Genomic DNA, 113,361 nt, shown 5'->3' on the forward strand with positions numbered 1-113,361 from the left:
CGCGGGCGCCGGTTGGATCGGCCTCGAAGTGGCGGCGGCGGCACGGACGCTGGGCGTTCCCGTGGTGGTGGTCGAGCCGGAGCCGACGCCGCTGCACCGGGTGCTGGGGCCCGAACTGGGCGAGGTGCTGGCCGGGGTGCACGCCGAGCGCGGCGTCACGTTCCTCTTCGTTGACCGGCTCGCGGCGATCGAGGGCCGCGACGGCATCGTCTCCGGCGTGCGCACCGAGGGCGGCGCGCGGCTGCCGGCGCGCGCCGTGCTGGCGGCGATCGGCGCCGCGCCGCGCACCGCGCTGGCGGCCTCGGCCGGCCTCGAACTGGCGGACGAGGGTGTCGGCGGCATCGCCGTCGACGCGGCGCTGCGCACCAGCGACCCGCGGATCTTCGCGGCCGGCGACGTCGCCGCGCAGGAGCTGGGCAGCGGCAGCGACCGGCGCCGCGTCGAGCACTGGGCCAACGCGCTGCACGCGGGCCCCGCGGCGGCCCGCGCGATGCTCGGCCGTGACGTGGTCTTCGACCGGGTGCCGTACTTCTTCTCCGACCAGTACGACCTGGGCATCGAGTACTCCGGCTGGGCGCCGGCCGGCGACTACGACCGGGTGGTGTGGCGCGGCGACCCCGAACGGCGGGAGGCGGTCGCGTTCTGGCTGCGCGGCGGCCGGGTGCTGGCCGGGCTCTCGATGAACGTGTGGGACGTCACCGAGGCGGTGCAACGGCTGGTGCGCTCCGGCCGCGAGGTCGACCCGGCGGCGCTGGCCGACCCGGACGTGCCGCTGGCCGCACTGGCCGACGGCGAGCCGGTCGGGGAGGCGAGATCGGGGCAGGGGGGTTAGAAAGGGGGCAGGGCGCCCCCCTCGGGCCCCGACGTCCGAAGCGCCCGGCCGGGAGGTGCGGTGCCCACCGAGAACCCCTCGCGGGGTACCGTCACCCGGCTGGTGGAGGCCGCGACGGCGGCGCCCTCCCTGCACAACGCGCAGCCGTGGCGCTTCCGCTACGCCGCCGACGGCGGGGTGTTGGAGCTGCGCGCCGCCATGGACCGTTGCCTGCCGCACTCCGACCCGCACGGGCGCGCGCTGCACATGGGCTGCGGCGCCGCGCTGCTCAACCTGCGGGCCGCGGCGGCCGAAGCCGGCTGGCGCACCGCGTTCCGCGTGCTGCCCGACCACTACGACCCGCGGCTGCTGGCCGCGGTGCGGCTGCGCCGCGTCCCCGAGGACGCGCCGCCGGGCGACCCCGACGGCGCGGCCGAGGCGGCGGCCCTCGCCGAACTGGCCGCACAGATCCCCCGCCGCCACACCAACCGCCGCCCCTACACGGCCGAACGGGTGCCCGACCCGGTGCGGGCGCTGCTGCGCGCGGCGGCCGAACGGGAGGGCGGACAGCTGCTGTTCGCCTCGCCCTGGCACGCCACGGCGGTGCTGCGGCTGGCCGTGGACGCGGAGGGGCGCGACTTCCACGACCCGGGGCGGCTGACGGAGCTGGCCCAGTGGACCGACGTCGACGAACGGCCCACCGCCGCGACCGGCGACCCCGGCCACCGCCCGGCCCCCGTCCACGACTTCGCCGGCCGGCTGGCCCCCACGGAACGGATGCCGGGCGCGGGGGACGGCCCCCCGCCGCAGCTGGCGCTGCTCTCCACGGTGGAGGACCGGCCGGCCGACTGGGTGCGCGCCGGGCAGGCGCTGGAACGGGCGCTGCTGGTCGCCACGGCGCACGGGCTCTCGGCCGCGGTCAGCTCCGGGTCGCTGGCCTGGACGGAGCTGGGCTGGACGGTCAACGACCCCCTCCTCCCCGCCGGCCAGGTCCACGCCGTCCTCCGTCTCGGCTACGCCACGGAGACCCCCGCCTCCCCGCCCCGCCTCCCCCTCCACCAGCTCCTCGACCTCCGCTGACGCGCTGCCGCTGGGCTTTCGGGGTTCTTTGCGCCCTCACCCCGGTGGCTGGTTGCTCGCGCCGTTCCCCGCGCCCCTTCACCCCCGGTGGGCGGCTTGCGCGCATGCTGGGTGGCGGGGGTTGGTCGACTACTCACGTGCGTGGCTTGGATGGGTGGTCGTCCTCGGCCCGGTGGGTGGTTGCTCGCGCAGTTCCCCGCGCCCCTGGGTTGGGGCTGGCGTGGTGGGTTGGGTGCGGGTTCACGCTCGGCAGGTGACGGCCTGTTTGGGGGCGCGGGGAACTGCGCGGTGCATGTGTGGCGGGGGTTGGTCGACTACGGAGCTTGCTGGTCCGGGTGGGTTGTCGTCCGCGCCCCGGTGGCTGGTTGCTCGCGCCGTTCCCCGCGCCGCCGGCCGTCAGGGACGGGGAACGTTGCGCAGGTTGGAGCGGGCCAGTTGGGCCATGCGGCCCACGCCGCCGTCGAGGACCATCTTGCCGGCGGAGAGCGCGAAGCCCGTCACCATCTCGGCCTTGATCTTCGGCGGGATGGACAGCGCGTTCGGGTCGGTCACGATGTCGACCAGCGCCGGCCCCTTGTGGCGCAGCGCGCCACGCAGCGCCTTGCGCAGTTCCTTGGGCTTCTCCACGCGCGTCGCGTGCACCCCGACCGCCTCCGCCAGCGCCGCGAAGTCCGGGTTGCGGTAGCCGGTGCCGAACGCCGGCAGGCCGCCGACCATCATCTCCAGTTCGACCATCCCCAGCGAGGAGTTGTTGAAGAGGATCACCTTCACCGGCAGGTCGTACTGGACGAGCGTCAGGAAGTCGCCCATCAGCATCGTGAACCCGCCGTCGCCCGACATCGAGACGACCTGTCGCCCCCGGTCCAGAAACTGTGCCCCGATGGCCTGCGGCAGCGCGTTGGCCATCGATCCGTGCCGGAAGGAGCCGATGACCCGGCGCTTGCCGTTGGGCGTGAGATAGCGCGCCGCCCACACGTTGCACATCCCGGTGTCCACCGTGAAGACCGCGTCGTCGGCCGCCTCCTCGTCCAGCACGTAGGCCGCGTACTCGGGGTGGATCGGCGTGTGCCGTTCGACCTTGCGGGTGTAGGCGTGGACCTTGCCCTCCAGCGCCTCCACGTGCTTCTTCAACATCCGGTCCAGGAAGCGGCGGTTGTTCTTCTCCTTGACCCTGGGTGTCAGACAGCGCAGCGTCTCGCCGACGTCGCCCCAGACGCCGAGGTCCAGCTTGGAGCGGCGCCCGAGGTGTTCGGCGCGCACGTCGACCTGGACGATCCGCACGTCGTCGGGGAGGAAGGCGTTGTAGGGGAAGTCGGTGCCCAGCAGCATCAGCAGGTCGCACTCGTGGGTCGCCTCGTACGCCGCGCCGTAGCCCAGCAGCCCGCTCATCCCCACGTCGAACGGGTTGTCGTACTGGATGAACTCCTTACCGCGCAGCGCGTGCCCCACCGGTGCCTTGACCCGTTGGGCGAACTCCATCACCTCGTCGTGCGAGCCGGCGACCCCGCCGCCGCAGAAGAGGGTGATCCGCCGCGCCTGGTCGACCATCTCCGCGAGCTGGGCGATCTGCGACTCCGAGGGCCGGACCGTGGGCCGCGCGGTGACCAGCGCGTGCTCCTCGGCCTGCTCCGGCACCTGCTGGGCCGCGATGTCGCCCGGAAGCGCCACGACGCTGACGCCGCCCCTGCCGATCGCGTGCTGGATCGCGGTCTGGAGCACGCGGGGCATCTGCTGGCGGTTGGAGATCAGCTCGCAGTAGTGGCTGCACTCCACGAAGAGCCGCTCGGGATGGGTCTCCTGGAAGTAGCTGGTGCCGATCTCGGCGCTCGGGATGTGCGAGGCCAGCGCGAGGACCGGGGCCATCGAACGGTGCGCGTCGTAGAGGCCGTTGATCAGGTGCAGGTTGCCGGGGCCGCAGGAGCCGGCGCAGGCCGCGAGCACGCCGGTGAGCTGCGCCTCGGCGCCGGCCGCGAACGCGGCGGTCTCCTCGTGGCGCACCTGGACCCAGTCGATGTTCTTGGTCCTGCGCACCGCGTCGACCACGGGGTTGAGGCTGTCGCCCACCACCCCGTACAGCCGTCTCACGCCGGACCGCACCAGCGTCTCCACCAGCTGCTCCGCCACCGTCTGCTTGGCCATGGCCACCGACCACCTCTCGGACGTTCCTGCCGACCCCCGGGTAACTTATCCCGTAATGCCCGTAACACCCGTCTCATCCCTGTCCCGTCCGGTCGCCCCGGGATCATCCGGGTGAAGGAGGAGGAGGTGAGGGAGGAGGGAGGGGCCGCCGGGTCCCGGCCCCGGGGCCGGCTGTCGGTGGGCGGCCGTAGACTGCGAGCGTGGCGGGCAGGATCAACGACGACGACGTGAAGGCGGTCAGGGACGCGGTCCCGATCGACGCCGTGGTCGCGGAGTACCTTCAGCTGCGCCCCGGCGGCGGGGGGAACCTCAAGGGCCTGTGCCCGTTCCACGACGAGAAGTCCCCCTCGTTCCACGTCAGTCCGAGCAAGGGCCTCTTCCACTGCTTCGGCTGCCAGGAGGGCGGGGACACCCTCGCCTTCGTGATGAAGATGGAGCATCTCTCCTTCTCCGAGGCCGTCGAGCGGCTCGCCGCCCAGGCCGGCATCACCCTCCGCTACGAGCAGGGCGGTTACACCCCGGGCCGGCAGGCGGGGGAGCGGACCAGGTTGCTGGAGGCGCACCGCGCCGCCGCCCGGTTCTACGCGGAGAAGCTCGCCTCGCCCGAGGCCGAGATCGGCCGGACCTTCCTCCACGAGCGCGGCTTCGACCAGGCCGCCGCCGAGCACTTCGGCGTCGGGTACGCGCCGGCCGGCTGGGACCATCTGACGCGCTATCTGCGCGGCGCCGGCTTCAGCGACAAGGAGCTGCTGCTCGCCGGCCTCGCCCAGGACGGCAGGCGCGGCCCGATCGACCGTTTCCGCGGCCGGCTGATGTGGCCGATCAGGGACATCACGGGCGAGGTCGTCGGCTTCGGCGCCCGCCGCCTGCGCGAGGACGACAACGGCCCCAAGTACCTGAACACGCCGGAGACCCCGATCTACCGCAAGTCCCAGGTGCTCTACGGCATCGACCTGGCCAAGCGGGACATCGCCAACAACAACACGGCGGTCGTCGTCGAGGGGTACACGGACGTGATGGCGTGCCACCTCGCGGGGGTCACCACCGCCATCGCCACCTGCGGTACCGCGTTCGGCGGCGAGCACGTCAAGATCCTGCGCCGGCTGCTGATGGACAGCTCCGCCTCGCACCGCGCCGGCGAGGTCGTCTTCACCTTCGACGGGGACGCGGCGGGCCAGAAGGCCGCGCTGCGCGCGTTCGAGGACGACCAGAAGTTCGCCGCCTACACGTTCATCGCCGTCTCGCCCGGCGGGATGGACCCGTGCGACCTGCGGGTGGCCCAGGGCGACGAGGCGGTCAGGGAGCTGGTCGAGGCGCGCGCCCCGCTCTACGAGTTCGCGGTCCGTTCCCTGGTCAACCGGCACAACCTGGAGACGGCGGAGGGCCGTTCCGCCGCCCTGGAGCACGCGGCGCCGCTGGTCGCGCAGATCAAGGACGCGGCCATCAGACACGAGTACGCGGTCCGTCTCGCCGGCCTGGTCGGCATCCCCGACGAGCGTTTCGTGCTGCGCCGGGTCGCGCAGCTGGCGCCGTGGAGCCGGCAGCGCGGCGAGCGGAACGGCGCCGCTCGGCAGGGCGGCCCGCAGCAGGGCGGTGCGCGGCACGGGGGCGCGTGGGACCCGCAGCACGCCGCCCAGCCGGCCGCCGCGCCCTCGTTCGGGCAGCCCCCCGGGGGCCCCGCGCTCAACCTGCGCAACCCGGCGCATCTCGGCGAGCGCGAGCTGCTGAAGCTGGCGCTCCAGTTCCCCGAGCTGGTCTCCCCGGCGTTCGACGCCTACGGCGAGGACGAGTTCACCGCCCCGCCCTACGCCATGGTCCGCCGCCTCATCATGGACGCCGGCGGCGTCGCCTCCGCCGACCCGTCCTATCTGGGGCGGGTCAGCGAGGCCGCCCCCGACGACGCGGTGCGGGTCCTGGTCAACGAGCTGGCGGTGGAGCCGCTCCAGGTCGGCCGCAAGCGGCAGCGCGAGATGGACTCCTACGCCGGCTCCCGGCTGGTCCAGGTGCGGCTGGCGGCGGTCAACCGCCGCGTCCAGCAGCTGGAGTCCGACGCCCGCCGCGCCGAGGCCCAGTCGGGGAACACGACGGCGGCCGACGTCCGCCAGGAGCTGTGGACGCTCAACCAGTACGCCAGGGCGCTGCGCGAACGCGGGGTCGCGGCGCTCTACGCGGTCTGAGCCGCGCCGGGCGACCGCTCGGGGCGGCCCGGGGAGGGTGCGGCGGCGGTCCTGGGCCGGGTCGCGGGCGGTCAACTTCCGGGTAGCCGTCGAAAATTGTGGCCGCACGCATCTCGTGGCCGGAGTCAGGTGTACCTCACACTGGGGAACGGTGCCGCTCCGCTCCCGCCGCGACCCTCCTGGAGGTCGTCCACGTGCAGACCCCGACACTCAAGCGCGCGGCTCCCGCCGCCCCCACCCGGTCCGCGACCGAGGAGCTGGAGGAGCTGGAGGAACGGCCACTCGCCGTCACCACCAGGGCGGAGCCGGGCGGTGGCACGGCCAACGACCTCTTCCGCCAGTACCTGCGGGAGATCGGCCGGATCCCGCTGCTCACGGCGGCCGACGAGGTGGAGCTGGCCAAGCGGGTCGAGGCCGGCCTCTTCGCCGAGGAACGACTCAGCGGCACCGCCCAACTGGACGATCGCCTGGCCCTCGACCTGGACCGGCTGGTGGTCAGGGGCCGGATGGCCAAGCGCCGGCTGATCGAGGCCAACCTCCGGCTGGTGGTCTCCGTCGCCAAACGCTACGTCGGCCGCGGCCTGACCATGCTCGACCTGGTCCAGGAGGGGAACCTCGGGCTGATCAGGGCGGTCGAGAAGTTCGACTACACCCGCGGCTTCAAGTTCTCGACGTACGCGACCTGGTGGATCCGCCAGGCGATGTCCCGCGCCATCGCGGACCAGGCGCGCACCATTCGCGTTCCGGTCCACGTGGTCGAGCAGATCAACCGCGTCATCCGCGTCCAGCGCCGGGTGCTCCAGGAACGCGGCTACGAGCCGCCGCCCGAGGAGGTCGCGGCGCTGCTGGGCCTCACGGCCGCGCGGGTCGGCGAGATCCTGCGGCTGGCGCAGGACCCCGTCTCGCTCCAGACGCCGATCGGCGACGAGGACGACGTGGCGCTCGGCGACCTGATCGAGGACGTCGACATCCCCTCGCCGGCCGAGTCCGCAGCTTTCCTGCTGCTGCGCGAGCAGTTGGAGGCGGTGCTCTCCACGCTGGGCGACCGCGAACGCCGGGTGGTCGAGCTGCGCTACGGCCTGCTCGACGGGCGCCCGCGCACCCTGGAGGAGATCGGCGGCCTCTTCGGCGTCACGAGGGAACGGATCCGCCAGATCGAACACAAGACGCTCGGCAAGCTTCGCGACCACACCTACGCGGAACAGCTCCGCGGCTACCTCGACTAGCGGCTGGCCGCCGGCCCCCGGGACCGCCCCGTCGGGGGCGCGGGCAGCTGTGTGCCGTGGTGCGGTCGACGGCTTGCCTTGGCCGGCGAGGGCCGGTTGTCGTGCGCGGCTTCGCGCTTTCTGGCGCCGTTTCGGGGTGGCTTGGGTGGTGGGGGACGGTCCCCGTGGTGCGGGTTCGCCCCCGTCGGGGGCGCGGGGAACGGCGCGAGTAACCGTCCACCGGGGTGCGGTCGACGGCTCACCCGGCCGGCAAGGCCGGTTGTCTTCCGGGGGCCGCCGGTCAGGCGATCGCCCCCGGGTGGATCTCGTCGCGGACGGCCGCGTACTGGAGGCGGACGGAGGAGCCGACGGCCGGCTCGTCCTCGTCCGGCTCGAACCGTTCCCCCCGCGCCGGCGCCCACGCTGGCGGCGCCTCGGCCGTCAGCCGGCCCTCGTCGACGCCCAGCGCCCACGCCGCCTGGCGGGCGGCGCCAATGGCGGTGTAGTCCGCCGGTTCGGGGACGACGACCGTGGCGTTCAACACCGCGGGCGCCAGCTTCCGCACCGCCGGCAGCGTCGCCACCTGGCCCAGCAGGAAGACCCGGTTGATCGCCACGCCCCGCCGGCGCAGCATGTCGGCGGCGTCGGCCAGCCCGCAGAGCATTCCCTCGAACGCGGCCCTGGCCAGGTGTTCCGGTTTCATCGACTCGCGGCGCAGCCCCGCCAGGGTGCCGGCGGCGTGCGGAAGGTCGGGGGCGCGTTCGCCGGCCAGATACGGCAGCAGGACCAGGCCGTGCGCGCCTGGCGTGGAGGAGAGGGCCAGTTCGGACAGCTCGGGCAGGTCGCGGCCGAGGAGTTCGGCCGTGCCGCGCAGCACCCGGCTGGCGTTGAGGGTGCGCACCATGGGCAGATGGTGGCCGGTCGCGTCCGCGAAGCCGGTGATCGTGCCGGTCGGGTCGGTCAACGCCTCGTGGTGCACCGCGCAGACCGAGCCGGAGGCGCCGAGCGCGATGACGGCGTCGCCCTTGCCCACGCCCAGCCCGAGGGCGGCGGCCATGGTCTCCCCGGTGCCGGCCGAGATCAGCAGCCCCTCGGGTGTGCGCCCCGCGGCATCGGCCGGGCCCAGCAGCTCGGGCAGGCTCACCGGGTGGCCGATGGCCAACTCGGCCAGCTCGTGGCGCCAGTTGCCGGAGACAGCCGACCAGTAGCCGGTGCCTGAGGCGCCGCCGCGGTCCGTGGACCAGCGGTTCGGGCGGCCGAGCAGCTGCCACACCAGCCAGTCCTGCGGCTGGAGCACGGTCGTGGTGCGCCGCGCCGCCTCCGGCTCCTGACCGGCGAGCCAACGCAACTGCGCGACCGGGTGCGTCGGTTGGGGCACCGAGCCGACGGCCTCGGCCCAGGCGGCCCGCCCGCCCAACGCGTCCACCAGCGCGAACGACGCCGCGCGCGCCCGGTCGTCCGCCCCCGCCAACGCGGGGCGCACCGGCTTGCCGTCCGCGTCTATCGGGACCACGCTGTGCGGCTGGGCGGCGACCCCGATCGCGGCAACCTCGTCCAGCATCCCGCCGTCGGCGGCCTCGCCGAGGGACAGCAGCCAGGACTCCGGCGCCGCCTCGCCGGACGGGTGCTCGGCGTGTCCCTGACGCAGCACCTCACCGGTCTCGGCGTCGCAGACGACGATGCGGGTGTAGGCGGACGAGCTGTCGAGACCTGCGACGATTCCCATGGGTCCGAATAATGCCTCATCCGTTGGCCATGGGCGGACGGGCCCCGGAAACGGTGACCAAACCCGGAACAGCTCTGCTATGGGGCGGGAAGCGGACCCCGTCCGCAGGCGGGACGCGACTCCGTCCGCAGGCGGGACTCGGGTTCCGTTCCGTGGGCGGGACTCGGGCCCGCGCGCTCCCCGTTGCGCGGGCCCGAGTGCCGCCTACGAGCCGGCCTCGGTCGCCGGCCGCACGTCGGTCAGCACCGTGGAACCCGCCTGCTTGGCGGCGCGGCGTTCCATCAGGTTGCGGGCGACCGGTTCCGTCCAACGGGCGGCCAGCGGGCCCACGATGACCATGATCAACACATACGCCGTCGCCACCGGCGCGATCCGTGGTTCGGTCGCCGAGGCGAGTCCGGCGATCACGATGGAGAACTCGCCGCGCGCCACCAGGGCGCCGCCGGCCCGCAGCCTGCCGCGCGGCCCGATGCCCGCACGACCGGCCGCGTACCAGCCCGTGGCGATCTTGGTGAGAACGGTCACCACGGCGAGCAGCAGCGCCGGAACGAGCACCGGCGGTATGTCGCTCGGCGTGGTGGAGAGACCGAAGAACACGAAGAACACCGCCGCGAAGAGGTCACGCAGCGGCATGAAGAGCCGGCGGGTGGTGTGCGCCACCTCGCCGGAGAGGGCGATGCCGACCAGGAACGCGCCGACGGCCGCCGACACCTGGAGCTTCTGCGCGATCCCGGCGACCAGCAGGGTCAGGCCGAGGACCACCAGCAGCAGCATCTCCGGGTTGTCCGAGGAGACCGTCTTGCTGATCCACCGGCCGTGGCGCAGCGCGACGAACAGCGCGATGCTGGCGGTGCCCAGCGCGATAGCCAGCGTGACGCTGCCGCTGACCAGCCCGACGCCGGCCAACACGGTGGAGAGAACCGGCAGATAGACCGCCATCGTCAGGTCCTCGATGACCAGGATGCCCAGGATGACGGGGGTCTCCCGGTTGCCGAGGCGGTTGAGGTCGGTGAGCACCTTGGCGATCACGCCGGAGGAGGAGATGTAGGTGACGCCGGCCAGCGCCAGCGCGCCCACGGGGCCCCAGCCCAACAGGAATCCGGCGAGCGCGCCCGGCGTCGCGTTCAGCAGCAGGTCGACCGCGCCGGACGGGTACTGGGTCTTGAGGCTGTCCACCAGTTCGGGCGCGGTGTACTCCAGGCCCAGCATCAGCAGCAGCAGGATGACGCCGATCTCGGCGCCCACCTCGATGAAGCCTTCCGTGGTGTTCAGGGGGAGCAGTCCGCCCTGCCCGAAGGCGAGTCCGGCCAGCAGATAGAGGGGGATGGGGGAGAGACCGAGCCTGCCGGCCAGCCGTCCGACCAGGCCGAGGCCCAGGACGACCGCCCCCAGTTCGATCAGCATGATGGTGGTGTCGTGCAAGAGTCACCGCACCTTTCAGTTCGCCCTGCCGCGCCCGGGCGCCGCATGTGTCGTCGGTGTTCGAACCCGGCGTGCGGCAACCCGCGCGGGGGCGTGCGTGACGCCGGGTCCCAGCGCTGTGGGCGGTCCCGGACGTACGGACCGCGCTGATCAGCCGCCGGCGATGATGTCGGAGAGGTCGTCGACGCCCTCGCGGGTGCCGACCACCACCAACGTGTCTCCCGCCTCAAGGCGGTAGTCGGGACTGGGGGAGGGATGCGTGCTGGTCCTGCGCAGCACGGCGACGATGGAGGCGCCGGTGCGGGTACGGGCCCGCGTGTCGCCCAACGGCCGCCCACGGTAGGGGGAGTCGGGGCCGATGGGGATGCGCTCGGTCACCAGGTCGAAGCCGAGTTCGCCGCCGGGGAGCGCGTGGTCCGCGAGGTCCGGCGCGATGATCGAGGCCAGCCGGGCCGCCTCCTGGGCGTCCAGCGGCACGGTGCCCTGGCAGGCGTCGGGGTCGTCAGGCGAGTAGAAGGCGATGAACCGCCGACCGTCGTCGTGCGCGACCACCGAGATGTGTCGACCGTCCCGAGTGGCGAGGTCGTACTGGGTGCCGACGCCCGGTAGTGGCGTGCGCCGCGTCACCATGAAAACGCCCTCCTCAGGCGGGGGTTCGTGCTGAGCATAACGTCAAGAGGAAACCAGCCTGTTTCCGCAGTCAAGAAAAACCCTGGCAAAGCGAGGCATGGGAACAGTAAAGAGGGCATGTCAGGGGAGTGCCAACGACTCTTTGCAAAGAAGTGTTTGCGGTTTATCGTGGCCGGATGACCGACACTCCACGCGCGGCCGGCGCTTCGGCCGAACGCCCCGCTCAGCCGCTTCCCCACCTGACGGAGCCGCCCGTCTCGCACATCGAGCTGGACGCGCGCGGGCTGCGTGCGCTGGCCCATCCCGTGCGGGTCAGGCTGCTCGGACTGCTTCGTGTCCACGGGCCGTCCACCGCCACTCTTCTGGCCCAGCGCATGGAGCTGACCAGCGGCGCGACCAGCTACCACCTGCGCCAGCTGGCCGCGGCCGGCTTTGTCGCCGAGGACACCGGACGCGGCAACGGGCGCGAACGCTGGTGGCGTTCGGTGCACCAGTCGACCGCTTTCCGTGACATGGACCTGGCGCGGCGGGAGATGGACGCGACTCTCGGCTATCTGCGGTCGATTCTGGCCTCGCACACGCTGATGGGGCAGCGGGCGCTGAACGAGCTGGAGACCATGCCGCGCGAGTGGGGCGAGGTCGTGGAGTTCAGCGACGCGCTGCTGCGGCTCACCCCCGAGGAGGCCAAGGAGCTGCGACGGGACATCTCCGGCGTGCTCAACCGCTACCGCCGCTACGATCCCGACCAGCCGGCGGCCCCCGAGGGCGCCGAACGCGTCTCGCTCGTCCTGCACCTGCTGCCAGACCTCGACGGCGGTGGCGATGGCGACGGCGACGGCCACGGTGAGGCAGGTGGCGCAGAGAGTACGGGGCGCACGGGGGGTGCGTCATGAGGAGGGCCGCGGACGCGGGGAGACAGCGACTCCGGCCGCTGATAGGCGTGTTGACGGCGATGGGCATCGCCTACACGGGGAGCCGTGTCGCCGCGATCGCGCTGCCGTGGTTCGTGCTGACCTCCACGGGCAGCGCCGCCCAGACCGGACTGGTGGCGTTCTGCGAGATGACGCCGTATGTGCTGGTCAAGGCGCTCAGCGGGCCTGTGATCGACCGGATCGGGCCGCGCGTCGTCTCCTGGACGACCGACCTGTTCAGCGCGGTGGCGATCTGCCTCGTCCCGGTCCTGCACGCCGCCGACGCGCTTCCGCTGTGGGCACTGCTGGTGCTGGTCGCGTGCGTCGGGGCGACCCGGGGGCCCGGAGACCTGGCCAAGGAGGTCATGATCCCGGAGGCGGCCGAACGCGGCGCGCTCCCGCTGGAAAGGGCCACCGGCTCCGCCGGGGTGATCGAACGGCTGGCCACCACGGTCGGGCCGCTCGCCGGCGGCGGACTGATCGCGCTGGTCGGGCCGTTGGCGGGGCTCTATGTCAACGCGGCCTGTTTCGTGGCCGGTTCCCTGGTGATCGCGCTGACCCTGCCGAGGGGGATGGGGCGCCCGGTGCCGTCGGAGCCGGCGGAGGACGGAGCGGACGCGCCGGCTGCCGGCTACTGGCGACAACTCGCGGAGGGCTTCCGCTTTCTGCGCGGAGCGCCGCTGCTGCTGGCGTTGATGATCACCGTCGCGATCACCAACCTGCTGGACGCGGCGTTCAGCTCCGTGCTGCTTCCGGTCTGGGCGGAACGCAGCGGCGCGGGGCCCTCGGCCATCGGCGTGCTGGTGGCGACCTTCAGCGTCGGCGCGGTCGCCGGGAGCCTGATCGCGACGGCGCTGGCGCACCGGCTGCCCCGCAGGCCGGTGGTGCTGATCGGATACACGGCGTGCGGCCTGCCGCGCTACCTGGTCATGGCGCTGGCGCTGAACGGGCACGCGCCCCTGCCGGTGGTGGCCGTGGTCTTCGTGCTGGCGGGCCTGGGGGCGGGCTTCCTCAACCCGATCATCGGGGCGGTGATGTTCGAGCTGATACCCCGTCGGCTCCTGGGCCGCACCAAGGCGCTGTCCACCTCGCTCGCCTGGTCGGGCATCCCGCTGGGCGGACTGCTCGGCGGTCTGGCGGTCACCGCTGCCGGGCTCGGCCCGACGCTGCTGGTCGTCGGTTGCCTCTACCTGCTCACCACCACCGTCGCCGGACTCCGCCCGGAGTGGCGGCAGATGGACACCTCCCGCCGGAAACGGCGAACGCCGGGGAACGACGATCCCGACACCACCGGTCCCAGCCAACCGGACTCCGCAGCCGCCGGCCCCGACGCCGCCCCCGCGACCGCCGGTACCGGAACCACCGACTCCGGGACGACCGACTACGGCACCACCGCCTCCGACGCCACGGCCTCCGGAACCACCGTTACCGGCGCTCCCCACTCCGGAACCGCCGCCCCCGACACCGCCGTTGCCGGGAACGCCGGCTCTCCGGGGGGCGACTCCGGAACGGCCATGGCCGAGCGGCCCCTCTCCGGGAGAGTCGTGCCGGAGGCGGCCATGCCCGTGAGAGCCGCGTCCGACGAGGCCGTTCCGGGAGACGCCATCTCCGGTGTGGCCGTCTCCGGTGAGGCTGTGTCGGGGAAGGCTGCCCCGCCGGTCGACAACGGACGGTGGCCGCAGGCCACCTGAGGCGGAACGACCTCCGGGAGGAGGCCCGGCTCCTTCCCGGGGACGACCCGCCGGCTCCGTGCCCCGGCTAACGTCGACATCGTGCGGATGAGCTGGCTCACCGATGCGGTGAGCGACCGGAGGGGGCCGGTGCGGCTGGTGCCCGCGCTGCTCGCCCCCGGCTGCCTGCTGCTGGTCGGCAGCGGCGAACCGACCGCGGCCGACTGGGCGTTCGCCCTGGTCGCCGCCCTCGTTCTCCTTCCCGGCGGCTGGTTTCCGCTGTCGGTGGTCCTTGTCGAGGCCGCGCTGGTCGTCGCTGTCGGCGCCGTGGCGGAGGTCCCGCCCGCCGTCGTGAAGGTGGCGGCCTGCCTCGCCCTGGTCGAGCTCGCCGCCCGCCGCCCGCCCAGGGCCGCGCTGCTCGGCGGTGCGGCCCTGTCGCTGGCCTACCTGGTGGTGTACCTGGAGTGCGAGAAGTACGCGGACGCCGTGGGGATCGGCTACCTGCTGGTGGTCCTGGTCGCCGCGCCGCTGCTGCTGGGGTGGTGGCTCTCCGCCCTCAGTCAGAACCTGGCCCAGGCGCAGGCCAGGGCGCGCGACGCCGAGGAGCGCAGGGAACTGGCCGCCCTCGGCGCGCGGTTGGCCGAACGCGCCGAGCTGGCACGGGAGGTGCACGACCTGGTCGCCCACCACGTCGCCTCGATGGCGTTGCGCGCCGGGGTGGCCAGGGAGGTGTTGCCCGATCTCGACCCGCGGGTGCGCACCGTGCTGGACGACGTGCACGGCTCGGCCACCACCGCGCTCGTCGACCTGCGTCGCCTGGTCGCCGTGCTCCGCGACCCTGCCTCGGTCACCGACCCGACCCGCTCGCTGCTGGTCGAGCCGGCCGAACTCCCCGCCGCCCTCGCCTCGGTGGTGGAACGCTCCGGCCGCAACGGCCTGGTGCTGGAGAGCCGGATCGATCCCGAGGTGGCCGGGCTGGACGCGCTGCGCGGGCTCGCGGTGCTGCGGATCGTGCAGGAGGGGCTGACCAACGTCGCCAAGCACGCGGGGGTCGGTGCCCGTGCACGGGTCTCGGTGGCGCTCGCCGACGGCGTTGTCCGCGTCGAGATCAGCGACGGAGGGGACGGCGCTCCGGCGCCCGAACGGCTGCTGGTCGACTCCGGCTACGGCATCGAGGGGCTGCGTGAACGCGTCACGCTGCTCGGCGGTACCGTCACCGCCGGACCCGAGGGCCGGGGCTGGCGGCTGAGCGCGACGGTGCCGACCGACGCCGCCCGGGCGACGAGGAGGTGAACCGTGCCGACCCGCGTGCTGCTGGTCGACGACCAGCAACTGGTCCGCGCCGGACTGCGGATGCTCTGCGACTCCACCGAGGACATCCGGGTGGTCGGCGAGGCGGCTGACGGCGAGGAGGCCGTGCGGCTGGTCGCCGCGACGGTCCCCGACGTGGTGTTGATGGACCTGCGGATGCCGGGGGTGGACGGCACCACCGCCACGGCCCGGATGCTCGCCGACCGGCCGGAGACCAGGGTCGTCGTGCTGACCACCTTCGACGACGACGACCATCTCTACCCGGCGCTCGCCGCCGGGGCCTGCGGCTTTCTGGCGAAGGACGCGACGCCTGCCGAACTGCTGGACGCGGTCCGCCAGGCGGCGGCCGGCGGCAGCCCGTTCAGCGGGCCGGTGCTGGCGCGGCTGGTGAGCCAGGCGACGAGCGCGTGGTCCGCGGAGCGCTCGCCGGAGCCACCCCCGCTGACGGCCCGCGAGCGCGAGGTGCTGGCCTTCGTCGGCGCGGGGCTGAGCAACGCGGAGATCGCCGACCGGATGCGGGTCGGCATGACCACGGTGAAGACCCATGTCGGCAGCCTGATGCGGAAGACGGCCAGCCCCAGCCGGGTCCGGTTGGCGATCTTCGCCATCCACCACGGTCTGGCGGGCTGAGCCCGGGGCACCGCGGGCGTGCCTCGGCGGTGCGGCGCGGCTCAGTGGCCGAGGCCGAGGCCCAGCCGGACCGCCGCCTCCACCGGGGAGTAGCAGCCGTCCGCCCGCGCCAACTGGAGCGGCGCCACCGGCTCCAACGGCGGCTGGGCGATGATCCTCGGTCGGCTGCCACGGTGCGGCTGGGCCGCGTGCACCAGGAAGGGGTGGCAGAGATACACGTCGCCCGCCCGCCCCGTCGCCAGGACCTCCGGGCGGTCCTCCGCGTTCAGCCGGCCGGCCTCGTCCATCGCCCGGCACAGCTCGAAGAGCTCCCGCCCCTTCTCCCCGGCATCCGACAGGAACGTCGGCACGTCGCGGTGCGAGCCGACCTTGATCCGGGTTGGCGCGTCCTCCTCGTCGACGTCGGTGAAGAGGAAGAGCAGCAGCAGGGCCCGGCCGCGCGAACGCAGATTGACCCGGTACTCGGCGCCTTCGGCCCCGCCGGCGAAGCTGGCGTCGAGATGCCAACCCGCGTCGCTCGGCTCGTCCCGATGGGGAAAGCGGATCGGGAAGCTCCCCAGGCCCAGCCGGGGCAACCATCTGCCCGCACCCACCAGTTGGTCGAACGCCCCCCGCAGCCGCTCCGTGTTGGCCGCCTGCCGGAACGGCTCCGCCCCCGATCCCTCGATCCGGATCAGTGGTCCCGGCCAACTGGACGGATCGTTCGGGTCGACCCCCGCCATCCGCCACAGCTCCGCTTGCCCCGCCTCCGCCACGGACCGGGGGAACGCCTCCGGCACCCGTACGAAGCCGTCGCGCACGAAGCCCTCGACCTGGTCCTGGGTCAGTGTGTCGTGTGGGTTGGCCATGGGCGTCGATGCTGAGGCACGAGCGCTCGGCGGGGCAATACCTTTTGGTCCCGCGCTCCGGTGTGGGCAACCCCAGGGCACGGCGCACGCTCGGGAGAACGCGCCGCACCCACCGCACGAGCCTGCGCGTCCTCCGGCGTCCCGTCTCCCGACACCCAGGAAACTCATTAATTAGTAAGAATTGTTGACAGGGGGCAGGAGACGAAGCAGGCTGGTGCGCGGACGGGGGACGACGATCGGGGGGAGGCGGGCCATGGAGCCCTACGCCTCCCGAGGTGTCCACGGCCAGACCGTCGAGGTGCTGGCCCACCGGCTGCTGGGCGGGGAGTGGCCGGAGGGCGGCACGCTCGACCTGGTCGCCCTCCAGACCGAGTTGGACGTCAGCCTCACCGCGCTGCGGGAATCGCTCAAGGTCCTCGCGGCCAAGGGGCTGGTCGACGCCCGGCAACGTCGGGGGACCTTCGTCCGGCCGCGGTCCCAGTGGAATCTGCTCGACCCGGACGTGATCCGCTGGCGGCTCGCCGCCGCGCCGGCCGACGGGGGAGCCGGCGCGGCCCTCCACCGGGACCTCGGTGAGGTCCGCGCCATCGTGGAACCCGCCGCCGCCCGGCTGGCCGCCGAGCGCCGCGACCCCGACGACCTCGCCGCGCTGGACGACTCCCTCGCCGCGATGGGACGCGCCACCTCGCCCGCCGAGGCCGCAGCGGCCGATGTGGCCTTCCACCGGGCGCTGTTGGCGGCCACCCACAACGAACTGCTGGTCCGCATGGAGCTCGTCATCGAGTCGGGACTCGAACGCCGCGACCTGCTCGTGCACAGCTCCGCCTCCGCCGGCGACCCGGTACCCCACCACGAGGCCGTCCTCTCGGCGGTGCGGGCGGGCGACCCCGCCGGCGCCGAGGCGCTGATGCGCGCGCTGCTCGACCAGGCGGCCCGCGACCTCGACCTCGCCAGCCGACCGGAACAGGACCGGCCCTAGCCTCCCTCGCGTCCCGCACCGTCCGACGCGGGCCGCACACCACGCACCCACCGCACGGAAAGCACGCACGAGGCACCGCACATGAAGATCACCCGCATCGAGACGTTCCTCCTCCCGCCGCGCTGGCTCTTCTGCCGTGTCGAGACCGACGAGGGCATCGTCGGATGGGGCGAACCCGTCGTGGAGGGCCGCGCCGAAGTGGTCCGCGCCGCCGTCGACGTGCTCGCCGAGTACCTCGTCGGGCGCGACCCGCTGCGCGTCGAGGACCACTGGCAGGTGCTCACCAAGGGCGGCTTCTACCGGGGTGGGCCGGTGCTCTCCAGCGCCGTCGCCGGGCTCGACCAAGCGCTGTGGGACATCGCGGGCAAGCACTACGGGGCGCCCGTGCACGCCCTGCTCGGCGGCCCGGTGCGGGACCGCGCCCGGGTCTACGCCTGGGTTGGCGGGGACGACCCCGGCGAACTCGCCGAGCAGATCGCCGCCCAGGTGGACGCGGGCTTCACGGCGGTGAAGATGAACGCCGCCGGCGTCACCCGCCCTCACGCCAGCGTCGCCGAGATCGAGGGCGCGGTGGCGCGGGTCGCCACGGCCAGGGAAGTCCTCGGCCCCGAGCGGGACATCGCGATCGACTGCCACGGGCGCTTCAGCGCCGCCAGCTCCCGGCGGCTGCTGCACGAGATAGCCCCGCTGCACCCGCTCTTCGTGGAGGAGCCACTGCCGCCCGAGCAGAACCACGTGCTGTCCGGGCTCGTCGAGGCGGGACCGGTGCCGATCGCCACCGGCGAGCGGATCTACGACCGCTCGGGCTTCCTTGCCGTGCTCCGGTCCGGGGTGGCCGTCGTCCAACCCGACCTCTCCCACGCCGGCGGGATCTCCGAGGTGCGCCGCATCGCCTCCCTCGCCGAGACCTTCGGCGCCCACCTGGCGCCGCACTGCCCGCTCGGCCCCATCTCCCTGGCGGCCAGCCTCCAGGTGGTCTTCGCCACACCGAACTTCCTGATCCAGGAGCAGAGTCTGGGCATCCACTACAACCGCGAGGCCGACCTGCTCTCGTACGTCCTCGACACCGAGCCCTTCCGTTTCGTCGACGGCCACGCCACCCGCACCGAGCTGCCCGGGCTCGGTGTCACGGTCGACGAGGCGGCCGTTCGGGAGGCCGACCGCGCGGGGCACAGCTGGCGCAACCCGGTCTGGCGCCACCCCGACGGCGGCTTCGCAGAGTGGTGAGACGAGGAGCCCCCGGATCGCGGCCCACGGCGATCTGCGAGGCTTGTGCCCAGGACACCGGCCCGTGACCTCCGAAGAAGGCTGAACGATGAACCTGCTGGAATCGCTGCGCGCCAGGCGACTGCTGGCGATCGTGCGCGGCTCCGACCCGGACGCCTCACTGCGCGCGGTGCGCACCCTGGTCAGCCAGGGCGTGAGTCTGGTCGAGATCTCCCTGAGTGGCCGCGACGCCCTGGAGGTCATCGCCGCCGCCCGCGCCGAGCTGGGCCCGGACGCCCCGCTGGGCGCCGGCACCGTGCTCACGGCGGAGGACGCCACGGCCGCCCACGCGGCGGGTGCCGACTTCCTCGTGACCCCGGGGCTCGGCGCCGGACTCGACGAGGCCCGCCGCCTCGGCCTGCCCACCCTGGCCGGGGCGTTGACGCCCAGCGAGATCATCGCCGCCCGCAGCGCGGGCGCCACGGCGATCAAGATCTTCCCCGCGGACGCGATGGGCGGCCCGCGCTATCTGCGTGCGCTGCGGGGACCGTTCCCCGATCTGCCCCTGGTCCCGGTCGGCGGGGTGGACGCCGAGGCGGCCAGGGCCTATCTGGAGGCGGGAGCGGTCGCGGTCGGCGTCGGCTCACCGCTGCTGGGGGACGCGGCCGACGGGGGAGCGCTCGACTCCCTGGCCGAGCGGGCCGGGGCCTATCTGCGGCTGACCGAGGAGGCGTCGTCATGAGCGAGACTCCCGAGGTCGTGGTCTGCGGCGAGGCGATGAGCCTGCTACTGGCCGAGCCAGGCGTGCCGCTGGAGCACGCCACCGTCTTCCGGCGCTCCATCGCGGGCGCCGAGAGCAATGTCGCGGCGGGGCTCGCCAGGCTGGGCCACCGCAGTCGCTGGCTGGGCCGGGTCGGCGACGACCCGGCCGGGCGGGCCGTGTTGGCGAAGCTGCGTTCCGACGGCATCGACACCTCCTACGCGGTCGTGGACTCCTCGGCGCACACCGGGATGCTGGTCAGGGACAGCCATCCGGCGCGCGCCATCGACGTGCAGTACTACCGGGCCGACTCCGCGGCCTCCCGTATGACGCCGGACGAGGTGGGCCCGGAGGCGCTCGCCGGGGCCCGGCTGCTGCACGTCACGGGGATCACCCCGATGCTCTCCGAGTCCACCCGCGCCGCGACGGAGCGACTCTTCGACCTGGCGGCCGAGGCGGGGGCGTTGGTCTCCTTCGACCCCAACATCCGGCTCAAGGTGGGCCCCGCCGAGCGGTGGCGCGAGGTCGTCGGCCCGCTGATGGCCCGCGCCGACCTCGTACTGACCGGCGAGGACGAGCTGGAGCTGCTGTGCGCCGACGAGACGCCGGAGGCCGCCGTGGAGCGGCTGCTGGCGACGGGGGCTCGGGCCGTGGTGATCAAGCACCGCGACAAGTCGGCCAGCTGCCGCACGGCCGAAGGCGCGTGGCGCCAGTCGGCGTTCACCGTGCCGGTGGTCGATCCGGTAGGAGCGGGTGACGCCTTCGCCACGGGCTTTCTCGCCGGTTGGCTGGCCGAGCTGCCCCCGCGCCGCGCGCTCGAACAGGGCGCCGCGACCGCCGCGTTGGTGGTGCAGTGCGCCAACGACACGGACGGGCTGCCGGATCGGCCGGGACTGGAGAGGGCACTGCTGTCCTTCACCCAGGACACCGAGGCCGTCAACCGCTGACCGTCGGCCGCGCCTGGCCGCCGCTGCTCGCTCATCCCCCGGCTCCCCCCTGGGCTTCGACGTCCGCGCGCCCCTCCGCCGCCCCCTCGGGGGTGTCGGGGGCGCGCAGACCGTCGAGGGCGGTGCGCACCACGACATCGACGTACTCCCCGGTCAGCGGGCCGTCCCGGTGGAGCCAGCGGTTGCGCACGGGACCCCAGATCATCTCCACCGCGACATCGAGGTCCAGCTCGGGGGAGAGTTGGCCCGCCTCCTGGGCGCTCCGCAGCCGCCGGCGCTTGACCTCGCGGATCGGCTCATCGAGCCGCTGCTGGTAGTCGGCGGCCAGCTCCGGATTGACCAGGACCTCGACCGTGAGCGCCCGCATCGGCTCGCTGTACCGGGGGTCGTTCAACTCGTCGGCCGTGGCGCGGAGCACGGCCCTGAGGTCGGACTCCAGGTCCCCCGTGTCGGGCAGCTCGCCGGGGCCGCCCTCGGGGCCCTCGGAGAGTGAGAGCAGGGCGTCGAAGAGCACCGCGCCCTTCGAGGGCCACCAGCGGTAGATCGTCTGCTTGCCCGCGCCGGCTCGGGACGCTATCCCCTCGACGCTCAGCTTCGCGTAGCCGACCTCGCCGACCAGCTCCAGCGCGGCGTTGAGGATCGCCTTGCGCGTGGCCTCGTTGCGGCGGGCGTTGTCCGGTGCTCTGCGTGGCGGAGTCATGCGGGCAGCATACCCCATGGCGAGACGAGACGCACCGTCTTGTTTTTGGCTCCGGGGGTGTGTATGGTTCCGCGGTGAGTCGAGACGGGTCGTCTCGTCTCGGTCGACTCTCGTCGAAAGGACGCGCCATGACCACGACTTCGTCCCGCCCCTCCTCCTCCGTCCCCGCCTCGCACGCGACGGTCGCCGCGCGGGTCAGGGCCCAGCGGGAGGGCCGAGTGTGGCTGATCACCGGCGCCAGCAGAGGGCTCGGCCGCGCCTTCGCCGAGGTCGCGCTGGCCGCCGGCGACCGGGTGGTGGCCTTCTCCCGCACGGTCGGCGCCATGGACGGCCTGGCGACCGCCCACCGGGACCGGCTGCTGGCCTTCGCGCTGGACGTCACCGACCGCGCGGCTGTCTTCGCCGTAGTGGCCGAGGCCGTCGCCCACTACGGCCGGCTCGACATCGTGGTGAACAACGCGGGTTTCCTCACGATGGGCATGGTCGAGGAGTGCACCGAGGAGCAGGCCCGCGCTCAGTTCGATGTGAACTTCTTCGGAGCCCTCTGGGTGAGCCAGGCGGTCCTGCCCACCCTGCGGGCCCAACGCTCCGGTCATCTCGTGCAGATCTCCAGCGTCGGCGCGCTGGTGGGCCACCCCTCGACCGGGCTGTACGGCGCGAGCAAGGCCGCGTTGGAGGGGATGAGTGAGGCGCTGGCCGCGGAGGTCGCCGAGTTCGGGGTCAAGCTCACCATCGTGGAGCCGGGCGGGTACTGGACGGACCTCTACACCACGGGACTCGTCTCCGCCGAGCCCCGGCCTCAGTACGCCCCGCTTCGCGCGGAGTTGGAGCGCCGGTACGCCGAGGGGTCCGTGGACAGCCCTCCCGACCTGGCGGCGCGAGCCCTGCTCACCCTGGTGGACGCGGAGGATCCGCCGCTGCGGCTGTTGCTCGGCAGTCTGGTCTACGACCTCGCGTTCGACGTCTGCCGGGACCGCATGGACACCTGGGCGGCCTGGGAGGAGGTCAGCCGGGCCGCCGAGCGTGCCGTTCCCGCTCCGGCTCCGGCGCCGTGAGGGGAGGGACCGCCCTCGCCGAGGCCTCCTCGGGAGGGGCCGAGTCCCCTCTCCGGGGACGGCGGTCCCGGGCGACCCTTCCGGCAGGTAAAGGGCCGCCCGGGGGACCGGGGGAGGGCGACGGCGGGAAGCGGCGGTCCGATGCGTCGGGGAAGCGGCGGCGCGTCGTGGGCACCGCCCTCCGGGACCGCGTCGGCGCCGCGTTCCGTGGCCTTGCATATCTCGTTCCCGTCGGCGTCCCTGTCGAACATGGGAAGCCGTCAACCCCGCGCTTCAGCGCGCGCTCGGTGGTGCGGCGTTTGCTCCGCGAGCCGGTCGTGCGCCCCGGTGGAACGGACGGTCGGACAGCTGGGGCCCACCGGCGGGGCGAGTGGCGTGCCGCCGTGGCGCCACCCGGCGCGACTCGCGTCGGTCGGCGGACAGCGCCGACCCGCCCACCGGCCCCTCCAGGGGACGATGGGCGGGGACGCGTCGCGGGCGTGGTGCCCGCGTCAGCGCGCGGCGGGGGCCAACCGCAGGGTGAGGATCTCGAACGGCCGCAGCCGCAGTCGCTCCAGCTCGGGCGCCTGCTGGTCGGTCAGCGGGCGCTCCAACAGGTCGGTCACGACGGCGCCGGCCAGCGGCAGGTCGCAGCCCAGCCGGGTGGTGGCGCGCCCGCCGAGCGACTCGTAGAGCCGCACCACCAGGTCGCCGGAGCCGTCGTCGGCCAGCTTCACGGCCTCGATCACCACCGCGTCGTTGTCGACCGAGACCAGCGGAGTGACCGCGCGGTCGCCGGGCACCCGGCGCTCAGCGAGGTTGAAGTGGTACCCCTCGCGGATGGCGTCGCCCAGCGAGGCGTTCACCACCAGCCCGTAGCGAAGCCGGTGTTCTCCCAGGTCCGCCTCCGGGTCGGGGAAGCTCGCCGCGCGCAGCAGGGTCAGCCGCGCCGTGGTGGTGGAGCCGCCGTCGGGTCGCACGTCCCTGGTGACCTCGTGGCCGTAGGAGGAGTCGTTGACCAGTGCGACACCGAAGCCCGGCTCCTCCAGGTGCAGCCAGCGATGCGCGCAGAACTCGAACTTGGCCGCCTCCCAGCTGGTGTTGCTGTGGGTGGGGCGCGGGGTGTGCCCGAAGGGGATCTCGCCGCGCGAGGTCTCGGCCCGGATGTCCATCGGGAAGGCCACCTTCAGCAGCTTCTCCCGCTCCCGCCAGTCGACCCGGATGTCCACGTCCAGCCGACGGACGCCGGCGGGCAGGGTGAGTATCTGCTCGATCCGCGAGTCGCCCGTGGTCCGCACCACCCGCACCCCGCCCGCCGGGGTGGCGGACACCTCCTCCGCCTCGGTCAGGTCGGTGACGGCGTTGCGGTAGAAGGCGTCGATGTCCCAGGCGTCCCACTGGTTGGGGAAGTCCTGATGGAGCTGGAGCAGGTTGGCGGCCGTGCCGGGGGCGACGGTCTCGCGTTCCGCCTCCGTGTCCCAGATCGAGGTGACCAGGCCCCGTTCGTCCACGGTGACCCGGAGCAGTCCGTTGTCCAGGAGGAAGGGGGCCCTCCCGGGCAGCGCCGGGGGCGTCTCCGGGGCTCCGGCTTCGACCGGGGCCGCGCCCAGGGCCGGTACCCCGCCGCGGGCGTGCGGGGCGGCGTTGAAGACGACGGTGCCCGAGCCGCCGCCGGCCAGGGCGCGTTGCGCCTCGTCGACCAGTCCGGTCAGTTCGGCCAGGACCTCGGAGTAGGTCTCCTCGGCCTCCTGGTGCACCCAGGCGATGGAGGAGCCCGGCAGGATGTCGTGGAACTGGTGTGTGAGCACCGTCTTCCACAGGCGGTCGAGCCGCTCGTACGGGTATGCCGCCCCGGTGCGCAGGGTCGCCGTGGCGCACCAGAGTTCGACCTCACGCAGCAGGTGTTCGCTGCGGCGGTTGCCCTGCTTGGTGCCCAACTGGCTGGTGAGCGTGCCCCGGTGCAGCTCCAGGTACAGCTCGCCGACCCACACGGGCGCCTGATCGCCGTACTCCTCGTGCGCCTTGGCGAAGAAGGCGGCGGGCCCCTCGATCTCGACCTTGGCGGAGCCACCGAGATCACCCAGCCGGGCGGCGCGGCCCAGCATCTCCCGGGTGGGGCCGCCACCGCCGTCGCCGTAGCCGAAGGGCACGAGCGAGCGGTTGGCCAGGCCCTTGTCGCGGAAGTTCCGCTCACTGTGGGCCACTTCGGCGCCGGAGAGCTCGGCGTTGTAGGTGTCGACGGGCGGGAAGTGGCTGAAGATGCGGGTGCCGTCGATGCCCTCCCACCAGAAGGTGTGGTGGGGGAAGTCGTTCGTGGTGTTCCAGGAGATCTTCTGGGTGACGAACCACCGCACCCCGGCCAGCTTCATCAGCTGAGGGAGGGCGGCGTTGTACCCGAAGGTGTCGGGCAGCCACATCTCCCTGGTCTCCACCCCGAACTCCTCCAGGTAGAAGCGCTTCCCGTGGACGAACTGCCGCACCAGGGACTCGCCCCCGGTGACGTTGGTGTCCGGTTCCACCCACAGGCTTCCTGTCGGGAGGAACTGCCCGGTGGCGGCCTTCTCCAGGGCGCGGGCGTAGACCTCGGGCCGGTGCTCCTTGAGCCAGGCCAGTTGCTGGGCCTGGGACATGACGAACTGGAAGTCGGGATGTTCGTCCATGAGCGCGGTGACGTTGGAGACGGTGCGGGCGACCTTGCGGACGGTCTCGCGCAGCGGCCACAGCCAGGCGGTGTCGATGTGGGCGTGGCCCACGGCCGAGATCCGGTGTGCCCGTTCGCCGGCCGGCACGGCGAGCGCGGGGGCGAGGAGCTCCCTGGCCGCCGCCGCGGTGCCCGCGATGTCGTGCAGGTCGACGGCGTCGAGTGCGCTCTCCACGGCGCGCAGCAGCTGCCAGCGTCGGGTGTCCTCCTCGGGCAGCTCGGCCAGCAGACCGCCGAGCACGTCCAGATCCTGGGTCAGTTCGAAGACGGTGCGGTCGAAGACGGCGAGATCGGCCCTGGCCAGCCGGTAGATCGGTTCGCCGGCCTCGCCCCGCCCGGTCAGCCAGGAGGCCCGGTCGCCGGAGCGGGTGGGCAGGAACGGCACCCCACCGGGGCCGTCGTCCAGGATCAGCGGGTTCGCCGCCGCCTCCACGAAGTAGGTGAACTCCTCGCCCCCGACGGCCTCTTCGGTGACGGTCAGCCAGGCGTTGCGCGGGTTGAGCGCCTTCACGGCGGTGCCGTCGGCGCGGTAGACGAGCCCTTCGGCTGCGAAGCCCGCCTTGGTCGCGTCGAAGCCGAGGTCCAGTACTGCCTCCACGCGCCGGCCGGCCCACGCCTCGGGCACGGTGCCGCTGATCCGGAACCAGCAGGTGGACCAGGCAGGGCCCCAGCGGTGTCCGACCGCTATCGGTCGGTACTCGGCCTCCAACCCCTGGGCGACGGGGACCGGTTCGCCGTGGACGGGCCACACCCCGACATCGAGTGGGACGCCGTGCGCGTGCACGGCCGGAAGCAGGCGCTGGGTGAGCACGCGGTGCAGGCGTCGCTCGATGAGAACGGGGTCACGATGCATGGCTGTCATGAAAAGCCAATGGATGGAGTAAGTCAACGTCCTCTCGCGCCACGGCAGGGGGCGGCCGGGGAGTCGACCTCTCGCGGCTACCCGTGCGGTCCTGCTGCCAGAAGTGGCGTGATCGGGCGGGCTAGTGGCGCCGGACTCGCAGGGAAGGTGTCAAGGGTTTTACTTGACGGGTTGCGGGAAGTGCGGGAAGTTTTCTGCCGCATGGTGGGTGCGCAGCCGTGGGGCGAAAGCGGCATGGAAGACGCTGGACGCGGCGCCGACCGCGGCGGCCGACTCGTTGAGCAGCGAGGGCGCCACCCGGACCGGACGCACGGCGCGGGCCGCCGCGAAGCGGTTGACCGCCGCGTCGATCTCCGCGAGGTAGATCCCGGCGATCTCGGGGCGCACCGCCGGCCCGCCCACGATCAACAGCGAGGTGTCCAACAGGTCGGTGACCCCCACGGCCCCGTGCGCGACCACGTCCGCGACCGAACGCAGCAGGGAGACCGCCGCCGTGTCCCCGGCGAACGCGGCGCGGCAGACGCGTTCGTAGGCGTGCGGGTCCTCCCTGGTGACCAGCCCCGCCGCCGCGGCCCGGCGCACCACGGTCGGTATCGGCGCGCACTCCTCGACGGTCCCCGGCCCGCCTCCCTCGGCGCGGCGGCCGACGCCCAGGGCGCACAGCGCGCCGAACTCCCCGGCGTTGCCGGTGTGCCCCCGGTAGACGTCCCCGTTGAGAAAGGCGCCGCAGCCGGCACCCGTGCCGAGGTAGAGGTAGACGAAGTCCCCCGCGCGTTCCGCGGCGCCCAGCCAACGTTCGCCGATCGCCGCCGCCGTGACGTCCTTCTCCATCAGCACCGGCAGGCCCAGCCGCCTGCGCAGCTCCTCGCGCAGCGGCACGTCCTGCCACCCCTCGAAGAGCGGTGGGTTCCTGACCACCCCCGCCTCGGCGTCCAGGGGGCCCGGCACCGCGATCCCCACGCCCAACGGAGGCGCCGCGCCGGTGGCTTCGGTGGCCTCGGCCACCATCCGCCCCACCAGCCCCATCACCCACTCGGGGTCGCTCCGCTCGCGCAGCGACACCTGTCGCCGCGCGACCACCCCGCCGCAGAGGTCGACGACGACCTGGGTGATCATCTCCGGGTCCAGATGGATGCCCACCGCGTGCGAGGCGTCGGCGCGCAGCCGCAGCGGGACTCGGGGCTTGCCCCTGCCGACCGACCTGTGGGCGTCCTCCACCAGGAAGGCGCTGGTCAACAGGTTCCGGGTGATCCGCGACACCGCCTGCGGGGTGAGCCCGGTGCGCCCGGCGATCTCCACCCTGCTGAGCGCGCCGGCCTCCCTGATGGTCTCGATGACCAGCTTCTCGTTGAACGAACCGAGCGCCAGCTGGTCGAAGGCACGCGGGGCGCGCGGCGGAGGACCGGGCAAGACACCGTCGTCCGGCCGACGCCACAGCGCTCCCCCCGTCCCCTTCTCCCCCCGTGCCGCACCACCGCGCAGGGTGGCCACCAGCGAGTCCAGCACCGGGCGCGCGGCGACCGGGGCATGGAGCAGTTCCGACGCGCAGAAGACGCCGAGCGTGGCCGGCCAGCCCATGGAGTCGGGCGCCCGATGCCAGCTCTCCCCGCCGAGGGGCGCCTCCGGCGCGAGCTCGCCCGCCGGATCCCAGAGCAACACCCGGAGCGGGCCGCCGTGGTGGGGCGCGGACCCGCACGCGCGCAGGAGCTCCGCCAGTTCGGCACGCTCCTCGGGGGTGACCGGGCGTCCGTCGGTCGGGGGCGGCGACAGTTCGGCGAGGAGCGCGGCGTTGCGCGCCATCCGTTCCGCGACCGGCGCCGGCCCCGCCTCCCGTGGCTCGGCAGGCGACTCGGCGACCACCAGCGCGGTCGCGCGCCCGCGCGACCAGAGCCCCAGGAGCAGCGGCCGTCGGCAGGTCAGCGGCGGGTCGGTGGGGAGGGTGAGCGTCGCGGGGGACTCCCCGTCCACGCCCCAGCGACGCCACACCGCGCTCAACGCGGTGTGCGAGACGCCCAGATGGTCCGCGAGCGCCCGCGCCGACCAGGCGCGGCGCGGTGCCGGAGGGCCGGCGAGCGTCGCGGCCACCACGTCGGCCTCGTCGATGCGCGGCGGTCGCCCGCTGCGCGGCCGGTGCGAGAGTCCCGGGAGCCCGCTCTCCGCGTAGCGGCGACGCCAGGAGGAGACCGTCGGACGGGAGACGCGCAGCGTCCGCGCGCTCTCCGAGACGGAGACGCCGTCAGCCGCGTCCCGCACGATCCGTGCGCGGACCTCGCGCTCCGGTCGGTCGGCGGCCCAGGCGCGCAGCGCCTCGCGGTCCGCCTCGGTGAGCGAGAGTCGCTGCTGGTCCTGCATGGCTCCATCCAACACCTTCCCCCGGAGGCTGCAAAAGTACTAAGTGTCCACCGGGGCGAGAGAAGGAGAGTCGGGCGGGCCGCACCCCGGCGGGGCTTTCGAGCCCGCTCACAGGGGCTCGGTCGCCGAGTCACAGGCCGTGGTGCGCCGACCGGGGCCGTGAGGAGCGCGGAGGCCGCGACGGCCTCGGCCCCGGTCGACGCGGGGTGTTCAGCAGACGCCGTCGCTCGGCTTGGGGTTGGCCAGGCCGAAGAACGGCCGGAGCCGCAGCCCCGCCCAGGTGCCCAGCAGCGCGGTCGCGCCCCACAGCCAGCCGCTCAGGCTGCCGGAGGCGATCCCCGCCAGATAGGCGCCGATGTTGCAGCCGCCGGCGAGCCGGGCGCCGATGCCCATCAGCACCCCGCCGAGCACGGCGGCCACCCCGGTACGCCACGGCACGCCCCGGTGCAGCGCCCAGGTGCCGCCCAGCGAGGCGGCGACGGCGGCGCCCACCATGATGCCGATGTCGGTGAGGCTGTTCTTGTCGGCGAGCACCGGGCCGGCCAGCATCTCGGCGTTGCCCTGCTGTTGCCAGAAGCTCCAGTTCTCCGGGTGTCCGCCGAGCGCGCCCACGAGCTCGCTGCCCCAGAGCGCGAACGCGCTGGTCACGCCCCACGGTCCGCCGGAGACCAGCAGCACGGCCGCGCCCAGCACCGCCAGCACCACCGCGCCGGCCGCCAGCGGCCAGGAGCCGCGCAGCGCGCGCCGCGCCACTCCCCGGGTCGTCGGGACCGCGCCGGTGGGCGGCGGGGTGCGGCGGCGTTGGATGACGCGGGTCAGGGCGTAGATCCCGGCCAGGGCCAGCAGCGTGATGCCCCAGGAGCCGAACCAGCCGACGTGGTCGGAGAGAACCACCGGGTCGAACGCCGGCAGGTCCTTCCACACGTCGAACTGCCAGGCGGCGAGCGTCGATCCGAGGATGAACCCGCCGAGTGTCAGCACGATCGACGTCTGTCCGCTGCCGACGGCGAAGAGGGTGCCGGAGGCGCAGGCGCCGCCCAGCTGCATCCCGATGGCGAAGACGAAGGCGCCGACCAGCAGCCCGATGCCCAACCTGCCGGCGGAGGGCGCGGGTTCCGACCCGAAGAGCCCGCTGCCGGTGCCGATGATCAGCGCGAAGAGCGTGGCGGTCGTGCCGAGCAGCAGGGTGTGGGCACGCAGCCCGGCCCCGTTGCCGACGGCTATCAGCTGGCGCCAGGCCGAGGTGAAGCCGAACCGGGAGTGGAAGAGCGTGAAGCCCAGCCCCAGGCCGAGCAGCAGGAGCACGCCGGGCTTGGCGCCGTGGCGGGCGAAGACATAGGCGTCGAGACCGGCGCCGAGCAGCAGCGCTACGGCCAGCGGCCCGCGCCGCACCGGCGGCGCCTCGGGCGCCTCGGGGGGCGGCACCCGGGTGGGCGACGACGCCAGCCAGGAGACGGCCGGCGTGGCCGGGGCCCGGGGCACGGGCGGTGGGGTCGGGGAGACGGTGGTCATGGGTGTTCTCCAACGGGGACGAACGCGCCCCGGGGTGGGCGGGCCGTGCGGGGTCGTGCGGGAGGGGAGCGGTCACGCGGCGCGGCACAGCGGTGTGCCGGCGGGGGCGTGTGGAGGGGCGGCAGAACTCGGTCAGCGGCGACAGAGGCCGTCATCGACACAGCAGGCCGACCCCGCGAAGAGCGCGAGGCAGAGAAGGCGACCTGGTGTGAACACGCCGCCATCCTAAATGTCCCTCCTGCCCGGCGGTACCCCCGGGCCGCCAGGGCTTTCCCGGACCCCGCCCGCGGGCCCCCTCGCGGGAGCCCGGCCGTGGGAGGCTGGGGGGAGGAGAGCACCGGGAGGCGGGAATGACCGAACGGAAGCCGCCGGGGACGACCTTCGAGTCCTGGGTGGACAAGCAGATTCGGGAGGCCGAGGAGCGCGGCGAGTTCCGCGATCTTCCCGGCGCGGGCAAGCCGCTGCCGCACACGTCCGAGCCCTATGACGAGCTGTGGTGGGTGCGCGAGAAGATGGCCAGGGAGGACCTGTCCGTCGTGCCGCCCAGTCTGCTGCTGCGCAAGGAGGCCGAGGACGCCCGCGCCGCCGCGCTGGCCGCGCCGACCGAGAAGGCGGCGCGCCGGATCCTCGCCCAGGCCAACGAGCGGATCAGACGCGGGCTGCGTGACTCCCCGGAGGGGCCGCCGGTCAACGTGGCGCCGTTCGACGAGGAGGCCGTCATCGCCGAGTGGCGGGCCGGCGTCGCGGCCCGGCTGCGCGGTTCCTGACCGACCGCGGGGCTCCTGACCAACTGCGGGGCTCTTGACCGACCGCGAGGCTCCTGACCGGCGGCCGGGTCGACGCGGTTTCCGAGGGGTCGCGCACGGGGGCGACGCGGTTCCCGAGCGGTCGCGCACGGCGCGAGACGGTGTCCGAGCGGCTGCCCGCCCCGTTCCCCCGAGGCGTCCGCGCGTGCGCGCGCACAGGTCGGGGCTCGTGAGACGGGCGCCGGGCCGGATGCCTCCCGAGCACCCGGCCCCGGGCCCCCGGCCGCCCTCCCGCGGCCCGGCAGGGCGGAGCGGTGCGCGCACGACGAGGGCCGTACTCCGAACGCGGGTACGGCCCTCGTGAAGGTCGCGTGAGGCGCGAGCGCCTCCGCGCGTGTCAGGCGCGGGCGCGGCGGGCGAGCATCACCGCGCCGCCGCCGGCGACCAGCACCGCGCCGCCGATGCCGGCGACGAGGGGCGTGGCGGAAGAGCTGCCGGTCTCGGCCAGCTCCGGGTCGTCGGTGTCACCCTGCGGGGTGGCCGAGTTGGGCTCGCTGGCCGGGGCTGCCGTGTCGGGCTCCGCCTGCTCCTCGGGGGTCTCCTCGCCGGGGGCCTCCCCACCCTCGGCGACGAGCGCCCACTCGGCCTCGTTCTCGGCGCGGTAGCACGTGCCCTCGGCCTGCTCGTCGAAGTGGCGCGCGCTGACCCACGCCTCGAACCAGCCCGGCCGGTCCTGTTCGGCGCGGGTGCGGATCTGGGCCTCGGCGGTCTCGCCCGGCGCCAGCTCGTCGATCACTCCGAAGTGCCCCTCGGCGGTGTCGCTCTCGAACGGCACGTTGCGCCATTCGCCGTCCACGTTCCACTGGAGGGAGAACGGGAACGGGTCGTCCGAGCCGTCCGAGACGTTGTACCAGCCTTCGAGCTTGGCGAAGATGTCGCTGACCGGCTCCTCGCCGACGTTGGTGACCACATAGGTGAACTCGGTCCACTCGGTGGGGGAGGCGCTCTCCTCGGGGACGCCGTCCAGCCCGACGGCGATGTCGTCGGCGTCCTGGAGGTCCTCGCAGTAGGGCAGTTCGCCCAAGCCCACCGGGGCGATCGGGAGCCCCGCCGCCTGTGCCGCCGGGGCCGTGGCGAGCAGCAGCGCGGGCAGGGACACGGCTCCGGCCGCCACGGCGGCCAGGGTACGACGCTGGGAACGCTTCACGGGAACGCTCACTCCTTCTTCGGCTACGTATCTGTGTGCGCGTCCGGTGGGGTGCTTCTCGCTCCCTGCGGACACCGGTTCGACGGTGGCCGCGGCGTTCCGGTTGCCCTCCTGTGTCACAGACGTGTCACCAGAAGTGGAGGATTCCGTTCACCTTTGATCGCTCCTGGCCCGTTCCCTCGTCACCGGGAGGGGCGCGGTCAGGGCTTCGCCCCCTCGGCGGCCAGCGGGGTCTCCTCCGTGGGCTCGGCAGGCTCCGTCGGGGCGTCCGCCGCGCGGACCGGGATCAGGGTGGCCACGGCGGCGGCCACCAGCGCGACGCCGGCGCCGATCATCATCGCCACCCGGAACCCGTTCTCCGAGGGCAGCGGGAACCCGCCGAACTCCGTCGTCATCTGGGCCAGCACCACACCCACCACGGCGGCGGCCACCGAGGTGCCCACCGAACGCATCAACGTGTTGAAGCTGTTGGCCGACGCCGTCATGGAACGCGGCACCGCGCCCATGATCAGGGTCGGCATCGCGCCGTAGGCGAGCCCGACGCCGGAGCTGACGACCATGGTCACCAGCAGCAGACCCCAGGTCGAACCGAGCAGCGGCAGCGAGACCGCGTAGCCGCAGGAGATCACGACGCTGCCGACGGCCAGCGTCACCTTGGGGCCCCTGGCCGCCGAGAGCTTGGCGCCGAACGGGGAGAGCACCATCATCATCAGCCCGCCGGGCGCCATCCACAGGCCCATGGCCATCATCGACTGGCCCAGGCCGTAGCCGGTCTCCTCGGGCAGTTGGAGCAGCTGCGGAACGACCAGCGCCTGGGCGTACATCGAGAAGCCGACCAGCACCGACGCCATGTTGGTGAAGAGCACCTGGGGGCGCGCGGCCAGCCGCAGGTCGACCAGCGGTTCCGCGAACCGCAGTTCCCAGCGGCCCCAGGCCAGCAGCAGCACGGCGGCGCCGGCGAAGAGCCCCAGCGTCGTGGCGCTGCCCCAGCCCCAGTCCGACCCCTTGGAGACCGCCAGCAGCAGACAGACCAGCCCGCCGCCGAGCCCCAGCGCGCCGACGCCGTCGAACCTGGCCCGGTGGCCGGCCGTGTCGCCCGCCGGGACGAATACCCAGATCAGCGCGCCCACCAAGGCGCTCAGCCCGGCGGCGACCCAGAACAGCGCGCGCCAGCTGGTGTTCTCGGCGACGGCCGCGGAGAACGGCAGCCCCAGCGCGCCGCCGACGCCCATCGAGGCGCTGATCAACGCGATGGAGGTGCCGAGCCGTTCGGGCGGCAGCACGTCGCGCAGCAGGCTCAGGCCGAGCGGGACCACGCCCATGCCCAGACCCTGGAGCCCGCGGCCGACGATCATCGTGACGACGGACGAGGAGAGCGCGCAGACCACCGAGCCGATCACCAGCGGCGCGACCGAGACCAGCAGCATCCGCCGCTTGCCGTACATGTCGCCGAGTCGTCCGGAGACGGGCGTGGCCACGGCGGCGACGAGCAGGGTCGCGGTGACCACCCAGGACGCGTTGGACGCCGAGGTGTCCAGCAGCGTCGCCAACTCGCCGAGCAGCGGCACCACCAGGGTCTGCATGAGCGCCGCCGTGATGCCGGCGAACGCGAGGATGCCGACGACGCCGCCGGGTGGGGCGGGACGCGGGGGAACGGACACGGGGGGCCTCTCTTCACGCGGTTCTACGAGTCTTCGTGCGGGTCCACGAAAGCGATATGCAGAATACACATCGTATGCATGATGCATGTGAGATGTAGCGTGCATATTGCCCGTGGTATACCTTCCGTGGGCGCACGAGGGAACGAAATGGCGCCCCGTGCCGGTCGGAAGCAGTCGCGAGTGACCGGAAGCAGTCGCAAGCGGTCGGATGCAGGAGGACGCGCCCGTGGACGAGCCCATCCGCCGGCTCGAATTCGAGACGATGTTGCTGACGCGCCACTCCGACCTGTTCAACGCGCAGGCCAGGCGCGCCAGTCGGCGGCTGGACCGCAGCGCCTACGTGTTGCTCAGCCGCATCGAGATCGACGGGCCGATGTCGATCGGCCAGCTCGCCAACGCGTTCGGACTCGACTGCTCGACGCTCAACCGGCAGACGGCGGCGATGCTGCGCGCCGGGGTCGTCGAACGCATCCCGGACCCGGAGGGCGGGATCGCGCGCAAGTTCAGCATCACCGCCGAGGGGCGCGCACGGCTCACGGACGACCGCCGGCGCAACCACGAGTCGCTGGCGCGCATCCTCGACGGCTGGGAGCCGGAGGAAGTGGCCGACTTCGTGGCCATGGTGCACCGTTTCAACGAGGGCATCGAACGACTCGAAGGCCGGCCCTGGCCCCGCCCGTAGGAGGCGTGCCGTAGGAGGCCCGCCATAGGGCGCCCTCCGTAGGGCGGCCCCTCAGGGCGGCGCCCCGTTCACCGCGCGCGGGTTTCCCCCCGAGGCGTGGCCCGAGGCGTGGCCCGAGGCCGAGGGCGAGGGCGGCGCCTCAGGCCCCCACCGTGCCGTCGATCGCCTCGCGGAGCAGGTCCGCGTGGCCGTTGTGGCGGGCGTACTCGTGGATCAGATGGAGCATCACCAGCCGCAGCGAGACCGGTTCGCCGGTCTTCGCGTGCGGCGCGGTCACCTCCAGCGAGGCCGCGGCCTCCTCGATCCGCCGCGCCGCGGCCACCTCGGACTCCCACGCGGCGAACGCGGTCGCCCGGGTCGCGGACGAGGCGTCGTACGCCTCCTGGAAGTCGCCGCGCGCCGACCAGACCAGCGGCACGTCCTCCCGGTCGATCGTCCGCCGGAACCAGGCGCGTTCGACCTCCGCCATGTGCCGCACCAGCCCGATCAGAGTCAGCGTCGACGGGGGCGAGGCGGCGCGGCGCAGCTGCTCGTCGGTCAGTCCGGCGCACTTGAGCGCCAGGGTGGCGCGGTGGAAGTCGAGAAAGCCGCGGAGCATGGTGCGTTCGTCGGCGACCAGGGGCGGGCCGACGCGTTCGGGCGCTTCGTCGTTCTCGGACATCCCGGCAGCCTACGTTCCTGCCGGGCGGGGCGCCGGGTCCGTGACGGTCGGCCCCGGGCGCGTCACCGCCGGTGAAGTACGTGATCAAACGCTTGACATGGACCGATCCAGCGACAACATTTCCGCTCACCTCCAAACAGTTCGAAGGCACGGACGTCAGCCCACCACCCGAACACGCTCGACTGCTCCACCTCACGAAGGAGTGAGCGATGGCAACCGCCGCCCCCACCGCACCCGGTGCGGCCGGAGACGACGCACCCGCCCCCGTCGACAACCCGAGACCCCGTTGGCGCGGCGGGGAGACCCGCGCCGCGCTGCTCTTCGTCGCCCCGGCCATGATCGGCTTTCTCGCCTTCTTCGCCTGGCCCACGCTGCGCGGCCTCTACCTCAGCTTCACCGACTACGACCTGCTGACCTCCGCCGACTTCAGCGGCCTGGACAACTACCGGCGGCTGCTGGAGGACGAGGTCTTCTGGAACTCGCTGTGGGTGACGCTCAAGTACGTCGTCATCAACATCAGCGTCCAGACCTTCGCCGCGCTGCTGCTCGCCGTGCTGATCCACCGGCTGACCCGCTCCGTGGTGCTGCGCGGGATCATCCTGCTGCCGTACCTCATATCCAACGTGGTGGTCGCGCTCCTCTGGTACTGGATGGCCGACTACAACCTCGGCGTCATCAACGAGATGCTCGGCTGGGTCGGCTTCGACCCCGTCGCCTTCTTCGGCGACGAGAGCTGGTCGATCCCCACCCTCGCGCTGGTCAACGTCTGGCGACACCTGGGCTACACCGCCCTGTTGATCTTCGCCGGGCTCCAGATGATCAACCGCGACGTCTACGAGGCCGCCGCCGTCGACGGCGCCGGCGAGGTGCGGATCTTCTTCCGGATCACGCTGCCGCTGCTGCGCCCGGTGATGGCGCTGGTGCTGGTCCTCACCGTCATCGGCTCCTGGCAGATCTTCGACACCGTCGCCGTCACCACCCAGGGCGGGCCCGTCGACGCCACCCGCGTCGTCCAGTACTACATCTACGACCAGGCGTTCAACCGCTTCGACTTCGGCTACGCGTCGGCGATCTCCGTGGTCCTGTTCCTGATCCTGGCCGGCGTCGCCCTGGCCCAACTCAAGCTGCTGCGGGCCGACGAGTCCGACCAGTCCTGAAGGAGGAGCGAGATGCGCACCACGTCACGCCCCCACGGCTCGGGCACCGTTCGCCGGTGGAACGTCGGACGGCTGCTGGCCTGGGTGGCCCTCTTCGTGATCATCGTGATCACCCTCGCGCCGTTCCTGTGGATGGCGCGCACCGCGCTGTCCAACAACCGGGTGCTCTTCACCGAGCCCGGCTCCTGGCTCCCCGTCGACTTCACCTGGGGCCCGTTCGAACGGGTGCTGGGCTCGGCCAGCACCGAGGAGGCGCAGGCCGAGGGCGGCTCGGGCGCCTCGCTGCGGTTCTGGGCCTATCTGCGGAACTCGGTGATCGTCTCCACCCTGATCACCCTCGGCCAGGTCTTCTTCAGCGCCATGGCCGCCTACGCCTTCGCGCGGCTGCGCTGGCCGGGCCGCGACAAGGTCTTCTTCGTCTTCGTCACCGCGCTGATGGTGCCGCCGGTCTTCACCATGCTGCCGAACTTCGTGCTGATCAAGAACCTCGGGCTGCTCAACACCTATCCCGGGATCATCGCGCCGTTCTTCTTCATGACGCCGTTCGCCGTCTTCTTCCTGCGGCAGTTCTTCCTCGGCATCAGCCGCGAGGTCGAGGAGGCCGCGATGATCGACGGCGCCGGCTACTTCCGGATCTTCTTCCGGGTGATCCTGCCGATGAGCTCGGCGCCGCTGGCCACGCTCGGCGTGCTGACGTTCATCAACGCCTGGAACGAGTACTTCTGGCCCCAGCTCGTCGGGCAGGAGGAGAGCGTGCGGGTGCTGACCGTGGCGCTCAGCGCGTTCCACTCCTCCACGCCGCAGACCGGGCCCGACTGGGCGGGACTGATGGCGGCGACGCTGATCGCCGCCGTGCCCACCATGCTGCTCTTCCTGGCGTTCGGGCGGCGGATCGTCAACTCCATCCAGTTCACCGGCGTGAGGTGAGGTCACCGTGCACCACGAGAGGGGAGGCGCACCCGCCATGCGCACCACCACACCACGACGCACCACACCACGACGCTCCGCTCCGCGGCGTTCCGTGCCCCGGCGCCTGGTCGCCGTCGCCGGCTGCCTGTCGCTGGGCGCGCTGCTCTCCGGCTGCGGCAGCGCCCTGGGCGACGACCCGGACACCGTCGACTACTGGCTCTGGGACGCCAACCAGCAGCCCGCGTACCAGGAGTGCGCCGACCGCTTCGAGGAGCGGAACCCGGACCTGGAGATCCGCATCGAGCAACGCGGCTACGACGACTACTGGAACGGCCTGGCGCTCGGCTTCGTCGCCGAGTCGGCTCCCGACGTGTTCACCAACCACCTCTCCAAGTACCCCGAGTACGTCACCCGCGACCTGCTGCTGCCGCTGGACGAGTACGTGGAACGCGACGAGGTGCCGCTGGACATCTACGAGGAGGGCCTGGCCGACCTGTGGCTCGGTGAGGACGGGCTGCGCTACGGGCTGCCCAAGGACTGGGACGCGGTGGGCATCTTCTACGACCGCGCGACGCTGGCCGAGGCCGGCGTGGACGAGTCGACGCTCGACGAGCTGACATGGAACCCGGACGACGGCGGCAGCTACGAGGAGCTGATCGCCCGCCTCACCGTCGACGTCAACGGGGTGCGCGGCGACGAGCCCGGCTTCGACCCGGGCCGCGTCGAGACCTACGGGCTCTGGCTGGAGATGACCGACGGCTTCAACCACGGACAGACCCAGTACGCGATGTACGCCTACGCCAACGGCTGGCAGGCCACGGACAGCAACCCGTGGGGGAGGGAGTTCCACTTCGACGACCCGAGGTTCCAGGAGACGATCGCCTGGTGGCGGGGGCTGATCGAGAAGGGCTACATGCCGAGCTTCGCCGCCCAGCGCGGCGTCCAGTCCAGCGACCAACTCGCCGCGGGCAACGCCGCGCTGGTCACCAACGGCTCCTGGATGACCGGCACATTCTTCTCCTACGAGGGGCTCGACGTGGGCGTGGCACCCACCCCGATCGGCCCGAGCGGCCAACGGGCCACCATGTTCAACGGCCTGGCCGACTCCGTCTACCGGGGCACCGACAACCCGGAGGCCGCCTGGCAGTGGGTGCGCTATCTCGCCTCCCCCGAGTGCCAGCGGATCGTCGGCGAACACCACGTCGTCTTCCCCGCGATCACCGAGGCGTGGGAGATCGCGCGCGGGGAGTTCGCGGCCGACGGCGTCGACGTCATGCCGTTCACCCGGCACGTCGAGGAGGGCACCACCGAACTCTTCCCGATCACCGACCACTCCTCGGAGATCGCGGCCCTGATGCAGCCGGCGCTGGAGGCGGTGATGTCGGGACGGGAGCCGGTCGAGTCGTTGAACGGGGTGAACGAGGAGATCAACCGGCTCTTCGAGTAGCGGGCCCGCCCCCGGTACGGGGCCGGGCCCCCGTACCGGGAGTACGGCCCGCCGTAGTGTGCCCGCGTGGCGGCTGCCGCAGACTGACGTGCGTGCGATGGACGAATGTGGGGCGTGACGCCCGGTACGCGTTGGTGGGGTTCGTGTCGGCGATGGCGATGCTGCCGTTGCTTCCGATGCTGTTGGCCGGTTTCGTGCTGGTTTCGGTGGGTGTCGGCCTGTGGCTGCTGCCCTGGATGGTGACCGGCACGCTGCGGTGGGCCGACGCCGAACGGGGGCGCGCCGCCGCCCTGTTGGGTGAGCCGCACGAGCCGCGCCGGCCCGCGGTGCCCGAGGGGCTGGTCGAGCGGTGGCGCTGGGTGGCCACCCACCGCGAGGTGCGCCGCGTGCTGCGCTGGGTGCCGCGCTTCCTCGGCGGCGGGATGGCGCTCGGGCTCTTCGGGGTGCTGTGCGTCGGCGGGATGCTCGGCACGGTGGTGACCATGGTGGGCTGGCCGCTGCTGCCGGACGACGCCAGCATGTTGGGGATACGGGTGGGCAACTGGGGCCTGGCGCTGGTCCTCGGCGTGGCGCAGTTCGCGCTGCTCGCCGCGCTGACCCGGTGGGTGCTGCCCGGCTTCGTGCGCTGGCAGGCCCGCGACAGCCTCACCGCGTTGACGCCGTCGGCCGAGGAGCGCCTCGCCGAGCGGGTCGACGAGCTGACCGAGTCCCGGGCCGACGTGCTGGACGCGCACGGCGCCGAACTGCGCCGCATCGAGCGGGACCTGCACGACGGCACCCAGGCCCGGCTGGTCGCCATCGCGATGCGGCTCGGCGTGGCCAGGGACGAACTCCCCGAGGACTCCGGCGCCTTGGGCCGACTGCTGGCGGAGGCCCAAGAGGGCGCCGAGGACGCCATGACCGAACTGCGTGAGGTGATCCGTTCCATGTACCCGCCGATCCTCGCGGACCGGGGCCTGGAGGGCGCGCTTACCTCGGTCGCGGCCGGCTCGGCCGTCGAGACCGACCTGGAGCTGGGCGACCTGGGGCGGCTGCCGGCCGCGGTGGAGGCCGCCGCCTACTTCGTGGTCACCGAGGCGTTGACGAACGTGGCGAAGCACAGCGGGGCGGAGCTGGCCAGGGTCCGGCTGGCGCGGAAGGAGGACCGGCTGGTGGCCGAGGTCTGGGACGGCGGTGTCGGAGGCGTGGACGAGGGCGGGGGCTCGGGGGTGGTCGGCATCCGTCGCCGGGTCGCCGCGTTGGACGGCACGGTGACGGTGACCAGCCCGGCCGGCGGGCCGACCGTGGTGCGGGCGGAGTTGCCGTGCGGGTCGTGATCGCCGAGGACAACGTGCTGCTCTCCGCCGGGCTGCGGCTGGTGTTGGAGAGCAAGGGCATGGAGGTGGCGGACATCGTCACAGAGGGGCCCGCCCTGCTGACGGCGGTCGCCGAGCACCGCCCCGACGTGGTGATCGCCGACGTGCGGCTGCCCCCGTCGTTCCGCGACGAGGGGGTGCGCGCGGCGTTGCGGCTGCGCGCCGAGCGGCCCGGGCTGCCGGTGCTGGTGCTGTCCCAGTACGTGGAGAAGGTCTACGCCAGGGAGTTGCTCTCCGACGGGCGGGGCGGCGTCGGCTATCTGCTGAAGGACCGGGTCAGCCGCGTCGGGGAGTTCCTCGACGCGCTGCGCCGGGTGGCGGGCGGCGGCACCGTGATGGACCCCGAGGTGGTCGCCCAGTTGATGGCCTCCACGGCGGCCCGCCCCATCGACCGCCTCACGCCCAGGGAACGCGAGGTGCTGGCGCTGATGGCCCAGGGCCTCACCAACCCGGAGATCGGCGCGCGGCTGGTCATCACGGACAACGCGGTGCAGAAGCACGTGGGCAACATCTTCGGCCGGCTCGCCCTGCCGGCCGAGGACGGAGGCCACCGCAGGGTGCTGGCCGTCCTGGCCTTCCTCGACAGCCGTTAGCCGTTAGCCGTTGCCCGCCGCCCGGGCGCGCCCCTCGGGCGCGCCCCTCGGCCTCCGTGGTCACCCGCGACCGCGGAAAGTCGTGCGGTAGGCGCCCGGCGCGAGGCCGAGCGCGGCGTGGAAGTGCTGGCGGAGGTTGGCCGCCGTGCCCAGCCCCGAGCGTTCGGCGACCCGGTCCACGGACAGGTCGGACTCCTCCAGCAACTCCCGCGCGAAGCGCAGCCGTTGCTCCGTCAGCCAGGCCATCGGCGCCATGCCGACCTCCGCGCGGAAGCGTCGCGTGAAGTGGCGCACGCTCATCGACTCGCGGGCGGCCAGCGCGGCCAGCGTGATCGGTTCGCCCAGCCGCCGCAGCGCCCACTCCCTGGCCGCAGCCGTGCCGGGGGAGGCGGGCTGGCGGACCGGTTCCCTGATGAACTGGCACTGGCCGCCCTCCCGGTGCGGCGGCACCACCGTGCGGCGGGCGACATCGTTGGCCACGGCCATCCCGTGGTCGCCGCGGATCAGATGGAGGCACAGGTCGATGCCGGCCGCGCAGCCGGCCGAGGTCAGCACCGCGCCCTCGTCCGCGCCGTCGTCCGTGTAGAGCACGTCGCGGTCGAGGGCGACGCCGGGGAACAGCCGCGCGAAGGTCTCCGCGTGGCGCCAGTGCGTGGTCGCCCGCCGCCCGTCGAGCAGGCCGGCCGCGGCCAGCACGAACGCCCCGGTGCAGATGGAGGCGATCCGGGTGCCCGGCCGCAGGTGGGAGAGCGCCCGTGCCAGCGGCGGCGTCAGCTCGGGCCGGCTCAGCGTGTAGTCCTCGGGCGAGGAGAGCACCAGCACGGTGTCCGCCTCGGCCAGCGCCTCGGGGCCGTGCCGGACGGTCAGCGTGAAGTCGCCGTCGGTGGGCAGCTCGCCGGGCTCGGCGGCGCAGGTCAGCACCTCGTAGAGCAGTGCGCCCTCGGGGTCGCCGCCCGCCTTGGCGCGGCCGAGGAGCTGGTGGACGATCCCCAGCTCCAGGGAGAGCAGCCGGGGGCGGACGAGGACGGCGACCCGGTGCCGGGGCGCCGTTCCGGGAGGCGGGGGAGGGAACGCGGTGCGCGGGGTCATGGCCCGATTGTTGCGCATCTAGGCGTTCGGGCCACTGGGCGGGGTCCGGGGCCGACGCGAGGCTGGAGCCCATGACCTGCGAAAGCGCCGTACCGGTTGCCGTCACCTCACCGCCGTCCGAGCCGCGGCGGGCCCTCCCGCACCGCGCCTGGGGGATCGCGGCGGTGGCCGCCGTCGTCATCGTCACGGCCGGTGCGTTCGCCACCGTGCCGGGGTTGCTGGTGACGCCGTTGGAGGAGGAGTTCGGCTGGGACAGGGGCGAGGTGTCGCTGGCCACCGCCGTCAACATGGTGCTCTACGGGCTGACCGCGCCGTTCGCCGCCGCGGCGATGGGCAGGTTCGGGACGCGCCGGGTGGTGCCGGCGGCGCTCGCGCTGGTCGGCGCGGGGGCGCTGCTCACCTCGGTGATGACGGCGCCCTGGCAACTGGCGCTTTACTGGGGGCTGTTGATCGGCCTCGGCACCGGCGGTCTCGCCTCGACGTTCGCCGCGACGGTGACGGCGCACTGGTTCGTGCGCCGTCGGGGCCTGGTCACCGGCGGGCTCAGCGCGGCCGGCCATCTGGGGCAGATGCTCTTCCTGCCGCTGCTGGCCGCCGGTGTCGAACGGCTCGGCTGGCGCCCGCCCGTGGTCACCCTCGCGCTGGTCGCGCTCGCGGTCGCCGTCCTGGCCGCGTGGGCGCTGCGTGACCACCCCGCCGACGTCGGGCTCGCGCCGTTCGGGGCAGCGCGCCCCGTGCCGAGGCCGCCGCGCGTCGAGGGCGCGGCCGTGCACGGGGTGCGGGTGCTGGGCCGTGCCGCACGCACCGGAACGTTCTGGCTGCTCGTGGGGGTCTTCGCGATCTGCGGCGCCTCCACCAACGGCATCCTGTGGTCGCACTGGGTGCCCGCCGCCCACGACCACGGGGTGGGCGCGACGGCGGCGGCCTCGATGCTCTCCCTGATCGGGATCTTCTCGGCGCTCGGCGCGCTGGCCTCGGGGTGGTTGACCGACCGCGTCGACCCGCGCCGGCTGCTGGTCGTCTACTTCGGGGTGCGCGCGCTGACCCTGCTCGCGCTGCCGCAGGCGCTGGGCGCGGGCGCGGGCCCCGCGCTGGTGGCGTTCACCGTGGTCTACGGGCTGGTCGACATCGCGACCGTGCCGCCGGTCATCGCGCTGGCCAACGACCGGTTCGGCGCGGACGGGCCGATCGTCTTCGGCTGGGTCACGGGCGCCCACCAACTGGGCGCGGGGCTCGTCGCGTTCCTCGCCGCCGGTGCGCGCGAGGCGCTGGGCGGCTACGACCCGGTGTGGCTGGTGCTCAGCGCCGCCTGCCTGGTCGCCGCGGTCCTGGCGCCGGTGGTGGCCCACGCGGGCCCCGCGCGCCCCGACGAACAGGGCGCGGGGGAACGAGGGGAAGGGGAGCGACGGGCCGCGGGGGGACAACGGGCCGAACGGGAGCGACGGGCCGCGGGCCGGTGAACGGAGGGGCCGGCCCCGGGGAGGCGGGGCCGGCCCGTTACGGAGGCGGGACTCAGTCCAGCCGGGTGAAGTAGTCGTACGCCTTGGGCAGCACCTTCGTCAGCCCGGCGGCCTTGTCCTGGATCGCCGCGAACTCCCGCCGCGCCGCGGCCGTGTCGCTGAGGTCGAGGCCGGGCGAGTGGTGCAGGTCGATGCCGCCCATGCCGAGCAGGATGCACATGTAGGAGTACGGCGGCAGCCCGTGGTAGTAGGGGAAGACGTTCTCCGAGTCGGGCAGGACGCGCTTCCAGTTCTCGATGCGCTCGGCCAGCGCGTCGGGGATGACCCGGGTGTTGGTGTCCTTCCAGTACTGGGTGTCGTTCCGCTTGGCCGCCACGTAGTGCAGCACCAGGAACTCCCGCACGCCCTCCATCACATGCTCGACCGAGCGGTTGTAGAGGTCGCGGTGGACATCGCTCCACTCGTCGCCGGGGAAGTTCTTCACCAGCTGCTCGATGGCGTGGTGGATGAAGAAGATGCCGGTGGACTCCAGCGGTTCGACGAAGCCGCTGGAGAGGCCGACCGCCACGCAGTTGCGCTCCCAGGAGCGCTCGCTGCGGCCGATCCGCATCCGGATGTGGTTGGCCTCCACGTCGGCGGCGGCCGGGCCGACGAACTCGCGCAGGGTCCGCTCGGCCTCCTCGGGGGAGAGGTAGTCCTTGGCGTAGACGTAGCCGGTGCCGACCCGGCCGGTCAGCGGGATGGTCCAGATCCAGCCGGCGTCCTGGGCGGTGGAGGTGGTGCACGGCAGGATGCCGCGCCGCTCCATGTCCATCGGCACCTGGAGCGCCACCGCGCTGTCGTTGGGCAGCGTGTCCTGGAACGAGACGAACGGCACGTCGAGCGCCTTGTTGAGCAGCAGCGCCCGGAAGCCGGTGCAGTCGATGTAGAGGTCGCCGGTCAACTCGCCGTGCTCGGCGGTGCGGACGCCGCTGATCCAGCCGCGCTCGTCCAGCTCGACGTGGTTGACGTCGTCGACGATGTGCCGCACGCCCCGGTCGGTGGAGTAGCGGGTGAGGAACTTCGCCAGCAGCGCGGCCTCGAACTGGTAGGCGTAGGGGAACTGCGTCTTGCCCTGGTGCTCGGACATCGTCAGCCCCTGCATCTCCTCGGCCTCCTCGTCGAAGGGCTGGTCGATGAGGCGGCCGTCGGTGTGGCGCGGGCTCAGTCCGGCGTCGATGATCGACGGCATCACGAAGCAGTCGGTGTCGAAGCGCGCGGACGGCTTCTCCTTGAGCCACCAGTCGGTGAGCGGGAAGCCGTTGACCGAACGCATCTGCTCGAACGGGTGGTAGAAGTGGTGGCCGGGCTCGCGCCAGTTCTCGAACCGCACCGCCAGCTTGTAGGTGGCGTTGCAGGCGGGCATCCAGTCGGACTCCTTCAGCCCCAGGAAGGCGAAGAAGTGGCGGATGTCGCTGAACGTGGCCTCACCGACGCCGATGGTGCTGACCCTGCTCGATTCCACGAGCGTGATGTCGATCCGGTCGGCGAACGCGGCCTTCAGATAGGAGGCCGTCATCCAACCCGCCGTGCCGCCACCCACGATGACCACTTTGTTGACCACTGCGACTCCTGTTCGGTCGTTGCGCGCGTGGGCGACGACCCCGCCGCCGTTGGCGACTCTAGGGGTGCGTGGAAGGGGCGGCCCAGGTCGTTAAGTGGTGGGTGAAACACCCTGGTTGTCCCGCGCCGACCTGCGGGAAGGGCGCCCGCCGCGCCCCCGCGCCCGGCTCGCCGAGCCCGCGCCCGCACCTGGGAGGCCCACCATGGAGACCCGCGGATCCGCCGCCGTCGGCACCGGAGCGCTCGCCAACAGGATCAGCAACCGCCTGGTCAACACCCTCCACACGCTGGGCTGGGGCGTCGGGGGCTCGCGCCGGCTGGTGGTGCGCGGCCGGAGGTCGGGGGAGCCGCGCCGGGTGCCGGTCAACCTGCTGCGGAACGAAGGCCGTTACTACCTGGTCGGGGCCCGTGGCCACGTCCCGTGGACGCACAACCTGCGCGCGGCCGGCGGGGGCGCGCTCGCGCTGGGACGGCGGGTCAGCCCGTTCACCGCCGTCGAGATCGCCGACGCGCGCAAGCCGGAGCTGCTGCGCGCCTATCTGGAACGCTGGGAGTACCAGGTCCGGGGCTTCTTCGGCGGAGTCACGGCCCGCTCGACGGACGAGGAGCTGCGCGCGGTCGCCGCCGACCACCCCGTCTTCGAGCTGCGCTTCAGCGCGGGGAGCCGGCCGTGACCGCCTCGGCCCCGGCGCGCAGGGGGCGGGCGGCCAGGACCGCCTCGACGAACTCCTCGGGCGGCCGGTAGCGGTGGCGCGTCACATAGTGGTGGACCAGCGAGGGCGCGATCAGCCACGTCCCGTCGGCCGCCACCACCGCGACCTCGGCGTTCCCCAGCAGGACGTCCTCGCCCGCCACCCTCATCCGCACCGGACGGCGCCGCTCCCCGACGAGGTGCGGCAGGCCACACGGGTGGAACCGGCTGGTCGGCTCGCGCCGCCCGTCCCGGCACAGTGACGTCAACGCGGCGGCGAGGTCCTCCGGGACGCGCCCTCTCGCGAACCGGGGGTAGCGCCGGGTCCAGGAGAGCCAGCCGACGTTGAGCGCGGTGACCCCGGCGGGGACGCCGGCGGGATGCCTGGTGTAGCGGCTGAGGTCGGCGTAGTACGTCATGCGGGCGCTCCTCGGATCTCTCGGAGCAGACCCTAATGGCTCCCGCCGCCCCGGGACACACGGAGCGCACGACAACCCCGCCCCCGCGGCGGCGTCACCCCCGCCAGGGCAGCAGGGTGAACGGGGCCTCCGGGTCGGCGACCGGGCTGAGACAACGCGCGTCGGCCGGGTCGTAGGCGCGGTGGCCGTGCCGGAAGTCGTGGAAGAGGCCCGTCTCCTCGTCGTACAGCTGCCCGGGGAACCCCAGCGGGCAGTGCGCCGTGTCCGACCCCTGCCCCGTCGGCGCGCCCCAGGGCGTCGCCCGCCGCCGCCAGACGACGTCGCCCTGCTCGTCGACCAGCTCGGTCGGCGTGCCGTCCGGGTCGGTGACCACCCCGAGCAGCCGGCCGTCGCTCCCCGTCTGCGCCAACGGGCGCCGGTGGTCGTCCGGCGCCCAGTGCCAGCTGGTCACCGAGCCGTCCGGGTCGGTGCGTGCCACCGGGACACCGCCCGCCCAGTCGACCGTCGAACGCTCCCTGACCTCGCCGAACTCGTCCAGCAGCTGCCGCGCCACCCGCCGCCCCAGCGGGTCGTGGACATAGTGCCAGTGGCTGCCGTCCGGCATGACCACGTCGGTCAGCCGATCCAGCGCGTCCCACGTGTAGTGGCAGGTGCCGACGGCGCCGGACGGCAGCTTCCGCGTCGTCGCGACCACCCGGCCCCGCGCGTCGTGCCGCCAGCTGGAGCCCGCCGCGTCGGCGACCAGCAGCGGGCCATCGAACTCCCGTGTGCCGCCCGCCAGCTGGCCCAGCGCGTCGTACTCGAACGTCGTCACGCCCGAGGCGTCACGCACCCGCGAGGGGCGGCCGACCGCGTCCCGCTCACTGCTCGTCTCGCCCGCCACCTCGTCGACGCAGCCGGTCAGCGCGCCGTCCGCCCGGTACTCCCAGCTCCGGTGGCGGCGCGCGGTGCCCGAGAGCAGCGTCTGGCCGACCAGCCGGCCGGCGGCGTCCCACCGCTGGCGCACCGCGCCCGACCTGCCGAAGCCGCGCCTCACCTCCCGGCCGTCGGCGTCCAACTCCAACACCACCCGATGGCCGTCGGCGGTCAGCTCCACCAGCCGGCCCGCGGCGTCCCGCCGCTGCTCGGTCGTGCTCCCCGAGGGATGTGTCAGCCGGACCGTGCGCCCGGCCGCGTCCCGCTCGAACGTCACCGCCCGGTCGCCCACCAGCTCGGCCAGCACCGCGCCGAACGGGTCGCGTTCGACCGTCAGCCGGATCTCGCTGTTCTCGGCGGAGACCAGCCGGCCGACCTCGTCGTAGCGGAAGACGTCCCTGCCCAGGTCGGTGCGCCGCTCCACCAGCCGGCCCCGCGGGTCGAGACGGAGCGAGACCCGCTGGCCGGCGCCGTTGGTCCAGCCGACGCACCGGCCCGCCGCGTCGTGGCGCAGCCGGACCGGGCGCTCGCCCACGTCCGCCAACTCCACGGGGCGGCCCGCCGCGTCGTGCGTGTACTCCCAGGCGCGGCCGGCCGCGTCGGTGACCCGGGTCAGCCGCCCCTCGGCGTCGTGGTCGTAGCGCAGCGTCCGGCCGTCGGGGCGGGTCAGGGAGCGCGGCAACCCCAGCGGGCCGCGCCCCCAGACCGTCTCGCCGCCGGCCGGGTCGGTGTGCGCGACGACCCGGCCCAGCGGGTCGCGCCGCCAGCGGTCCTCCGCCCCCGTCGCGTCGGTCAGTGCCACGACACGGCCCGACGCGTCGCGTCCCACCCGCCGTTGACCGCCGCCGGGGCCGGTGATCCGCACCACGGCGCCGTGCGCGTCGCGCTCCAGGGCCGTGGTCTCCCCGGTCGGGTCGGTGACGGAGAGCGGCAGCCCGGCCCGGTCGCACGTGTACCGCCACTCGGCGCCGAGGGCGTCGGTGACGGTGGCCACCGCGCCGCCCGGGTGGTGGGTCAGTCGCAGATGACGCCCGCCAGGCGCCGTGACCGAGGCCAGGCCGCCGCGTGCGTCCCAGGCCAGCCGGGTGGTCTCGCCGTCCTCCGCCACGCACAGCGTGGGCCGGCCGTCCGCGTCGTGCTCGACGGTGCGTCGCGTGCCGTCCGGCCAGACGGTCTCCACGAGATGGCCGAGCGGGTCGTAGCGGTGGGTCGTGGTGTGGCCGAGCGGGTCGGTGACGGCGAGCAGCCGGCCCTCGGTGTCGCAGGCGTAGCGGGTGACGTTCCCCAACGGGTCGGTGAACGAGACCAGTTGACCCGAGCCGTCGCGTTCGAACACCCATGCCTCGCCCAGCGCGTCAGTCCGCGTGGTCCTGGCGCCCTCGTAGGCGAACGTCCGGGAACACAGCCCCTCCGGCCCTTCGACCGCGACGATCCGGCCGCGCGCGTCGTGCGTGTAGCGGAAGGTGTCGCCGGCCCGGTCCGTTCGCTCGACGATCCGGCGGTCCTCGTCGTAGGCGTGACGCTCGACTCCGCCGGCCGCGTCCTCCACCTCGGTCAGGTTCCCCGCGCGGTCGTAGCGGCAGCGCAGCAGCGTCGGCGCGCCCTCGGCGCTCAGCAGCCGCGCCTCCACCACCCGCCCGGCCGCGTCGGTCTCGAACCCGAGCCGGTGGCCGCCGCTGTGCGCGATCTCCCGGGGGCGGCCCCTGGCGTCCCGCCGGATGGCCAGCGCGTTCCCCCAGCTGTCGACGACGGCGACCAGCGGCAACTCGGCGCCCGTCCCGTCGGGAGACGACCGGAAGCGCAGCGTCAGACGGGCCTCGGGCCGGTGGACGGTGATCGTGCCGCCCGGCGTGCCGTCCCAGGTCAGCGGCCAGCGTCCGCCGCGCTCCGGTAGCACGGGACGGCCCGAGCCGGCCTCCGGCCTCGGGTAGTGCAGCAGCCTGCCGGTCTCCGTCACCAGCCGCACGGAGCGGTCCCGCAGCAGCAGCCGCTGGTCGAGGGTGGAGGCCCAGGCCACGCCGAACGCGCGGCCCGCCCTGGTCCTGCCCCTGTGGTGGCGCGTCAGCACCAGCGGCAGAACGCCTTGCAGCCGGACGTCCTCCGAGGTCAGCCGCAGCCGGCCGCGCAGCGGATCGACACCGTCGACGCCGGGCAACGGCCGCGCCGCGGGCCGCTCCTCGCCGGCCCACAGCGGGGCCAGCCGGGGGCGCCCCGACTCCGGCGCGACCGGGCCGAGCCACGGCCCCCGCCACAGCTCCTCGGGATCGGCGAGCGAGGGCGTCGCGACCCTCGGCACCCCCTCCGGGGGCGAACCGTCCAGAGGGGAACCCCCACCACCCGAACCGCCCAGCGGTGACCCGGTCATGGCGCACTTCCACCTTCCCTGAGCCGCCCGGCGTGCGCCGCCGGGCGAACCGTCTGCCCATCGACCGTAGGGCGCCGGGGGAGGGCCATCAACCGGACCCTCGACCTCCTCGTTCGCCGCCGCGGCGGTCGACTCCCCACCTCGCGCGGCCCGGGGCGCGGACCGGACTCAGAAGTGGCGCGCCCCGTCGTCGTCCGGCGGGGGACCGCCACCCGCGGCCGGGGCCGCGCCGGCTATCGGGGAGCCGCCGGCCGGCCCCGCGTCAAGCGGCTGGACCGGGACCTCGCCCACCGCCGCACGGCCTCCGGGCAGCAGCTGACGCCCACGGCCGACCACCGCCCTGGTGCGCTCCGCGTCGGCGACGCGCTGCGCCGCCTGCCAGGCGGCCCGGCCGCCCCGCGCCGTGTACCGCGCGGTGACCGCGGCCGTCGCCCCGATCAGCCCGCCGCGCACCCGGGTCCCCGCGCACCGGTCCGCCAGCGAACGCCGGCCGCCGACCAACGCCGGTGTCGCGTTGGCCAGATAGACGACCACCGTCAGCACCAGCACCACCCCGCTGGCCAGGAAGGCGCCCGACAGCAGCAGGCAGCAGGCCAGGGACAGCAACCCCACGTCGGCGACCGTGGTGACCGCCGCCCGCACCGCCGCCGCGCGCCGACCCGGCCGCGCCGCGCCGCCGGCGGCGTCGCCCGCCTCGCCGGCGGGGGAGACCCGCAGGCCGAGCAGCGCCTTGCCCAGGGTGGTGCCCGCGAAGGCCAACGCCAGGAACTGGTAGAGGAAGGTGGCGATCACCAGCAGGGCGAACCCCTGCTGCACGGCGCGTATCGAGCGGCGCCACAGCGACTGGCCCAACGCCTGCCCCGCCTCGGCGAGATCGCCGTCCGAGGTGACGACCTTCCACACGCCGGTGCCGGCGAGCCCGTCCACGTCGCCCAACATGGCGCTGATCCGGTGGAAGGTGAGGAAGCCCAGCAGCACGGCGACCGTGATCACCAGCGCGTAGTCCACCAGCCAGGCGGTGACCCTCCGCCACCCGGGAGCCCTCGTCAAGGCCCGCCCCGGCGCCGCACCCGCGTCCACGCGGGCCCCCTCGCCCCACTCGTCCATGCCCTGCCCCCGACTCCCGACCCCGCAGGGCCCCTCCCGACCGCCGGCTCCCCAGGGATGGCCAGACGGTTACTCTCTGGTGCCACATCGTAGCGGCGCCCACTGACAACGTCCGCCACTCCGTGACAACCGTCGCCGGAGCGCGGGGCCTCGCCGGGGCGACGGCAGCCATCCCCGGGTCACGGGACGCGGCGGCCGAGGACCCCGTTCACTCCGCCGGGAGCACCACCGCCAACTCCGCGCCGCGCCACGGCTCCTGGCGGGCCTCGGCCTCCCTCACCAGCGCGCTCAACACCACCAGCAGCAGCGCAGCCGCCGCTCCGCACGCCATACGCCACCCGTTGTTCCCGGTCATCCCGCACGCACCCCCGTACGTCGCGTCGCCCCTCACCGCGAGGACGCGGCCGGGGGCCGCGCGGTTCCGGGCGGTCGCGGGCGTTCGCGGGCGGTTCCGGGCCCTCGACGCGGACCACCGCGCGAAGGCGGGCCCCCGGACGGGCGCCGCGGGCCCCAACCCCCGTGAACGGCCGTGCGATTGCCGGCGTTCCCCGCGCCCGTCACCTGCGACGAAGCCACTCCGATCGATGACCAGACAAGGATGTCACCCCACAGATGTTGCATCATCGATGCCATGTCATGCATGATGAAGCATCGATTACGCGACATCAATCGGATGGTCGCCCTGAGTCGTGTCGGCGTGCCCGGCGACCACGGCTGTCCGGGCAGCACTCCAGGAGCGGAAAATGAAGACACTGACACGTTTGTCCCTAGACCGGCCCAAGGCCGTCGTCCTCGGCTGGCTCGTCATCCTCGCCGTGGCCATGCCCTTCGCCCTCCAGCTCACCGGCGCCCTCAAGGCCGGTGGGTTCTCCGACCCCAGGGGCGCGTCGGTCGACGCCCAGGAGACCCTTGAGGCGGCGTTCGACGAGGCCCCCAACTCCCTGCTGATCGTTCTCAACGGAGACGACCCGACCGCCGTCGACGCCGCCGTCGACACGGCCGGCCAGGCCGCGGACCGGGAGGGCGTCTCGGTCGTCGTCGACCGCGACGACCAGCCGGGCTGGGTCTCGGAAGACGGCCGGACCACCTTCCTCCAGGTCGCCTTCACCAGCGACAACACCACGGTCCAGAACCTCGTCCCCGACGTGCGGGACGACGTGAGCGAGGCCGTCGGCCCGGACGTCGAGGTCAACGTGACCGGCGCCCCCGCGCTCGACTACGCGCTCAACATGCACTCCAAGGACGACGTCACGCGCGCCGAACTGATCGCGTTCCCCGTGCTGTTCGTGGTCCTGCTGCTGGTCTTCCGCTCGGTCGCCGCCATGGCGGTGCCGCTCGCGCTGGCCGGCGTGACCCTGATGATCACCCAGGCCATCGGCTTCGCCATGACCAAGGTGACCGACGTCAACAGCCTCTTCACCAACATCGTCACCATGGTCGGCCTGGCCGTCGCCGTCGACTACTCGCTCTTCATCGTCAAGCGGTTCCGCGAGGAACTGGCCGAGGGACTCGACGTGCGCCGCGCCCTGGAGCGCACCATGGCCACCGTCGGCCACTCGGTGCTCTTCAGCGGCCTAGCCGTGGTCGTCGCGCTCTCCGCGCTCTTCGTCCCCCGCGCCATGTCCTTCACCAGCATCGCGCTGGGCGGCGTCGCGGTCTCCGTGATCGCCGTGCTGATGGCGGTCACCCTGCTGCCCGCCGTGCTGAGCCTGCTCGGCCACCGGATCAACTGGGGCTCGCTGCGGCGCCGTTCGCGTGCCGCCGCCTCCGAGGCAAACGCCGGGGCCACCGCCTCCGACGCCTCGAACGGCCGGAGCGCCGACGCCCCGCGCGCCACCCGCTTCCCCGGGCGCCCCGGCGTCGTGCTGGCCGGCCTGGCCGTCGGCTTCACCGTGCTCGCCCTGCCGGCGACCCAGCTCACCCTGCGCGTCCCGGTCGCCAGCGCCGACATCCTGCCCGCCTCGGACGAGGCCCGCGTCGGCATGGAGCGCATCCAGGAGGACATCGGCATCCGCGAGATGTTCCCCATCCAGGTGGTGCTCACCGCCGACGAGGCGAACGCCGCCGAACTGCTGGAGACGGCCGGCGCCATCGCCGACCGCGCGGCCGGCCTGCCCGGCGCCGACGAGGTGCGCAGCGTCGCGGATCTCCCGCTGGGTGCCACCGAGTTGACGCAGGCCCTGGACGGCGCGATCACCCTCGACGACGAGGCCGCGACCGCCATGGCGCAGCTGGTCAGCACCGAGGACGGCTCGCTGGTCACCCGGGTGATGGTGATCGCCGCCGGCGACCCCGACAGCTCCGTCGCCCACGACCTGGTCGGCGAGCTGCGTTCCGAGGTCGACGACCTGACCGGCGCCGGCGTCGAGGCGAAGATCGCGGGCGCCACCGCGACCGGCTCCGACTTCGACAGCCTGGTGCTGCGCTCGGCCCCCGTGGTCGTCGGCTTCGTCGCCCTGCTCAGCTTCCTGATCCTGCTGGCCGCGTTCCGCTCGGTGCTGCTGCCGCTGCTGGCCCTGGCACTCAACGTGGCGGTCGTCGCGGCCAGCCTGGGCGTGCTGGCGCTGGTCTCCGGCAACGGCGAGCAGAGCATCAACAGCGTCACCCCGCTGATGCTCTTCGCCGTGATGTTCGGCCTGAGCATGGACTACATGGTGATCATGTTCTCGCGGATGAGGGAGATGTACCTGGACGGTGTCCCGCACCGCGAGGCCGTCCTCGGCGGGCTCGCCCGTACGGCGGGACTGGTGAACGGGGCGGCGGCGATCATGGTGGCCGTGTTCGCATCCTTCACGAGTGCACAGATCAGCATCGTTCGCGAACTGGGCATCAGCCTCGCGGTCGCGGTCCTGCTGGACGCCGTCGTCGTCCGTCGTCTGCTGATGCCGGCAGCGCTTCTGTTGATCGGTGAGCGGATCTGGGGACGCCGGCCGGTGACCGGTACCCCGAACGACCCCCCGGCCCCGACCGAGGTCGCCGACGGTCCCGACTCTCTCCCCTCGGGCCCCGAAGCCTCCTCCCCGGCGGACACCCCCCGGTCCGCCGCCCCCGCCCTGCGCTGACGTCTCCCCCGACGTAGCGCGGACCGCCTGTGCCGCCCGGCCTCCCAAGGCCCGGGCGGCACAGGTGTGTCCGGCGGCCACCGGGGCGCTCCGCGGTGGCCTTCGCGGCGCGGAGGCCTTCGCGGCGCGCGGCCCAGGCCCCGGCCCCGGGTGCGGGTCGCCCCGGGGCGACGACGCGGCCACGGCGCCCGGTTGGCGCGGCGCGGCCCGCCAGGCGCCGGCGACGCGCACCGCCAGGCGCCGTCGACGCACCCGCCAGGCGCCGTCGACGCACCGGCCGGTGGCGGCCCGAGGGGGGCGCGGGGCGCCGCGGCGGTGCATGGGCGCCCGGCCCCGGGCGCCCACGGCCCCGGCCGGGCGGCCACGGCCCCGGGCGGGCGGACGGGGGCGTCCGAGCCCTGGTGGTCGGACGCTCGCGCCCCCGCCCGTCCGGAGGCCGGCCGGGCGCCGGGGCACGGGAAACGACCGAGGGCCTTCGCGGAGTCGCGAAGGCCCTCGGCCGTGCTGGTCAGGCGGTCATGCGGGTACTGCGGTACTGCGGTACTGCGTTACCGCCGGCATCGCGCGCGTGGGGGGCGGCGATGGCCGACGCCGTCGGCTCGCCGAGGCGGACGGCCGACGGCCGGTGGGCCGGGTGTTCACCCCCCGCTGGGGAAGCCCTCGCGCGGGAAGCGCTCGGCGATGGTGGCGGCGCTCGGCGTGCCCTCGATGACGCGGCGAAGGGCGAGGATCACGATCTCCCTGTGCTCCTCCGAGAGCCCGCTGCCCACCATCCGGTCCATCGCGTTGTCGACCTCCCGCAGCTGCGGGATCATCTCCTCGCCCCGGGTGCTGAGTCGCAGGTAGATGACGCGGCGGTCGATGCGTCCCGGCTCGCGTTCCACCAGGCCGGCCTTGGTGAGGGTGTCCACCAGCCGGCTCGGGCTGCCGCTCTCGCAGACCACCTGGCGTCCCAGCTCGGCCAGGGTCAGCGGGGCCTTGCGGGAGAGTACCAGCAGGATCTCGGCCTGGGCCGGGGTGAGCCCGAGCGGGCGCAGCTGGGCGCCCATCGCGCGGGCGCCCTCGCGCTGCGCGGCGAGGACCAGGTAGCGCAGTTCCGTGTCGCCCGCGGTCGGCTGACTGTCGTGGCCGCCCACGTGAACGGGTGGGTCGGCCAGGGATGTTCGTCGGGTCATGGGGGCCTCCTGGTCGTCGCGACGTCTTTGTCGAGTCGTCGTGGGGTCGTCGGGAGCTGGGGGAACCGCCGAGGCGGCCAACGCTCATCTCCATGATGCCACATCCATGACACCGAAAAAGATGACCCGTCATCGATATGGATACCGCTTCAAGTGTCCATCAAACCCAAAGAAGGTGTTGCAACACCGATGTCTCGTCATGCATGATTAAGCATCGATGTTACGGCATCGATTTGCGACAGGGATCGTGCGTCTTGTGGCGCTCGGCCCCCGCTTCACCGCACAGCGAGACCCAGAGACCAAGTCCACAGCAGGAAAAGAAGGAGACACTCCCATGAGCGTTCAGACCCTCGACGCCCCGCCCATCGTTCTCGACGAGGCCGCCACCGCCGTCGCCGCCATCGCCCGTGGCGAGCTGGTCGTGGTCGTCGACGACGAGAACCGCGAGAACGAGGGCGACCTGATCGTCGCCGCCGACCACGCGGACGCCGCCGCGATCAACTACATGATCACGCACGGTCGCGGCCTGGTCTGCGTCTCCGTCACCGAGGAGCGCGCCGCCGAGCTGAACCTGCCGCCGATGGTGGACCGCAACGAGGACCACCACGGCACCGCCTTCACCGTCAGCGTCGACGGCGGCCCCGAGCACGGCGTCACCACCGGCATCTCCGCCCCCGACCGCGCCAAGACCATCGAGCTGATCCTCGACGGCAAGAGCGAGGACCTGCGGCGCCCGGGCCACATCTTCCCGCTGGTCGCCCGCCCCGGCGGCGTGCTGGCGCGGCCCGGCCACACCGAGGCCGCCGTGGACCTGGCCCGCTTCGCCGGCCTGCGCCCCGCCGGCGTCATCGTGGAGATCATCCTGGAGGACGGCACCATGGCCCGGCTGCCCCACCTGGCCGACTTCGCCCGCCGCGAGGGCCTGGTGCTGACCAGCATCGAGAAGCTGCAGGAGTACGCCGCCGCGCAGCTCCGGGCGACCCGGTGAGCCGGATACCCGGCCTGATGGCGCGTGTCACGACCGCCGTTACCCGTCCCGCGGTCGTGACCCGCTATCTCTCCGGAGTCGAAGGCGTCCAGCACATCCCCGTGGACGGGCCGTTCGTCCTCGTCCCCAACCACAGCAGCTTCTCCGACCACCTGATCCTCGACGCGGTGTTGCACGCCCTGCGCGACACCCCGTCCTCCTACCTGACCAAGTCCGAGGCCTTCGACAACACGCTCCGCGCCCAGTGGACCGTGGGAATGGGCGGCATCCCGGTCGACCGCGACCAGCCGGGGCGGGACCTCCTCGCCAAGGTGGACGGGGTCCTGAACGGCGGCGGCGCCCTGGTGATCTACCCCGAGGGCACCCGGGGGACCGGCTGGCCGCTGCTCCCCTTCAAGGACGGCGCCTTCCGCTTCGCCGACCGGGCCAGGGTCCCGGTCATCCCGGTCGCCCTCTGGGGCGCCCAGCACATCCTCCCGAAGGGAGCCAACCTCCCCCGGAGCGCCAAGGCCCGCGTGGTCTTCGGCGCCCCCCTGACCGCCGACCTCTCCCTCCCCCGCAAGCAGCGCATCGCCGACTTCACCGAAAGGACCAGGTCCGCCCTGGAGACCCTGGTCCTGACCGCGGCCCAACCCAGGTCGGAACGCGACGCGGAGGCCACCGCGGCCCTCGCCGCCCGCGCCACCGCCATGATCGAACGTTCGCTCAGCAGGACCGACTCCCAGACCCCCGACCGCCGACGAGACCAGGCGTCCCTCCTGCTGCGCCTCGGTCGACTCACCGACCCCGACAACCCCGACCTGCGCGTGACCCGGGCCAGGCTGGCCGGCCTCCGCGCACTCGACGCCTCCCCGCCGCGGCGCCTGGCGCTGCTGCGGGGGGTGCGGCGGGAGGCCGAAGACGTCCTGCGCGACCACCCCGACCACCTGATGGCCCGCTACCTGCTGGGGCGTTGGCACCTGCTGACGCCCCGGCAGCTGGGGGGCCGGCCGGAGAGGGCGCTGGGGCACCTGCGGGAGGCCGCGCGACGAGGCGCCGCCGACACCCGCTACCCGATGGCCTACGCCGAGGCCCTGATCACCACGGGGCAGCACGCCGAGGCGAGTGGGGTGCTGCGGCGGGTGATCGACGCCCCGGCGCCCGACCGAAGGACGGCGGACCGCAGGCAACGCGCACAGGCCCGTTACAGCGAACTGACCGCGACCCACGCCGCGGTACTCAGCCCCGGAAGGTGACCCGACATGTCCCAACCTCCGATCCTGTGGTGCGGAAGCACCCTGGTGGTCTTCGACGGGCCGCGCCGCCTGACCTGGCGCAGGGGGCCCAGGGGCGAGTGGTTCCCCGTCTCCCTGTGGCCGACGCCGCAGCAGGCGCTCCAGGTCAACGAGCATCTGGCCCAGGGCGGGGGGCTGCTGGTCCTCGTCGAGGAGGCGGAGACCGAGATCCCGTTGCACACCGAGGAGTTGGCCGGCGCCCCCTGGGAGCTGGCCGACCGGGTGACGGTGGAGGACGGCCTCGCCGAGCTCCGCGTCCCCGCGCTCGACTGGCTCCCGGAGGAACTTCAGGCGCGGGGGCGGAAGTTCCTCAAGGACTCGGCCTGCTTCTTCGAGCGCCAGCCCGACCTGCTCATCCCGCACCTGGTCGTCGAGCCGCTCGGCCCGACGCCCGAGAACCTGCGCTTCGGGCGACTCCGCCCGCCCCGCCGGTGCACCGACGAGCGCCTGCGGACCGTGGCCGACCACCTCTTCGATCACGGACTGACGATGCCCCGCGCCCCCGAGTCGCTCGGCGACGACGCCTCGTGGGCCCCCATGTTGGAGACCATCTCATGAACGACGACACCCTCACCGTGGCGCCGCCGGACCTGCGGGACGCGCTGCCGCTCGATGGCCGGGTCGTGGCCCTGACGGGCTCCGCCAGGGGCCTGGGACTGCAGATCACCGAGGCGCTGCTCGACCAGGGCGCCCAGGTCATCGCCAACTACCGTTCGATGTCCCGTGAGTTGCGGGAGCTGGGCCGGGTCAACGGCGACCGGCTGCGGCTGCTGCCCGGCGACGTCACCAGCGAGGAGACCGCCGAGTCCCTGGTCGTGGAGGCCCGCCGCCTCGGCCGGCTCGACGTCCTGATCCACAACGCCGGCATCACCCGCGACCAGCCGCTGGTCCGGATGCCCGTCGAGGACTGGGACGAGGTCCACCGGGTCAACCTGCGCGGCGCGTTCCTCAGCACCAAGCACGCCCTGAAGCTGATGATGCGGGCCCGGTACGGACGGATCATCTACATCTCCTCCGTCACCGCCCTCACCGGCAACAGCGGGCAGGCCGCCTACACCTCGTCCAAGTCCGGGCTGCACGGCCTGGCCCTGTCCGTCTCCCAGGAGTACGCCTCCTACAACGTCCGCACCGCGACCGTCGCCCCCGGCATCCTCGACACCGGCCTCGGCTCGCTCGTCGCCCCCGCCCAGCGCCGCCGCATGGAGGACCGTTCGCTGCTCGGCCTCGGCCCCGCCGACCAGACCGCCGCCACCGTCGCCTTCCTCGCCAGCCCCGCCGCCGACTACATCAACGCGACCGTGATCCGCACCGACGGAGGAATGAGGTACTGACCATGCACCAGCCGAACGAGCGCAGCGCGAACGTCCTGATCGACTCCCCCTCCCTGACGGTCTTCCAGATCCTGCTGGAGCCGCGCCGGCTGGCCGAGTGGAACCCCGCGTTCCTCTCGGTGAGCGGCCCGCCCGAGGCCCGCGTCGGGACGCACTACCCGATCCGGGCCAGAGGCGGACTCTCCGGCCACTGGGAGTACCACCGGATCGAGGAGTCCCGCGTCGAGGGCTACTGGGAGGTCCCGGGACTGGTCGAGCACAACACCTGGGAGCTGAGTCCGCACGGCGACGGCACCCGGGTGCGCCACTCCTTCGCCCACCAGGGTGCGCTGGCCGCGCTGCTGCGCCCCGCGTTCGCGAACGTCGCGGACCTCAGGCTGGGACGGCTCGCCGAGCGGGCGCAGGAGCGGAGGCCGGTCGATGTCGCCTGAGTTGGCGGCCGTGGCGGAGCGGCCCGGCACACGCCCCCAGCCCGAGATGCCCGTCCGACTCACCGAGGAGAACGCCTGTTGGAGCGGGCCCGCCTCCCTCTTCCAGGCCCGCGAGCAGCAGCCCGCGGAACCCCACATCGTGCGGGGCGTCGACTGAGACCGCCCCCGTACCCCAGCCGGCGGTGGGACCGGAACGGACACCGAACCGCTCCCGGGAACGACCCGGTCCCACCGCCACCCCCGCCCCGCTGAACGTTCCGCGCCGCCCGCACCGCCCGCGCCACGCACCGCCCGCACTGCCCGCACCACCGCACCGTCTCGCGCACGTACTGCCCGACCCGACGACCTGGGGAGGCTTCCATGCCCAGCAGTACCGTCCCGCGCGCGCCCCTGGGCGCGCCCCACGCCCGGGTGCTCGGGGTCGGCGGCTACCGCCCGACCCGCGTGGTGCCCAACGACGAGATCGTCCACCGCATCGACTCCAGCGACCAGTGGATCCGCGAACGCTCCGGCATCGCCGAGCGCCGCTGGGCGGGACCCGAGGAGACCGTGGCCGCCATGGGCGCCATCGCCGGCGCCAAGGCGCTGGCCCAGTCCGGCGTCACCGCCGAACGCGTCGGCGCCGTCGTCGTCGCCACCTCCACCCACTTCGCCCAACTGCCCGCCGTGGCCACCGACATCGCCGAACGGGTGGGCGCCAGGGGCGCCGCCGCGTTCGACCTCTCCGCCGCCTGCGCCGGCTTCACCCACGGCCTCGCCCTCGCCTCCGACATGGTGCGGGGCGGCAGCGCCGAGCACGTGCTGCTCGTCGGCTCCGAGCGGATGTCCGACCTGATCGACCACGACGACCGCGCCACCGCGTTCCTCTTCGGCGACGGCGCCGGCGCCGTCGTGGTCGGCCCCTCGCCGACGCCCGGCATCGGCCCCGTCGTCTGGGGCGCCGACGGCTCGCAGCGCTCGGCCATCGAACAGACCGCGTCCTGGCTGGAGTTGCGCGAGGACCCCGGGCGTTCCTTCCCGGCGCTGACGATGCGCGGCCAGCAGGTCTTCCGCTGGGCCGTCTACGAGATGGCCAAGGCCGCACGCGACGCGCTGGACGTCGCCGGTGTCACCGCCGACCAGCTGGACGCGTTCGTGCCCCACCAGGCCAACCTGCGGATCGTCGAGGCGCTGGCCAAGGCCATCGGCCTCCCCGAGAACGTGCCGATCGCCCGCGACGTCGTGGACTCCGGCAACACCTCGGCCGCCTCCGTCCCGCTCGCCATCGAACGACTGCTCTCCGGCGGCGAGGCGCCCAGCGGCGGCCTCGCCCTCACCATCGGCTTCGGCGCCGGCCTCTCGCACGCCGCCCAGGTCCTCACGCTGCCCTGACCAGCCCTGACCAGCCCTGACCAGCCCTGCCCCGCACCGACCAGCACCGACCAGCCCTGATCCGCACCGCACCGCCTCCCGCACGGCGCACCGTTCGCACGACCCGAACCTCACCCAAGGAGAGAAAGCCATGACCACGATCACCACCCAGCAGGCCCTCGTCATCACCGGCATCTCGGAGATCCTCCAGGAGGTCGCCGGCACGCCCGCCGAGGACGTCACGCCGGAGGCCAGCTTCGCCGAGGACCTGGACATCGACTCGCTGACCATGGTCGAGGTCGTGGTGGCCGCCGAGGAGCGCTTCTCGATCGCCATCCCGGACTCGGAGGTCAAGGACCTGGTGACGGTCGCCGACGTCGTCGAGTTCGTCCGCCGGGTCACCGGCTGACGGCGGCCGAACCCCATCACGAGGAGGTGAACCCCTTGTCCACCACGCGACGCCGGGTCCTGGTCACCGGGCTCGGCACCGTCAACCCGCTCGGCGGCGACGCCCCGACCACCTGGTCGGCGCTGCTCGACGGCACCTCGGGCGCCGCGCCCCTCACCGAGGAGTGGGCCGAGTCCGCCGCGGTGCGCTTCGCCTGCCGCGCCGCCCGCGAGCCGGGCCCCGAGCTGGGCACCGCGCTCAGCCGCAGGACCGACCGCTCCACCCAGTTCGCGCTGCTGGCCGCCCGCGAGGCGTGGCGGGACGCCGGCGGCCCCGAGCCGGACGCGCGCCGGCTGGGCGTGGTGCTGGCCTCCGGGCTCGGCGGCGTGACCTCGCTGCTGGAGCAGCACGACACGTTGAACCGCTCGGGACCGCGCCGGGTATCCCCGCACACCGTGCCGATGTTCATGCCGAACGGGCCGGCTGCCCAGGTGGCGCTCGAACTGGGAGCGCGCGCCGGTGTGCACGCCTCCGCCTCGGCGTGCGCCTCCGGCGCGGAGTCGATCGGCCACGCCGTGGAGATGATCAGGTCCGGACGGGCCGACGTGGTGGTGGCCGGCGGCGCCGAGGCGCCGATCCACCCGGTGCTCTTCGCCGCGTTCGCCAACATGCGCGCCCTGTCCAAGCGCAACGACGCCCACGAGACGGCGTCCCGCCCCTACGACCGCGACCGCGACGGCTTCGTGATGGGGGAGGGGGCGGGCGTGCTGGTCCTGGAGTCGGCGGAGCACGCGGCGGCCCGCGGCGCCGAGGGCTACTGCGAGGTGGCCGGGGTCGGCATGACCTCCGACGCCCACCACATCGCCCAACCCGAACCGGAGGGCCGCGACGTGGCCCGCGCGATCCGGGCGGCGCTGCGCGACGCCGACGCTGCCCCGGCCGACGTCTCCCACGTCAACGCCCACGCCACCTCGACCCCCGCCGGCGACCTCGTCGAACTGGCGGCGCTGCGCGCGGAGTTCGGCCCGGCGGCGGAACGCCTGGCCATCTCGGCGACCAAGTCCATGACCGGTCATCTGCTCGGCGCGACCGGCGCCGTCGAGTCGGTCGCCACCGTGCTGGCCCTGCGCGACCGGCTGGCCCCGCCCACCATCAACATCGAGAACCTCGACCCCCGCGTCGACCTGGACATCGTCCGCGCCAAGCCGCGCGAACTGCCGCTGGGCGCCACCGTGGCGCTCAACAACTCCTTCGGCTTCGGCGGCCACAACATCAGCCTGGCCTTCCGGGCCGTGTGACCCTTGCCCCTCCCGATCCGACAGTCCCCACCACCCCGACGGCTCCCACGACACCCGCCGCCCCGTCCGCTACCCAGCGGACCGGGGCGGCAGGCCTGTTCGGCGGAGAATGACAGCTTGTTGCCCGCGCGCCCGTTCCGTCACCTGCCGTCCACACGCCGGGCCTATTCTTGACGCCCCATCAGGTGAAGATGGGGGTGCTCAACGTGGTCAGAGTTCGGTAGACATCGACCTCACGCAGGGAGTCATCGTGACCGGATCGCCCTTGCATCTCTCCGCGGTTCAGCACCGCGCCGCGGCCCGCCGCCAGACCTCGGCCCGGACGCGTCCCGGCCCGCCGCCCTCGTTATCCGACGGGGGGCGAGCCGACCGGGGGAAGGGTGCTCCCGGATGCGAGTGATCGAGATCTCCGTGCTCCGCGCCCGCGCCTCCCGGGCTCACTGGGGGCTGCTCTCGGTCTACGAGGGGGAGGAGTCCCCCGCCGAGCCCGCCTTACCCGCCGTCCCCGCTCCCACTGCCCCCGCCACCGACCCAGCCCCAGACGCAGCACCAGGCCCAGCCCCAGACGCGGAACCAGGCCCGGGCCCCGACCCCGTTCCGAAGCCGCCGCCCCCCGACGCCGGCGCCGACGGGCCGGGCTTCGCCACCGGCCGCACGTTGCGCAGCCGCTGCCCCGTCGTTCCCCACCAGGCCTGCCCGGCCGACGTGTTGGGCCGCCGCTACCCCGTCGTGCGCGGCCTGCTGCGGCGCGCGGCGTCCGAGCGGATGCCGGCCGGCCACTGGTATGTGATGGCCGACGGCGACACCGCGCTCGACCCGGTGCGCGAGCATCTGGCCTCAGCCCTCAGCAACCTCTCCGACCACGGCGCCGTGCTGCGCGCGATGGCCGGGCGCGGGCTGCTGAGCACCGTCTACTCGGGACGCTGCGCCCATGTCCAGTCCGACGGCGGCTCGCACGACAACTCCTATGACCGACTCCTCGCCGCCGTCGACCAGTTGGCCAGCCACGGCCTCCAGGCGCCGGCCATTGCCCGCTGCCTGGAGTGCGCCGGCTTCACCCAGGCGCCTGGACGCGCGGACAGCATCAGCCTGCCCAGCGTGCGGCGGATGCTCCGCGAGGACCTGCGCCCGATCCAACGCAGCCGCCCCGGCCCCAAGCCGCGCTCCAGCGACGAACTGCCGCCGGACGAATGGTGGTTGTCCGACCTCGCGGCGGAGCTGGAGATGCCGGCGGTCACGCTCTACGCGTGGATCAGGCGCGGCTGGATCAGCCACGCCCGCAAGGAGCCGGCGCCACCGCACCGCTGGATACTCCGCGTCGACCCCGACGAACTCCACGCCCTCCGCGCCCGCCGCTCCAGCACCGGCGGTCCCTGAAGGACGGCCGTCCTCCCCGCGGCGCGCGGACCCCGGGGAGGACGGCCGGTCGTGTCACAGCGGCCCCAGCACCTCCCCGGGGTCCGCGTCCAGCGCCAACGATTCGAGCACCGTGAGCAGTTGGCGTTCCTCGTAGGCGAAGTGGCTCTCCATGATCGCCGCGATCCCCTCCAGGTGGTGATCCAACTCGGCCGGCGACGCCGCCGCGTCCACGGCCTGCCGCAGGCCGTGGAGGAGGTAGTCGATCATCGAGTGGTCCTGCTCCAGCCGCCGCAGCGTCTCGCCCAACTCCGGGTGAGCCGCGGCGATGGCGGGGAACAGGGTGCGGTCCTCGCCCCGGTGGTGCCGCGTCAGCGCGGTGCAGAAGCCCCGGCAGAACAGCAGCAGTTCGCGCGTGGCCGGCTCGGCGGCCCCGCCGTCCTCCAGCGCTTCGCGCGTGACGCGCAGCGCGGCCCGGAGTCGGGTGTGGACCTCGCGCAACTCTCGGCTCCAGGCGACCAGCCTGGTCTTCTCGCCCTCAGCCATGTGAGGGCGAAGGGAACGACGTGTTCATCGTCATGCTCCTTCGTGATCCGGCGCCTCCATGCCTGACACGAACTGCCACCGGCACGCGACGCTGGTGTCAGTGTAGGGAGGGGGAGTGCGGCCGGGCGACCTCGGCGGCCGGTCCGTCAGCCGGCGCTCCCCGGCGAGGTCAGGACGGCGATGGCGTCGTCGAGCGTCGGCGGCGCCGCGGGAGGAGCGCCCTCGTACCAGCCCCGCGGCACGGTCGACTCAAGAAAGGTGCCGGCCGGGCGGATGTCGCTGTGCGCCTGCCGGAAGTGGACGACGTCGCGGAGCAGCGCGGCGCCGGCCGCGTCACCGGCCGCCTCCAGGGCCAGGGCACCGTTGTGCAGCACGGCCAGCTGGTTGCTCAGGTCGCCCTCGTCGAGGAAGCGCCGCAGCGAGGACCGCAGCAGGGGCAGCGCTTCGCCGTCCCCCGCCTCGACCAGGGTCTGGGCCAGCATCAGCTCGCTGAGCGCGGCCGTCCACACCCGCCCGGCGGCGTCGGCGAGCCGCACGGCGGCCCGCAGCCGGTCCCGGCCCTCGGCGATCCGGCCGGACATGATGAGCGCCGCGCCCCACGCCATCGCGGTGGCCGGGACCAGCCAGGTGGTCTCCGTCTCGGTGGCGATGGCGTGCGCCTCGGTCGACGCGCTCAGCGCGGTCGCCGGGTCGCCCCCCGGCAGCTGGACCAGGGCCTGGTAGTAGCGGATCTCGGCGAGCAGGCCGCGGTACGCCGGTTCCGAACCCACCGCCAGGCCCGCCTCGGACAGCATCCGCCGTGCCGTGGTGACGTCGCCGGTGAAGTAGAACAGGCCGGCCGACGAGGTTCTGGCCCGCACGACGTCGCCGAGCGAGGCGTCCGGCGCGGCGGCCAGGGCGGCGGTCAGCACCCGGTTGCCCTCGGCGAGCAGGCCGCTGCGGATCCAGAACCACATCAGCCGCGCGGCCGTCCGCAACGCCTCGACCGGGGCGTGTGCCAGGTCGTGCGCGAGCCCCGCGCGCAGGTTCGGCAACTCCCGGCGCAGCGCCGCCATCGTGGCCCCTGACCGCACGCCCCGCAGATCGCCCTCGGCCCGGGCGACCAGCTCGCGGACCCAGACCGCGTGGGCGGCCCGGGTCGCCGCCGGGTCCCCGTCCACGGAACGGCAGTACGCCCGGATCGTCTCCAGCATCCAGTACCGCGCCGTGCTGCCGCCGGTCTCGGCGGTGACCACGGACTGGTCGACCAGCGAGACGAGCACGTCGAGCCCGGCGGCGGAGGCCGCGGCCTCCAGGGGCAGTCCTCCCTCGTACGGCCAGAGCCGCACCGCGAGGGCACGCTCCTCCTCGGAGAGCAGAGCGAAGCTCCAGGCGACGGCCTCCTGCAACGTCGCGTGCGGGTTCATCGTGCTGTGCGGGACCCGGCCCAGCACGGTGAACCGGTCGTCCAACTGCTCGATCAGCCCCCGTATGCCGAAGGTCCGCACCCGCGCCGCCGCCAACTCCAGGGCCAGCGGCAGCCGGTCCAGCGCCTCGGCGAGGCGGCGCAGGTCCCGGCGGTCGGCATCCCGCGCGACCCAGCCGGGCCGGCTCGCGCGGACGCGATCGGTCAGGAGCGCCACCGCGTCGTCGGCGGTCAGCGGCCCGAGCGGCAGACTGTGCTCGCCGTCGACGCCGAGCGGGCTGCGGCTGGTGGCCACCACGCGCAGCGCGGGAACCCGGTCGAGCAGGTCGACGACGAGCCGGGCCACCTCGTCGACGAGGTGCTCGCAGTTGTCGAGCACCAAGGGCCCCCCGTGCAGGCGCAGCCGCCTGACGAGCGCCTCGTGCGGGTCCCCTGCGAACCCGGTGACGCCGGCCGCCGCGGCGACCTCCGAGACCAGGTGGGCGGGGTCGGCCACGTCGGCGAGCCGGACGACGGCGTCCCGCCCGGCCCACTCCACGGCCAGCCGGGTCTTGCCCGACCCGGCGGGACCGACGACGGTGACGAGCCGGTGCGTGGCGACGAGGCGGTTCAGCAGCGCCAGATCGGCGTCGCGGCCGACGAACGACGACAGCGGCCGATCACCGGGCGCCGCGTCCGCGACAGCGGTGGCCGCCAGGGCCGGGTCCTGCGACAGGATGCGGTCCTCGATCCTCCGCAGCCCCGGCCCCGGGTCGACCCCCAGCTCCTCCGCCAGCAGGGTCCTGACCCGGCGCACCGCGTTCAGGGCGTCGGCCTGGCGCCCCGAGCGGTAGAGCGCCAACGCCAGCAACTGCCAACGGCGTTCGCGGTACGGTGCCGCGTGCACCAGCAGTTCGAGCACGGCCACCGCGCCGGCGTGGTCGCCGGTGGCCAGCAGCGCCGCCGCGCCCTCCTCCTGGGCGCTGTCCCGCTGTTCCACCAGGGCGGCACGGATCGCGGTCGTCGACTCGTCGTCGGCCAGGTCCTCGTAGGGCGTCCCGCGCCACAGCCGCAGCGCCGCGTCGAAGGCCTCGTGCGCGTCGGCGTGGCGGTTGCCGGCCACCAGCGCGCGGGCGCGGACGAGGTGGCCGCGGAACCGTTCGACGTCGGTGTCGGCGGCGAGGAGCTGGTAGCCGCCGGCGGAGCGCTGCAACGTCGTGCCGGGCAGCGCCCGGCGGAGCCGGGAGACGTACACCTGGAGGGTGCCCGTCGGGTTGCGCGGCCAGCGGTCGCCCCACAGCCCCTCGGCCAGGCTGTCCTCCGAGACCGGCCGCCCCTCAGCGGCGATCAGGATCCCCAGCAGCCTGCGGGGCAGCCGACCCCCGACGTGGACGGGCTGATCGCCCCCACGCACCTCGAACGGACCCAGCACCGCGAACGTCAGCACCGCACCATGTAAGCCCATGTCAACGACTGCGGCAAAGCCGGTGGCCGCCGCGCCGGTTCCGCGTTGTAGGCGGATTGAAAGGTACCGCCTCGAAGCTGCTCCCATGGCTAACGAGAAGAACGAGAAGAACGAGAAGCCGGCCGACAGCCGCGACATGATCGGTGCGCACGACGCCATGCGGAGGGAGTTCGCCGCTCTGCCCGCGCTGGTCGCCGGCGTGCCGGCGGGTGACACGCGGGGCACCGCCGTCGTCGCCCGCCACGTGCTGATGATGGTCGACTTCCTCCACGCCCATCACACCAGCGAGGACGACCACGTGTGGCCGCGGCTGCGGGAGCGTTGCCCCAAGGACGTCGGGCTCCTCGTCGCGACGATGGACCAGCAGCACGCCCTCATAGACGGCGAGTTGACGGCGCTCGCCGCGGAGTGCCGGCGCTGGTCGGACTCCGCCGGCGCCACCGAAAGGGATGCCGTCGCCGCCGTCGCGGAACGGCTGTTGCCGCCGCTGTTCGAGCATCTGGCGCTGGAGGAGGAGCGCATCCTGCCGCTTATCGATCGCCACCTGACCGAAAGCGAGTGGAAGGCGACCGTCGAGGCGTCCCTGGGCAAGGTTCCCTTCTCCCAGCGCCTGCTGATGCTGGGGATGGCCCTGCACGGCGCGGACGAGGAGCAGGCCCAACTCCTGCGCGCCGCCGTCCCCGCACCCGTCTGGCATGTCGGCCGCCCGCTCGGGACGCGTCTCTACCGCACCCATCGTGAACGCCTGGCCTCGGCGAGCCGGGAATCGGGTCTCTGATCCCCGCCGACCCGCCGTCGGCGGTGGTCCCCGCTCTCCCCGTTTTCAGAACGCCACATGAGAAATGGCTCGACTCATGGAAGGAATCCTCATGCGAAAGCCCGTCACCCCCGTTCTCGCTTTCGCTGTCACCGCGTCACTGACCCTGGCCGGCTGCTCGTCGGCCGACGCGGAGGACGGTCAGGACGAAGAAAGCCCGGCGGAGGAGGCGATATCCTGGGGAGAGTGTCCCGAGGCCGTCGCCCCACCCGGCCTGGAGTGCTCGACGATCGACGTTCCCCTCGATTACGGGAACGCGGAGGGCGAGACGATCGAGATCGCCTTCTCCCGTCTCGCGAGCGAGGACCCCGAGAAGCGCCGCGGGGTGCTGCTGACCAACAGCGGCGGCCCCGGCGGGGAAACGCTGAGCATGCCCGCCACGCTGCGCGAGTCCGGCCTTCCCCAGTCGGTCCTGGACAGCTACGACGTGATCGGGATCGACCCGCGGGGCGTCGGCCACAGCACGCCGGTGACCTGCGGCCTGGAGCTGGCGGACCACCCCAGCAACATCCCCACCTACGCGCGCCACGAGGCGGACGTCGCCGCCGAGGCCGAACGCGTCGAGGCCGTCGCCGCGCGGTGCGCGGAATCCGAGACCGCCGACCTGCTGCCACACATCACCACGGCGAACACCGCGCGCGACATGGACCGGGTGCGTGAGGCGCTGGGCGAGTCGGAGGTCTCGTACTTCGGCATCTCCTACGGCACCTATCTCGGCGCGGTGTACACGACGATGTTCCCGGAGAACAGCGACCGTTTCTTTCTCGACAGCGTGACGGGACCCCGGGGTTGGGACTCCTCGTTCGCGCGGACATTCGGGGAGGGATTCCAGGACCGGTTCCCCGATTTCGCGGAGTTCGCCGCCGCCGAGCACGAGACGTACGGCCTCGGGGAGACGCCCGAGGAGATCGAGGAGAAGTTCTTCGAGATCGCCGAAAAACTCGACGCCGAGCCCACCCCCGAGGGCTACAACGGCCAGGTGTTCCGCCATCTGACGTTCGACCGTTTCTACTACGACGACAAGCTGCCGGAACTCGCCGGGATCTGGGCGGCGCTCGACACCGGCCAGCCGGTGCCCGAGCCGGAGGGCGACGGGAGCCAGGGGGAGGCCGCGGGGGAGGCCGCCTCCGCCGGGATCCCTTCGGACAACTACCTGGCCAGCCAGCTGCACGTGATCTGCAACGACTCCGACTGGCCGGAGGACGTCTCGACCTACGCGCGGAACGTCGAGGAGGACCGGGAGCGCTTCCCCATGTACGGCGCGGCCGGGGCCAACATCACGCCCTGCGCGTTCTGGCCCTCGGAGCCCGTGGAGGAGCCGGTGGAGATCACCGACAGCGGCCCGTCGAACGTGCTGATGCTCCAGAACCTCCGCGACAACGCGACGCCGCTGTCCGGGGCGCGCGAGACGCGTGCGGCGCTCGGCGACCGGGCCCGGATGGTGACGGCCGACCAGGGCGGGCACCTCGCGTATCTGTTCCTGGACAACCGGTGCGCCCACGACCTCGTCACCGACTTCCTGGTCACGGGTGAACGCCCCGACGAGGACGTCGACTGCCCGGCGGCCTGACGGCCGACGCCGGGGGCTGTCCGCCAGTGGGGGAGAAGGTGGGGCAGGTGGGACTCGAACCCACGGCCGACGGATTATGAGTCCGTTGCTCTAACCGGCTGAGCTACTGCCCCTTCTCGGCGTGCCGCGCACAACTGTGCGCGCCGTCTGCCGCAGCATAGCTGCTCATACGATCTGCCGCCCGGGTCGGGCGGGTCTACGCAACCAGGGACACCGTGCACGGGGTGATCGGTTCCCGGGGTTCGCGGAGAGATGCGGCGCAAACGGCGAAGGGCCCCGAAAGGGGCCCTTCGTGTGATGCTCCCCCGACTGGACTCGAACCAGTAACCTGCCGGTTAACAGCCGGCTGCTCTGCCAATTGAGCTACAGGGGACTGCTCCGCTCGGGGCCGCACACCATCGGGTGGGGAGCGGCACCGCGCTGCGGGCCATACATTAGCGCATGTGAGGGGGTGCTCCGAAATCCGTATCCGGGTCACCCGGTTATGGGAGGCCGGGCGGGTCAGGAGAAGATCAACGGAAGCGAGAAGAGGAGCATCCCATGCGCAAGCTGGTGTTCATCGCGGGAGTGGCTGTCGGATACGTTCTCGGAGCACGCGCGGGACGTGAGCGCTACGAGCAACTGTCCACCGCGGCCGAGAGGTTGAGGGCCAATCCCGCCGTCAGGAACAGCGTCGACTCCGCCGCCCAGGCCGGCCGGCAGGCCGCCGCCAGGGCCGCGGGGGTGGTGGCCGACCGGGCCGGCGACCGGCTCCCCGAGGGAGTGGCGGGCCGTCTGCGGGCCGTCGGCAACCACGGCGAGGCGTCGGACGCCGCGCTCGCCGACGAGTGGGGCACGCGCTGACGCGTCGGCGCTGACAACGGCCGGGTTCGCCCGTCGCACGCGAGGAGCGGGCGGCGGGCATTGCCGTCGGTGGCGGGGCATTGCCGTCCGTGGCGGCGATGGCTAGCGTGGTGTTCGGCATCTCGTCTCACGGTCGGGATGCCGAACGTTGGCGAGCGGGACCCGAGTGGCCCGCCAGTGGGGCCGGCGGGGCCGAGCGGCTCGTGCGGCAGGGGAGGCATCGGGCATGGGGAGACGTGTACCGGCGGTGAGCCGGGCGCTGGACATACTGGAGCTCTTTCTCGAAGGCGACGGCACCCTGTCCGCGCCCGAGATCACCCGCCGCCTCCAACTGCCGCGCACCACGGTGCACGAGCTGGTGACGACGCTGGCGGCCCGTTCCTATCTGGTGCCGGTCGTCGAGCAGCCGGGCCGCTACCGGCTGGGGGTGCGCACCTACCAGCTCGGCAGCCGCTACGCGGAGCAGCTGGACCTGGCCGCCGAGGGCCAGCAGGTGGCCCGTTCGGTGGCCGAGACCTGCGGGGAGACGGTGCATGTCGCGGTGCTGGAGGGCACCGACGTGATCTACATCGCCAAGGTCGACAGCACCCACGCCGTGCGGATGGTCTCCGCCGCCGGGCGCCGGCTGCCGGCGCACTGCACGGCCGTCGGCAAGATGCTGCTGGCCTCGCTCGGCCCCGACGAGCTGGACGAACGGCTGCCCGACGGCGAACTGCCCGCGATGACGGCCAACTCGATCACCGACGTGGCCGCGTTGCGCGCCGCGCTGGCCGAGATCGCCGCCCGCGGGGTCGCCACCGAGAGCCAGGAGTCCAACGCGGACGTCACCTGCGTGGCCGCCCCCGTGCGCGACCGCTCGGGCCGGGTGGTGGCGGCGCTCAGCGTCTCGGTGCCGATGATCCGCTGGAGCGAGGCGCGGCAGCGGGAGCTGACCGAGCTGGCCCGCCAGGGCGCGGGGCGTCTCTCGGAGCGGCTCGGCCACCACGGGGTCGGCTGAGCCGCGGCGGAGCGGGCCGGGGACCGGAGTCGGAAGAAACGGGCGCGGGGAAGGGGATTCGCGGTGTCAGTCGCTTGGGAGATCGCCGTTCGGGCACGGGCCCAGCTGGGGGAGGGGCCGACGTGGGACCCCGTGACCCGCCGGCTGATCTGGGTGGACATCCTCTCCGCCCGGGTGCACACCCTCGACCCCTCGACCGGCCGCCGCTCCGTGCTGCTCACCGAGCAGCACGTGGGCGCCGCCAAGCCGCGGGCCGGCGGCGGCCTGGTGGTCAACCTGCGCGACGGCGTCGGCGCCTACGCGCCGGACGGCACGTTCCGCTGGCTGCACCGCGAGGTGGTGCCGGGCCGGCGGGGGAACGACGCGGCGGTGGCGCCGGACGGCTCGCTCTGGGCCGGCTCGATGGGGTACGACGAACGGCCGGGTGGCGGGTCCCTCGTCCGGGTGCGCCCGGACGGCTCGGTCTCCACGGTGCTGCCCGAGGTGACGGTCAGCAATGGTCTGGGATGGAGTCCGGACGGCGGGACGCTCTACTACATCGACACCCCGACCCGGCGGGTGGACGCGTTCACCGTGGCCGGGGACGGCTCGGTGGGGGAGCGCCGGGTGCTGGTGGACACCGCGGGGCTGAGCGGCTTCCCGGACGGGATGACGGTGGACGCGGACGGCTGTCTGTGGGTGGCGTTCTGGGAGGGGGGCGCGGTGCGGCGGTTCACGCCGGACGGCGCGCTGGACCGGACGGTGGAGCTGCCGGCGAGCCGGACGACGGCCTGTGCCTTCGGCGGCGACGACCTGCGCGACCTGTATGTGAGCACCGCGCGGGTCGGGCTCGACCCGGGCGCCGAGCCGGTGGCGGGTTCGCTGCTGGTGCTGCCGGGGATCGGGCGGGGGTTGGCGCCGCCGGCGTTCGCCGGCTGAGGCGGTGGCGGAACGGCGTCGGGGCGGCGCGCGTGGTTTCCCGTTCCCCGAGCCGTCGGAGGGGGCGCGCGGGCGCCCCGCGCGCGCCGGGAATGGCGCGGGAGCCCCGAGGCGTTGGCATGGTGTCGTTACGATCCGTGCGACGAACGTGACAGGAGGCGGTTCCCGATGTCCCTGCCCAGCACCAGCCGTGAGTGGCACCTGGTGGCGCGCCCCTCGGGGTGGCCGACCGATGACGACTTCGCGCTGCGCGAGGCGCCGATCAAGGAGCCGGCACCCGGTCAGGTGCTGGTCCGCAACCGCTGTCTCTCCGTCGACCCCTATATGCGCGGTCGCATGAACGAGACCAAGTCCTATGTGCCGCCCTTCCGTCTCGACGAGCCGATGACCGGGGACGCGATCGGCGAGGTGGTGGCCTCGGAGGCGGAGGGCATCGAGGTCGGGGACCTCGTGCTGCACCAGCTCGGATGGCGTGAGTACGCCACGCTTCCGGCCGCCTGGGTCTCCGCGGTCCCGCGGGGGCTCGACGTTCCCGACACCGCCTTCCTCGGTGTGCTCGGTATGACCGGGCACACCGCCTACGCGGGGCTGAAGGAGGTCGCCAAGGTCCGGGAGGGCGATGTCGTGTTCGTCTCTGGCGCGGCCGGCGCCGTGGGGAGCGTCGCCGGGCAGCTGGCGCGGCTGCTGGGCGCGAGCCGGGTGATCGGCAGCGCGGGCGGCCCGGAGAAGACCCGGTTGCTGACCGAGGAGTACGGCTTCGACACGGCCCTTGACTACAAGGCGGCGCCGATCGGCGCGCAGTTGGCCGAGGCGGCGCCCGACGGGATCGACGTCTACTTCGACAACGTGGGCGGCGACCACCTGGAGGCCGCGCTGGACGCGCTCAACACCTTCGGCAGGGTGGCCGCCTGCGGGATGATCTCCAGCTACAACGACACCGAGCCCTCGCCGGCGCCGCGCAACCTGGGGCTGGTGGTCGGCAAGCGGCTGCGGATCGAGGGCTTCCTGGTGATGGACCACGCCGCGTTGCGCGAGACGTTTCTGCGCGAGGCGGGCGAGTGGGTCAGCACCGGTCGGCTGCGCCACCGGGAGACGGTGGTGGAGGGGATCGAGCACGCGACGGACGCGTTTCTGCGGATGATGCGCGGGGGGAACGTCGGCAAGATGCTGGTCGCCGTGGACGGCTGAGCCGCCGGCCACCCGCGCGTCCGAGGGGTCGGGCACGCCGTCGCACAGGACGGCGTGCCCGGCCCCTTCGCCTTCCCGCCGTCCCCGGCCGGGTGTCCGTGAACCCCGTGCCAGACGTGCGAGATGTGGCACACACGGGCATCGCCGGGCGGTGAGCATGAGCGAACGGACAACGGTGAACGTGCCCGCGAACGGGTAAGTACATCGATGGACATCCGTGGTCGGAACGATCGCTCGGGACCGTTGACGGCGGCTCGTTCTCGACCATAGGTTTGTTCGAAGTCGCGATCGCAGTGCGAGATATCGAACGCACGAGATGTCGAACGAGCCGCCCCTTGAACCAGCAGGGACCCGCATGAGTGCTGAGCACACCGCCCGTTTCACCCTCGACCCCGCCTTCGCCGTCTCCCCCGTGGACGAACGGATCTTCGGCTCCTTCGTCGAGCACCTCGGCCGCTGCGTCTACAGCGGCGTCTACGAGCCGGGCCACCCCAGCGCCGACGAGGCCGGACTGCGCACCGACGTCATGGACCTGGTCAGGGAGATGGGCGTCACCGTCGTCCGCTACCCGGGCGGCAACTTCGTCTCCGGCTTCAAGTGGGAGGACTCCGTCGGCCCCCGCGAGGAGCGGCCCCGCCGGCTGGACCTCGCCTGGCGCTCCACGGAGAGCAACCGCTTCGGGCTGAGCGAGTTCGTCGACTTCGTCCGCAAGGTCGGCTCCACCCCGATGATGGCCGTCAACCTCGGCACCCGGGGCGTCGCCGAGGCCATCGAGCTCCAGGAGTACGCCAACCACCCCTCCGGCACCGCCCTGTCCGACCTGCGGGTCGCGCACGGCGACACCGAGCCGTTCGACATCCGGCTCTGGTGCCTGGGCAACGAGATGGACGGCCCCTGGCAGACCGGCCACAAGACCGCCGAGGAGTACGGCCGGATCGCCGCCGAGACCGCGCGCGCCATGCGGCAGATCGACCCGGACGTCGAGCTGGTGGCCTGCGGCAGCTCGAACCAGGGGATGGAGACGTTCGCCCGCTGGGAGGCGACCGTTCTTGAGCACTCCTACGACCTCGTCGACCATGTCTCGCTGCACGCGTACTACTACGAGACCGAAGGCGACCGGGACTCGTTCCTCGCCTCCGCCGTGGACACCGAGTCGTTCATCGAGAACGTCGTCTCCACCGCCGACCACGTCGGCGCCAGGCTGAAGTCCCAGAAGAAGATCAACCTCTCCTTCGACGAGTGGAACGTCTGGTACCAGGACGGCAGTTCGCCGCAGCTCAGCGACGAGGGCCGGGGCGAGGACTGGGCCGAGGCACCCCGTCTGCTGGAGGACAACTACTCGGTGACCGACGCCGTCGTCGTCGGCTCGCTGCTGATCGCCCTGCTGCGCCACGCCGACCGCGTCAAGGTCGCCTGCCAGGCCCAACTGGTCAACGTCATCGCGCCGATCGCCACCGTCCCCGGCGGCCCGGCCTGGCGGCAGACCATCTACTACCCGTTCGCCCAGGCCTCGAAGTACGGCCGGGGCACGGTACTCGACGTCCGCCCGCAGGGTCCCACGCACGAGACCACCAGGTACGGCGAGGTCGACCTGCTGCACGCCACGGCCGTGCGGGACGACGAGACCGGCGCCGTCACCGTCTTCGCCGTCAACCGCGACCAGCACCGCCCGCTGGACCTCGAAGTCGCCCTCGCCGGCCTCGGCCTGGACCGCGGCGAGGTCGTCGAGCACAGCGTGCTCTCCGACGCGGACGCCGACGCCCGCAACACCGCCGACGCCCCCGACCGGGTCACCCCCCACGCCGGCACCGGCACCACCCTGGCCGGCGGCACGCTGAAGGCCACCCTGGAACCGCTCTCCTGGAACGTGATCCGCCTGGCCTGACCCACCCCCGGCCCGCGCGCAGCGGGCCCGCCGAGACGCCCGCCGCCACCCGTAGACCCGGATGTCCGGGGGCGGCGGGCTTCGGCCTGTCCACACCGCGCCCACTGTCCGAAAAGAGCCGTTCCCCGGGTGTGTGACCGTCCCCTCGCGCTCACCCGCCGTTCATGGAACGCCCCGATGGTGCCGTTGTTCCGCACAGAACCCGCCACCTCAGCTCGGGGAGCACACCCACATGGGCCACGGCCACCACCACGGACACGGTCACGACCACCACCACCCGCACCCGCACGGCGACTCCGGGAGCGGGAACCTGCCCGAGGCGCTCGACCTCACCGTCCCGGACGAGGAGTTGAGCCCCGGGCAGCTCTCCCGCCGCGGCGTGCTGCGCTCCGCCGGGCTGCTCGGCGCCGGCGTGGCCGGGGCCGGCCTGGTCACCGGCGCGACCGGCGCCCTCACCCCGGCCGCCGCCGCCGGCCAGGCGGGGCGCGGCGGCGGCCGGCCCGGGCGGCTGCGCTGGCTCGCCGGCGACCACCACATCCACACCCAGTTCAGCTCCGACGCCATGTACCGCGTCGAGGACCAGGTCCGCAACGGCTCGCGCCACGGCCTGGACTGGATGGTCATCACCGACCACGGCAACGAGAACCACAGCCGCATCGGCGTCGAGAAGGTCAACCCCGAGATCCGCGCCGCCCGCGAGACCTACGACGACACCCTCGTCTTCCAGGGCCTGGAGTGGAACATCCCCTCCGCCGAGCACGGCACCGTCTTCGTCCACCCGGGCTCCGACGAGGTGCGGGTGCTCAAGCAGTTCGAGACGGACTACGACGGCAGCGTCAACAACGCCAGCGGCAACTCACCGGCCAACGAGGCGCTCGCCATCGCCGGCCTGGACTTCCTCGCCGACCAGGTCCGCCGCCGCACCGTCCGCGACGCGCTGATGCTGGCCAACCACCCCGCCCGCCAGGGCGTCGACTCCCCCCACGAGATCCGCGGCTGGCGCGACGCCCAGCCCCGGATCGCCGTCGGCTTCGAGGGCGCCCCCGGCCACCAGGCCGCCGGCATCCCCGCCCCGCACGGCCAGGGCAGCGGGCGCGGCTACTACACCGGCAGCCCCGGCCCCAACTCGTTCCCCGGCTACCCGGCCGAGAGCTACCGCACGTGGGGCGGCTTCGACTGGATGACCGCCACCGTCGGCGGCCTCTGGGACAGCCTGCTCGCCGAGGGCAAGCCCTGGTGGATCACCGCCAACTCCGACTCCCACGTCAACTACGCCGACACCTCCACCCGCCCCGACGGCTCCGACTACGACCGCGACGGCTACCACGGCGACCCGGTCTACGCCGGCGCCGGACTCAACCTCGGCGCGGGCGACTTCTGGCCCGGCCAGTACAGCCGCACCCACGTCGGCGCCCAGGACTTCTCCTACGCGGCCGTGATGGACGGCATCCGCGCCGGCCGCGTCTGGGTCGACCACGGCGGCCTGATCGCCGGCCTCGACGCCCAACTCAAGGGCGGCGGACGCTCGGTGACCCTCGGCGACACCCTGATGGTGCGGCGCGGCACCCGGGTCCAGCTCAAGCTGAAGATCGCCCTGGCCTCCGTCCCCAACTGGGCCAACTTCGTCCCCCGCCTCGCCCGCGTCGACGTCATCCGCGGCGCGGTGACCGGCGCCGTCTCCGACGCGGACTCCTTCCACGCCCCCGACACCCGGGTCGTGAAGTCCTGGGAGGTCGACCGCACGGAGGGCTCCGTCACCTTCACCTACGACCTCGGCAAGGTCGCCGACCCCTGCTACGTGCGCGTGCGCGGCACCGACGGCAAGCGCGTCCAGACCGGCCTCGGCGGCGCCGACGTCGACCCCCACGGCCCCGCCCTCGACGTCGAGGGCGACGCTGACCCGTGGGAGGACCTGTGGTTCTACGCCAACCCGATGTGGGTCCTCCCCGAGTGACCCCCTGACCCCCGGCCCGCCCGCCCGGCGCCCGCGGCCCGCGCCTCGCGCCTCGCGGGGGCGGGGGGCGGGGGGTCGCCGACGGGCCGGTCCCGAACGTTCCGGCGTCGGCGTGGTCCGCCTTCGTGGAACGCGTCAAGCGGTGAACTGGCGCGCCGCCAACGAGGAACTGCCTCCCACCGGACCGCGTACTACGGCCGGCCGTGGCCCGTCCGTCGCTCGATCGACTCGAAGATGTCGGCATCCACCTCGCGCTGCCACTCCGGGAGTTCCGCCCAGTCGGCGACGTAGCCCGGCTTCGGCGCCTCGAAGTGTCGGTGGATCTGCGCGATCCAGCAGAGCGCCACGAAGCGGCCCTTCTGCTCCCGGTTCAGCCGGATCGCGTGGCCCTCGCTGGCCGCCAGGAAATCCTCGACCTGTCGGCAGACAGCAGCCGCCGCCTGCCGTTCCCATTCCGGGGTCTCGTCCCATGGGGCGATGTAGCCGGGCTTCGGCGTGCCCCCGGGGTAGTGGCGCTTGACGCCCTCGATCCAGGCGTTCCGGAAGGTGCGTCCCTGCTCGTCGGACATGAGTGGTGGGGTCCTCTCTCGGGCTAGCTTGCGGTGGTCAGCGTGTCGATGTCCTGGCACAGATCGGAAATACGGCGATCCCGCGTCATCGGCGACAGGTGCACCGCGTTTCTGTGAGCGGCCGATTGGCTCGGCATGCGCCGCCCGGCGGGTCGTGTCGTCGTGTGCCGCGCAGGCGGCGCGCGTCGAGGCGCTGCCCAAGAGGACATCAGGGACCGTCAGGAGGTAGGTAGCGGTGCGCACGGCCGCCCGGTCTTCCATGGCTCACCCGGAGGGTCGGCAGCGAGGCGTACCAGGGGTGGCGCCACCTGCCATTGGGGTACCCCAAAACCCCTTTCGGGGTACCCCGTTCCCTGTGTCGCGCTGACGTTTGCCTCGGCCGTGGGCGATTCGGGCAGGTGCCGAGGTGATGCGTCTATGTCGTGTGGGCGACGAAGTAACCTCCGGGGTGCGAGTAATGACGATTGACCAAGTGGCCAGCGGCACACCGCACCCGAGTGCGTTTTGGACTGCATGATGACCGAGAACGATCCGCGGGAAGTCGCCGTGTACCGGCTGATGCCGAGCAGGCGTGACATCAGAGCGGTGCTTCTCGACGAGTCACACACCCAGCTCAAGCGCTGGGCCTTCCACGGTCCGCCGGAGGAGCGCCCGGACCACTTCGGCGCGGAGTGGCTGGGCGAGCGGCGGTGGCCGAAAGCGGAGTTCCCGTCCACCTTTCCTGACGCACCGGTGTTCGGTCCGAGGTTGGTGGAGGCGTTCGGTGCGGAGTTGGAGGCGGCGGGCACGTTGTTGCCGTTGACGATCACGGACGGCGGCGCGGCGGTTGATGAGGACTACCGGGTGTACGTGGTGGACGAGGTGGTGGACTGCGTCGACACGGTGGCGTCGTCCCGACCTGGTCCACTGGGAGAGATGGACCGTACGGTGTTCCGTCTCGACGCCCTGCCGACGCATCTCCCGGCGTTCCGCGTGCCGGAGTTTCGGATGGGGATCTACTGGAACGGGTGGATGGTCGACCGTTTGAAGGAGCTTCTCGGTGACGCCCTGGAGGCTCGTCTGGCCTGGTCGAACGTGCCGGGTCGCCGCCCGCACCGGTATGTGTGGGGCGTCTGAGCGGCGATGCCCGGGGCGCCTGCGCGCCGCGCGGCGCTCCGAGATGCTGTGGCCCAACCGGATGTGGAACGTTGCCGCGTGACCTTCGGTGCACTTCCGTCGGAACTCCGCCCAGGCTGAGCTTGCGCCGCCGGCGAACGCGGGCGAGCCGTGGAGGCTTCGGATGGGAGCTGCCACGGCCTGCCTGACGATCTCGCGGCCGAGAGCAGGGACTCCCGTACACCGCCCTCGCGCCGTACCCTTCCACGGAGTTGGCCGGAGCGCCGGCCCGGGGATACGGCGGAATCGGTGCGCGTTCCACCTTCCCTGCCGCCACGGCGTGGGCATCGAGGCCGCCAACGACATGCCCCGAGTGGGTAGGGGACCGTGTGATGACCGACAACGAACCGCAGCGGGAGTGCGCCGTGTACCGGCTGATGCCGAGCAGGCGTGACATCAGAGGCGTGCTCTTCGACGAGGGCCTCGTCCAGCTGAAGCGGTGGGAGATCTACGGGCCGCCGGTGGTCCCGCCCGAGTGGTTCGGGGCGCGGTGGCAGGGGGAACGGAGCTGGCCCAAGGCCGCGTTTCCCTCCACCTTTCCTGACGCCCCGGTGCTCAGCTCCTTGCTCGTCGAGCGGTTCGGGGCGGAGTGGGAGTCGGCGGGTCGGCTGTTGCCGTTGACGATCACGGATGGCGGCGCGGTGGTGGACGAGGACTACCGTGTGTGGAGGGTGGACGAGATGGTCGACTGCGTCGACACTGCCGCTTCGTCCCGGCCCAACGCGGGGGGCGAGATGGCCCGCACGGTGTTCCGCGCGGACGCCCTCCCCGTGCGGTTGCCAGCCTTTCGCGTCCCGCAGGCCCCGACGTGTGTCTACTGGAACGGGTGGATGGTCGACCGTCTGAAGGGGCTTCTCGGTGACGACCTGGAGGCTCGGCTGGCCTGGTCGAACGTGCCGGGTCGCCGCCCGCACCGGTATGTGTGGGGCGTCTGAGCGGCGATGCCCGGTGCGCCTCCATGCCGACCCGATGTGGGTCCTCTCCGAGTGATCTTCTGACACCCGGCCGCCCTCCGCCCCGCGTCCGCGCGTCCGCGGGGCGCGGGGGGACGCCTCACGAGGCCGAGCGGCGCGTGCGTGGAAGTTCGGGACGATGTTCCCGGCGCCGTCCCCGTTCGTGGCAGCAAGGTCGCCGACGGGCCGGTCCTGAGCGTTTCGGCGTCGGCGTGGTCTGCCTTCGTGGAGCTACTGGCGCCGTCTGCCTCCGCCGAGGGGCACCCGTGGTGGAGGTTTCTCTCTGTCGGGCCCGCGTGCGACTGGGTCCGCGTGCGACGCGGTCTCCTGGCGGGCCGCCGACGGTTCAACCCCCGTCCGCCTCCGGCAGCGCCGCCTCGTAGGCCGTGAACGCCTGGACCACGGCGCGTCGTTCGGTCGGTGACAGGGGGGACAGCGCCGCGTGCCAGGCGCGGGCGCCGGGGGCCAGCCACTGTTCCAGGGCCGGCCGCGCCGCATCCGGGATGCTGACGATTCGTCGGCGGCGGTCGTTCTCGTCCTCGCGGCGGTCGAGCACGCCCTTCCGGCTGAGTTCGCCGACCAGCAGGCTGGCCGTGGTGGGGGCCACCTCCAGGTGGTCGGCCAGTTCGCGGACGGTCATCGGGCCGTCGAGCAGCAGGAACGACAGCAGCGAGAGGTGGCGTGGGGCGAGGGCCATCTCCCGTAGCGCCTCGGGGATTTCGAGTCGTTTGATCCGGCCGACGGCGCGCGGCATCACCAGCAGCAGGGTGCGGATGGCGTCGTCGAGCCCTTCGGCGTCGTCGGGGTCGCCGGGAACGGGATGGACGGGAGGCGTCGCGGGCATTAGGTTTGCTTCCAAAGCTGTTTTGTTTAGCAGGGTATCGGACCCTGCTTCGGCGACTGGAGGACCCATGCCGCACTGCACCGTAACCCTCGCCGAGGAACTCCTCGATGGCACCGTCGAGCGGCGGTTGGTCGACGGGATCACCGACGCGGTGGTCTCCGTCTACGGCGACTGGGCCCGCCCGTTGGTGGTCATCGCCCTCCGCGGGGTGCCGACCGAACGGTTCGCCGTCGGCGGCGAGCTCGGCGTCGCGCCGGCGCCCGACGTGCTGCTGCACAGCAGGGCCGGGGCGTTCACGCGGTTTCCGGACGCCGCCGAACGGTTGGCCGTCGCGCTCACGGACGCGGTCGCCGCCGTGTTCGGCGACGTGCCGCGCGAGGGCATCACCGTCAACCTGGTGGGTTTCGCCGACGACCGTTCGGCCGTCGGCGGCGTGCTGTTCTCGGCCGCCGCGTAGGCGTTCCGCGTCGCCGTGTCGTGGCGCCGTGTCGTGGCGCCGCGACCCGTCCGGCCCGGGTGGGCCGTCATGACAGGCGGCGCACCAACTCCCGCTGCCGCTCGTTCAGGTCACGCTCGGCCAGGGTGAGGACGAGCCGGTTCCGCTCCTCGGGAACGGGCGGCAGGTCGCTGGGGAGCGCCGCGACGAGCCGCCGCACCTCGTCGGCGAGCGCGTCCAGCGCGCTGTCGGGGGACGACTCGTCGATGGCGTCGAACCGCTTCTGCAACGAGACCAGGGCCGCCCGGGACTCCGGCGTCAGCAGCGCGTCGGCCAGCGGGTCGGCCTGCGGCACGTCCGCGTAGAGATGGGCGATCAGGGTCGCGAGGGGAATGTCGGTGGGCCTGACGGTGAGGGCGGCGGCCAGTCTCGACAGGCCGACGTGGCGCCCCGACCGGGCCTGGGCGAGCCGCCTGCGCTGCTCGGTGAGCGCGGCGATCCGCGCCTCCAGGGCCCGGTCGACCTCGTCGAGCACCTCCTCGGCGGATCCGGACCCGGACCCGGACCCGGCCCCGGCCCCGGAGTCGGCGACCACGCCCGCGGCCTGTGTCAGCGACAGGCCGGAGGCGGTGAGCTGCCGGATCCGCAGCAACGCCACCAGGTGGTCGACGGTGTAGTCCCCGTAGCCGTTGGACCGTCGCGGCGGCGCCGGAAGGGCCCCGACCTGGTGGTAGTAGCGGACGGTCCGCACCGTGACCCCGGCGAGTTCCGCCAGCTCCCCGACGCGCATCAGGCCGGTTCCTGTCCCAGCCGGCGGATGTTCGGGCTGAGCAGCGCGGCGGTGGCCGCGGCGATCCACAGCGCGGCCAGACACGTCGTGACCAGGTGGAGGCCGCCGGCCTCGATGAGCAGGGCGGCGCCGCCGATGCCCGCCGCGGGGACCAGCGTCATGATGGCGTTCTGGGCGCCCAGCACCTTGCCGCGTCGGGACTCGTCGACGTTCTCGACGAAGGTCAACCCGACCACCGCGTTCATACAGCCACCTCCGAGCCCCGCGATCGCCGCGCCGGCGAAGACCGACCACACGGGGCCCAGTATGCCGACGACGGCGAAGCCGACCGCCAGGACGGCGAGCCCGGTGGTGAACCAGGTCCGGCGCGGCACGCGGTGGCCCAGGGTGGCGAACAGGCTGCCGCCGACGAGCAGGCCCGCGGCGAGCGAGCTGAGGACGAAGCCGACGTACTGGGGCTCGTCCCGGAACGCGAAGTGCACCGGGATCACCATCCCCTGCGTGGCGGCCAGCACCACCGCCAGTGTCACCCCCAGCAGGACCATTCCGCGCAGCAGCGGCGAACGGAAGAGGATCACCAGGCCGTCGAACACGGCTCCGGCGCGCCCCGCCTCGGTCTCGTCGCCGCCCTCGCGTCGATGCGCGGTCGCCCGCGCGGGGATGGCGAGGGTGAGCAGGGCCGCCAGCGCCGCCGTGCCGGAGGTGATCCACAGCACGGTCACCGGTGCCAGCGCGGCGACGAGTACGCCCGCGACCGCGGGACCGAGCAGCAGCGACACCCCGCCCAGCGACTCCCGCAGGCCGATGAGCCGCGCGGGGGGCGTTTCGGCGGCCTCGGCGATCGCGGGAAGCATCGCCTCCCGGGCGGTGATGCCGGGCACGTCCCCGAAGGAGTTCAGGACGGCCACCGCGATGAACCACCCCAGGTTCAGCCCGACCGTGAGGTCGACGATCGGCAGGACGAGCAACGCCGCGGCCGAGATCACGTCGGAGAGGACCGCTGCGGTGCGGCGGTTGATCCGGTCGATGAGGGAGCCCATCAGCAGGCCCGCGACGGCGGCGGGGACCGCGGCGGCTGCCGCGACGACCCCGGCGCCGAGCGGGCTGCCGGTGGTGAACAGCACCAGCAGGGGAAGGGCGATCCCGGTGACCGAGTTGCCCAGCATCGACACGCCGAACGAGGACAGGTAGAAAAAGGCGATCCTGGTCATGCGGCCAGCTCAAACCGTGACGTCGCGTCGTGGTCAAGCGCCGGCCGTCGCGTTCCTCGTCCGGACGGCGCGGCCGGGGCGTCCTCAGCCCCCGGCCGCCCGGTCGGCGAGATGGGCGAGGGCCGCCGCCGCGAGCAGCAGATAGAGGCCGGGGAACGCCACGTTGTGCAGCACCCGCGCCCTGAGATGGGCGGCGACGGCGCCCACGAAGAACAGCGTCAGCCCGGCGCCGGCGGCGACCCCCAGCCAGGGTTCCCAGGCCAGCCCGGCGACGAGCCCGACCGCTCCGGCCAGCTTCAGCGTCGCGAGCCACGGCAGCGCGCGCTCGGGCACGCGCACCTCGGCGGAGTTCCGCAACACGAATCCGGCCCTCGCGTAGTCGGCGAGGGCGATGGCGGCGTTCGCCAGGACGCAGAGCAGGGTGGCGGCGAAGAGGAGCGTCGTCACGCGCCGCTCCCGTCGGTGGCGGCGGGCAGCCGGTCGGTGTGGGCGTGCATCGGCGGTGATCCCTTCGGGCGGTGGGTCGGCGGGGTGAGTCCCGCCGTCTCCGCACTCCCGACGTGGCGCGCCGCCGAAAGGTCACGCCTGGTAGACCTCCTCGACCTGGTCGCGCCCGGTGTCCATCCGCCGGTACCGCTCGGCGTCCCCGTGCCGCTCCCGGCGTGACCGCACGGACGGTGTTCACCCGGTGGCGGTCCGCGCGTCCCCGGGGTGTTTCCGTCGCGCACGACGGGGGTGGCACGGTCGGGACGCACACGCACCTCGACCCCCGGGATGGTCACCATGTCCCAGCAGCGCCCGACCGCCGGCCCGCACCACTGGCTGGGGCTCGCCGCCGGCCACTCGCGGAACGCGGACGCCGACCATCTGCTGCACGACCTGGTGGACGAACTCCCGCTCTCCAACGCGGCGTTGGGCCAGACGCACCGGGTGGCGCCGGGCCGGCTCGGGCTCAGCCTCGGGCTGCCGAACGCGAGCCTGGCCGAGGCCGCCTTCGGGCTGCTGCCCGAGCTCGCGCCGCGGCTGGCCGTGGCGGGACCCGAGGGGGTGCGCGGGCCCGAACGGTGGCACGCCGACGCGACCGCCGCCCTGGCGGCGGCGCCCGAGGGGGGCAGGGCGGTGCTCTTCCCCGGCGCGGTGGGCCTGCCGGAACGGATCACCGTCGCCGAGCTTCTCGCCCGCACCGCCATCGACGCGGTCCGCGTCCTCGGCGGCGCGGTCGCCGGCCCCGAGGCGTGGGTGGAGACCAGGGGGCATCTGCGGCCGGAGCGGCTCGGCCCCACGTTGACGCTGCGACTGGCCCCGGCCCGCGCCGGGTTCGTGCCGTTCGAGGTGCCCGACCCACACCCGTGCTGCGGGGGCCACTGAGCGCCGGCCCACCGTGCCCCCCGGGGCACGGCCGGTTGACCGTGCCCCAGGGGCATGGTTTCCACTGGTGCCGTTGACGGCCCGCCGGAGGCGAAACCGGGGCCGACCGGAGGAGGCGTGGCATGGCGTGGAGCACCAGACAGCTCGCGGAACTGGCGGGGACGACCGTCAAGGCTGTCCGGCACTACCACTCGATCGGCCTGCTGGAGGAGCCCGAGCGGGCGTCCAACGGCTACAAGCGGTACCAGGTCTCGCATCTTGTGCGGCTGTTGCAGATCAAGCGGCTGAGCGACCTGGGCATGTCCCTGTCCCAGATCGGCGCGTTGGGCCACGCCGACCAGCAGCCGGACGAGGCGATCGAGCTGCTGGACAGCGAGCTGGCGGCGACGATCGAACGACTCCAGCGGGTGCGCGCCGAGCTGGCGCTGCTTCTGCGCCACCGGGCGCCGATCGACGTTCCGGCGGGCTTCGGCGCGGTCGCCGACCAGCTGACGGAGACCGACCGGGCGATGCTGCTGATCTACTCGCAGGTCTTCACGGACGACGTGATGCGCGACCTGCTGGAGATGCTCGGTCAACCGCGCGCCCACGACCGGGAGTTCGACACGCTGCCGGCCGACGCGGACGAGGCGACCATCGAGCGGCTGGCCGCGCTGATGGCGCCGGAGCTCCACCAGCAGCACGAGAAGTACCCGAAGCTCGACGTGGCGGGCGCGCCAAGCTTCGGTGATCCGGAGCGCGGGCGGAACCTCGTGGCGCAGGCGCTGGTCGAGCTGTACAACCCGGCGCAGCTGAAGGTGCTCCACCGCGCCGAGGAGATCAACCGGGGAGTGGGCGAGGCGGGCGGGGGCGGGGAGAGCTGGTCGCCACGACCCCCGTGTGGTACTACTGAAGTATGACCATGCGGAAGACGGCGATTTCGTTGCCGGAGGACCAGCTGATGCGGCTGAAGGCCGCCGAGGCCGCCGGGCGGATCCCCAGCGTCTCGGGGCACATCCAGGAGCTGCTGCGCCGCGAGGAGGAGACCGCCGAGGTCGACGAGACGCTGCGGCGGCTCTTCGGCGACCAGCTCCCGGGCGAGGAACACCTGAGGTGGGCCGATCGCGTCCTGGGCATCGACGGCGTCGAGGAGCGCGGCGCCGCGTGACGGCGCCCGACGAACCCTCGGGCGCCGCCCCCGCGATAGGCGGACGCATCCTGGACACCACGGCGCTGGTCGCCGCCGCCCAGGGCAGTCCCCACATGCGGGCCCTGCTGAGCACCGCGCACCGGCACGTCATCCCGCTGCTCGCGCCGGCCAGCTGCGTCGCCGACGCCTCCGCCGACCTGCACCCGCACGGCAGGGACGCGTTGACGGCGATCCTGCGCTTCCCGCTGGTCACCTTCGCACCGCTGGACGAGGCGCACGCCGTCGGCTCCGGCATCCTGCGCTCCGCGCACCCGCCGGCGGCCACCACCCCGGGGCACGTGGCCTATCTGGCCGCCGCCCGCCAGTGGCCGGTGATCACCGCGACACCCGACCCGCTGCGCACGCTCTACCCCGCCATCGGCCTGGTGCTGCTGCCCTGAGCCGCACGGCCGGCCCTCGCGTCACGGGTGTCACGGGTGTCACGGGTGTCACGGGTGTCACGGGCGTCACCCCCGGGAGGCCACCTCGGCGAGCCATCGCTCGAACGTCGTCGGCGCGATGCGCGCGCCCTCGCCGGGGAGCAGCGCCTCGCCCGCCATCTCCAGGTCGAACGGCCCGGACCAGGACGGCACCAGCCGCACCTCGCGCCCGCGCGCGGCCAGCGTGCGGCGCGCCATGTCGACCAGGTCCTGGTTCTCCGGGCCCGCCAGGTCGACGTGCCGCCCGACCGGCGCGCCGGTCGCCACCTCGGCCAGCACCTCCGCGACATCGGCCGGCGCCACCGGCCGCACCAGCAGCGGCGCGAGGGTGGCGACGCCGTCCCGCTCGGTCCAGCCGACGACCGTCTCCGCGAAGTCGTGGAACTGGGTGGCCGGCACCACCGTCCACGGGACCGCCCCGCCCGTCACCAGGCGCTCCTGCTCCCGCTTGCCGGCGTAGTGCGCGTTGCCGCCCTCGAAGCGGTGGATGCCGACGATCGACAGCAGCACGTGGTGGCGGACCCCGGCGCGTTCCTCCGCGGCCAGCAGACGGCCCGTCATGGCGCCGAGCCGCTCCACGGTCTCCCGCGCCCCGGCCGGCGGGGCGCTGGTGGCGTCGACCACCGCGTCCACCCCGACGAGCGCGGCGTCCAGACCCTCGCCGGTCGACAGGTCGACACCGAGGGAACGGCTGATCCGCACGACCTCGTGCCCGTCGCGCTCCAGTGCGGCGACGGTCAACGAGCCGATCTTGCCGGTGGCCCCGGCGACGGCGATGCGCATGGCTCTCTCTTCTCTCCGCGGGTTTCTGCGGGTTTCGTGTGCGGGTTTCGTGTGCGGGCTTCGTGGAGGTACCGCGCCCCCGAAGCTATGTCCCCCGGCGCCCGCGGGGGCGGCGGCACACGAGGGCCCCTCCGGCGGAGCCCCGCGTGACCGTGGGTCGCTCGGCGCGTTGGTCCCGTTACGCCACCGACCGGTGGCCCGCGCCGAGGGACAGAGCCGCGCGCGGGCCGCCGGCCCAGGCGCCAGCCGTCCGACCCCCACCCGCGCCCGCGCCACCCCATGTCCCCGGGCGTGGAAACGGAGAGCCCCCTGTGCGTATGACCGACATCGAGCGTTGCGAGATCCGTCCCGGCTACCTGGTGGAGTGGGCGCTGTCGCCGGCCACCGTGGCGGCGGCAGGCGCGGCGCCCGACGATCCGCGACCGCCGGCGCACGTGCAGGAGTTCCATCTGCGGACGGCGCGGGAGGCGCGCGGCTCCGGGCTGCACGCCCCCGGCTGGCTGGGCGTCGCGTTCGACCTGCCGGGCCCGGTGGACCTCGCGGCGCTGCAACGGGCCCTGCACCGCTGGACATCGCGGCACGAGACGCTGCGCAGCGGCTTCCGCTGGGTCGGCGAGGAGCTGCGGCGCTTCACGCTGCCGGCGAGCGCGGTGGAGCTGAGCCGCGCGGACATCGGCCGGTTCCGGGAGCCGACGACGCTGACGCGCCGGCTGCGCGACCGTTTCGACGGCGCGGCCGACGCGCTGAGCTGGCCCAACTTCCTGTACACGGCCGTGGTCAGGCCCGAGGGCGCGAGCCTCTATCTGGCTTTCGACCACAGCAACGTCGACGCGCACTCCCTCTACCGGCTGCCCGCCGAGCTGCACCAGCTGTACGCCGCCGAGTCGGACGTGGCGGCCGAGCCGCTGCCCTCGGTCGCCAGCTATGTCGACTTCTGCGCCACGGAACGCGCCCACGCGGACGCCGTGGACAGCGACCACCCGCTGATCGGGCGGTGGCGCGAGTTCATCACACGCTCGGGCGGGGTGATGCCGACGTTCCCCGTCGATCTCGGGCTTCCGCCGGAGGGCGGGCCGCTGCCTGAGCAGCGGTTCCACTCCGAGACGCTGGTCGACGACCGCGCGGCGACCGCGTTCGAGCGGTACTGCCGTCCGCACGGCGGGGCGCTGGTCGGGGTGCTGGCCGCGACCGCGCTGATCGTGCGGGAGATGGGGGGCGTGGAGACGTACCGGACGGTGGTGCCGTTCCACACCAGGGCGAAGTCCCGGTGGTCGGAGTCGGTCGGCTGGTATGTCGGCGGGGTGCCGATCGAGATCCCCGTGGGGCGGGCCTCGGGGTTCGACGAGACGCTGACGATGGTCCGTTCGGCGCTGCGCGCCAACCGGCCGCTGGCGGGGGTGCCGATCACGCGGGCGCTGGCGTTGCTCGGGTCGGACTTCCGCTTCGACTCGCCGGACCTGTGCTCGTTCGTCTCCTACGTGGACGGGCGCGGGGCGCCGCTGTCGGAACGGTGGGACGAGCTGCGGACCTACGGTCTGGTGCGGGTCTCCTACGGCGACCGGGTGTGCGTGTGGCTGACCCGGCTCCACGAGGGCATCCAGTTCGCGGCCCGCTACCCGGAGACGGGGCCCGCGGTGCGGAACCTGCGGCTCTACCGGGAGCGGCTGCGGGAGTCGGTGCTGGGGGTGGCCCACGAGGAGCTGGGCGCGCTGGCGCGCTGACACGCTGACGCGGGCCTGACACTTTGGCGACGGGCCGTCTGTGTCGCGGTGGGTTGTCGTCTGCGGCTCGGTGGTCGGTCGCTCGCGCAGTTCCCCGCGCCCCTGGGGTGGGTTGGCGTGGTCCGTCAGGTGCGGGCGCACGCCTGGCCGGTGACGGCCTGAAGGGGCGCGGGGAACTGCGCGGTGCATTCGTGGCGGGGGTCAGGCGACTACGGTGCCGCACTGGTTAGGTGGGTTGTCGGCGTGAGCCGGGTCGCCGGAGGCTACCGCGTGGAGAAGGCGTAGACCGTGCTGGAGCGGTAGGTCTCGCCGGGGCGGAGCACGGTCGAGGGGAAGTCGGGCTGGTTGGGGGAGTCGGGGAAGTGCTGGGTCTCCAGGCACAGCCCGTCGCCCTGCCGGTAGGCCCGGCCCGACGTCCCGACCAGCGTGCCGTCGAGGAAGTTCCCGCTGTAGAACTGCACGCCGGGCTCCGTGGTGGAGACGGTCATCAGCCGTCCGGAGCTTCGCTCGTAGACCTGGGCGAAGCGCTCTGGGCGGCGGGTGATGCCCTTGTCCAGCACGAAGTTGTGGTCGTAGCCCTGCCCGTACAGGATCTGCTGGTGGCTGTCCCTGATGTCCTCGCCGACGGTCTTGCCGCGGCGGAAGTCGAACGGGGTGCCGCCGACCGGGGCGAGTTCGCCGGTGGGGATCAGCACGTCGTTGACGGGGGTGTAGCGCCCGGCGGCCAGGCTCAGTTTGTGGTCGTAGATGCCGCCGTTGCCCTCGCCCGCGAGGTTGAAGTAGGTGTGGTTGGTGAGGTTGAGCACCGTGGGCGCGTCGGTGGTCGCCTCGTAGTCGATGCGGAACTCGCCCCGCTCGGTGAGCGTGTAGTCGACCCGGACGTCCAGCGTGCCCGGGTAGCCCATCTCCCCGTCCGCGCTGGAGTAGGTGAGGGTCAGCCCGGCGTCGCCGTTCGGGGTGACGTTCCAGATCCGCTTGTCGAAGCCCTGGGTGCCGCCGTGCAGGCTGTTGGGCCCGTCGTTGACCGGCACCTCGTGGTCGGTGCCGTCCAGGGTGAAGCGGCCGGCGGCTATGCGGTTGCCGTAGCGGCCGATCAACGCGCCCATGTAGGGCGAGTCCCCGAGGTAGGGGGCGAGTTCGCCGAAGCCCAGGGAGACGTTGACCAACTCGCCCTCGCGGTCGGGTACCTCCAGGGTCTGGACGATTCCGCCGAAGTCGAGCACCCCGAGCCGGATCCCGCCGTGCGCCAGGGTCCAGCGCTGTACCTCGGTGCCGTCCTCCAGCCGGCCGAAGGGCTCGGGGCGGGGGGCCTCGCCGCCGCCGTGGCCGCCGGCCGAGGCACGGCCGGCCGCCGCGACGGTGAGGCCCGCGGCGGCGGCCGTCGCGATCACGGCTCTCCTTGAGGTGGTCATCGAAGGCTGCTCCTCTGATAGTCCCGTGGTGTCGCGTCGCTGACTGTGCCGTGTTGCTTGGATTGAGATTACTTCTGTTTGAAGCTGATCGTTCCTCTGCGTCGGGCGGAAGCTCGCCGCACGCGGGCCGGAGGCTCAGGAACGCGCCCGGCGCTTGTTCCACACGTCGAAGCCCACGGCGGCCAGCAGCACCAGGCCCTTGATCACCTGTTGCACGTCCTGGCTGATCCCGACCAGGGACATCCCGTTGTTGAGCACGCCCAGCACCAGGCCGCCGATCACCGCGCCCAGCACCGTGCCCACGCCGCCGCTCATGGAGGCCCCGCCGATGAACGCGGCGGCGATCGCCTCCAGCTCGAAGAGGTTGCCGGCGCCCGGCGTTCCCGCGTTGAGCCGGGCCGCGAAGACACAGCCGGCGAGGGCCGCCAGCACGCCCATGTTGACGAAGACCAGCATGGTGACGCGCTTGTCCTTGACGCCCGAGAGCTGCGCCGCCGCGCGGTTGCCGCCCAGCGCGTAGATGTGCCGGCCGATCACCGCGTTGCGCATCACATAGCCCATCACCACCAGCAGCCCGCCCAGGATCAGCAGCACCACCGGCACGCCCCGGTAGCTCGCCAGGGTCAGGGTGAACGCCAGCACCGCCGCCACGATCGCCGCGCACTTCAGCAGGAACATCCGGAACGGCAGCACGTGCAGCTCGTACGCCAGCGCCTGCTTCCGCTGCCGCCACTCCTGGAAGAGCGCCACCGCGCAGACCAGCACACCCATCAGCACGGTCAGGTTGTGGTAGTTGGTGTCGGGGCCGACCTCCGGCAGGAAGCCCTGGCTGATGTCCTGGAACCCCTCGGGGAACGGCGAGATCGACTGGCCGTCCAGCAGGATCTGCGTCGCGCCCCGGAAGAGCAGCATCCCGGCCAGCGTCACGATGAACGAGGGGATGCCCACGTACGCGATCCAGAACCCCTGCCACGCCCCGACCACCGCGCCGATCAACAGCGAGAGGAAGAGCGCCAGTTGCCACGGCATGTCGTGGTCGACCATCATCACGGCCGCCGCGGCCCCGGTGAACGCGGCCAACGAGCCCACCGACAGGTCGATATGGCCGTTGATGATCACGATCATCATCCCGATGGCCAGGATCAGGATGTAGCCGTTCTGGAGCAGGATGTTGGTGACGTTGCGGGGGAGGAGCATGTCGCCCCCGCTCCACACCTGGAAGAGCCCCAGCAGCAGCACCAGGGCGATCACCATCCCGTACTGCCGCATGTTGTCGCGCAGCGCGCGGAGCGCCTGGCCGGTTAACGCGCGCGCCGTCGAGGTGCCCCCGCCGTCCCGCTCCCGGCTGTCCCCGGCGTTCTTGCCGAGGGTCGTCTGGCTCATGTCAGCTCTCTTCGGTCACGGGCCGGCCGGTGGCGTCGACGGCGCCCACGTCGGTCCTGGTCATCAGTCGCATCAGGCCCTCCTGGGTGGCCTCGGCGCGGTCCAGCACCCCGGTCATCCGGCCGAAGGCCATGGTGGCGATCCGGTCGCAGACCCCCAGCAGCTCGGACAGCTCGGAGGAGATCACCACCACCGCCTTTCCCTGCGCGGCGAGCTGGTCGATCACGGTGTAGATCTCGGCCTTGGCGCCGACGTCGATGCCGCGCGTCGGCTCGTCGAGGATCAGCACCTGTGGCTCGGCGTTGATCCACTGGCTGAGCACGACCTTCTGCTGGTTGCCGCCGCTGAGGCGGCCGACCTGTTCGAAGACCGTGGGGGCCTTGATGTTCATCGAGCCGCGGTACCGCTCCGCGACCCGCCGTTCCCCGTGGGCGTCCACCACACCGTGCCGCGCCATCCGGGGGAGGGCGGCCAGCGAGATGTTGCGGCTGATGGTGTCGATCAGGTTGAGCCCGTAGGTCTTGCGGTCCTCCGTGACATAGGCGATGCCGTGTCCGACGGCCTCCGCCACCGTCCGCGTCGAGACCTCCCGGCCGTGCAGCTCCACGGAGCCGCGGACGTAACGGCCCCAGGAGCGCCCGAAGACGCTCATCGCCAACTCGGTGCGCCCGGCGCCCATCAGCCCCGCGATGCCCAGGATCTCCCCGTGGCGCACCTCGAACGAGACGGAGTCCACCACGGTCCTGCCGGTGTCCACCGGGTGCCGCACCGTCCAGTCCCGCACGGTGAGCGCGACCTGTCCGGCGCGCTCACCGGTGTAGGGGGTGCGGTCGGGGTAGAACTGGTCGAGCTCACGCCCGACCATCCGCGTGATCAGCTGCTCGTCGCTGACGGTGGCCGGCCCGCCGACGGAGCCCCGGACGGCGAGCGTCTCGATGGAACGCCCGTCGCGCAGCACCGTGACCGTGTCGGCGACCTGCCGGATCTCGTTGAGCTTGTGCGAGATCAGGATGCAGGAGATGCCCTGGTCGCGGAGTTCGCCGATCAGCCCGAGCAGCTTGCGGCTGTCCTCGTCGTTGAGCGCGGCCGTCGGCTCGTCGAGGATCAGCAGCTTGACCCGCTTGGCGAGCGCCTTGGCGATCTCCACCAACTGCTGCTTGCCGACGCCCAGTTCGGCGATGCGGGTGCCGGGCCGCTCGTCGAGCCCGACGCGGCGCAGCAGCCGTTCGGTCTCCACCAGCGTGGAGGACCAGCTGATCACGCCGCGCGCGGCGCGTTCGTTGCCCAGGAAGATGTTCTCCGCGATGGACAGCTGCGGGACGAGCGCCAGCTCCTGGTGGATGATCACGATGCCGTGCCGCTCGCTGGCACGGATGTCGCGGAACGCGCAGAGCTCCCCCTCGAAGCGGATCTCTCCGCCGTAGGAGCCGTGCGGATGGACCCCGCTGAGCACCTTCATCAGGGTCGACTTGCCGGCGCCGTTCTCGCCGCAGACGGCGTGCACCTCGCCGGCGCGCACCGAGATGTCGACCCCGTCCAGGGCCCGGACCCCGGGGAAGGACTTGGTGATGCCGCGCATCTCCAGCACGTGCTGTGTCATGGCGTGCTCCCTGTCTCCGCCCCGCCTCAGCCGTTCACCTGGGCCTCGGTGTAGTACTCCTCCTCGATCAGCAGCTCGTAGTTGTCCGCGTCGATGCTGACCGGTTCCAGCAGGTAGGCGGGGACCACCTTGACGCCGTTGTCGTAGCTCTCGGTGTCGTTGACCTCGGGTTCCTCGCCGGAGAGCAGCGCGTCGCCCATCGCGACGGCCAGCCTGGCGAGTTCCCTGGTGTCCTTGTAGACGGTCTGGGTCTGCTCGCCCAGGACGATCGACTTCACGGAGGCCAACTCGGCGTCCTGGCCTGTCACCACGGGGAAGGGCCGGTCGCCCGAGCCGTAGCCGACGCTGCGGAGGGCGGAGAGCACGCCGATGGACATGCCGTCGTAGGGGGAGAGCACCGCGTCCAGCGGCTCGCCCCGGTAGTGCGCGGTGAGCAGGTCGTCCATCCGGTTCTGGGCGATGCCGCCGTCCCAGCGCTCGGTGGTGATCTCGTTCATCTCGGTCTGCCCGCTGCGGACGACGAGTTGACCACTCTCCAGATACGGGTCGAGGACGCTCATGGCGCCCTCGAAGAAGTAACGTGTGTTGTTGTCGTCGGGCGAGCCGGCGAAGAGTTCGATGTTGAACGCCTCGTCCGTGTTCTCCTCAAGCCCGAGCGCGTCCACGATGTACTGGCCCTGGAGTTCGCCGACCTTGCTGTTGTCGAAGGTGGCGTAGGAGTCGACGTGCTCCGAGTTCAGCAGCAGCCGGTCGTAGGAGACCACCGGGATGCCGGCGTCGGCGGCCTGCTGGAGGACGTTTCCTAACGAGGAGCCGTCGATGGCGGCGATCACCAGCAGGTCGTGCCCCCTGGCGATCATGTTCTCGATCTGGGATATCTGGTTCTCGACGCGGTTCTCGCCGTACTGGAGGTCCGCTTCGTAGCCGGCCTCCTCGAAGAGCGAGACCACGTTGTCGCCGTCGGCGATCCACCGTTCCGAGGACTTGGTGGGCATCGCGATGCCGACGGTTCCCCCCTCGGCGTCGTCGTCGCGACCACCACCCCCGCCCGAGTCCTGGCCGCAGGCGGCCAGTGGCAGGGTGAGGGCGGCGACGACCGCGAGGGTGCGGGTAGCGGCTCGTGCACGAGACATGTGACGGTCACGTCCTTTCGACGGGTGACACCTCGTCCGCTGTGCTGGTGTTGCCGTTCGAGGATGGGGTGTCGACGGGTGGGTGGGAAGTGGTCGGAGTGTGCTGTGTGGTTTCGGAAGGGAAACGGCGCAGCGTTCCCGGCAGCCGGGAGCCGAGCGGCGACATGCCGCCGTCGGCGCCGATCCTGGCCAGCTGGTCCAGGGCCAGCCGGCCCCTGCGGACGCGTTCCCTGGCCGAGGCGAGGGTGACGTCCCGCAGATGGGCGCCGTACGGGTAGATCGCCGGCGCCTTGCTCAGGCCGAACTTGAGGTAGATCGGCGCCCCGCGCCGCACCAGCTCGGCGGTCTCGTGCATCCGGACGAAGCCCCCGAGGTCGTCCGGCGCCTCCAGGTAGAAGTCCAGCGGCACCCGGGTCACCCGGCGGATCTCGGCCAGGTGCTCCAGCGTCAGGTCCGAGGGGACGTTGACCGAGTCGGCGCCCAGGCCCTCGTGGACGGAGACCGCGACCGGGTTGACCGGGCCGATCAGCGCGGAGACCTTGAAGGTGGTGTCGGCGGGCAACTCGCCGGCGGCGCGCAGCCGGTGGAGCGTCCACAGCACGCCCTCGTCGGCGACCAGCAGGCAGCGCACGCCCAGCGCGGTCGCGCGCAGCGCGTCCTCGACGCAGCCGGCGACCGCGCGCTGGCCGCGGGCGCGCAGCCCGCCGCCGCCGGAGGCGGTGCGGGTCGCGGCGCCGATGTCCCACGTGCCGCGGGGGCCGGTGAAGAGGCACAGCTCGACGCCGGCGGCGGCGCAGGCGTCCACCATCTCGGTGATCTCGGCGTCGGTCAGCATCCACACGCCGCTGCCCTGGCTGATCCGGTGCACCGGAACGTCCAGCCTGGCGGCCTCGGAGAGCACCGTGGCCAGCGCCTCGGGACCCTCGACCGACGGTATCTCGGTGCGCCAGGAGCCGCCGTCGGGGAAGGCGTGCGGGGAGGTCTCGGACGGGAGTTCGACCGGCGGCGCGTAGCCGAGCGCTGCCAGCGCGGCGTCGCCGGGGCGGGAGGAGGGGGCGGCGGGGTCAGACACGATGCTCCAGACGTGCGATCGTTCGGTATCTCGATCAAGGTTCGGTTGGGTAGGCGGCGACGCTGCCGCCGGGGGCCCGCCGGGCCTCAGCGCGCCCCGGGCCTCAGCAGCACCTTGCCCACCTCGGGATCGCCGCTGCCGACCAGTCTCATCGCTTCCCCGAACGACGTGAGGGGAAGCTGGTGCGAGACGAGTTTCTCGGGGCGCAGCAGACCGTGGTTGAAGCAGTGCACAGCGTAGGACCAGGCGGCCGGCGGGGCGCCGAAGACGCCGTGCACCGACAGCTGGTTGACCAGCAGCTCCACCGGGTCGAGGCCCCGCGCGCCCGGCTCCGGCACACCCGTCAGCACCACCCGGCCGCCCCTGCGGGCCAGCCCGCAGGCGTCGGCGGCCGTGCCGGGCGCCCCCGCGGTCTCCAACACCAGGTCGAACCCGCCCCGTTCGCCGTCCAGCCGGTCGGGCGCCACCGCGCGGCTCGCGCCCAGCTCGGCGGCCAACTCCCGCGGGCGCGCCCGGGGATCGACCGCCAGCAGCTCGACGGGCGTGGAGGCGCCCAGCAGTTGGACCGCCAGCAGCCCCAACGTGCCGCAGCCCAGCACCGCCACCCGTTCGCCCGCCCTGGGCGCGGCGCGCAGCACGGCCGCGGCGACCACCGCCGCCGGTTCGAGCAGCGCGGCGGACGTCAGGTCGACCTCGGGCGCCAGCAGATGCAACAGCCGGGCGGGCACGACCAGTTGGTCGGCGAACGCGCCCGGCTCGGTGAAGCCGGTCTCCGCGTACCCCGTGGTGCACAGCGTCGGCTCGCCCGAGCGGCAGCGCTCGCAGCGCTGGCAGGCGCGGAAGCCCTCGGCCACCGTGCCGCGCCCGACCAGCGCCGGGTCCACGCCCTCGCCCACCGCCTCGACCACGCCCGACCACTCGTGGCCCGGCACCACCGGGTAGCGCACGTACTCGGCCGGCCGGGTCCCGTCGAACAGCTCCCGGTCGCTGGCGCACACCCCGGCCGCGTGCACCGCCACCCGCACTTCGCCGGGGCCCGGCTCCGGCGCCGGGCCCTCGACCAGCCGGAACGCGCCGGGCCGCTCGACCAGGACGCTGCGCACCGGCCGGCTCACCGCGTGCCTTCCCCGCTGCCCTCGCGCTTCTCCCAGCCCTCGGCCCACAGGTCGAACCTGGCCTGCTGCTGGGGGAACTCGGCCGCCGCGTCCGTGTCCAGCGAGACGCCGAGCCCCGGCTCCTCGGAGAGCGTGAAGTAGCCGTCCACCACCTGGGGCGCGCCCCGGACGACCTTCTTGATCTCCGCGTCCGCGAAGTCGTTGAAGTGTTCCAGGATCTTGAAGTTCGGTGTGCAGCCGGCCAGTTGGAGGCTCGCGGCGGTGAGCACCGAGCCGCCCACGTTGTGCGGCGCCATCAGCACGTAGTGCGTCTCGGCCGTCGCGGCCAGCTTGCGCATCTCGCCGATGCCGCCGAGGTGCCCCAGATCGGGCTGGATGATGTCGGCCGCCTGCGACTCGAACAGCTCCCGGAACTCGATCCGGTCGTGGATGCGCTCGCCGGTCGCGATCGGCAGCGTGGTCTTCTCCGCGACCTTCTTCAGCGCCTTCAGGTTCTCCGGCGGCACCGGCTCCTCCAGCCAGGAGGGGGCGAACGGCTCCAGCTCCCGCGCCAGCCGGATCGCCGTCGCCGGGCTGAACCGCCCGTGCATCTCCAGCAGCAGCTCGCGCTCGGGCCCTATCGCGTCCCGCACCGCCTCGACCAGGGAGAGGGAACGAACGGTCTCCGCGTGGTCCAGCTCGAAGCTCCCGGTGCCGAACGGGTCCAGCTTCAGCGCCAGATACCCGCGGTCCACCACGGTCTTCGCCGCCTCGTGGAACGCCTCGGGGGTCCGCTCGACGGTGTACCAGCCGTTGGCGTACGCCTTGACCCGGTTGTCCGAGGCGTCGGCCCTGCCACCGAGCAGCTGCCAGACCGGCACCCCGAGCGCCTGGCCCTTGATGTCCCAACAGGCCATCTCCACGCAGGCGATGCCGGACATCACGATCTCGCCCGCGCGCCCGTAGTCCCCGGTCTTCATCCGCCGGACCAGGTCCTCCACGGCGAACGGGTCGGAGCCGGCGACATGGTTGACCTCGGCCTCCCTGAGGTAACCCAGGAGTGCGTCGGTGTGGCCCAGCATCCGTGTCTCGCCGACGCCGGTCAGTCCTTCGTCGGTGTGGACCTGTACGTAGGTGAGATTGCGCCACGGGGTGCCCACGACATGGGTGCTGATACCGGTGATGCGCACGGCCTGGACCTCCGCCTGTTCGGTATTTCGTCATACGTTCGAAATGCTGAGCAGAACGTAACCACCCCGGCGTTGCGCCGTCAATGGCGCGGAGCGGTTCCTCTGACGGGGGTTGGGGATGGCGGGTGGTGCCCCGGCGCGGCTTCCCGGCCGGGGCGTCGATCCGGGCCGCCCCGGGGCGGCCCGGATCAGGGCGCGACGGGCTTGGCCAGGCCGGTGACCCCCTCCTCGTGGGCTTCGGCCAGCGGGACATAGCCCTGGCGCTGGTAGAGGGAGAGGTTGCGGTGGCTGGTGGCACCCGTGGACAGCACGATCCGGCTGTGGCCCTCGCCGCTCCGCTCGGCCTGGCCCAGCAGCCAACGGCCCACTCCCAGCCCGCGCAGGTCGGGGGCGACGGCGAGCCGTCCCACGTGCAGATCGGTCCCGGTGCGCCGGGTGCGGACCATGCCCAGGAGCCGGCCGTCCCGCCAGAGGCCGATGGCGTGCCAGTCCTCCAGCCAGCCGCGCACGTCGGCCGGCGTCTCGTGGAGCGCGGGGATCTTCCACGTGTCGTTGGCGAGCGCCTCCTCCAGCCAGCAGCAGCGCTGCAACACGGTCACCTCGGGCGCGTCGTCCGGGCCGAGCCGGCGCGCGTAGGAGCCGGGGAGCGGCCCCTCGACGGAGGTCGCCCGCGCGCGTTCACGCAGCGGGGCCAGCGCCCGCGAGACCCGCGTCAGCTCGGCCAGCATCCCGCGCGCCGCGTCCACATGGCGCGCGTCGGGGTCCAGGCGGTCCCCGCGCATCGCGTCCGCGATCCGCAGCGCCACGGTGGCTCCCAGGGGGACCAGCCGCAGGGCGGTCACGACCTGCTTCGCGTGCTGGACGGCACGGGTGCCGGCCGAGGTGTGGCCGTAGCTGACGAAGCCGACCGGCTTCCAGGCCCACTCCGGGCTCAGATAGTCCAGGGCGTTCTTCAGCGTCGCCGGCATCCCGAAGTTGTACTCCGGGGTGATGACCACGAAGCCGTCCGCGTCGTCGACCATCCGGCTCCAGCGGCGGCTGTGCTCGTGGTGGTGGACGCCGGTCGCGGGGTGCTCCTCCTCGTCCAGGAACGGCAGGTCCAGCTCGCCGATCGACACGGGCACGAGGTCGACGCCCAGCTCCTCGGCGCTGGGCGCGAGCGCGTCGGCCAGCCACCGCCCGACGGCGGGGCCGAGGGCGTGGGGGCGGGTGCTGGTGGTCAGGAGGAGAACACGCGGGCGTTTCGTTGTCATGGAAACGAAATTACCGATAGCTTGGTTCCATGTCAACGAACGAAGGTGGCGCCCCCGTCGACTGGCTCGCACCCGACCAGGAACGCGACTGGCGGGCGTATCTGCGCATGGTCACGGCCGTCCAGGTCCGCACCGCACGGGACCTCGCCGTGCTCGGCCTGTCCGAGCCGGACTACGAGGTGCTCAGCACCCTCTCCGAACGCCCCGACGGCACCAGCACGTTGCGCGCACAGGCCGCCAAGATGGGCTGGTCGCGCAGCCGCCTCTCCCGGCACGCCTCCCGGATGGAGGCCCGCGCGCTCATCAGCCGCGCCCCCGACCCCGCCGACGGCCGGGGCTGCCTGCTCGTCCTCACCCCGACCGGCTGGGACACGCTGCGGGAGGCCGCCCCCTCCCACGCGGCCTCCGTGCGCCGCCACTTCGTCGACCGCCTCACCCCCGACGAGCTGGCGGCCCTCGGCCGCATCGCGCGCAAGCTCGCCGACGACCGGTAGGGCGGCCGGCGGGGCGGCCGGGCGGGGGCGGGCCCTACTCGACCGGGTCCCTGGTGACCTCCTCGTACGCGAGCGCGGCGAGCGTCGACTGGCCCTCGCGGTTGGGATGGAACCAGTCCCAGTCGCTGATGTGGTCCCGGGTGAAGTCGTAGTCGTACACGGCGCCCCCGTCGTAGCGGCAGAGCACGTCCGCCGCGCAGACCTCGGACAGCGCCTCGTTGTACGCCCGCACCCGCTCGCTGACCTCACCGCGGCGCGCGGTCGCCTCGTCCCCCTGCTCGTCGGCGTCCGCCAGCATCGACGGGCAGATGTTCGCCAACGTCCACACCGTCCGCGCCAGCATCGAACCCCGGCCCTCCGACCACAGCCGCTCCAGGTCGGGCACGCTGGAGACATAGACCCCGGACTCCGGCAGGCCCTCCCTGAGCACCGCCAGCGTCTCCGTGAAGTCGGCCCTGAACTCCGCCACCGGCGTCATCTCCGAGACGTCCGTCGCGCAGGCGTCGTTGCCGCCGATCAGCACCGTCACCAACTCCGGCCCGCGCGCGACCGCCTCGACGGCCTGCGCCGGCAGGTCGGCCATCACCGCCCCCGACTCCGCCACGTTCCACGAGCTGTCGGCCACCGCCTCCGCGCCGAGCAGCTGCCGGGCGAGGCTGTCCACCTCGTCGTCGGTGCCCGTGGCCCACGACACCTCGGGGCAGTCGGCCAACAGTGAGCACGCGTCAAAGCCGCGGGTGATGGAGTCACCCATCGCCGCTATGGAAGCGGGTTCGGTGTTCCACTCCGGCTCGGGTTCCTCCCGGGCCTCGGGCGCCCCGGCGCCCGAGGAGGCGTCACCCTCCCCGTCGGTGCCGCCTTCGGTCTCCTGACCGGCCGAAGTGCAGCCCAGCAGCAGCGCGGAGAGAGCCAGTGAGGCGAGCGGAACACGGAGTCGGACGTTCATGGTTACTCCCTCGGTCTCCCGCTGTTCGGGCGTGGCACCGCCATCCGGCCCAGGGGTGGCCCGGAAGGGGGCGCCTGGGGCGGTAGCTTGGTCCTGGCGCGGGCAGCGCCGGGGTGTGTGCCACCACCAAGGCTAAGAGATGACCGCACGTCACACGCTGTCCGCTTTGCCGAGAAACGACGGTAATTGGTGCTACTGTTCGTGCGCGGTCGGGGTCACGGGTGGGGCGGCCGGAAGCGCGGCGCGGGCGCAGGTTGGGAAGTGGAGGTCCCGATGACGACACGTGGTGTTCTGTATGTGCACTCCTCCCCCCGCGCGCTCTGTCCCCATATCGAGTGGGCCGTCGCCGCCGTCCTCGACAACAGCCGCGTGGGGCTCGACTGGACCAGACAGCCCGCCTCCCCCGGCACCTGGCGTGCCGAGCTGTCCTGGCAGGGCGAGGCGGCCACCGCCTCGCAGCTCGCCTCCGCGCTGCACGGCTCGCACCTGCTGCGTTACGAGGTCACCGCCGACCCGGGCCCCGGCGCCGACGGCGAACGCTACAGCTGCACCCCCGACCTCGGCATCTACCACGCCGTCACCGGGCCGCACGGCGACATCATGATCCGCGAGAACCAACTGCGCGCCGCCGCCGCCAGGGCCGCCGCCGGCGAGAGCGACCTCCAGGCGGAGATCGCCCGCCTGTTGGGCAAGCCCTGGGACGACGAGCTGGAGCCCTTCCGCCACGCGGGCGAGGGCGCGCCCGTGCGCTGGCTGCACCAGGTCGTCTGAGCCGCGCCGCGGCCCCAGGCGGCTCGGTGACGGCCTCCGCCGGCTCGCGTTCGACCGGTCAACGGGGCGACGCCGGCGCGGAGTTGAACCCGTCCGGGCGGGGGTTCCACGCGGGGCGCGCGCTGATCCGACGAGATGGGGCGGACAGGCTCTAGCGTTCCGGCCATGACCGACAGCTCAGCCCAGCCCTCCGCCCCCGCCACCTCTTCCGCTCCCTCCGCTCCCTCCGCGACCGAAGCCACCTCGGTCGCCGTCCTCGGCACCGGCATCATGGGCGCCGCGATGGCCCGCAACCTCTGCCGCGCCGACCTCGACGTGCGCGTCTGGAACCGCACCCGCGCCAAGGCAGAGCCGCTGGCCGAACACGGCGTGCGGGTCGCCGACACCCCGGCCGACGCGGTCGCCGGCGCCGGCGTCGTCCTCACGGTGCTGCACGACGGGGAGGCCGCCGCGGAGGCGATCGCGCGGGCGGCCGGCGCGTTCGCGCCCGACGCGGTCTGGCTCCAGTGCTCGACCGCCGGCCTCGACGGGCTGGACCGCCTCCTCGCCCTCGCCGACGCCCACGGCCTGACCCTCGTCGACGCCCCCGTCCTCGGCACCCGCCAGCCCGCCGAGGCGGGCATGCTCACCGTGCTGGCCGCCGGACCGGAGGAGACCAGGGGGCGCCTCGCGCCCGTGCTCGCGGCGATCGGCAGCCGCACGCTGTGGCTCGGCACCACTCCCGGGGCGGCGACCAGGCTCAAACTGGTCTGCAACAGCTGGGTGTTGGCCGTCACCCACGGCACGGCCGAGGCGATGGCGCTCGCCCACGGGCTGGGTGTCGACTCCGCCGACTTCCTGGAGGCCGTCGCCGGCGGCCCGTTGGACCTCGGCTATCTGCGGACCAAGGCGGCGGCCATCGAGGCGGGCGACCTGCCGGCGAGCTTCGCCGTCGACACGGCGCGGAAGGACGCCCGGCTGATCGTCGAGGCCGGCGAACGGGCCGGCGTCCGCCTGGACGTGGCGTCCGCCGGGCTGGACCGCCTGGACCGGGCGTCGGCGCAGGGGCACGGGGGGCGGGACATGGCGGCTTCGTACTACGCGAGCTTCGACGCGTAGCCGCTGGCCGCGGGGCCGTCTGTCGACAGCGGTCCTGGTCGGTCGCGGTGGGTTGTCGTCCTCGGCCCGGTGTTGGGTTGCTCGCGCAGTTCCCCGCGCCCCTTCGGGGCCGGTGGGCGGCTTTGGGGGCGCGGGGAACTGCGCGAATGCTGTGTGGCGGGGGTTGGTCGACTACGGAGCTTCGTGGTTCGGTGGGTTGTCGTCCTCGGCCCGGTGGTGGGTTGCTCGCGCAGTTCCCCGCGCCCCTTCGGGGCCGGTGGGCGGCTTTGGGGGCGCGGGGAACTGCGCGGTGCATTCGTGGCGGGGCGCGGTCGACTACGGAGCTTCGTGGGCCGGTGGGTTGTCGGCGTGAGCCCGGTGGTGGGTTCCCCGCGCCCCGGCGCGCCGGTGGGCGGCTAGGGGGCGCGGGGAACCGCGGTGCCGCGCCGGCGAGGCGGACGGCTTCCGCCGTAGGTCAGACCGTGCGCATCGCGAGCACCACGTTGTGCCCGCCGAAGCCGAACGAGTCGCTGAGCGCGGCGATGGTGCCGCTGGGCAGCTCCCTCGGCTTGCCGATGACGATGTCCGCGTCCACCTGCGGGTCGAGGTGGTCCACGTTGATCGTCGGCGGCGCCGTCCTGTGGTGGAGCGCCAGGGCGGTGGCCACGGCGGCCACACCGCCGGCGCCACCCAGGAGGTGGCCGGTCATCGACTTGGTCGCCGAGATGGCCATCTGGTCCAGGTTGTCGCCGAACACCTCGCGCAGCGCCTTCAGCTCGGCCAGGTCGCCCTGCGGCGTCGACGTGGCGTGCGCGTTGACGTGGGCCAGCTGCTCCGGCTTGAGGTCCGTGTTCTCCAGCACGTGCCGCATCGCCACGGCGATGCCGCGGCCCGTCGGCTCCGGCTGCGCGATGTGGTGGGCGTCGGCCGAGAGGCCCTGGCCCAGGATCTCGCAGTAGACCCGCGCGCCGCGCCGTTCCGCGTGGTCGGCGGACTCCAACACCACCAGGCCGGCACCCTCTCCCAGCACGAAACCGTTGCGGTCCGTGTCGAACGGCCGGGAGGCCGTCGCGGGGGAGTCGTTGTTCTTGGACATCGCCATCATGTTGGCGAAGGCCGCGATCGGCAGCGGGTGCACGCACGCCTCGGTGCCGCCGGCCAACACGATGTCGGCGCGGCCGGTGCGGATCATCTCCACCGCGTAGCCCACCGCCTCGGCACCCGAGGCGCAGGCGCTCACCGGGGTGTGCGAGCCGGCGCGCGCGCCCACGTCCAGACTGACGTTGGCGGACGGGCTGTTCGGCATGAGCATGGGGACGGTGTGCGGCGAGACCTTCCGCGCGCCCTTCTCCTTGAGCACGTCGTACTGGTCCATCAGCGTGGTCACACCACCGATGCCGGAGGCCAGCACCACGCCCAGCCGGTCGGGGTCGACCGGCGCGTCCTCTCCGGCCCTGCCCTGGAAACCGGCGTCGGCCCATGCCTCTCTGGCCGCGATCAGCCCGAACTGGGCGGAACGGTCCAGCTTGCGGGCCTGCGGCCGGGGCAGGATCTCGGTCGGATCGACCGCGGCCGTGGCGGCGAAGGTGACCGGCAGCTCCGCCGCCCACTCCTGGGTCAACGACCGCGCGCCGGACTCACCGGCGAGCATGGCCTCCCAGGTGGTCGCGCTGTCGCCACCCAGCGGTGTGGTTGCGCCGACTCCGGTGACAACCACCGCGCGATTGGTCGCGTTCACAGTTCTCTTACTCCGCTAGATCGGGGATGGTGCCGCCGCCACCCGCGAAGGGTGGCGAACAGCGCGTCTGCCGAGGGCGCTGGCGCCCGTCAGCTCTGGTGGGTGGCGATGTAGCCGACCGCGTCGCCCACCGTCTTGAGGCCCTTGACGTCGTCGTCCGGGATCTTGACGCCGAAGCGCTCCTCGGCGGCGACGACCACCTCGACCATGGACAGCGAGTCGACGTCGAGGTCGTCGGTGAACGACTTCTCCTCGGTCACCTCGTCGTTGGGGATACCGGCGATCTCGTTCACGATCTCGGCGAGACCGGCGATGATCTCTTCCCGGCTGGCAGCCATGACGGCGCTCCTTCGTGTGCTGCGGTGGGGTACCGCAATGGTTGGTGGTCCGTGGGGACCGTCGGGTGGACCCGGTCAAGCGGTGGGTCCTCGTTCTCCGGTCCTCGCTAGGGGAGGGTAACGACCGTGGCCGCGTACACCAGCCCCGCCCCGAAGCCGATGACGAGCGCGGTGTCGCCGCTTCTCGCCTGACCGGTCTCCAGCATCCGCTCCATCGCGAGGGGGATGGAGGCGGCTGAGGTGTTGCCCGAGAACTCGATGTCCCGGGCCACCGCCACATGCTCGGGCAGCTTGAGCGTCTTCGCCATCGAGTCGATGATCCGCATGTTGGCCTGGTGCGGAATGAAGACGTCCAGGTCCTGCGCGGTGATCCCGGCGGCGTCCAGCGCCTGCTGGGCCACCTTGGCCATCTCGAAGACCGCCCAGCGGAAGACCGTCTGGCCCTCCTGCCGCAGCGCGGGGAACTTGTCCCCCGGCTGGTACTCGTCCCAGGGCACCGTCTGCCGGATGACCTGGGACTTGTCGCCCTCGGAGCCCCAGACCGTCGGCCCGAGCGCCGGCGCCTGAGCCGGGCCGAGCACGACGGCGCCGGCACCGTCGGCGAAGAGGAACGCGGTGGAACGGTCGGTGCGGTCCGTCAGATCCGACAGCCGCTCCACACCGATCACCAGCACATGGCCGGCGCTGCCGTCCACGATCAGGCCCTTGGCGACGGTCAGCCCGTAGCCGAAGCCGGCGCAGGCGGCCGAGATGTCGAACGCCGCCGCCTTGTCGGTGCCCAGCCGGTGCGCGATGTCCGTGGCGATCGCCGGGGTCTGCGAGAAGTGCGAGACGGTGGAGACCACCACCGCCTCGATCTGCTCGGCGGTGATCCCGGCGCTGGCGATCGCCTTGCCCGAGGCGGCGAGCGCCATCTCGGCGACCGTCTCGTCGGGACCGGCCCAGTGCCGGGTCACGATCCCGGAACGCGACCTGATCCACTCGTCCGACGAGTCGATGTGACGCAGGATCTCCTCGTTCGGCACCACGCGGGATGGCCGATAGCCACCGACGCCGGCCAGCCGCGCGAACGGCGCGCCTCGGCTGGCCCTGAGTGAGGCGGGGGGCATGTCCGGACTCCTTATTCGGCTGCTTCGGGGGACTTGTGCGCGTGCTCGGCTATGAGCGTGCGAGCCGCCTCCAGCTGGTCGGGGCGCTTGATGGCGGCCCGTGCCACGCCCGGCAGGTTCCTGCGCGCCAGGCTGGACAGGGTGCCCCCGGGCAGCAGTTCGACCAGCCCCGTGACGCCCAACTCGGCGAAGGTGTCCACGCACAGGTCCCAGCGGACCGGGCTGGAGACCTGCGCCACCAGCCGGCGCAGCACCTCGGCGCCGTCCCCGACGACCGCGCCGTCGGCGTTCGAGACGAACGGCACCCGGGGGTCGCCCGGGGTGAGACCGCCGGCGGCCTCCTCCATCTCGGCGACGGCGGGCGCCATGTACGTGGTGTGGAAGGCGCCGGCCACCTTCAGCGGCATGACGCGCGCGCCCTCGGGCTTGTCCTCGGTCAGAGCGGCCAGCTGCTCGATGGTGCCGGCGGCGACCAGCTGCCCGCCGCCGTTGTTGTTCGCCGCGACCAGGCCCAGCCCGGCCAGCTTCGCCTCGACGTCGGCCGGATCGCCGCCGAGCACGGCGGACATCCCGGTCTCGGTCACGGCGGCGGCCTTGGCCATCGCGCTCGCCCTGCGGGCCACCAGCGCCATCGCCTCGTTCTCGGAGATCACCCCGCCGATCGCGGCGGCTGGCAGCTCCCCCACGCTGTGGCCGGCGATCGCGTCGAGGCATTCGGCCGGCTCCGGCACCGCGTCGTCGCCGAAGAGGGCGCCGGCGGACAGCAACGCGCCGGCGACCAGCAGCGGTTGCGCCACGGCCGTGTCCCGGATCGCGTCGGCGTCGGCCTCGGTCCCGTAGTGGACCAGGTCGACGCCCGCGATCTCGGACCACTCGCCGAGGCGGTCGGCCACACCAGGAAGTTCGAGCCACGGTTGCAGAAAGCCAGGGGCCTGGGAGCCCTGGCCGGGGGCTACGAGTACGAGCACCTTCTCACTCTCTCCCGGGTGAGGGGTCCGCCACCGGTGGTGGCGAGAACCAAGAACGGTCGTCGGAATTGTAGAGAGCCTCCAACTGTCAGGAGACCGCATCTCCGTCGGCGAGACGGCCGAGCATCAGGGCGACGCGCAGTGTGAAGGCCGACCGGACGTCTGAAGGAGGCCATCCGGTGACATCAGTCACACGTCTCAGGCGGTAGCGAACGGTGTTGGGATGCACAAACAGCATTCTGGCGGCACCCTCCAGACTGCTCGCCTGCTCCAGATAGACACTCAGCGTCTCCAGCAACGCCGAGCCGGCCTGCTGGAGCGGTCTGTAGATCTCCTCCACCAGCAGGGTCCGCGCCGCCGGGTCGCCCGCCATCGCGCGCTCCGGCAGCAGGTCGTCGGCGAGCACCGGACGCGGCGCGTCCGGCCAGGCCGCGCAGGCCCGCAGCCCCGCCGCCGCCGCGCTCGCCGAACGGGTCGCCGACAGCAGGTCGCCCACGACGGGCCCCGCCACCACGGACCCGGCGGCGAACGGCCCGATCAGCGCCCTGGCCACCTGCAACGGGTCGTCGCTGCCGCCGGCGATCACCACCAGCCGCTTGCCCAGCACCCCCGTCAGCACCTGGATCTTCGCGTAGCGGGCGGCCCTGCGGATCGCCTCCACCGTCAGCTCGCTGTCCCCGTTGGGCGCGCTGCCCAGCACGACCACCACGTGCTCCGGCGTCCGCCAGCCCAGCGCCGCGGCGCGCGACACGTCGCTCTCGTCCGCCTCGCCGGAGACCACCGCGTTGACCACGAGCGACTCCAGCCGCGCGTCCCAGGCGCCCCGCGCCTCCGCCGCCTGGGCGTAGACCTGCGCGGTGGCGAACGCGATCTCCCGCGCGTACACCAGCAGCGCGTTGCGCAGCGCCACCTCGCTGCCGGGCGGCGCGAGTTCGTCCACCGCGGTCTCCACCACCTCGATGGTGGTGCGGACCATCTCCACGGTCTGCCGCAGCGTGACCGCCCTGGTCAGCTCGCGGGGGGCGGTGCCGAAGACATCGGTGCTGATCGCCTGCGGCGCGTCCGGATGCCGGAACCACTCGGTGAAGGCGGCGATGCCCGCCTGGGCCACCAGCCCGATCCAGGAACGGTTCTCCGGGGGCATGGCGCGGTACCACGGCAGCTGCTGGTCCATCCGCGCGATCGCGGCGGCTGCCAGCTTGCCCGAGGACTGTTCGAGACGGCGAACGGTGGCGGCGTGGGACTTCTTCGCATCGGCATCGGACACGGGGACCAGCCTGCCTCATTTCCTCGCCGTCCATACCCGGGGGGTCCTCACGCACCCCCGCGTTCCCCGCGCGGAGCGCTACCGTGGCCGGATGTCGCCCATCCCGCCCCGTGTCCTCCGCGCCGCCGACCGCTACGCCGGCGGCGACCCCGCGACCGGCGTCGACACCCGGCACGCCTTCTCGTTCGGGCCGTTCTACGACCCGGACAACGTGCGCTGGGGCCAGTTGACCGCCTGCAACGAGGAACGTCTCGCCCCCGGCGCGGGGTTCCCGCCCCATCGGCACCGGGACGTGGAGATCGTCAGCTGGGTCATCGAGGGCGAGTTGACGCACGAGGACGCCGACGGCACGCGGACCGTGATCCGCCCCGGCGACCTGCAACGGCTCACCGCCGGCTCCGGCGTCCAGCACAGCGAACGCAACGAGGGCCGCCGCCCGCTGCGGTTCGCGCAGATGTGGCTGGTCGCGGACCGGCCGGGCGGCCCGCCCGACTACGAGGTGGTGCGCGGGTTCGCCCCTGACACCCCCTACACGCTGCCGCGCACGGAAGGGACGCTGCGGCTGCTGCGCGGTGACGCGGCGCTGGCGGCGGGCGACGGCGAGCTGCTGCATCTGCGACTGACGCGGGGGAGTGGCGCGTTGGACGGCGAGCGGCTGTACGAGGGGGACAGCGTGCGGCTGGCCGCGGGGGCGTTCGCGCTGCGGGCGGGGGAGGAGGGCCTGGAGGCCCTCCTCTGGTCCCTCGCGGAACCGGCCGACCGCCGGCCCTGAGGGCGTCCACTCGCCTTGCCGGCGTGGCTTCGTGGTCGTCCGCGGCTCGTCGCTGGTGCGGGGTGCGCTCGCCACGACCAACCAGGGGCGCGGGGAACTGCGCGGGCAACCGGCCACCGGGGCGAGGACAACCTCCCCGGACAGAACAGCTAGCCGGCCACTTCGGCCAGGATCGCGTCCGTGTACGCCGGCCAGGCCTCCGCCGCCCACTGGCCGAACGCGCGGTCGGTGAGGGTGACGCAGGCCGCGCCCGCGTCCGGGTCCACCCAGAGGAACGTGCCGGACTGGCCGAAGTGGCCGAACGTGCGTGGCGACGAGTTCCGCCCCGTCCAGTGCGGGGACTTGTGGTCGCGCAACGAGAACCCGAGCCCCCAGTCGTTGGGGCGCTGGTGGCCGAAGCCGGGCAGGACGCCGCTCAGGCCGGGGAAGACCACGGAGGTCGCCTCGTCCAGCGTCTCGGGCGCCAGCAGCCGGGGGCTCTGCAACTCCGCGGCGAACCGCAGCAGGTCGTCGGCCGAGGAGCGGCCGTCCTTCGCGGGGGAGCCGGGAATCTCGGTGGCGGTCATGCCGAGCGGCTCGCACAGCGCCTGGCGCAGGTACTCGGCGAACGGCATTCCGGCGGCCTTCGCGAGATGGTCGCTCAGCACGTCGAAGCCCGCGTTGGAGTACAGGCGGCGTTCGCCGGGCGGGGCCATCACCTTCGGCTCGTCGAAGGCGAGCCCGGAGGCGTGGGCCAGCAGATGGCGGACGGTCGAGCCCTCGGGGCCGGCCGGTTCGTCCAGCTCGATCGCGCCCTCCTCGACCGCGATCAGCGCCGCGTAGGCGGTCAGCGGCTTGGTGACGGAGGCCAGCGCGAACACCCTGTCCGTCGGGCCGTGTCGGCCCAGAACCGTGCCGTCGCTCCTGACCACGCCGGTGGCCACGGTCTCGACCGGCCACTCGTCCACCATCGCAAGGCTTCGCATACGACCGAGCGTAACGTTCGCCCCACCGCCGCCGGCCGTCCGGGCTCGTTCCCGGGCCGGTCCGTCCGCGCCCGCCCGGTCTTGCCTGGAGCCCACTCCAACGTTCTAGCGTGGACGCATGACCGTGACCCACGCAGAGCCGGAAGCTGACACCCGAGTTGACGCCCGAGCCGAGGGTGAGGCCGAAGACGAGATGGTCGATCTGTGTGCCTCCGTGGACCGGCCGTTCCCCCAGCCGACCGGGCAGGACCGGTACACGATCAGCGAGGTGGCGCGGCACACCGGCCTGTCCGTGCACACGTTGCGCTGGTACGAACGCATCGGGTTGATGCCGCACGTGGACCGTTCGCACACGGGGCAGCGGCGCTACCACAACCACGACCTGGAGTGGCTGGCGTTCGTGGGCAAGCTCCGGCTGACGGGGATGGCGGTCGCCGACATGGTGCGTTACGCGGACCTGCTGCGGGAGGGCGACCACACCTACCCGGAGCGGCTGGCGCTGCTGGTCGCGACGCGCGAGGACGTGGTGCGGCGGGTGGCCGAACTCCAGAGCACGCTCTCGGTGTTGGACTTCAAGATCGGGATCTACGCGGAGACGCCGCCGGCGGCGTCTGGCGGGGAGGAACTACCCGCGTAGCCGGCGTCCGGCGAGGCCGGCTCACAGCTCGGCCAGCAGTTCCCGCTTCTTCGCCGTGAACTCCTCGTCGGTGACCAGGCCCGCGTCGCGCAGCTCACCGAGGTGCCGGATGCGGTCGGCTATGTCGCCGGGGGCCGCCCGGCGCTTGCCGGCGCCGCTGTCGACCGGCGCGAGGTCGTCCGGCTCGCCGGCCCTGACCGCCTCCAGCACCGCGGCGGCCAGCGGCAGCGACTCGTGGACCAGCCCGTAGCCGGGGCCGAAGACCACTGCCGCCGGGTCCTGGTCGACCTCGCCGCGGTCCACCCGCTCGGGCTCCCCGTCCGGGCCGCGGCGCAGCAGCCGCAGATGACCGCCGCTGGTCTCGGGGGAGCTCCACTCGACGCCCGCCAGCTCGCCGACGGGGAAGCTCTGGTCGCCCGCCTTCCACTTGGCCGACGAGGCACCCGTCCAGAACCAGCGGAAGCCGACGACCTTGCCGTCGAAGGAGACCTTGCCGTCGTACGCCTTGAACTGGAGCGGCGCCGCGGGAGCCGCCACCAGGTGCCGGTCGGCCTCGTCGCCGGCCTCGGGACCGAGCGCCGCGCGCAGCTCGCCCGCGTAGTACGAGGCCAACGACTCCCGTTCGGCCGGCAGCACCAGCCGGTACGGGTCGGCGGCGGGCCGCAGCTGCCCGGCCGCCGCCTCCACCAGCGGGTCGGCACCGGGGCGCGGCAACGCGTGCAGCACCACCGTGCCCTTGCGGGACCCGGGGGCCAGCTCGACCGAACTCAACGCCTCGTACGGGATGCGTCGTTCGCCCAGCGTCTGGAAGAGCTTCGGCGTGCGTATCCCCCGTTCGAAGCGGATGAGCACGGAGTCGGTGTCGAACTCCCAAGTGGAGTGGATTCCGGCCAGCACATCACCCATGCGGGTCATCGTAAGGGGCGCCGACGGCGAAAGGGCTTCCCTCGGATGGGTGTGTTCGCGTCACCCTTGCGGGCCGGATTCCGGGGCTCCGAGGCACGTTTCGAGCGCTTCGCAGTCGTTCGCCTCCGGAGCGCAACCTTCGGGCGTGGCTTCGCCGTTGCCGACCAGCGCGAGATTGCGCAGGCTGGCCGAGCCCGGGAGGTAGTAGCCGTCGTGGCCGCCCTCGTCACTGGCCAGCGGCAGGGCGCCGAAGCCGGGCGAGACCGGGTCGTCGCCGTGGCCGAGCGGGCCGAGGGAGACGTGGGGGACCCCCTCGATCCAGTCGTCCTCGGCGCGCATCGCCCACACCCGGGCGGAGGTGCCCAGGTCGGCGGCGCGCGCGGCGCGCATCCCCGGGCTGCCGGTGACGGCTATGTCGGTGACCCGGCGCGGCAGTTCGTCGGCGGCCAGCCCGCAGACCACGGAGCCGTAGGAGTGGCAGAAGAGCGCCACCTCCGCGCCGCCCGGCAGCCCGCGCACCGTGTCGAGCAGCCGGCGCGCGCCCTCCTCCGCGCTGCCCGCGGTGGCGGCCGACATCGTCAGTCCGCGGGGCGCCTCGTAGTCGGCCCACGCGATGGTCGCGGTGCGCGCGCCGGGGGCGCGCGCCTCCTCCTCGGCGTGCAGCGCGCGCGCCATCCCGGCGGGCGCGGCCCAACGGCCCTCGGTGCGTTCGAAGGTCAGTAGCTCGGTGTCGACGCCGGGCACCACGAGGGAGACCCGTTCCGCCTCGGTCAGGTCGCCGATGACCTCGGCCACCCGGCCGCGCCCCGACGGGTCGAACGCGAGGATCTGCCGCCCCTCCTCCAGCAGCGACTCCAGCCGGTGCGTCCGCCGCCGCGCCTCCCGCCGGCCGTCGCCCGAGAGCCCGCCGTCGGTGGCGCGGCGCGCCTCGACGGCCGCGGCGTCCTCCACGGCCAGCCGGTTGGCCTCGTACCGCAGAGGAACGGGCGCGCCCGGCAGATTGCCCACCACCAGCGGGTAGCGCTCCGCCAGCTCGTGGGCGCGGGCGGGGGCGAGGGCGGCGAAGAAGGCGGCGACCCGCTCGGCCGACGCCTCGGGGCCCGGCAGCGGCTGGCCGGCGAGGGACGCCTGGGACCACTGCGCCAGCTGGCGCTCGAACGGCCCTGGCTCGGTCGCCCGCGCGTTCACCAGCCAGCCGGCGGCGACCAGCACGGCGAACGTCACGGCGAGCACCAGCACCACCCGCCGCAGCGGGTGCGCGGTGTCGGGGGGCGGCGGGCGGAGGTGCGAACCGAACGAATGCGACATCGCGCCCCAGCGTACGGGCGCGGGCCCCCGGCCCCGGGGCGGGGGTCGGCCGACTACTGACCTTGCCGGTCTGGGCGGGTTGTCGTCCTCGGCCTGGTGGTGGGTTGCTCGCGCAGTTCCCCGCGCCCCTGGTTGTGGTGGGCGTGGTCGGTCGGCTGCGGGTTCGCGTGCGGTAGGTGGCGGCCTGCTTGGGGGCGCGGGGAACTGCGCGAATGCTGTGTGGCGGGGGTTGGTCGACTACTGACCTTGCCGGTCTGGGTGGGTTGTCGTCCTCGGCCCGGTGGTGGGTTGCTCGCGCAGTTCCCCGCGCCCCTTGGGTGGGTGGGCGTTCGCGGTGAGGTGCGGGTTCGCGTGCGGTAGGTGGCGGCCTGCTTGGGGGCGCGGGGAACTGCGCGAATGCTGTGTGGCGGGGGTTGGTCGACTACGGAGCTTCGTGGCTGGGTGGGTTGTCGTCCTCGGCCCGGTTTTGGGTTGCTCGCGCAGTTCCCCGCGCCCCTTGGGTGGGTGGGCGTTCGCGGTGAGGTGCGGGTTCGCGTGCGGCAGGTGGCGGCCTGCTTGGGGGCGCGGGGAACTGCCCGGTGCATGGGTGGCGGGGGTTGGTCGACTACGGAGCTTCGTGGCTGGGTGGGCTGTCGCCGTTACCCCGGCACGGGGTCGCTCGCGCGGTTCCCCGCGCGCCTTCGGGGCCGGGAACGGGCTGGGGCCCGGGCGGAACGCCCGGGCCCCAGCCCACCGCTCAAAGCCAGCCCAGCGTCACGCGTCGCCGCCCGCCGCACCCGGGTCGGCCGCGGAGACGTCGAGCAGCTGGTACCGGTCGATGGCCTGCTTCAGCACCGAACGGTCGATCTTCCCGGCCTTGGCCAGCTCGGTGAGGACCCCGAGCACGATCGACTGCGCGTCGATGTGGAAGAACCGCCTGGCCGCGCCCCTGGTGTCGGCGAAGCCGAAGCCGTCGCCGCCCAGCGACTGGTACGTGCCGGGCACCCACCGCGCGATCTGGTCGGGTACGGCGCGCATCCAGTCGGAGACGGCCAGGAACGGACCCTCGGCGCCCTGGAGCTTCGTGGTGACATACGGCACCCGCTGCTCCTCCTCCGGGTGCAGCAGGTTGTGCTCCTCGACGTCCACGGCGTCGCGCCGCAGCTCGTTCCACGAGGTGGCCGACCAGACGTCGGCCTTCACGCCCCACTCCTCGGCGAGGATGCCCTGGGCCTCCAGGGCCCACGGCACGGCCACGCCCGAGGCGAGGATCTGCGCCGGCACGCCGTCGCCCTCGCCCACGGAGACCCGGTGCAGCCCCTTGAGGATGCCCTCGATGTCCGCGCCCTCCGGCTCCGCCGGCTGGTTGATGGGCTCGTTGTAGACGGTCATGTAGTAGAAGACGTCCTCGGCGTTCTCGCCGTACATCCGCCGCAGGCCGTCCCGCACGATGTGCGCGATCTCGTAGCCGTAGGCGGGGTCGTAGGCGACACACGCCGGGTTGGTCGACGCCAGCAGGTGGCTGTGGCCGTCGGCGTGCTGGGTGCCCTCGCCGGTCAGGGTCGTGCGGCCGGCGGTCGCGCCCAGCACGAAGCCACGCGCCAGCTGGTCACCCATCTGCCAGAACTGGTCACCCGTGCGCTGGAAACCGAACATCGAGTAGAAGACGTAGACCGGGATCAGATGCTCGCCGTGCGTGGCGTAGGCCGAGCCGGCGGCGATCAGGGAGGCCGTACAGCCGGCCTCGGTGATCCCGTCGTGCAGCATCTGGCCGGTCGGCGACTCCTTGTAGGAGAGCAGCAGTTCACGGTCGACGGACTCGTAGGTCTGCCCCAGCGGGTTGTAGATCTTCGCAGAGGGGAAGAGCGAGTCCATGCCGAAGGTGCGGTACTCGTCCGGCGCGATCGGCACGAACCGCTTGCCGATCTCCTTCTCCCGCATCAGGTCCTTCAGCAGCCGCACGAACGCCATCGTGGTGGCCACCTGCTGCTGCCCCGAGCCCTTGCGGACGGCGGCGTACGCCTTGTCGCCCGGCTGCGGCAGCGGCTTGGCGCGCACCACGCGGGTCGGCACGTAGCCGCCCAGCTCGCGGCGCCGGTCGTGCATGTACTGGATCTCCTCCGAGTCCCGGCCCGGGTGGTAGTACGGCGGCAGGCCGGACTCCAGGTCCTTGTCGGGGATCGGCAGGTGCAGCCGGTCGCGGAAGCGCTTGAGGTCCTCGACCGTCAGCTTCTTCATCTGGTGGGTGGCGTTGCGGCCCTCGAAGCTCGGGCCCAGCATCCAGCCCTTGATCGTCTGCGCCAGGATCACCGTGGGCTGGCCCTTGTGCTCCTTGGCCGCCTGGTACGCCGCGTAGACCTTGCGGTGGTCGTGGCCGCCGCGCCCCAGGTGCAGGATCTGGTCGTCGGTCATGCCGGAGACCATGTCGCGCAGCCGCTGGTCACCGCCGAAGAAGTGGTCGCGGATGTAGCCGCCGGTCTCGGTGGCGTACGTCTGGAACTGGCCGTCGGGCGTCGTGTTCAGCTTGTTGACCAGGACGCCGTCCCGGTCCTGCGCCAGCAGCGGGTCCCAGCTGCGGTCCCACACCAGCTTGATCACGTTCCAGCCGGCGC

General features: G+C 73.1%; 99 protein-coding genes, 2 tRNA genes and 1 pseudogene (2 of these 102 only partly in view). 55 read left to right on the forward strand and 47 right to left on the reverse strand.

What is annotated here, in order from left to right:
- Together FH715_RS03110 and FH715_RS03115 are read left to right on the forward strand one after the other, a co-directional pair.
- Positions 1-832: the 3' portion of an NAD(P)/FAD-dependent oxidoreductase gene (locus FH715_RS03110; protein WP_139640466.1), read on the forward strand. 464 nt of this gene lie to the left of the window's left edge; only the last 832 of its 1,296 coding nucleotides appear in the window; its start codon lies off the left edge, out of view; the stop codon is at positions 830-832.
- A 60-nt stretch (positions 833-892) separates the two neighbouring features.
- Positions 893-1,891 (forward strand): Acg family FMN-binding oxidoreductase, encoded by a 999-nt coding sequence (locus tag FH715_RS03115; RefSeq protein WP_139640467.1) that lies wholly within the window; start codon positions 893-895, stop codon positions 1,889-1,891.
- Positions 1,892-2,287: 396 nt separating this feature from the next.
- Here the strand turns inward: FH715_RS03115 and FH715_RS03120 are convergent, their stop codons facing one another.
- Positions 2,288-4,030 carry a pyruvate dehydrogenase gene (locus FH715_RS03120; protein ID WP_139640468.1) on the reverse strand — a complete coding sequence of 581 codons (1,743 nt, stop codon included), beginning with the start codon at positions 4,028-4,030 and terminating at the stop codon, positions 2,288-2,290.
- Positions 4,031-4,230: 200 nt separating this feature from the next.
- Between FH715_RS03120 and dnaG the strand changes: the two genes are divergently transcribed.
- Together dnaG and FH715_RS03130 are read left to right on the forward strand one after the other, a co-directional pair.
- Positions 4,231-6,207 (forward strand): DNA primase, encoded by a 1,977-nt coding sequence (gene dnaG, locus FH715_RS03125; protein ID WP_139640469.1) that lies wholly within the window; start codon positions 4,231-4,233, stop codon positions 6,205-6,207.
- A 110-nt stretch (positions 6,208-6,317) separates the two neighbouring features.
- Positions 6,318-7,433, forward strand: coding sequence for an RNA polymerase sigma factor (locus tag FH715_RS03130; RefSeq protein ID WP_281290694.1), 1,116 nt, complete (start codon positions 6,318-6,320; stop codon positions 7,431-7,433).
- 280 nt (positions 7,434-7,713) lie between these two features.
- Here FH715_RS03130 and FH715_RS03135 read toward each other — a convergent pair whose 3' ends face one another.
- From FH715_RS03135 to FH715_RS03145, 3 genes are all read right to left on the reverse strand, one after another.
- Positions 7,714-9,138 (reverse strand): FGGY family carbohydrate kinase, encoded by a 1,425-nt coding sequence (locus FH715_RS03135; RefSeq protein WP_139640471.1) that lies wholly within the window; start codon positions 9,136-9,138, stop codon positions 7,714-7,716.
- A 204-nt stretch (positions 9,139-9,342) separates the two neighbouring features.
- Complete coding sequence (locus FH715_RS03140) at positions 9,343-10,560, reverse strand: cation:proton antiporter (protein WP_139640472.1); 1,218 nt, start codon at positions 10,558-10,560, stop codon at positions 9,343-9,345.
- A 150-nt stretch (positions 10,561-10,710) separates the two neighbouring features.
- Positions 10,711-11,190, reverse strand: a complete 480-nt coding sequence (locus tag FH715_RS03145; RefSeq protein WP_139640473.1) for a cation:proton antiporter regulatory subunit — start codon at positions 11,188-11,190, stop codon at positions 10,711-10,713.
- Positions 11,191-11,366: 176 nt separating this feature from the next.
- Here FH715_RS03145 and FH715_RS03150 point away from each other — a divergent pair, with 176 nt between their 5' ends.
- From FH715_RS03150 to FH715_RS03165, 4 genes and pseudogenes are all read left to right on the forward strand, one after another.
- Positions 11,367-12,083 carry an ArsR/SmtB family transcription factor gene (locus tag FH715_RS03150; protein ID WP_139640474.1) on the forward strand — a complete coding sequence of 239 codons (717 nt, stop codon included), beginning with the start codon at positions 11,367-11,369 and terminating at the stop codon, positions 12,081-12,083.
- Positions 12,080-13,351, forward strand: a pseudogene (locus tag FH715_RS03155) (MFS transporter); the annotation flags it as partial. The gene FH715_RS03150 and the pseudogene FH715_RS03155, both read left to right, overlap by 4 nt.
- A gap of 528 nt (positions 13,352-13,879) precedes the next feature.
- Positions 13,880-15,064 (forward strand): sensor histidine kinase, encoded by a 1,185-nt coding sequence (locus tag FH715_RS03160; protein ID WP_246108550.1) that lies wholly within the window; start codon positions 13,880-13,882, stop codon positions 15,062-15,064.
- 3 nt (positions 15,065-15,067) lie between these two features.
- A complete protein-coding gene (locus FH715_RS03165; RefSeq protein WP_211367409.1) occupies positions 15,068-15,712 on the forward strand; it encodes a response regulator transcription factor in 645 nt (214 codons plus the stop codon).
- Positions 15,713-15,753: 41 nt separating this feature from the next.
- Here FH715_RS03165 and FH715_RS03170 read toward each other — a convergent pair whose 3' ends face one another.
- On the reverse strand, positions 15,754-16,560 hold the full coding sequence (locus tag FH715_RS03170) for a phytanoyl-CoA dioxygenase family protein (RefSeq protein ID WP_139640476.1): 807 nt from the start codon (positions 16,558-16,560) through the stop codon (positions 15,754-15,756).
- Between the two features lie 253 nt (positions 16,561-16,813).
- On the opposite strand from FH715_RS03170, the gene FH715_RS03175 reads away from it, so the two are divergent.
- The 4 genes from FH715_RS03175 to FH715_RS03190 all read left to right on the forward strand — a co-directional run bounded on the left by FH715_RS03175 (position 16,814) and on the right by FH715_RS03190 (position 20,452).
- Positions 16,814-17,539 (forward strand): FadR/GntR family transcriptional regulator, encoded by a 726-nt coding sequence (locus tag FH715_RS03175; protein ID WP_139640477.1) that lies wholly within the window; start codon positions 16,814-16,816, stop codon positions 17,537-17,539.
- 81 nt (positions 17,540-17,620) lie between these two features.
- The gene (gene dgoD / locus FH715_RS03180) at positions 17,621-18,766 is read left to right on the forward strand and encodes a galactonate dehydratase (RefSeq protein ID WP_139640478.1); all 1,146 of its coding nucleotides are present in this window, start codon (positions 17,621-17,623) and stop codon (positions 18,764-18,766) included.
- Between the two features lie 88 nt (positions 18,767-18,854).
- On the forward strand, positions 18,855-19,487 hold the full coding sequence (locus tag FH715_RS03185) for a bifunctional 4-hydroxy-2-oxoglutarate aldolase/2-dehydro-3-deoxy-phosphogluconate aldolase (RefSeq protein WP_139640479.1): 633 nt from the start codon (positions 18,855-18,857) through the stop codon (positions 19,485-19,487).
- Entirely contained in the window at positions 19,484-20,452 is a 969-nt protein-coding gene (locus FH715_RS03190; RefSeq protein WP_139640480.1) for a sugar kinase, read from the forward strand. Before FH715_RS03185 ends, FH715_RS03190 begins: the two co-directional genes overlap by 4 nt.
- A gap of 31 nt (positions 20,453-20,483) precedes the next feature.
- Here the strand turns inward: FH715_RS03190 and FH715_RS03195 are convergent, their stop codons facing one another.
- The gene (locus FH715_RS03195; protein WP_139640481.1) at positions 20,484-21,152 is read right to left on the reverse strand and encodes a TetR/AcrR family transcriptional regulator; all 669 of its coding nucleotides are present in this window, start codon (positions 21,150-21,152) and stop codon (positions 20,484-20,486) included.
- A gap of 128 nt (positions 21,153-21,280) precedes the next feature.
- Here FH715_RS03195 and FH715_RS03200 point away from each other — a divergent pair, with 128 nt between their 5' ends.
- Entirely contained in the window at positions 21,281-22,207 is a 927-nt protein-coding gene (locus FH715_RS03200) for an SDR family NAD(P)-dependent oxidoreductase (protein ID WP_139640482.1), read from the forward strand.
- A gap of 491 nt (positions 22,208-22,698) precedes the next feature.
- Here FH715_RS03200 and FH715_RS03205 read toward each other — a convergent pair whose 3' ends face one another.
- The 3 genes from FH715_RS03205 to FH715_RS03215 all read right to left on the reverse strand — a co-directional run bounded on the left by FH715_RS03205 (position 22,699) and on the right by FH715_RS03215 (position 29,613).
- On the reverse strand, positions 22,699-25,740 hold the full coding sequence (locus FH715_RS03205; RefSeq protein ID WP_139640483.1) for an alpha-mannosidase: 3,042 nt from the start codon (positions 25,738-25,740) through the stop codon (positions 22,699-22,701).
- A 168-nt stretch (positions 25,741-25,908) separates the two neighbouring features.
- Complete coding sequence (locus tag FH715_RS03210) at positions 25,909-28,101, reverse strand: ROK family protein (RefSeq protein ID WP_139640484.1); 2,193 nt, start codon at positions 28,099-28,101, stop codon at positions 25,909-25,911.
- 210 nt (positions 28,102-28,311) lie between these two features.
- Positions 28,312-29,613: a YeeE/YedE family protein gene (locus FH715_RS03215; protein WP_139640485.1), complete on the reverse strand. Its 1,302-nt coding sequence runs from the start codon at positions 29,611-29,613 to the stop codon at positions 28,312-28,314.
- A gap of 350 nt (positions 29,614-29,963) precedes the next feature.
- On the opposite strand from FH715_RS03215, the gene FH715_RS03220 reads away from it, so the two are divergent.
- Positions 29,964-30,380 (forward strand): DnaJ family domain-containing protein, encoded by a 417-nt coding sequence (locus FH715_RS03220; protein WP_139640486.1) that lies wholly within the window; start codon positions 29,964-29,966, stop codon positions 30,378-30,380.
- Between the two features lie 376 nt (positions 30,381-30,756).
- Here FH715_RS03220 and FH715_RS28025 read toward each other — a convergent pair whose 3' ends face one another.
- Both FH715_RS28025 and FH715_RS03230 read right to left on the reverse strand, forming a co-directional pair.
- The gene (locus tag FH715_RS28025) at positions 30,757-31,566 is read right to left on the reverse strand and encodes an LAETG motif-containing sortase-dependent surface protein (RefSeq protein ID WP_170184613.1); all 810 of its coding nucleotides are present in this window, start codon (positions 31,564-31,566) and stop codon (positions 30,757-30,759) included.
- Between the two features lie 200 nt (positions 31,567-31,766).
- Positions 31,767-33,149 (reverse strand): MFS transporter, encoded by a 1,383-nt coding sequence (locus FH715_RS03230; RefSeq protein ID WP_246108551.1) that lies wholly within the window; start codon positions 33,147-33,149, stop codon positions 31,767-31,769.
- Positions 33,150-33,453: 304 nt separating this feature from the next.
- On the opposite strand from FH715_RS03230, the gene FH715_RS03235 reads away from it, so the two are divergent.
- Entirely contained in the window at positions 33,454-33,909 is a 456-nt protein-coding gene (locus tag FH715_RS03235; protein WP_211367411.1) for a MarR family winged helix-turn-helix transcriptional regulator, read from the forward strand.
- A 139-nt stretch (positions 33,910-34,048) separates the two neighbouring features.
- Here FH715_RS03235 and FH715_RS03240 read toward each other — a convergent pair whose 3' ends face one another.
- Positions 34,049-34,570 (reverse strand): DinB family protein, encoded by a 522-nt coding sequence (locus FH715_RS03240; RefSeq protein ID WP_139640489.1) that lies wholly within the window; start codon positions 34,568-34,570, stop codon positions 34,049-34,051.
- A gap of 209 nt (positions 34,571-34,779) precedes the next feature.
- On the opposite strand from FH715_RS03240, the gene FH715_RS03245 reads away from it, so the two are divergent.
- The 5 genes from FH715_RS03245 (at position 34,780) to FH715_RS03265 (ending at position 40,031) form a co-directional block, all read left to right on the forward strand.
- On the forward strand, positions 34,780-35,727 hold the full coding sequence (locus FH715_RS03245) for a carbohydrate ABC transporter permease (RefSeq protein WP_139640490.1): 948 nt from the start codon (positions 34,780-34,782) through the stop codon (positions 35,725-35,727).
- 12 nt (positions 35,728-35,739) lie between these two features.
- On the forward strand, positions 35,740-36,654 hold the full coding sequence (locus tag FH715_RS03250; protein ID WP_139640491.1) for a carbohydrate ABC transporter permease: 915 nt from the start codon (positions 35,740-35,742) through the stop codon (positions 36,652-36,654).
- A 37-nt stretch (positions 36,655-36,691) separates the two neighbouring features.
- Positions 36,692-38,083, forward strand: a complete 1,392-nt coding sequence (locus FH715_RS03255) for an ABC transporter substrate-binding protein (RefSeq protein WP_139640492.1) — start codon at positions 36,692-36,694, stop codon at positions 38,081-38,083.
- A 92-nt stretch (positions 38,084-38,175) separates the two neighbouring features.
- Positions 38,176-39,399, forward strand: coding sequence for a sensor histidine kinase (locus FH715_RS03260; protein WP_211367413.1), 1,224 nt, complete (start codon positions 38,176-38,178; stop codon positions 39,397-39,399).
- Positions 39,387-40,031, forward strand: a complete 645-nt coding sequence (locus FH715_RS03265; RefSeq protein WP_139640493.1) for a response regulator transcription factor — start codon at positions 39,387-39,389, stop codon at positions 40,029-40,031. The genes FH715_RS03260 and FH715_RS03265 overlap by 13 nt, the downstream gene beginning before the upstream one ends.
- Before the next feature lie 60 nt (positions 40,032-40,091).
- Here the strand turns inward: FH715_RS03265 and FH715_RS03270 are convergent, their stop codons facing one another.
- The gene (locus tag FH715_RS03270; protein WP_139640494.1) at positions 40,092-41,120 is read right to left on the reverse strand and encodes a GlxA family transcriptional regulator; all 1,029 of its coding nucleotides are present in this window, start codon (positions 41,118-41,120) and stop codon (positions 40,092-40,094) included.
- 71 nt (positions 41,121-41,191) lie between these two features.
- On the opposite strand from FH715_RS03270, the gene FH715_RS03275 reads away from it, so the two are divergent.
- Positions 41,192-42,580 (forward strand): MFS transporter, encoded by a 1,389-nt coding sequence (locus FH715_RS03275; protein WP_139640495.1) that lies wholly within the window; start codon positions 41,192-41,194, stop codon positions 42,578-42,580.
- Between the two features lie 52 nt (positions 42,581-42,632).
- Here FH715_RS03275 and FH715_RS03280 read toward each other — a convergent pair whose 3' ends face one another.
- Positions 42,633-44,183: a tryptophan halogenase family protein gene (locus FH715_RS03280; RefSeq protein WP_139640496.1), complete on the reverse strand. Its 1,551-nt coding sequence runs from the start codon at positions 44,181-44,183 to the stop codon at positions 42,633-42,635.
- A gap of 202 nt (positions 44,184-44,385) precedes the next feature.
- On the opposite strand from FH715_RS03280, the gene FH715_RS03285 reads away from it, so the two are divergent.
- Entirely contained in the window at positions 44,386-44,856 is a 471-nt protein-coding gene (locus tag FH715_RS03285) for a nitroreductase family deazaflavin-dependent oxidoreductase (RefSeq protein WP_139640497.1), read from the forward strand.
- Here FH715_RS03285 and FH715_RS03290 read toward each other — a convergent pair.
- The 4 genes from FH715_RS03290 to FH715_RS28030 form a co-directional block, all read right to left on the reverse strand.
- A complete protein-coding gene (locus tag FH715_RS03290) occupies positions 44,834-45,292 on the reverse strand; it encodes a DUF7919 family protein (RefSeq protein ID WP_139640498.1) in 459 nt (152 codons plus the stop codon). The genes FH715_RS03285 and FH715_RS03290 overlap by 23 nt on opposite strands.
- A gap of 94 nt (positions 45,293-45,386) precedes the next feature.
- On the reverse strand, positions 45,387-48,572 hold the full coding sequence (locus FH715_RS03295; RefSeq protein WP_139640499.1) for a DUF6531 domain-containing protein: 3,186 nt from the start codon (positions 48,570-48,572) through the stop codon (positions 45,387-45,389).
- 168 nt (positions 48,573-48,740) lie between these two features.
- On the reverse strand, positions 48,741-49,622 hold the full coding sequence (locus FH715_RS03300) for an RDD family protein (protein ID WP_246108520.1): 882 nt from the start codon (positions 49,620-49,622) through the stop codon (positions 48,741-48,743).
- A 265-nt stretch (positions 49,623-49,887) separates the two neighbouring features.
- Positions 49,888-50,034 carry a hypothetical protein gene (locus FH715_RS28030; RefSeq protein ID WP_170184614.1) on the reverse strand — a complete coding sequence of 49 codons (147 nt, stop codon included), beginning with the start codon at positions 50,032-50,034 and terminating at the stop codon, positions 49,888-49,890.
- Positions 50,035-50,422: 388 nt separating this feature from the next.
- On the opposite strand from FH715_RS28030, the gene FH715_RS03305 reads away from it, so the two are divergent.
- On the forward strand, positions 50,423-52,741 hold the full coding sequence (locus tag FH715_RS03305) for an MMPL family transporter (RefSeq protein ID WP_139640501.1): 2,319 nt from the start codon (positions 50,423-50,425) through the stop codon (positions 52,739-52,741).
- Positions 52,742-53,379: 638 nt separating this feature from the next.
- On the opposite strand, the gene FH715_RS03310 is transcribed toward FH715_RS03305, so the two are convergent.
- A complete protein-coding gene (locus FH715_RS03310) occupies positions 53,380-53,916 on the reverse strand; it encodes a MarR family winged helix-turn-helix transcriptional regulator (RefSeq protein ID WP_139640502.1) in 537 nt (178 codons plus the stop codon).
- A 334-nt stretch (positions 53,917-54,250) separates the two neighbouring features.
- Between FH715_RS03310 and ribB the strand changes: the two genes are divergently transcribed.
- The 10 genes from ribB (at position 54,251) to FH715_RS28545 (ending at position 62,353) form a co-directional block, all read left to right on the forward strand.
- A complete protein-coding gene (gene ribB / locus FH715_RS03315) occupies positions 54,251-54,904 on the forward strand; it encodes a 3,4-dihydroxy-2-butanone-4-phosphate synthase (RefSeq protein WP_139640503.1) in 654 nt (217 codons plus the stop codon).
- Positions 54,905-54,921: 17 nt separating this feature from the next.
- A complete protein-coding gene (locus tag FH715_RS03320) occupies positions 54,922-56,139 on the forward strand; it encodes a lysophospholipid acyltransferase family protein (RefSeq protein WP_139640504.1) in 1,218 nt (405 codons plus the stop codon).
- Between the two features lie 6 nt (positions 56,140-56,145).
- The gene (locus FH715_RS03325) at positions 56,146-56,736 is read left to right on the forward strand and encodes a hypothetical protein (protein ID WP_139640505.1); all 591 of its coding nucleotides are present in this window, start codon (positions 56,146-56,148) and stop codon (positions 56,734-56,736) included.
- On the forward strand, positions 56,733-57,509 hold the full coding sequence (locus FH715_RS03330; RefSeq protein ID WP_139640506.1) for an SDR family oxidoreductase: 777 nt from the start codon (positions 56,733-56,735) through the stop codon (positions 57,507-57,509). Before FH715_RS03325 ends, FH715_RS03330 begins: the two co-directional genes overlap by 4 nt.
- 2 nt (positions 57,510-57,511) lie before the next feature.
- Positions 57,512-57,940 (forward strand): SRPBCC family protein, encoded by a 429-nt coding sequence (locus FH715_RS03335; protein WP_139640507.1) that lies wholly within the window; start codon positions 57,512-57,514, stop codon positions 57,938-57,940.
- Positions 57,930-58,097, forward strand: coding sequence for a hypothetical protein (locus tag FH715_RS28035; RefSeq protein ID WP_170184615.1), 168 nt, complete (start codon positions 57,930-57,932; stop codon positions 58,095-58,097). The genes FH715_RS03335 and FH715_RS28035 overlap by 11 nt, the downstream gene beginning before the upstream one ends.
- A gap of 203 nt (positions 58,098-58,300) precedes the next feature.
- On the forward strand, positions 58,301-59,311 hold the full coding sequence (locus FH715_RS03340; protein WP_139640508.1) for a beta-ketoacyl-ACP synthase III: 1,011 nt from the start codon (positions 58,301-58,303) through the stop codon (positions 59,309-59,311).
- Positions 59,312-59,441: 130 nt separating this feature from the next.
- Positions 59,442-59,699, forward strand: coding sequence for an acyl carrier protein (locus tag FH715_RS03345; protein ID WP_139640509.1), 258 nt, complete (start codon positions 59,442-59,444; stop codon positions 59,697-59,699).
- Between the two features lie 35 nt (positions 59,700-59,734).
- Positions 59,735-60,976 carry a beta-ketoacyl-ACP synthase II gene (fabF, locus tag FH715_RS03350; RefSeq protein ID WP_139640510.1) on the forward strand — a complete coding sequence of 414 codons (1,242 nt, stop codon included), beginning with the start codon at positions 59,735-59,737 and terminating at the stop codon, positions 60,974-60,976.
- Between the two features lie 390 nt (positions 60,977-61,366).
- Entirely contained in the window at positions 61,367-62,353 is a 987-nt protein-coding gene (locus tag FH715_RS28545; protein ID WP_211367415.1) for a hypothetical protein, read from the forward strand.
- Between the two features lie 54 nt (positions 62,354-62,407).
- On the opposite strand, the gene FH715_RS03360 is transcribed toward FH715_RS28545, so the two are convergent.
- Positions 62,408-62,878: a hemerythrin domain-containing protein gene (locus tag FH715_RS03360; RefSeq protein ID WP_139640511.1), complete on the reverse strand. Its 471-nt coding sequence runs from the start codon at positions 62,876-62,878 to the stop codon at positions 62,408-62,410.
- Between the two features lie 146 nt (positions 62,879-63,024).
- A complete protein-coding gene (locus FH715_RS03365) occupies positions 63,025-65,727 on the reverse strand; it encodes an AfsR/SARP family transcriptional regulator (RefSeq protein WP_139640512.1) in 2,703 nt (900 codons plus the stop codon).
- Positions 65,728-65,812: 85 nt separating this feature from the next.
- Between FH715_RS03365 and FH715_RS03370 the strand changes: the two genes are divergently transcribed.
- Together FH715_RS03370 and FH715_RS03375 are read left to right on the forward strand one after the other, a co-directional pair.
- On the forward strand, positions 65,813-66,505 hold the full coding sequence (locus FH715_RS03370) for a hemerythrin domain-containing protein (protein WP_139640513.1): 693 nt from the start codon (positions 65,813-65,815) through the stop codon (positions 66,503-66,505).
- A gap of 91 nt (positions 66,506-66,596) precedes the next feature.
- On the forward strand, positions 66,597-68,114 hold the full coding sequence (locus FH715_RS03375; protein WP_139640514.1) for an alpha/beta hydrolase: 1,518 nt from the start codon (positions 66,597-66,599) through the stop codon (positions 68,112-68,114).
- Positions 68,115-68,153: 39 nt separating this feature from the next.
- Here the strand turns inward: FH715_RS03375 and FH715_RS03380 are convergent.
- A tRNA-Ile gene (locus FH715_RS03380) sits at positions 68,154-68,227 on the reverse strand.
- 187 nt (positions 68,228-68,414) lie between these two features.
- A tRNA-Asn gene (locus FH715_RS03385) sits at positions 68,415-68,487 on the reverse strand.
- Positions 68,488-68,654: 167 nt separating this feature from the next.
- Between FH715_RS03385 and FH715_RS03390 the strand changes: the two genes are divergently transcribed.
- The 6 genes from FH715_RS03390 (at position 68,655) to FH715_RS03415 (ending at position 75,899) form a co-directional block, all read left to right on the forward strand.
- A complete protein-coding gene (locus FH715_RS03390; RefSeq protein ID WP_139640515.1) occupies positions 68,655-68,957 on the forward strand; it encodes a hypothetical protein in 303 nt (100 codons plus the stop codon).
- A gap of 226 nt (positions 68,958-69,183) precedes the next feature.
- Positions 69,184-69,954, forward strand: coding sequence for an IclR family transcriptional regulator (locus tag FH715_RS03395; RefSeq protein WP_139640516.1), 771 nt, complete (start codon positions 69,184-69,186; stop codon positions 69,952-69,954).
- A gap of 63 nt (positions 69,955-70,017) precedes the next feature.
- Complete coding sequence (locus FH715_RS03400) at positions 70,018-70,872, forward strand: SMP-30/gluconolactonase/LRE family protein (RefSeq protein WP_139640517.1); 855 nt, start codon at positions 70,018-70,020, stop codon at positions 70,870-70,872.
- A gap of 168 nt (positions 70,873-71,040) precedes the next feature.
- Positions 71,041-72,060: an NADP-dependent oxidoreductase gene (locus tag FH715_RS03405; RefSeq protein ID WP_139640518.1), complete on the forward strand. Its 1,020-nt coding sequence runs from the start codon at positions 71,041-71,043 to the stop codon at positions 72,058-72,060.
- A 355-nt stretch (positions 72,061-72,415) separates the two neighbouring features.
- Entirely contained in the window at positions 72,416-73,945 is a 1,530-nt protein-coding gene (gene arfA, locus FH715_RS03410; protein WP_139640519.1) for an arabinosylfuranosidase ArfA, read from the forward strand.
- Between the two features lie 232 nt (positions 73,946-74,177).
- Positions 74,178-75,899: a PHP domain-containing protein gene (locus tag FH715_RS03415; protein ID WP_139640520.1), complete on the forward strand. Its 1,722-nt coding sequence runs from the start codon at positions 74,178-74,180 to the stop codon at positions 75,897-75,899.
- A gap of 191 nt (positions 75,900-76,090) precedes the next feature.
- Here FH715_RS03415 and FH715_RS03420 read toward each other — a convergent pair whose 3' ends face one another.
- Positions 76,091-76,468, reverse strand: a complete 378-nt coding sequence (locus FH715_RS03420; RefSeq protein ID WP_139640521.1) for a hypothetical protein — start codon at positions 76,466-76,468, stop codon at positions 76,091-76,093.
- 516 nt (positions 76,469-76,984) lie between these two features.
- Between FH715_RS03420 and FH715_RS03425 the strand changes: the two genes are divergently transcribed.
- The 3 genes from FH715_RS03425 to FH715_RS03435 all read left to right on the forward strand — a co-directional run bounded on the left by FH715_RS03425 (position 76,985) and on the right by FH715_RS03435 (position 78,966).
- Positions 76,985-77,584, forward strand: a complete 600-nt coding sequence (locus FH715_RS03425) for a hypothetical protein (RefSeq protein WP_246108521.1) — start codon at positions 76,985-76,987, stop codon at positions 77,582-77,584.
- Between the two features lie 371 nt (positions 77,585-77,955).
- On the forward strand, positions 77,956-78,558 hold the full coding sequence (locus tag FH715_RS03430; RefSeq protein WP_139640523.1) for a hypothetical protein: 603 nt from the start codon (positions 77,956-77,958) through the stop codon (positions 78,556-78,558).
- Positions 78,559-78,699: 141 nt separating this feature from the next.
- Positions 78,700-78,966, forward strand: coding sequence for a DUF397 domain-containing protein (locus FH715_RS03435; RefSeq protein ID WP_139640524.1), 267 nt, complete (start codon positions 78,700-78,702; stop codon positions 78,964-78,966).
- Here FH715_RS03435 and FH715_RS03440 read toward each other — a convergent pair.
- Positions 78,923-79,420 (reverse strand): MarR family winged helix-turn-helix transcriptional regulator, encoded by a 498-nt coding sequence (locus FH715_RS03440; RefSeq protein ID WP_139640525.1) that lies wholly within the window; start codon positions 79,418-79,420, stop codon positions 78,923-78,925. The two genes, FH715_RS03435 and FH715_RS03440, sit on opposite strands and share 44 nt — an antisense overlap.
- A 67-nt stretch (positions 79,421-79,487) precedes the next feature.
- Between FH715_RS03440 and FH715_RS03445 the strand changes: the two genes are divergently transcribed.
- Positions 79,488-79,877 (forward strand): tautomerase family protein, encoded by a 390-nt coding sequence (locus tag FH715_RS03445; RefSeq protein ID WP_139640526.1) that lies wholly within the window; start codon positions 79,488-79,490, stop codon positions 79,875-79,877.
- A gap of 67 nt (positions 79,878-79,944) precedes the next feature.
- Here FH715_RS03445 and FH715_RS03450 read toward each other — a convergent pair whose 3' ends face one another.
- The 3 genes from FH715_RS03450 to FH715_RS03460 form a co-directional block, all read right to left on the reverse strand.
- A complete protein-coding gene (locus FH715_RS03450; RefSeq protein WP_139640527.1) occupies positions 79,945-80,646 on the reverse strand; it encodes a MerR family transcriptional regulator in 702 nt (233 codons plus the stop codon).
- Entirely contained in the window at positions 80,646-81,857 is a 1,212-nt protein-coding gene (locus FH715_RS03455; RefSeq protein WP_139640528.1) for an MFS transporter, read from the reverse strand. Before FH715_RS03455 ends, FH715_RS03450 begins: the two co-directional genes overlap by 1 nt.
- An 84-nt stretch (positions 81,858-81,941) precedes the next feature.
- On the reverse strand, positions 81,942-82,304 hold the full coding sequence (locus FH715_RS03460; RefSeq protein WP_139640529.1) for a DoxX family protein: 363 nt from the start codon (positions 82,302-82,304) through the stop codon (positions 81,942-81,944).
- 336 nt (positions 82,305-82,640) lie between these two features.
- Between FH715_RS03460 and FH715_RS03465 the strand changes: the two genes are divergently transcribed.
- The 4 genes from FH715_RS03465 (at position 82,641) to FH715_RS03480 (ending at position 84,794) form a co-directional block, all read left to right on the forward strand.
- Positions 82,641-83,225 carry a hypothetical protein gene (locus FH715_RS03465; protein ID WP_246108522.1) on the forward strand — a complete coding sequence of 195 codons (585 nt, stop codon included), beginning with the start codon at positions 82,641-82,643 and terminating at the stop codon, positions 83,223-83,225.
- Positions 83,226-83,347: 122 nt separating this feature from the next.
- Entirely contained in the window at positions 83,348-84,124 is a 777-nt protein-coding gene (locus FH715_RS03470) for a helix-turn-helix domain-containing protein (protein ID WP_139640530.1), read from the forward strand.
- A complete protein-coding gene (locus FH715_RS03475; RefSeq protein ID WP_139640531.1) occupies positions 84,121-84,372 on the forward strand; it encodes a hypothetical protein in 252 nt (83 codons plus the stop codon). Before FH715_RS03470 ends, FH715_RS03475 begins: the two co-directional genes overlap by 4 nt.
- The gene (locus FH715_RS03480) at positions 84,369-84,794 is read left to right on the forward strand and encodes a PIN domain-containing protein (protein WP_139640532.1); all 426 of its coding nucleotides are present in this window, start codon (positions 84,369-84,371) and stop codon (positions 84,792-84,794) included. The genes FH715_RS03475 and FH715_RS03480 overlap by 4 nt, the downstream gene beginning before the upstream one ends.
- Positions 84,795-84,860: 66 nt before the next feature.
- Here the strand turns inward: FH715_RS03480 and FH715_RS03485 are convergent, their stop codons facing one another.
- Positions 84,861-85,616: an SDR family oxidoreductase gene (locus FH715_RS03485; RefSeq protein ID WP_139640533.1), complete on the reverse strand. Its 756-nt coding sequence runs from the start codon at positions 85,614-85,616 to the stop codon at positions 84,861-84,863.
- A 311-nt stretch (positions 85,617-85,927) separates the two neighbouring features.
- On the opposite strand from FH715_RS03485, the gene FH715_RS03490 reads away from it, so the two are divergent.
- Positions 85,928-87,337 (forward strand): condensation domain-containing protein, encoded by a 1,410-nt coding sequence (locus FH715_RS03490; protein ID WP_139640534.1) that lies wholly within the window; start codon positions 85,928-85,930, stop codon positions 87,335-87,337.
- Positions 87,338-87,600: 263 nt separating this feature from the next.
- Here FH715_RS03490 and FH715_RS03495 read toward each other — a convergent pair whose 3' ends face one another.
- From FH715_RS03495 to FH715_RS03530, 8 genes are all read right to left on the reverse strand, one after another.
- Entirely contained in the window at positions 87,601-88,749 is a 1,149-nt protein-coding gene (locus FH715_RS03495) for an aldose epimerase family protein (RefSeq protein ID WP_139640535.1), read from the reverse strand.
- Between the two features lie 135 nt (positions 88,750-88,884).
- The gene (mmsB, locus tag FH715_RS03500) at positions 88,885-90,132 is read right to left on the reverse strand and encodes a multiple monosaccharide ABC transporter permease (RefSeq protein WP_246108523.1); all 1,248 of its coding nucleotides are present in this window, start codon (positions 90,130-90,132) and stop codon (positions 88,885-88,887) included.
- A gap of 1 nt (position 90,133) precedes the next feature.
- The gene (mmsA, locus tag FH715_RS03505; protein ID WP_139640536.1) at positions 90,134-91,732 is read right to left on the reverse strand and encodes a multiple monosaccharide ABC transporter ATP-binding protein; all 1,599 of its coding nucleotides are present in this window, start codon (positions 91,730-91,732) and stop codon (positions 90,134-90,136) included.
- A gap of 26 nt (positions 91,733-91,758) precedes the next feature.
- A complete protein-coding gene (gene chvE, locus FH715_RS03510; protein ID WP_139640537.1) occupies positions 91,759-92,865 on the reverse strand; it encodes a multiple monosaccharide ABC transporter substrate-binding protein in 1,107 nt (368 codons plus the stop codon).
- A 7-nt stretch (positions 92,866-92,872) separates the two neighbouring features.
- On the reverse strand, positions 92,873-93,937 hold the full coding sequence (locus FH715_RS03515; protein WP_246108524.1) for a hypothetical protein: 1,065 nt from the start codon (positions 93,935-93,937) through the stop codon (positions 92,873-92,875).
- A gap of 86 nt (positions 93,938-94,023) precedes the next feature.
- A complete protein-coding gene (locus FH715_RS03520; RefSeq protein ID WP_139640538.1) occupies positions 94,024-95,052 on the reverse strand; it encodes a zinc-dependent alcohol dehydrogenase in 1,029 nt (342 codons plus the stop codon).
- Positions 95,049-96,221 (reverse strand): mandelate racemase/muconate lactonizing enzyme family protein, encoded by a 1,173-nt coding sequence (locus tag FH715_RS03525; protein ID WP_139640539.1) that lies wholly within the window; start codon positions 96,219-96,221, stop codon positions 95,049-95,051. Before FH715_RS03525 ends, FH715_RS03520 begins: the two co-directional genes overlap by 4 nt.
- Positions 96,222-96,409: 188 nt before the next feature.
- Positions 96,410-97,474, reverse strand: a complete 1,065-nt coding sequence (locus FH715_RS03530) for a bifunctional NAD(P)H-dependent oxidoreductase/GNAT family N-acetyltransferase (RefSeq protein WP_139640540.1) — start codon at positions 97,472-97,474, stop codon at positions 96,410-96,412.
- Between the two features lie 29 nt (positions 97,475-97,503).
- On the opposite strand from FH715_RS03530, the gene FH715_RS03535 reads away from it, so the two are divergent.
- Positions 97,504-97,968 (forward strand): MarR family winged helix-turn-helix transcriptional regulator, encoded by a 465-nt coding sequence (locus tag FH715_RS03535; protein ID WP_139640541.1) that lies wholly within the window; start codon positions 97,504-97,506, stop codon positions 97,966-97,968.
- Positions 97,969-98,002: 34 nt separating this feature from the next.
- Here FH715_RS03535 and FH715_RS03540 read toward each other — a convergent pair whose 3' ends face one another.
- A complete protein-coding gene (locus FH715_RS03540; RefSeq protein ID WP_139640542.1) occupies positions 98,003-98,914 on the reverse strand; it encodes an SGNH/GDSL hydrolase family protein in 912 nt (303 codons plus the stop codon).
- 273 nt (positions 98,915-99,187) lie between these two features.
- Between FH715_RS03540 and FH715_RS03545 the strand changes: the two genes are divergently transcribed.
- On the forward strand, positions 99,188-99,685 hold the full coding sequence (locus FH715_RS03545; protein ID WP_139640543.1) for a DUF3145 domain-containing protein: 498 nt from the start codon (positions 99,188-99,190) through the stop codon (positions 99,683-99,685).
- A gap of 165 nt (positions 99,686-99,850) precedes the next feature.
- Complete coding sequence (locus FH715_RS03550) at positions 99,851-100,783, forward strand: NAD(P)-dependent oxidoreductase (RefSeq protein ID WP_139640544.1); 933 nt, start codon at positions 99,851-99,853, stop codon at positions 100,781-100,783.
- A gap of 454 nt (positions 100,784-101,237) precedes the next feature.
- Here FH715_RS03550 and fabF (FH715_RS03555) read toward each other — a convergent pair whose 3' ends face one another.
- From fabF (FH715_RS03555) to FH715_RS03575, 5 genes are all read right to left on the reverse strand, one after another.
- Positions 101,238-102,500 (reverse strand): beta-ketoacyl-ACP synthase II, encoded by a 1,263-nt coding sequence (fabF, locus tag FH715_RS03555; RefSeq protein WP_139640546.1) that lies wholly within the window; start codon positions 102,498-102,500, stop codon positions 101,238-101,240.
- A gap of 89 nt (positions 102,501-102,589) precedes the next feature.
- Positions 102,590-102,838 (reverse strand): acyl carrier protein, encoded by a 249-nt coding sequence (locus FH715_RS03560; protein WP_139640548.1) that lies wholly within the window; start codon positions 102,836-102,838, stop codon positions 102,590-102,592.
- A gap of 107 nt (positions 102,839-102,945) precedes the next feature.
- Positions 102,946-103,947 carry a ketoacyl-ACP synthase III gene (locus tag FH715_RS03565; protein WP_139640550.1) on the reverse strand — a complete coding sequence of 334 codons (1,002 nt, stop codon included), beginning with the start codon at positions 103,945-103,947 and terminating at the stop codon, positions 102,946-102,948.
- 11 nt (positions 103,948-103,958) lie between these two features.
- Positions 103,959-104,915: an ACP S-malonyltransferase gene (locus FH715_RS03570; RefSeq protein ID WP_139640551.1), complete on the reverse strand. Its 957-nt coding sequence runs from the start codon at positions 104,913-104,915 to the stop codon at positions 103,959-103,961.
- An 88-nt stretch (positions 104,916-105,003) separates the two neighbouring features.
- Positions 105,004-106,182: a PucR family transcriptional regulator gene (locus FH715_RS03575; protein ID WP_139640554.1), complete on the reverse strand. Its 1,179-nt coding sequence runs from the start codon at positions 106,180-106,182 to the stop codon at positions 105,004-105,006.
- Between the two features lie 91 nt (positions 106,183-106,273).
- Between FH715_RS03575 and FH715_RS03580 the strand changes: the two genes are divergently transcribed.
- A complete protein-coding gene (locus tag FH715_RS03580; RefSeq protein WP_139640556.1) occupies positions 106,274-106,954 on the forward strand; it encodes a pirin family protein in 681 nt (226 codons plus the stop codon).
- A 149-nt stretch (positions 106,955-107,103) separates the two neighbouring features.
- On the opposite strand, the gene FH715_RS03585 is transcribed toward FH715_RS03580, so the two are convergent.
- Complete coding sequence (locus FH715_RS03585) at positions 107,104-107,919, reverse strand: serine hydrolase domain-containing protein (RefSeq protein ID WP_139640558.1); 816 nt, start codon at positions 107,917-107,919, stop codon at positions 107,104-107,106.
- 193 nt (positions 107,920-108,112) lie between these two features.
- Here FH715_RS03585 and FH715_RS03590 point away from each other — a divergent pair, with 193 nt between their 5' ends.
- Positions 108,113-108,556: a MerR family transcriptional regulator gene (locus tag FH715_RS03590; protein WP_139641007.1), complete on the forward strand. Its 444-nt coding sequence runs from the start codon at positions 108,113-108,115 to the stop codon at positions 108,554-108,556.
- A gap of 21 nt (positions 108,557-108,577) precedes the next feature.
- On the opposite strand, the gene FH715_RS03595 is transcribed toward FH715_RS03590, so the two are convergent.
- The 3 genes from FH715_RS03595 to aceE form a co-directional block, all read right to left on the reverse strand.
- The gene (locus FH715_RS03595) at positions 108,578-109,462 is read right to left on the reverse strand and encodes a DUF4429 domain-containing protein (RefSeq protein WP_139640560.1); all 885 of its coding nucleotides are present in this window, start codon (positions 109,460-109,462) and stop codon (positions 108,578-108,580) included.
- Positions 109,463-109,522: 60 nt separating this feature from the next.
- Positions 109,523-110,770, reverse strand: coding sequence for an alpha/beta hydrolase (locus FH715_RS03600; RefSeq protein ID WP_139640562.1), 1,248 nt, complete (start codon positions 110,768-110,770; stop codon positions 109,523-109,525).
- A gap of 753 nt (positions 110,771-111,523) precedes the next feature.
- Positions 111,524-113,361, reverse strand: partial view of a pyruvate dehydrogenase (acetyl-transferring), homodimeric type gene (gene aceE / locus FH715_RS03605; RefSeq protein ID WP_139640564.1) — the 3' portion only. 895 nt of this gene lie beyond the right edge of the window; 1,838 of the gene's 2,733 nt are visible here — the last part of the coding sequence; its start codon lies off the right edge, out of view — the gene reads right to left on this strand; it ends in the stop codon at positions 111,524-111,526.

This window comes from Streptomyces sedi (genome assembly GCF_006335015.1).
Taxonomy (GTDB): domain Bacteria; phylum Actinomycetota; class Actinomycetes; order Streptomycetales; family Streptomycetaceae; genus Streptomyces; species Streptomyces sedi.

Coding starts and splice junctions, on each gene's coding strand:
- FH715_RS03120 (WP_139640468.1), bottom strand. CDS start 4,030: ATGGCCAAGCAGACGGTGGCGGAGCAGCTGGTGGAGACGCTGGTGCGG.
- FH715_RS03135 (WP_139640471.1), bottom strand. CDS start 9,138: ATGGGAATCGTCGCAGGTCTCGACAGCTCGTCCGCCTACACCCGCATC.
- FH715_RS03145 (WP_139640473.1), bottom strand. CDS start 11,190: ATGGTGACGCGGCGCACGCCACTACCGGGCGTCGGCACCCAGTACGAC.
- FH715_RS03150 (WP_139640474.1), top strand. CDS start 11,367: ATGACCGACACTCCACGCGCGGCCGGCGCTTCGGCCGAACGCCCCGCT.
- FH715_RS03160 (WP_246108550.1), top strand. CDS start 13,880: ATGAGCTGGCTCACCGATGCGGTGAGCGACCGGAGGGGGCCGGTGCGG.
- FH715_RS03170 (WP_139640476.1), bottom strand. CDS start 16,560: ATGGCCAACCCACACGACACACTGACCCAGGACCAGGTCGAGGGCTTC.
- FH715_RS03175 (WP_139640477.1), top strand. CDS start 16,814: ATGGAGCCCTACGCCTCCCGAGGTGTCCACGGCCAGACCGTCGAGGTG.
- dgoD (WP_139640478.1), top strand. CDS start 17,621: ATGAAGATCACCCGCATCGAGACGTTCCTCCTCCCGCCGCGCTGGCTC.
- FH715_RS03185 (WP_139640479.1), top strand. CDS start 18,855: ATGAACCTGCTGGAATCGCTGCGCGCCAGGCGACTGCTGGCGATCGTG.
- FH715_RS03190 (WP_139640480.1), top strand. CDS start 19,484: ATGAGCGAGACTCCCGAGGTCGTGGTCTGCGGCGAGGCGATGAGCCTG.
- FH715_RS03195 (WP_139640481.1), bottom strand. CDS start 21,152: ATGACTCCGCCACGCAGAGCACCGGACAACGCCCGCCGCAACGAGGCC.
- FH715_RS03200 (WP_139640482.1), top strand. CDS start 21,281: ATGACCACGACTTCGTCCCGCCCCTCCTCCTCCGTCCCCGCCTCGCAC.
- FH715_RS03205 (WP_139640483.1), bottom strand. CDS start 25,740: ATGCATCGTGACCCCGTTCTCATCGAGCGACGCCTGCACCGCGTGCTC.
- FH715_RS03210 (WP_139640484.1), bottom strand. CDS start 28,101: ATGCAGGACCAGCAGCGACTCTCGCTCACCGAGGCGGACCGCGAGGCG.
- FH715_RS03215 (WP_139640485.1), bottom strand. CDS start 29,613: ATGACCACCGTCTCCCCGACCCCACCGCCCGTGCCCCGGGCCCCGGCC.
- FH715_RS03220 (WP_139640486.1), top strand. CDS start 29,964: ATGACCGAACGGAAGCCGCCGGGGACGACCTTCGAGTCCTGGGTGGAC.
- FH715_RS03230 (WP_246108551.1), bottom strand. CDS start 33,149: ATGCAGACCCTGGTGGTGCCGCTGCTCGGCGAGTTGGCGACGCTGCTG.
- FH715_RS03240 (WP_139640489.1), bottom strand. CDS start 34,570: ATGTCCGAGAACGACGAAGCGCCCGAACGCGTCGGCCCGCCCCTGGTC.
- FH715_RS03245 (WP_139640490.1), top strand. CDS start 34,780: ATGGCAACCGCCGCCCCCACCGCACCCGGTGCGGCCGGAGACGACGCA.
- FH715_RS03250 (WP_139640491.1), top strand. CDS start 35,740: ATGCGCACCACGTCACGCCCCCACGGCTCGGGCACCGTTCGCCGGTGG.
- FH715_RS03255 (WP_139640492.1), top strand. CDS start 36,692: ATGCGCACCACCACACCACGACGCACCACACCACGACGCTCCGCTCCG.
- FH715_RS03270 (WP_139640494.1), bottom strand. CDS start 41,120: ATGACCCCGCGCACCGCGTTCCCTCCCCCGCCTCCCGGAACGGCGCCC.
- FH715_RS03275 (WP_139640495.1), top strand. CDS start 41,192: ATGACCTGCGAAAGCGCCGTACCGGTTGCCGTCACCTCACCGCCGTCC.
- FH715_RS03285 (WP_139640497.1), top strand. CDS start 44,386: ATGGAGACCCGCGGATCCGCCGCCGTCGGCACCGGAGCGCTCGCCAAC.
- FH715_RS03290 (WP_139640498.1), bottom strand. CDS start 45,292: ATGACGTACTACGCCGACCTCAGCCGCTACACCAGGCATCCCGCCGGC.
- FH715_RS03295 (WP_139640499.1), bottom strand. CDS start 48,572: ATGACCGGGTCACCGCTGGGCGGTTCGGGTGGTGGGGGTTCCCCTCTG.
- FH715_RS28030 (WP_170184614.1), bottom strand. CDS start 50,034: ATGACCGGGAACAACGGGTGGCGTATGGCGTGCGGAGCGGCGGCTGCG.
- FH715_RS03305 (WP_139640501.1), top strand. CDS start 50,423: ATGAAGACACTGACACGTTTGTCCCTAGACCGGCCCAAGGCCGTCGTC.
- FH715_RS03310 (WP_139640502.1), bottom strand. CDS start 53,916: ATGACCCGACGAACATCCCTGGCCGACCCACCCGTTCACGTGGGCGGC.
- ribB (WP_139640503.1), top strand. CDS start 54,251: ATGAGCGTTCAGACCCTCGACGCCCCGCCCATCGTTCTCGACGAGGCC.
- FH715_RS03320 (WP_139640504.1), top strand. CDS start 54,922: ATGGCGCGTGTCACGACCGCCGTTACCCGTCCCGCGGTCGTGACCCGC.
- FH715_RS03325 (WP_139640505.1), top strand. CDS start 56,146: ATGTCCCAACCTCCGATCCTGTGGTGCGGAAGCACCCTGGTGGTCTTC.
- FH715_RS03330 (WP_139640506.1), top strand. CDS start 56,733: ATGAACGACGACACCCTCACCGTGGCGCCGCCGGACCTGCGGGACGCG.
- FH715_RS03335 (WP_139640507.1), top strand. CDS start 57,512: ATGCACCAGCCGAACGAGCGCAGCGCGAACGTCCTGATCGACTCCCCC.
- FH715_RS28035 (WP_170184615.1), top strand. CDS start 57,930: ATGTCGCCTGAGTTGGCGGCCGTGGCGGAGCGGCCCGGCACACGCCCC.
- FH715_RS03340 (WP_139640508.1), top strand. CDS start 58,301: ATGCCCAGCAGTACCGTCCCGCGCGCGCCCCTGGGCGCGCCCCACGCC.
- FH715_RS03345 (WP_139640509.1), top strand. CDS start 59,442: ATGACCACGATCACCACCCAGCAGGCCCTCGTCATCACCGGCATCTCG.
- FH715_RS28545 (WP_211367415.1), top strand. CDS start 61,367: ATGCGAGTGATCGAGATCTCCGTGCTCCGCGCCCGCGCCTCCCGGGCT.
- FH715_RS03360 (WP_139640511.1), bottom strand. CDS start 62,878: ATGGCTGAGGGCGAGAAGACCAGGCTGGTCGCCTGGAGCCGAGAGTTG.
- FH715_RS03365 (WP_139640512.1), bottom strand. CDS start 65,727: ATGGGCTTACATGGTGCGGTGCTGACGTTCGCGGTGCTGGGTCCGTTC.
- FH715_RS03370 (WP_139640513.1), top strand. CDS start 65,813: ATGGCTAACGAGAAGAACGAGAAGAACGAGAAGCCGGCCGACAGCCGC.
- FH715_RS03375 (WP_139640514.1), top strand. CDS start 66,597: ATGCGAAAGCCCGTCACCCCCGTTCTCGCTTTCGCTGTCACCGCGTCA.
- FH715_RS03390 (WP_139640515.1), top strand. CDS start 68,655: ATGCGCAAGCTGGTGTTCATCGCGGGAGTGGCTGTCGGATACGTTCTC.
- FH715_RS03395 (WP_139640516.1), top strand. CDS start 69,184: ATGGGGAGACGTGTACCGGCGGTGAGCCGGGCGCTGGACATACTGGAG.
- FH715_RS03405 (WP_139640518.1), top strand. CDS start 71,041: ATGTCCCTGCCCAGCACCAGCCGTGAGTGGCACCTGGTGGCGCGCCCC.
- arfA (WP_139640519.1), top strand. CDS start 72,416: ATGAGTGCTGAGCACACCGCCCGTTTCACCCTCGACCCCGCCTTCGCC.
- FH715_RS03415 (WP_139640520.1), top strand. CDS start 74,178: ATGGGCCACGGCCACCACCACGGACACGGTCACGACCACCACCACCCG.
- FH715_RS03420 (WP_139640521.1), bottom strand. CDS start 76,468: ATGTCCGACGAGCAGGGACGCACCTTCCGGAACGCCTGGATCGAGGGC.
- FH715_RS03425 (WP_246108521.1), top strand. CDS start 76,985: ATGACCGAGAACGATCCGCGGGAAGTCGCCGTGTACCGGCTGATGCCG.
- FH715_RS03430 (WP_139640523.1), top strand. CDS start 77,956: ATGACCGACAACGAACCGCAGCGGGAGTGCGCCGTGTACCGGCTGATG.
- FH715_RS03440 (WP_139640525.1), bottom strand. CDS start 79,420: ATGCCCGCGACGCCTCCCGTCCATCCCGTTCCCGGCGACCCCGACGAC.
- FH715_RS03445 (WP_139640526.1), top strand. CDS start 79,488: ATGCCGCACTGCACCGTAACCCTCGCCGAGGAACTCCTCGATGGCACC.
- FH715_RS03450 (WP_139640527.1), bottom strand. CDS start 80,646: ATGCGCGTCGGGGAGCTGGCGGAACTCGCCGGGGTCACGGTGCGGACC.
- FH715_RS03455 (WP_139640528.1), bottom strand. CDS start 81,857: ATGACCAGGATCGCCTTTTTCTACCTGTCCTCGTTCGGCGTGTCGATG.
- FH715_RS03465 (WP_246108522.1), top strand. CDS start 82,641: ATGTCCCAGCAGCGCCCGACCGCCGGCCCGCACCACTGGCTGGGGCTC.
- FH715_RS03470 (WP_139640530.1), top strand. CDS start 83,348: ATGGCGTGGAGCACCAGACAGCTCGCGGAACTGGCGGGGACGACCGTC.
- FH715_RS03475 (WP_139640531.1), top strand. CDS start 84,121: ATGACCATGCGGAAGACGGCGATTTCGTTGCCGGAGGACCAGCTGATG.
- FH715_RS03485 (WP_139640533.1), bottom strand. CDS start 85,616: ATGCGCATCGCCGTCGCCGGGGCCACCGGCAAGATCGGCTCGTTGACC.
- FH715_RS03495 (WP_139640535.1), bottom strand. CDS start 88,749: ATGACCACCTCAAGGAGAGCCGTGATCGCGACGGCCGCCGCCGCGGGC.
- mmsB (WP_246108523.1), bottom strand. CDS start 90,132: ATGAGCCAGACGACCCTCGGCAAGAACGCCGGGGACAGCCGGGAGCGG.
- mmsA (WP_139640536.1), bottom strand. CDS start 91,732: ATGACACAGCACGTGCTGGAGATGCGCGGCATCACCAAGTCCTTCCCC.
- chvE (WP_139640537.1), bottom strand. CDS start 92,865: ATGTCTCGTGCACGAGCCGCTACCCGCACCCTCGCGGTCGTCGCCGCC.
- FH715_RS03530 (WP_139640540.1), bottom strand. CDS start 97,474: ATGACAACGAAACGCCCGCGTGTTCTCCTCCTGACCACCAGCACCCGC.
- FH715_RS03535 (WP_139640541.1), top strand. CDS start 97,504: ATGTCAACGAACGAAGGTGGCGCCCCCGTCGACTGGCTCGCACCCGAC.
- FH715_RS03540 (WP_139640542.1), bottom strand. CDS start 98,914: ATGAACGTCCGACTCCGTGTTCCGCTCGCCTCACTGGCTCTCTCCGCG.
- FH715_RS03545 (WP_139640543.1), top strand. CDS start 99,188: ATGACGACACGTGGTGTTCTGTATGTGCACTCCTCCCCCCGCGCGCTC.
- FH715_RS03550 (WP_139640544.1), top strand. CDS start 99,851: ATGACCGACAGCTCAGCCCAGCCCTCCGCCCCCGCCACCTCTTCCGCT.
- FH715_RS03560 (WP_139640548.1), bottom strand. CDS start 102,838: ATGGCTGCCAGCCGGGAAGAGATCATCGCCGGTCTCGCCGAGATCGTG.
- FH715_RS03565 (WP_139640550.1), bottom strand. CDS start 103,947: ATGCCCCCCGCCTCACTCAGGGCCAGCCGAGGCGCGCCGTTCGCGCGG.
- FH715_RS03580 (WP_139640556.1), top strand. CDS start 106,274: ATGTCGCCCATCCCGCCCCGTGTCCTCCGCGCCGCCGACCGCTACGCC.
- FH715_RS03585 (WP_139640558.1), bottom strand. CDS start 107,919: ATGCGAAGCCTTGCGATGGTGGACGAGTGGCCGGTCGAGACCGTGGCC.
- FH715_RS03590 (WP_139641007.1), top strand. CDS start 108,113: ATGGTCGATCTGTGTGCCTCCGTGGACCGGCCGTTCCCCCAGCCGACC.
- FH715_RS03595 (WP_139640560.1), bottom strand. CDS start 109,462: ATGGGTGATGTGCTGGCCGGAATCCACTCCACTTGGGAGTTCGACACC.
- FH715_RS03600 (WP_139640562.1), bottom strand. CDS start 110,770: ATGTCGCATTCGTTCGGTTCGCACCTCCGCCCGCCGCCCCCCGACACC.